We start from the raw sequence: 115,343 nt of genomic DNA, 5'->3' as shown, positions 1-115,343 counted from the left end.
AAAAATGCCGGCCGGACTGGGATATCGCCACGCGCGAGCTTAAGGCAGCGTGGCAGCAGGGCCGCAAGGAACGCTTCTACCCATACGGCAAGACCTATGCGCAAACTCTTGGCGAGCAAGACTAGAAGCAGACGCTGTGTCTGCTTCACCTCTCTCGCCCGCGAACGAAACGTGGAAGTTGCCATTTTTAGCCTCGCGCTGCGCGCCGCTGACTTCAGTTCGCCGCGACCCGCGGAATGAATCCGGGCACGCCGGTCTTCACCACTGAGTTGAACCGCACATGGGTGGTGATGCGGTCTCGGATCTCCTGCATTGCGTCTTCAGGCAGGGCCGAGATGTCAAAGTTCTCCTGGATGCGCCAAGGTTTGGTCGAGGTGGTCAGGAAAGCGGTGCCGCGCTGGATCGCCCAGGCCAGGGCCACTTGAGCCGGCGTCTTATGCACACGCTTAGCAATGGCGGTAATCACGGGATCGGCCAGCAGGTTCGGCTCCATGGCATGTCCGACCGCCGCAAACGCCTGGAGCACGATCCCATGCCCCCGGCAGAAGTCGAGCAACTCCCATTCGGGTAGATACGGATGGGATTCCACCTGCACCACTGACGGCTTGATCCGCGCAGCCGAAACGATCTCCCGCAGCTTCTCCAACGTAATGTCCGACAGACCGATCGACCTGGCGTGCCCGTCGTCCACGAGACGCTCCAGGGCCCGCCATGTCTCCAGTAATGTAACGCCTGAATCGTAGATCACCCGCCCCTGCTCGTCCCTTGGATCCTGCTCGTCTCCCGGTTTGAAGGCAAAGGGGGTGTGGATGATGTAGCAATCGATATGGTCGACTCCCAGTCGGCGGCGACTGCCGTCAAAGGCAGTCTTGACCCGTTCCGGACGATGATTGGTATTCCAGAGCTTCGTGGTGACGAACACGTCCTCGCGCCGGACAATCCCTGCCTTGAACACTTCCTGCATCGCCTCGCCTACCGCTGCTTCATTGCGGTAGCGTTCCGCGCAATCGAAATGTCGAAATCCCGTCCCTAATGCGGCCTTGGTAGCCTCCTTTGTCACGAGAGGATCAGGGATCAGGGTGCCAAACCCCGCGGCAGGCATCAAAACCGATCCATGGTTGAGGCCAATACGCGTATTGCGAAGCGTGTCAGGTGTCGTCATGGAAACACTCCTTCATTTGAAGCTAAGTGGCTGGCCGCGGCTTATGGAGAAAAAACACCAGCGGGCTCACGATCAGCATGGCGAGCATCAAGATTTTGAACTGGCCGATGACGGCGACGACGGCCGCCTGCTGGGTGATCATGCCGTTAAGCGCGGCAAGATCTGACTTGCCGATTGAACCCGCGACATGGGCTGCGGCGCGGAAGGGCGTGAGGTTCTTGACCAGCGCCAAATGCATGGCCTGGGTGTTATTGTAGAAGAAGATCTGGACGACCGCGATGCCGATCGTGCTTCCATAGACGCGCGAGAGGCTCAACAGGGCGGTGCCTTCGGGGCGAAATTTCGGATCGAGCGCGCTGAACGCCACCTTACCGAGCGATGGAAGCAACATGCCGAGACCGGTACCCTGAAGCAGCGTTGCTGCGACCACCAATCGCTGATCCATCGCCGGTGAATAGCCGAGCATCAGCGAATTGGCATAGATTACCGCCGCCATACCGCCGACTATGAAGAGCCGGTTGTCGATTCGTGCTGGAACGAAGCCCATCAGCGCCACCGTCCCCACGAGCGTGACACCGCGCGCAAGGGTCATGTAGCCGGCGGTATCGACCGGATATTCGAGCAATTCCTCCAGCATCGGCGAGGTCAAAGCCAGGGTCGGCAGCAGGACGAAGCCGACGGCAAAGAACATGATCGCCGAAAGAATGAAGTTGCGGTCCTTGAACAGCGCCTTGTTGAGAAAATGCACGTCCGCCGTCATGACGTGCACGATGAAAAGATAGAATCCCAGCACCGAGGCAGCCGCTTCAGCCCAGATTTCCGCCGAGGCAAACCATTCCAGGCGTTCGCCGCGGTCAAGCACCATCTGCAGGCCGATCATGCCAACCGATAAGGTCGCCAAGCCACAGAAATCGAAGCGCGGATTCTGCTCCACCCTCTTCTCGGGGAGGAACAGTGCCACTGTCAGGGAGATGAAGGCCGCTATCGGTAGGCTGAAATAGAAGATCGAGCGCCAGCCGTGATATTCGCTGAGCCAACCGCCAATGCTGGCGCCGCTGCTGATGCCAAGCACGATGCACACCGACCACGCCAAGGTGATCCGGGCATGACGCGGCTGCGGCAACACATCCAGCAGGGTTGCCAGCGATAAGGGCGCGAACGTGCCGCTCGCGGCTCCCTGCACGATCCGGGCGAACACGAACTGAAGGGACGTCGTCGCCAATGTGGTGAGGATCAGGCCGACCACGAAGACGGCGAGAGCCACCTGATAGACCGTCTTGCGGCCATAGCGCCCCGCGAGCCAGCGCGCCATTGGCATGACGGCGGCGCCCGCTACCAGATAGGCGGTAAACACCCAGCCGACCTCGTCGTTGCCCATCGACAGCGTGCCCTGGATATGCGGCAACGCCGCATTCGGCAGCGAGATGTTCACCGCCTCCATATAGGTCGCCATCAGGGCCGCCACGATGATGGCGTGATGGCCGGTTGCAGTGCTCGCTCGGAGGGGTGCGCTCATTTGGCCGCCTCCGTCGCGAGCACGAGCTGGAGTGGATGGCGCCAGGTGCGGCGGTGGCCAGTGTCGACCCGCGCCGTCACGCTGATGCCGGAGAACAACGGCCGGCTCGGATCGACCTCATCAAGCTCGAGTCGCACCGGTAGGCGCTGGACGACCTTGACCCAATTGCCGGTCGCATTCTCCGGCGGCAGCACCGCGAAGTCAGAGCCAGTGCCCGGACTCATGCTGACGATGTGCGCCCTGAACGTACGATCCGGATAGGCGTCGACGTCGATCGTCGCCCCTTGACCTGGACGCATGTGGGTGAGGCCGGTTTCGCGGAAATTTGCCTCGATCCAGATGCGTCGGCTCGATAACAGCGAGAACACGGGCGCTCCCGCGTTGACGAAACCGCCGACCTGTAAATCGTCGACTTTTGTCACGACTCCGTCGTCCGGCGCCCTCACCGTCGCGTAGGACAGATCGAGCCGGGCACGGTCGAGCTGGGCCTTGGCCGCACGAACCGTCGGGTGGCGGTCGATATCGATGTCCGGATCGCCGTTCAACGCAACAATGGTGCTGGCGATCTGCTGCTCGACGGATGAAATATGCTGACGGGCGACCTTAAGATTGGTCTCGGCCCGCTCGTAGACCGCGCGCGGGGTAAAATCAGAGGCGACCAGCGCTTTCTTACGATCATACTCGCGCTCGTCGAAAGCCGCCGAATCCCTGGCCGATTGTAGTTCGGCCTGTTGTTGGCGATAGGTGGCCTTTAACGCCTCGATTTGCAGGCGTGCGCTGGCGAGATGTGCGTCGGCTTGGTCGACCGCAATGTGGTAAGGCTCGGGATCGATCCGGAACAGCACCTGACCCTGCCGGACCCGTTGATTGTCCTCGACGGCGATTTCAACAGCCTGCCCGGCAACCCGAGCGTTAACGGTCACCTTCGCCGCGCGAACGAAGGCGTTATCGGTCGAGACGTAAGGCTCGGCGGCAAGGTACACAGCGGCCCCGATGGCGGCCACCAGGATCGGCACCACCAGCAACAACGGCCGGCGCAGCCGCTCCCTGAGGCCTCTGCCTTGCACCTTGGCCACGTCGACGGGTGCAGTGCCATCGATAATGCGGCCAAACCGCGTCTCGCCCGCAGCCCCTCCGGCTGCCGCTGAGCCAACAGTGATGTCCGCAACCTCGCGAAACTCTTTTCGGTCACCCATTCCGCCGGCGACTGGCGCGAAACCAAACGACATCGAACGCCTCACTTCCATCCTTCTTTTGTAACGTTCGCTACAAATACGGTGCGATACCATCACGATCAAGGGGTCCGCCCCATTGATTTTTGTAACGATCCATATAAATATGAACGAAACAGGCCGCGACCGGGGTATTTGCGATATGGCACGAAAGCGCAGCGAAACCGGACCAGCGCGCCGGGGGCGGCCGCGCGCCTATGACACAGAGGCCGCACTCAAGCGGGCAACCGAGACGTTCTGGAAGAGCGGCTACTCCGGCACTTCGCTGGATAACATCGCCTCCGCGACCGGAATGAACCCGCCGAGTCTCTATGCGGCCTTCGGCAACAAGCACGCGCTCTATCTGGAGGCGCTCGCGCGTTACTGGCAGATCAGTCTCGCCGCCACGCGCGAAGCTCTCGCGGAGGACCGTCCCTTGGGCGAAAGCCTGATGCTAGCCTTTGAGGCGGCGCTATCGATCTATTTTTCAGGGAAAGGAACCGCCCGCGGCTGCTTTGTGATCGGGACAGCGGTCGCCGAATCCGTCGGCGATCCCGCGATCCGCAGCAGTGTTGCGGCGGGACTGCGAATGATCGACGCTGATTTTGAAGCCCGTTTCCGGACGGCAATTGAGCGAGGCGAGCTGAAGCACGATGCGGATCCCGTGGCGCTTGCGGTCCTCGCATCGGCCACAATGCACAGCATCGCGATCCGCGCGCGCGCCGGCGCCCGCCGCGCCGAATTGACGGAGATTGCGCGGAAGGCGGTGAGTGTAATCTGTGAATATGTGGTAGAGACGGGCCGAGCCGCAACACGGTGATTTCCCTGCCGCTGGGCGGCCCGGTAGCTAACGCAGAGACAAGATCGAAAGCCCACAGGGCGCCCATTGTTGCACGCCGCCCTAGCCGGCTGGACGATGAGGATAGCTCGTTCATTTTCACTCGCTCTCCGTAAAACGAGCCCCCATGGTGCAAGGCACTGACACGCCGGGCCATACGACACTTGGCGGAATCCGATCATATCAAGGTATGAGCGGGCATCATGAAGCGACGACTGGCGAGATCGGAAAAAGCGCCCTACGTTCGATCCGGGGCGATGCGAACGAATTCCTTACTTCCGAAATGATGGCCCCGACGGTAGGAGAACGAAATGGATGATCGAACCGTGCGGCTGGCGCTTGAGCGTCATTGGGATGCTTCGGACGCGAGCGATTTCAACGCCGAGCACGAAATCTACCGCGAAGATGCTGTGCTTGATTATCCGCAATCGGGCGAGCGAATTCGCGGCCGGCACCACATTCAGGAGAGCCGAACCGCTCAGCCAAACAAGAAGCGCTTTACGGTCCGGCGAATGATCGGTAGCGGTGATCTCTGGGTCACCGAATTCATTCTTACCTATGATGGCATGCCGTCTTACGCGGTGAGCATCATGCAGTTCCTCGAAGGACTGGTCGCTCACGAAACACAATATTTTGCCGATCGGTTTGACCCCGCCCCTTCGCGGACGCACCTTGTTGAGCGAGTAGATGCTGTCTTGCAATCAAAATTGCGGTCGTGAGGGACCGGGCAGACATATGAATTGCGCTCTTGACGTCCGCTCTCGTGAGAAGCCATCGGGCACGGGGTCACGTCCCGTCATCGTGTAAGGTCGCTTGAACCTCATCGCCGAGATGGGCCGGTTCTTCTATGAGCACCGGCGGTTCGTCTTACCCTTTGCGGCCGCTGTAAAATATCAACGCCATCAAACCGACGCCGACGGCCACGGAGAAGATGACGCCCAGCACCATGGCGACATAACCCGATGTCGGCACGTCGGTATCGGTGCTTGTCCATCCGAGATAGCCGATGATACCTCCAACGACCAGGAATGCAGACAACACTGCGAGGACAATCCAAGCCCCGAGCACGTTTTGGCACCGGTTTGGCGATTCCGCGCCCGACCTAATTCCAGTGAGACCCGCCGCATTTTCGATCGCCATCAGATTGTCCCAGGTATCGTCGATCTGAGCGGCCCCAAACGTTCGGCTTGATGCTCTGCCTGTCAGCGAAGCGAGCTGAGCCGTCACGATACGAGGCCACCCCACCCAATGACGTCCGCTCGCTTCTTTCTGAACCATTCACTGTAGGAAGATGTCGCTCACATCAATGTATGAGTGATCGGCGCTCCATGTATAAGTGAATGCCGATCAGTCGATCAGCTAGTAGCGCACTTCGTCTTCGCCGATGAATTTGGCGCCGCCTACAGATTTCGGAGAATGCCATGTCGACCTTTTCTCTTGCTCCCTCCCAGCAAGCCCAAACCGGCCTCCGACCGTCCCGGCAGGGGATACAGGGAGTGGGCATCGCTGGGTGTCGCCGCCACCGCCGCTTTCGGCCACTACTACTTCGTCACCGCCGCTACCTACCAGCCGGTGCTCGAAACTGGAGGTTTGGACACCCCGCCGTTCTGCACGATTAACTGCGCTGCAATACTCCAATAGCGAACCGCAGTGGATTACGGACCTCGATTATTGTAAGCAAAACTCGCTACTCGGTCAGAGCTCAACGCGAGGAGAGCGAGAACAATTCCACCAGACTACGCTAAAATGCGCGATCGCAGCCAACCGCACTACTCCCACTCTATCATTTCGAACAGCGCTTCGCCGTTGATCTGCCAGCATAATTTTTCAGATCTGACGGACAAATGCCGCCGGCATGCCCGCCGCATTTTGTCGGTCTTGAATTCACAGGAAAATTTCAGTCGCCGGCAATGTTGGCGATTCCGCCAACTATCGGAATCAATCGACTGATTGCCGTTGCTTGGTAGACGAAACTGTTAGAGCCGCTCCGATGCGATGTCCCTTCAGTACCGTCATAGATCATCAACACGCTGGTACTCCCCTTCGCTCGCCTGTGCGCGACTCAGAATGGTCCTGCCTCCACGGACTGACTACCGCATCGCATACATCGCCTGGATCGTGCCAAGACACTCGGCACGATCCGGAAGCGGAACGAAGTCGTTGGGGAGAGCTGAACCCTCCTCCTACCCAAGCTTTTACGACCGGACCTGAATGATCGTCTTGCCTTGGCGTCGCTCGGTCGAGTTGAAGGTGGCCACGGCATCGTCGAGGGAGGAGACCTTTCCAATGTTCGTCCGCAGCCTGCCGTCCCGCACCCTCTGGACGATCTCGTTCAATTGGCCGCGATCGGCCTCCACGACGAAGTCGATGGCCAGACCGTCGAGCGGCTGAGCCTCCGCTGGGCCGACGACACTCACCAGCGTCCCTCCGGCCCTGACGAGGGCTGCAGACTGCCGCTGGATGTCGCCGCCGATGACGTCGAATGCGAGATCGACGCCACCGATATCTTTGAGCGCATCGTTCTCCAGGTCGATGAATTCATTAGCACCGAAGTCGAGCGCTTTCTGCCGGTCGGGCGCGCGTCCTGTTCCGATGACATAGGCGCCGGCCTCTCGCGCGAGCTGAACCACCATAGAACCGACCGCGCCCGCCGCGCCATGCGCAAGCACGCTCTGACCTGCCTGAAGACGGCCGTGCTGAAAAAGCCCCTGCCACGCGGTCAAGCCGGAGATCGGCAGGCTCGCGCCGATCTTGAAGTCGACGTCACCCGGCAAGGGCGCGAGATTGCGCGCCTCGATAGCGATGTACTCGGCGAGAGAGCCGTCCCGATACCAGTCGGCAAGGCCGAACACACGCTGTCCCACCGACAGTCCCGTAGTGCCGTAGCCAAGAGCCGCGACGACGCCGGCAAATTCGTGCCCGAGGATTGACGGAGCTCGGTTCTGTTCGCGACGATCCGTCCACGTCGAGGGCCATTCCAATTCGGTCGGAACGAAGCCCGATGCGTGAACCTTTACGATCACGTCGTTTATCGCTGGTTGTGGTTCGGGCCGTTCCACCAGCTTCATCCCGGCAAACCCGGCAGCCTGGTCCGTCACGATAATCGCTTTCATCTTCGACTCCTTTATGTGTGGTGTTTTTCAGATTCCGAACTTCCCGACCGTGCTCAGATCGAGCCGGCCGGTGTCACCGCGGGGAAGTCCTTGTCGGGATGGAACACGTTGTTGAAGAAGTTCGTCAGCGAGTACATGGCCACAAGCGCGACGATCTCCATGATGTTCGCATCCGTGTAGCCCGCATCGCGGACGGGTTGCAGATCGGCGTCCGTGACGTGGCCACGGCTCTCGATGATCTTGCGTGCAAACTGGACGGCGGCATCCCGCTTTGGATCTCTGGCATGCCCCTTTCGGGCGAGAACAATGTCCTCGGCCGGCAGCTTGGCCATATGCTCCGCTGTGAAGCTGTGCACCGTCAGGCAGTAGTCGCAGCCGTTCACTTCGGAGACCGCAAGGCCGATGCTGTCGCGCGTCTTGACGTCGAGCGCCTTGCTCAAGGAGCCGAGCAGAGCGGCCCATGCGTTGAATGCGATCGGGCTTTGCGCGAAGGTCGCCATCATGTTGGGCGTGAACCCGATGTTCTTGGTGAACATGTCGAGGGTCGGTTTCAAAGCAGCCGGAACGTGTTCCTGCTTCAGAGCAGCAGCTCTGGCCATGATATTTCTCCTTGAATGATAGGCTTCGGGGTTGGTTATGCGAAGTGCAGCACATCGGCCACGGGCAGGCGCGGCTTCTGAGGCCAGTTGCCAGGCCGCTCCGGCCCGACCGTCAGCAGCATGACCGGGATCTCGTCTTCGGCCAGAGCGAACTCTCTGTGGACGGTCTCCACATCGAAACCGATCATCGGAGTCGAACCCAGGCCAAGCGAGCGGGCCGCATAGATGATGGCTGCGGCGCCGAAGGTCGCGGAGCGGACGGCTTCGTCGCGCTGCCGCTGCGGTTGATTATCGTACAGGCCGCGCGCAGGCCCCTCCCATTCCGGCACTAGATGTGCCGACATGATTCCGGCTTCCACGACTGGCGCGAGACGGTCAGGGACAGTGCTGGCATCGGCCAACTGGCCGATGATGATGAACGTAACGGCTGCTTCGGTGATCGCGGGCTGATTCCAGGCGATCGGACGTAGCCGCGCCTTTGCTTCGGGTGAGCGCACGGCGATGAAGCGCCAGTTCTGCAGATGGAAGGACGTCGGCGCCGATGTACCGATCCGCACGAGGTCACGGATCTGATCGTCGCTGAGCACGGCCGTCGTGTCGTAATATTTCGCAGCACTGCGGGCCATAATGGTGTCGATCACGGCGTTTGTCGGCAGCGACCGTGCAAGCGAACGGGACGTTTGGGGATCGGCAGCGGCAGCTGTGGTAGCGGTGTTGTTCATTGGGTGGCTCCCTCATCAAGTGATTACGGAGCCCAACCTACTGATGGATTTGATGATTTCGAGCCTCTATTTGATCAAAATGATGCTCGAAAGGATCATTCTGGCGCTGTGGCGTTACTCGTCGACTGCTCGGCGGCGTGCGCCAGATGGCGCCATTCCCCTGGTGTCATCCCCATCCTCTCAGCAAAGACACGTCGAAAAGCCGATATCGATTGATACCCAACCGCCTCGGCCACAGCTTCCGTGCTGATCTTTGGCTTCTTGAGCTCGTTCGCGGCCATACTCATGCGAAGATCGGTCAGCAGGTCGAGGGCGGAGCGACCTAACTTGTCCTGAAAGTGGCGCATGAATGTAGCGCGTGACATGCCGCATAAACCGGCCAACTCGGGAAGCTTCCACTGTCGCGCCGGATCAGCGAACATCGCCGCCATAGCCGATGCCAATCTCGGATGGCCAGTAAGGGCCAACAAGCCGTCGGAGGATTTTCCGGCTTCACTCGCAGCGCGCAGCACTAGCGTGAACAAGACCGTCGAGAGCGCGTTGAGAATGGCGCGTCCTCCCGCTCGGTCAGCGGCGGACTCCATTCGCATCAGGCCCACCAGTCCGGAAAGCTGACTCGATGCCGACGCGGTGTCCTCTCCTCCATCGTTTTTCATAGCCCGAACCACCAGTTTTGCCGGCAGATAGTTGCGGACCAGCCGGTCATGGGGCGGCACCACGAAAAACCGTCCGCACAGGAGATCCAGTCGCTCACCCGGTCCATCGTTCTCGCTTAACATCCATCCTGCGGAGCCCCTGCTCTGGTGCGTGGCAATTGGCTTTTTGCCGCTGCCGTCGTGCAGTACATGCGCCGAACCGTGCGGGAGCAATACGACATCTCCGCTTTCAAGCTCCTGCACCGTTCTCGAATCAGGGTCCTCGAAAATGGCCCGACCCTTGACTATGACGTGGTAGGGGATCTCGTTCGCCCCCGCCGTAGGCCAGATCACACGCCAGGGTGCGCCGTACGCGCAGCGCACCTCAAGTTGGCCAGTAACGGTCATGATTTGCAGGAGATGACTCAACCAGTCGACTTGAGACATGAGACCTCGAGAACGTGAATCGCCGACGCAGGATATCAAATTAGCGACGCGTTCGGCGAAGGGCTTGACGTTCCGTCCTCATTGATCGTGGCGCTGAAGGCCAGGACGCTCACTTGCTGATTGTCTCCATATCGGCCGTGAGTTCATCATCAATACCCACGTTGGATATGGGTGCTCAGGATACGTGCAGGAGGTCCGGTGGCGCGCTGCGTGACGACCGGTTCCTTGCCAACGGTAGCAACTTCCCCTCTCCCGCGCCAGACACCATGAGTAGCCGGTCGACCCGAGTATCGATGGCCCGGTGTTGCGCCAAGAGCAGCCTCGACTCCTGCGCTTGGCACGTCGAATTGACGCTCAACCCGGATACCGGCTGCGGCAGAGGCCGCCATCTTTGGATCGAAACTCGAGCTGCGATCTGCAACCTTGCTGCGCTCCAGCTACGACCTTCAGTTCGGCCATGGCGAGCCGAGAATGATCGAGCAGAAGTTTCCGCGCACATAGTCCATGTCCTTCAGCGCCAGTACGTCGGCTTTGACGTTTCCGAACGTTGTAAGAGGCTTCTTGACGATGCAGTTGGCGAAGTGGTCGATGATGTTCTCCTTGAAGTTGGCCTCGCGCGGATGGTGGGCACACACATGGTCCCGCTGCTCGTGCGTGAAGTCGTGATAGGTGATACCGAGCACGTCCATTTCCACGCCGGCGATCACCAGCGCGATGGTGGGACGCATGTGCTCTGGGATGCCGGGCGTCGTGTGCAGCGCGATGGCGGTCCAGACATCCTCGACGTCGCGTTCCGGCACGCCGTAGCTCTTCATGAAGTCGCGTGCGGCGTTGGCTCCGTCTACCTCGAAGCGCAGGTCGGGGCTCGAATACTTCTCGGTCAACCCCATGTCGTGGAACATGGCGCCCAGATAGAGCAGCTCCGGGTCGTATCTCAGGCCGCGGCGCGCGCCTGTTAGCGCCCCCCAAAAGAAGACGCGGCGGCTGTGATTGTAGAGCAGATCGTCTTCGGTGTCGCGCACAAGCTGGGTCGCCGCGCGGGCGATGGCGCTGTCCGGCACGCGAATACCGGCAATGATCTCCGACATTGATGTTCTCCTTCGTTGGATCAGAATCGGGTGGCGTAAATCGCTAGGTGATGGTTACGGATCGAGGATGGGTGGTGTCGCTATTCGGCGGCGACGTCCGTCGGCGTAAGTCCGAGCGCCCTGGTTATGCGTATTTTGCGGAGGAGCCTCGCGGCGGACAACACACACGATCCTATGGATCAGGACGGCCGCACCTTGTTTGCTGCCAACAAGCGGTCAGACCATTCTGCAACGGCAATGGCTTCCTCGGAGCGGTCGCGCTCTATGCCGTCTCTGTCCGCCGGAAACTCGCGCGATATTGCACCGGTGTGACGCCAAGGCGGGTGCTGAAGACGATTCTCATCCGGTCCGCCGACCCGAAGCCGCAATCGAAGGCGACTGCCTTCAGCGGCCGGTCGCTTCCTTCCAGCATCATGCGAGCCGCGTCGACACGTGCGCGCTCGACGAACTCGTGCGGTGTGATACCGGTCACCTGCACAAAATGCCGGGCCAGATTCCGGGGACTCATCCCGACGACAGTAGCAAGCGACGCCAGCGTGTGACGATCCCCGATTCTGGCCATGACATGGTCCTGGATGCGTGCGATTGCTGATTCCGGATCGGCGGGGGCCGTCAGATAGGGACTGAACTGCGACTGTCCGCCCTGGCGCTGGGCCACCACGACCAGCCGCTTGGCGACCTTGAGCGCTGTTTCCGGGCCGTGCCGCTGCAACACGAGCGCCAAACCCAGATCTATCCCGGCAGTCACACCGGCGGCGGTGATCAACCGTCCATCCCGCACATAGATCAAGTCAGGTTCGACTCTTGCCTTGGGAAATCTCGCGGCTAGCGACTTAGCATCCTGCCAATGGGTTGTGACACGCCGATCGTCGAGAAGACCGGCATAGCCAAGCACGAAGGCCCCGGTGCAGATCGATCCATACACGCTTGAGCGCCACGGCAACTGCTTGACCCACTCGACCAGGGAGGGCTCTGGTTCCGCTTCCGGTGGCGTCGGCGCACCCGCCACCAATATGATGTCGAAACCGCCTGTCGCCTCCTCGAAGGTCAGGTCCGCCATTAGCCTTAGGCCATTCGATGCCCGCAGCGGATTGCGGTGAGCGGCGATTAACACTGTTTCATAGCGATCGGAATCGTCCAGAAACGTGTTCGCCTCGCTGAACACGTCGAGCGGCCCGGCCACATCCAAAGCCTGGACCCCCTCGTAGACGACAATCGCGACAGCTTGTACCGGCACTCCTTACTGCCTCTCCAGTCTGGCGCCTCATTATGTATGTCGTCCGCACACTTCAAAGGGTCTGGTGCGATCCGGGACAGACCCGCTTGAGCCGCCCTATCGCGATCCTGGCGCGCTGTCTGGCGTCGTCAAGACATCGTCCTTGGCATCGACGACGAAGACCGCGAGTAAACTGGAGGGCTCCGTTTTGCTCGCGTTTTCACTCATCCTGTGATGTGAGCCCGGCATCTCGTAAAACGCTTCGCCTTGATGGTAGACCTTCGGCGCGTCATTGTCGACCTGACTGCGGATCGTCCCCGACAGTACATAAGCGTAGATGAATGCCGATGCCGCGTGGTGATGAGGCAGCGATTTAGCCCCGGGCGGATAGTTCACAACAACGGAAACCAATCTCTTTCCTTCGACATTTGGCAGTGCGTGCTCGAAGACTACCTTCACTTACTCCCGGTCCTGAGCGACCGCGGGAGAGGCTGCCAAAGCGATCGCTGATGCTAGCAACGGAACGGCGGCGGCTCGCACTGCGCTTCTGGCCAGCAGCCCGGTGATCGTGTGACCCTTTGTGTCGATAGAAAGCGCGTTCAGAATTAGCTCGCGAAGAAAGGCAAGTGCCTCGCCGCTGGCAATTCGCCCGTACGCGGATATGAGTTCTAGGAGCATGGCACTTTCCTCTTTTGAGATGTTGAACTTCGTCATGGAGAATCCGGCAAGGGAGATGCAGCAATCAGATCGCACGCGTTGGGGCTCTTGAACCCCGGGATGAAACGCTCGCAGACGGCGGCGTTGACTGTGCCGTACGTGGTCGCTGGCTTACGCGCAAAGCCCGCGAAATACTCCTGAATAAAGCCGTTTTTGAAGTTCGTTCGCGGGTACCTGGCGATGATGTCCTGAAGGATATCCGCGGGAAAATGCTCGAAGCCCACCCCGATCACATCGAGAAGAACACCTGAATTGAGGAGCGCGACTTCCGGGCCCATATACTTCGGGATGCCGGGCGTGGTGTGCAGCGCGATTGCCTCCCAGACCGTCTGCACCTGATCTTCCGGGATATTGTGGGTGCTGAGGAACTGACGGGCGGCATTTGCGCCATCAACTTCGAAGCGCTCGTCCGGGCTCGAGAACTTCTTGATGAGACCGAGATCGTGAAATGCTGCAGCGACGTAAAGGAGCTCAGGGTCAAAGCGGAGCTTTCTCTGATGCCCCTGCTCAGCCGCGAACAGGTAGACACGGATTGAGTGATTGAACAGCAGATCGGTGGAATGCTCGCGCAGGAGGTCTGTCGCCTCTTTTGCGAGCAAGGAATCGGGAATCCGGGGGGCGCGGGCTGGTTTTCGAGTGGTCATTTGATGTTTCCTTTCAAGAGCGGCCGAGGGGCAGGCAACACACAATGGCTCGCGAGCCCAACGCCTGGTGATCAACTCGAAGTAACCTTGAGCACGATTTTTCCTTTCGGCTGGGGCCGCACGCGCTCCAGCATTAAATGAGCTTCACGCGCGCCCGCGAGGGGCAAGACAGCCCCTACCTTTGTTCGCAACTTTCCGGCATCGACAAGACGGGCGATCTGCATCAGATATCGGTTCGTGACGTTGACGAGAAAGAACCTGGCTTCAACACTGTGGCGCGTTGCAAGATACTGATCCGGGTGGGAAACCGCGGAGATCAGCTTGCCGCCGCGGCGGAGGACCTCGAACGAACGGCTTTGTGTTTCGCCGCCGACCAGATCGATGACGGCGTCGGCCTCGCGAACCTGCTCCTCAAACCGTTGAGCGCGATAGTCGATCACGGCATCTGCGCCGAGGTCGCGCACCAATGGAATATCATGAGCCGCCGCAGTCGCGATGGTCTGGAGACCCGCGCGCCGGGCCAACTGAACCGCATAGGACCCGACGTTTCCTGCCGCTCCGTGGATGACCACCTTTTGGCCTTCCTTGAGCTGGGCCTGATCAAACAGAGCCTGCCATGCGGTGGCGGCAATGACAGGAACAGAAGCGGCTTCAACGTGGGTCAGCGAAGCGGGCTTGTTGGAGACCATTCCGGCAGAAGCCAAAGCGTATTCGGCGTAGGCCCCGACAAACCTCGAATTCGTAACGCCATAAACCTGATCTCCCACGCGCAGATCGGTAACGCCTGGGCCCACGCCGACGACTTCACCCGAAAGGTCGGAGCCCAACGTGAGAGGGAGCGGTTGCGGCAAAGCGCTCTTTCCGGCCCTGATCCATCCATCCCACGGTCCGACCCCTGCGGCTTCAACCTTGACCAGGACCTCGCCAGGGCCGGGTTCCGGCCGCGGGACGTGCTCCAATTTCATGACCTCAGGTGGCCCAAACTCGTGGACACGCCAGGCCATCATTGTTGAACGAGCTCGCTCGTGACTGGCCTGAGGATTGACGATGCCTGGTGTCATCTCACTCGCTCCCTTCCGCTCGCCATGACTACCGCCCGCGCTCGTCCTGAAGAGTGCAATGGGCGGAGCCTATCGCCAATCGGATTGGCGGATGGCTCTGCCCCATATGTCGCAATCGATCCTGCTTGGGACAACAAACAGCATCCTTTGGATCAGGACAGGCGTACGTCGTTTCCTGACAACGCCGGTCGATGGGCCCGGCTCTAACCGATAGCCCCCGGCAGCTTTCGGACGGCCGACTGGCTTGAATTCGGATCGCGCGGAATCGGATACTGGTCCCAAACATCCACGTAGCGCCCATGGACTTTCGGTTGGCAGATCCAGACGAGCGTGTTCGGCACCGCGGCCATCCTTGTCGTACACCGGCAGCGAACGATGGCTCGGCCGTCAGGCCGGAGCCTTGAAATCGTACGAGATGCGTCCGGCTGGCAGATAGAACAGAGCGATGACAGCGCCACCTCTCACCTCCGGATAGTGCCGGCTGCCAGGGTCGGGCGCCGTCCAGCCTGGCCCTTGCCAACCCTGCAATCCCTTCAACTCCGCGCCTTTGTTCAGGGGCACGACGAGGTTGAGCTCGCCATAGGGGTGGCCGTGATACTCGCCACGGAGCACGTCGCTATCATCCTCGTCCTTGAAGCGACGCGGATCGGCGCTGTTCATGTACACGGCGGTGATGCTGAACTGGAACGTCTCGGGAGTTGGCTCCAGGATACGGCTGCGCCGGTAATTCGGGCCCTCGACCTCCTGGTTCGCCGCCCAGCCCTCCTCAACTCCGATTTTGATGAGCCGGCTCAGATCCTGGTAGAGCGAGCTTTGCTCGCCATATTTCTCGTTGAGCCAGCGCTCCATCTCGGCGCCGGGCGTCATATCCTTGATCTCTCGCAAGAACGGAATACTGCCCTGAATTAGCTCTTCCCGGCTTCCCATGGTCCTGTCCTCCTTCTCGATTGGATCTCACGCTTCAAATCCCGCAAACGTGGCGAACTCGTCGACGTCCGCACGCGGCATCAATCTTTCCGCCCCCACAACCCTGGCACGGCCGATCGAAACGCCGCACACCACCATTTGCTCCGCCGGGATCGACAGCAGCGGACGGAGGATCCGGTGATACTTCGAGAACGTCTCCTGCGGGCAGGACTGAAGCCCACGCCCTGCCGCTACCAGCATTACGTTCTGCACGAACATTCCGAGGTCGAGCCAGCTTCCGACTTCCAGACGACGGTCGATGGTTACGATCAGTCCTACCGGCGCGCCGAAGAATGTGTAGTTTTTCGCGGTCTGCCGTGCCCGGGCCACGGAATCGGCCTGCGCGATCCCGAGTGCGCCGTAGAACAATTGACCGAACTGCTGTCGCCGCCTGAGGTACGGCTCGGGCAAGTCGCTGGCGTAATATTTGTATTCCGACACGTGCTCGTCGCGCGACGTCTGGTGCGCCTCCAGCAGCGCCGCCGACACCCTGTCCTTGACCGCGCCCGTGAGCACATAGACGTGCCAGGGCTGGATGTTCGCTCCACTTGGTGCGAACCGGGCTGCGCTGAGAATCTGCTCGACGGTCCGCCGCGGGACCGGATCGTCGCAGAATTCGCGGCACGCGGTTCGGCCCATCATGATCTCGTCGATGCTTCTATGGGCAAGGGGCACTACGGTTTCGCCGGTCACGGCTTCTTCAGGAGCGGACATCCTCCCTCCTCCATCGGCCTGAACGCTTCTTCCCCAAGAATGGTCGCGAGTAACTCGTAGTAATCGAACCTGTATTTCGACTCTTCCGGCGACTTGACGCGGAAAAGATACATATCGCGGATCAGCCGTCCGTCCTCGCGAATGTGGCCGATCCTCGTCATGAAATCGTTCACCGGCATTTCGCGCATCTTGGCGGCCACCGTCGGTCCATCCAGCGTGTCTGCCGCTTTGATTGCCCGCAGATAGTGCATCACCGCACCATAGGTGCCGGCGTGGATCATGGTCGGGACTTTCTGCGTCTTCTCGATGAAACGCTTCGACCACGCCCGCGTCCCATCGTTGAGATCCCAATAGAATGCCGAACTGAGCATCAGGCCCTTGGCATTCTGCAATCCAAGACTATGGATGTCGGCAATGAAGACGATCAGGCCGGCAAGCTTTTGTTGACGCGTGATTCCGAACTCTCCGGCCTGCTTGACCGCGTTGATGAAATCACCCCCAGCATCGGCGAGTGCGATCACGTCCGCGTTTGAAGACTGCGCCTGCAGCAGGAAGGAAGAGAAATCGGGCGTGTTGACTGGATGCTTGACTGCGCCGACGACCTTGCCGCCGGTCGCCTCGATGACCTTGCGGCTGTCGGCCTCGAGCTGCGCGCCGAGCGAATAGTCTGCCGAGAGAAAGAACCAGCTCTTTGCGCCAAGACGTGAGATCGCCTTGGCCGTGCCCTGCGACAGAGCATAGGTATCGTAGGTCCAGTGAATACCCGTCAGCGAGCACTCGTCACCTGTCAGGCGCGACGTTGCCGCGCCTGTGGCGAGAAACAGCTTTTTCTTGTCACGCGCAATGCCTTGGACGGCGAGCGCAACAGCGGAATTCGGCACGTCAAGGATCGCCTCGACGCCCTCGTTGTCGAGCCAGCGCCGTGCGATCGCCGCACCGACGTCCGCCTTGTTCTGGTGGTCGCTGGCGACGATCTGGATCGATCGCCCGAGCACCTTGCCGCCAAAATCGTCAACAGCATCTGCGCCGCGACCACCGACCCCTGGCCGCCGTTGTCGGCGTAAAGGGAGGACATGTCGGTCAGGACACCGAGCTTGACAGGAGCATCCTGCGCAACTGCCGATGTCCCAAGTAGCGCCGACGCAACCATCGCAACGACCATCTTGCGTTTGACACCCGACATCACGCTGGATCTCATTGCGACCCTCCTCCAGACAGGCGACGAGAATAATGACGGGATCGGACAGCGACGGAAGTGAAACCTTCGCAGATCTGTCCTGAACCGGCTTCAGATTGGTCGCACCGGCGACAGCATGTCTCCGTTAGCTCCGCGGTTGCGTCCAGCATGTGCCTGGCTTTAACTGGATTCCACCGCGGCATGCGCGCACGCGGCTGGCTGCCAACAGGATCCTCGTCGTGCCCGTTTCTTTCAAGACATTGGACTTGAATCTGCTCAAGGTGTTCGACGCCGTTATGGAGGAACGCAGCGTGCTGCGCGCCAGCCAGAAGGTTGCGCTGACCCAGTCCGCCGTTAGTCATTCACTTGCCCGACTTCGCGAGATGCTGGAGGACGAACTGTTCGTGCGCACGGCCACGGGCATGCAACCCACGGCGCGCGCGCTGACGATGGCGCCGCAGGTTCGTGAGGCTCTGCGAACCCTTGAGGCCGCGGTCGAGCTGCCGACCTTCGTCCCGGCAACGTCCACCAAGCAGTTCACGCTCGCCGCCAACGACTTCACGACGATGGTCCTGGCATCTCCGCTCCTGAAACTACTCGGCCGAGAGGCGCCGTCCATTGACCTGACCATCAAGCCCGTGACCCGAATCGACCTTGCCGAGCAGATCGATCTCGGTCGCATCGACGTGGCTATCGGCGTCTTCTCGGTCCCTCCGAGCCGCTTCCGCACGTCGCTGTTATTCGAATATGACGACGTGCTCATTGTCGGCGGATAGCGTAAACTCGGCCGGCTTGACAAAGCAAAGCTTGCGCGCCTGTCGCTGGTCGTCGTCTCCTTTGGCGGCGAGCAGGAGGGCGCCATCGGCGGATTCATCTCGGAGCGAGGTCTCGCCCGGCGCTCGGAAATGTATGACCGCGCGGCGCTCGAGCGGGCGCTCTCGGAAAGCGACCGCCCGCCGCGGATCGCGGTCTCATTGCCGCATTTTCTTGCGCTCCCCGCCCTGCTCCAGGATTCCGAACTGGCAGCCATTGTCCCGCGTCCGCTGGCAAGGGCGCTCGAGCAAAATCATTCGATTGCGACCTACGAGCTGCCCTACACCACAACCCCTGTCGAAGCCCGGCTGTTGTGGCATGAACGCGTCGAGGGTGAACCATCGCACGACTGGCTTCATGAAATCCTCCGACGCGCGGCCGAGGACCTCCGACATGGGCCCCAGGGAATTGCGGCGTCCCTATCGAGCCCCCATCGCGCCTGACGTCGGAATCCAGCGCTCGCCGTCGAAACGTTGCGGCCTCAGCGCCTTGATCAGGCGATAGTCGTCAGGGCTTGAGCTAACGGTGATACCGGGAATCAGCCCAGGAAGGGCCACATCTTTCATCGTTGTGGCTTGCTTCATCAAATTCTTCGGTGAAATGTCGTCACTCGCCGATGAGCCCAAGCTGATACCGTCTGAGATGGCGAGACCGAAGGCCAATGTTGGCGCGTTTCCGATCATAACAAGTAGACATTTTCAAGCGAAACGCCGAAGCTGTAGGAGGTACGCGGCAGGGGCCAGGAACGGATTGTATGAGCAACTCTCGGCGTCCATCCGCGATTGGCCGATGACTGGATAGTGACACGCCCTCTTGATCATGAACATCAAGCAGCTTCGCTTTTTTCTTCAGATCGCCGAGCTTGGAAGTGTGACGCGTGCGGCGACCTTGCTGCACATCGCACAGCCTGCGCTGTCCCGTCATGTGCGCCAGCTTGAGGAAGAACTCGGAGTTGCGCTGTTCCAGCGCTCCGATCGCGGAGTTGCCTTGACCAGCGCCGGGATGCTGTTGCGCGATCGCGCCGTTGGCCTCCTGCAGCACGTTGACCGGGTGCGGCAGGAGGTGCGCGACGAATTCAACGAGCCGAGCGGCGAGGTGACGGTGGCGATGCCGCCATCCATGCTCGAACTCGTGACATTACCGTCGGTCGCCCGATATCGGGAGCGTCACCCGGGCGTGCTGCTGCGCGTCATCGAGGGCATCAGCGGCGTCCTGAATGCCTGGTCAATGGTTCACCTCGGAAAGGCTGACCTGGCGGTCGTGACCAATGTCGAGCCGCTGGCAACACTCGATAGCACGGAGTTCCTGCGTGAGCCGCTGTGCCTAATTGGCCCTAGATCCGCCGGTCTCGATCCGGCTGCGCCGGTTGCGCTCGAGGAGATGGCGACGAAGTCGTTGATCGTCCCCGGACGACCAAACAGCCTTCGGCTGATCCTTGAAACAGCAATGGCCGAGCGGAAAATCCCGCTTGATGTCGCGTTCGAGGGAAACTCTCCGACCCTGATCATGCTCGCGGTCGAAGCCGGGCTCGGCTTCGCCACTCTGCCGTTTTGCTCGGCCTACCGCTTCCTCCGCGAGGGGCGCGTCAGCCTCGCACCGATCCGGCACCTCGATGTGTCGTGGGCGCTCGTCCAGTCGCGCGAACAGCCCTTGTCGGCGGCCGGAGAGCAGCTCAAGGCGACCCTGCGCGAGACCATCGCCACCCAGATCGCCTCCGGCAGCTGGACAATGGCGAAGCTGCTGCCCTGATCGCCGTGGTCAGCATCGCGTTATGACCGTCATGCCGAGATAGTATTTCCTGCGGCAAGCTGCGGACCGGTATCCCCTCGCTCGAGACGACGTCAAGAAATTCGTCCGACAGGGAGACCGGCCATGAAGCAGCCTTCGGCAGCTGAGACGACCACGGTAGATGCGCGCCCGCTGGACTGGGTCCGCGACATCACCCCGTATCAATGGCGCGTCTTTGCGGTGGTGTGGCTGGGCTGGATTCTCGATTCCACCGATTTCGGGCTGTTCTCCTTCGTGTTGCGCCCGGCGCTCTCTGAGCTGCTCGGCAACCAAGCGAACCTTGCCGAGCTTGGCCGAATCGGCGGTCTGCTCAGCATGGTCGGCCTGTTGGGTTGGGCCCTTGGCGGCTTCGTGTTCGGGATCGTGGCTGACTATGCCGGCCGGCTGCGGACATTGGCCATCAGCATCCTGATCTTCAGCGTGTTCACCGGCCTGCAAGGGTTCGCACAGACACCGCTACAGCTCGGTATCTACCGCTTTCTCGCCGGCGTCGGCGCAGGCGCCGAGATTATCGTCGGAATCCCCCTGCTCGCGGAGGCGCTGTCCGGGCCTCACCGCGCCAAGGTCACCGGGATCATGATGACCGGCGGCGCGTTCGGCAGCCTGCTCGGGGCATCCGTGTACGGCCTGCTCGCGCCTCTCGGCTGGCGCTACGTGTTCGCAGCGGGCATCGCACCAGCACTGCTGCTGTTCCTGCTCCGCCGCGGCGTGGCCGAACCGGAGTCGTTTGCCGCGGTGCAGGCGCGGCGCTCGCGCGCCAGGCTCGCCGGAGCCGGCGTGTCGGATGCGGATCGCGAATTTCTTCGGTTCGTTCCGATGCAGCTCTTTGGACGCAAGCTGATCTTCAACACCATCATCGGACTGATGTTTTGCCTCGGCACGCTACTGTCGATCTGGACGAGCCTGATCTGGCTGCCCACGATCCAGAGCCTGATGCTGGAGAAGGACGCGATCAACGGCGCCGAGGCGATCGCGATCGTCAGCCATAATATGCAGCTCTGGAGCATCGGGGGCATCCTCGGTTACGCGACATTCGGCTTTATTGCCGACCGGATCGGCCGCCGCGCCACCATCGCCTTCTACAACCTCGGAACGCTGGCCGTCGGCCTCTACCTCTACTTCGGTGTCGACCACCACGCCCTCTATCCCTACCTGCTGCCGCTGTTCGGCTACTTCGTCTGGGGCGTGTTCTCCGGCCACGCCATCTACGTGCCGGAGCTCTTCCCGACGCACGTTCGAGCCACTGCATTGTCGTTCTGCAACGGGACCGGACGCATCATTACGAGCTTCGGACCGCTTGTCGCGGGCCTGCTGGTCGCGCCGTTCGGCGGAAATTTCAGCAAGGCGGCCGGCGTGATGACCTGCTTTGCGCTGCTCAGCCTGCTCGCGGTCACCATCGGCCGCGAGACCAGGGACGACGCGCTGCCGCAATAGACCGGAAAGGACAATCGAATGCGAGGGAGTGAAGAGATGTCGCTGATGGAGCAGCCCGTTGCAGCCGATCCTCACCGGGTCGAGCGGCGAGACGGCATGATCGTCGAATGGGACGTGCCGATCGCGATGGATGACGGGGTCGTGCTGCGGGCAGACGTGTTTCGCCCGCCGGGCAGCGCCGCCTGCCCGGTCATCATGAGCTACGGGCCTTACGCCAAGGGCTTGTCGTTTCAGCAGGGCTATCCCTCGGCGTGGCAGCAGATGGTCGAGCAATTCCCGGAGGTCACGCATGGATCGAGCGGCCTCTATCAAAACTGGGAAGTCGTCGATCCCGAACGCTGGGTGCCGGATGGCTACGCCTGCGTGAGGGTCGACGGACGCGGTGCCGGGCGGTCGCCCGGTCACATCGAGCCCTGGTCAGGGCGCGAGAGCCGCGACTTCTACGCCTGCATCGAGTGGGCCGCGGCCCAGCCCTGGTCGAACGGCAAGGTCGGCCTCAACGGCATTTCCTACTACGGCATGAACCAATGGCAGGTGGCGTCGCTGCGCCCGCCTCACCTCGCGGCGATCTGCGTCTGGGAAGGTGCGGCCGATTTCTATCGCGACGTCAGCCATCACGGCGGCATCTATTGCACGTTCCTCGCCAACTGGTACCGCCAGCAGGTCACGTCGGTCCAGCATGGCCTCGGTCGCCGCGGTCCTCGCAGCGTCCTCACCGGCGATCTGGTCTGCGGTCCGGAGACGCTGGACGCCGATGAACTCGCGGCACGCTGTAGCGATCTCGGTGAAGACGTCTATTCCCGTCCGCTCTGGGATCCGTTTTACCAGGAGCGGTCCGCGCGGTGGGACCAGATCGATGTGCCCTTGCTGTCCGCAGCCAATTGGGGCGGCAACGGGTTGCACCTGCGCGGCAATATCGAGGGATTCCTCCGCGCTGCGTCCAAACACAAATGGCTGGAAGTCCACGGCCGCGAGCACTGGACCGAGTTCTACACGAACTACGGCGTGGACGTTCAAAAGCGCTTCTTCGACCATTTCCTCAAGCGCGAAGCCAACGGATGGGACAAGGAGCCGCCGGTCAAGCTCTGGCTGCGCCACGTCGATCGCTTCGAGCCGCGCAGCGAACAGCAATGGCCGATCGCGCGCACCGAGTGGCGCAAGCTGTTCCTCCATTGCAGCAACCTGGTCCTGCTCCCTTATCAACCCGAGCTGCAGGCAAGCCACAGCTACGCCGGACTGGGCGACGGCGCCACATTCCTGCTCCCGGCGCAGGATCGCGAGTTGGAGATCACCGGACCGCTTGCGGCAAAGTTGTTCGTCTCTTCTGAGACCACCGACGCCGACCTGTTCCTGGTCCTCCGGCTGTTCTCGCCCGACATGAAAGAGGTGGTATTCCAGGGCGCGCTCGATCCGCACACGCCGATCGCGCAAGGCTGGCTGCGCGCCTCGCATCGCAAGCTCGATCCGCGGCAATCGACGGTCTATCGGCCGTATCATCCGCATGACGAGATCGAGCCTCTGCAACCCGGCCGCATCTACGAACTCGACATCGAGATCTGGCCGACCTCGATCGTCGTGCCGGCGGGTTACCGGCTGGCGCTCACCGTGCGCGGCAAGGACTACGAGTATTCCGGCCCGTCGGCCCGCCTTTCCAATATCCGCAACGAGATGCGCGGCTGCGGCCCCTTCCTGCACGACGATCCCCGCGATCGGCCGGCGTCCATCTTCGGCGGCAAGGTGACTTTACACGCCGGGCCCGCCTGCCCTTCACACCTGCTCGTGCCGATCGTGCCAGCCAAAGCGAACACCGCGCCATGACGTCGAAAGTCATCATCACCTGCGCCATCACAGGGGCGATCCACACCCCTTCCATGTCGCCCCATTTGCCGATCACGCCGGATCAGATCATCGACGAGGCGGTCGCCGCCAGCGAGGCGGGAGCCGCCATCCTGCATCTGCATGCGCGCGATCCCGAAACCGGAAAGCCCGATCAGAACCCGGAAGCCTTTGCCAGGTTCCTGCCTCGCCTCAAGCAGCGCTGCGGAGCTGTGATCAACCTCACCACCGGCGGCAGCCCCTACATGAAGGTCGAGGAGCGGGTCCAACCCGCGGCCCGCTTCAAGCCGGAAGTCGCCTCGCTCAACATGGGCTCGGTCAATTTCGGGCTGTTCAAGCTGCTCGACCGTTACAGCGACTTCAAATTCGAGTGGGAACGCCAGCATCTGGAGGCAACGCGCGATCTCGTGTTCCGCAATTCGTTCAAGGACATCGAATACATCCTAGAGACTTGCTACGGCAGCGACACAAGGTTCGAGTTCGAGTGCTACGACATCGGGCATCTCTACAATCTCGCGCATTTTCTTGACCGAGGGCTGGTGCGTCCGCCGCTGTTCGTGCAGTCGGTGTTCGGCATTCTCGGCGGCATCGGCACCCACCCCGAAGACGTGATGCACATGAAGCGGACAGCCGACCGGCTGTTTGGCGCTCAGTATCGTTGGTCGGTGCTGGGTGCAGGATCCGCACAAATGCGAATTGCGGCAATGGCCGCCGCCATGGGCGGTCACGTCCGCGTAGGGCTTGAGGATTCGCTTTGGTCCGGCAAAGGCCGCCTGGCGCGATCCAATGCCGAGCAGGTCACCCTCGCCCGCAAGATCATCGAGGGCCTCGGACTGGAGGTCGCAAGCGCCGACGAAGCCAGGGACATGCTCGCGCTCAAAGGTGCGGCGCGCGTGGCGTTCTAGCGCGGTGCGGCAAGCAACAGACGCCTGCGCACTCCCCCGAATGAATCAAGGAGACCTCTGATGGACCGTGCATCACCACTCAATGGCCTGACTGTGCTGGTAACCGGCGCCGGCCGCGGCATCGGCCGCGCCTGCGCGCTGTCCAGCGCGCAGGCCGGCGCCCGCGTCGTGGCCGTTGCCCGGACCCGGCGCGACCTCGACGATCTCAAGGAGGAAGCAGGCCCCCGGCTCGAGACCCGACAGGCCGATGTCACCGAGCAGGCGTTCTGGCGCGAGCTGGAGTCGAACTCCAACATCGACGTACTCGTCAACAATGCCGGTACCAATCGGCTTCAGGCCATCGACGAAGTCGACGATGCGACACTCGACCTACTCCTCATGTTCAACGTCCGCTCGGCGTTCAAGACTTCGCAGGCGGTCGCCAGGTCCATGATTGCACGGCGACGCGGTGGCGCGATCATCCACATCTCGTCTCAGATGGGTCACGTCGGAGCCGCCAAACGCAGCGTCTATTGCATGACCAAACATGCCATCGAAGGCTTGACCAAGGCGATGGCCATCGAGCTCGCCGCACATGACATCCGGGTCAATGCCGTCGCCCCGACCATTGTGGAGACATCGATGACTGCGCCATTCCTGCAAGATGCGTCGTATCGGCAGTTTGCGATGGACACCATTCCGCTGAAGCGGGTCGCCGAGCCGCAAGACGTCGCCGAAGCGGTCGTCTACCTCGCCTCACCCGCCGCCCGGCTCGTCACCGGCACCAGCCTCAAAGTCGACGGCGGCGCGACGGCGCAATGAGGCGTGCTTTCGCCTTTGAATGATCCAACTGAAAGGTACTAGCGATGCGCGCAGCATTCTATACACGGCAGGGTCCGGCGCATGAGGTCCTGCAGATCGGCGAACAGCCGACCCCAGCACCGGGACCGGGAGAAGTCCGCGTCAAGCTGCGGATCTCAGGCGTTAACCCTTCCGACTGGAAGGTTCGCCGTGGCGGATTTGGCCGCGGGCTCGCCGCGCCGCTGGTGATTCCGCATAGCGACGGCGCCGGGGATATCGACGCCGTCGGTCCCGGCGTTGCCGATCGCGTCGGCGAACGCGTATGGGTCTGGAACGGCCAATGGAAGCGTCCGCACGGCACCGCGGCCGAATACATCGTGCTGCCGAGCGCGCAGGCGGTGCCGCTGCCGGCCAATGTCGGCTACGACGAGGGTGCCTGCCTCGGCATCCCTGCCCTGACCGCGGTCCAGGCCGTTCGCCTTGCCAACATCGATCAACACGCGACCGTGCTGGTTGCCGGCGGCGCGGGATCGGTCGCCCACTATGCTATCCAGTTGGCCAAGCTGCGCGGCGCCACGGTCATCACAACGGTCAGCGGGGACGCCAAGGCGGAGCATGCAAGGCGCGGCGGGGCGGATCACGTCGTCAACTACAGGACCGAGGATGTCGGCGCGCGCGTCAGAGACATCACCCAGGGGCGCGGCGTCGACACAATCATTGAGCTCGACCTGACGTCGAACGCGAAGCTGTATCCCCTACTGCTTCGTCCTCACGGCACGGTCGTGGTGTATGGCATGTCGGCCAACGAGTCGGCTCTGCCCAGCCTCTGGCTGATGCAGAACTCGATCACGCTGCGCCTGTTCCTGATCTATGATATTTCTGACGCGGATCGACTGGCCGGCATCGCCGAATTGACCAAGATCCTGAGCGAAGGCCGGTTGGTCCACGCCATAGCGCGCCACTTGCCACTCGAAGCGATCGACGAAGCCCACGACACGATAGAGCGCGGAGATGTCGTAGGAAACGTCGTCCTCGACATATCCGAGGAAACCCCTGGTCGATGAGCAAAAAGACCAGTCTGACAGGCTAGGTTTCGCGTCTGAGGCACCTGGACGCAACGAATGGGGCTACGCCTTGTCCAAAGCTAGCGCGATGTCCGTGAGGAGATCGAGTTCGCGATGAAGACGCCCTGCCTTTCTGCGCGTTAAAATACGCAGCAGTACGCCGTCCGCGTAAGAACACTGGGATATCGGCTTCGGCCGGATTAAATCCAAGCATGCAACTCCGGCCGACCACCTCGACGTCGAATAAAAGAGAACGAGAACGCGCCCCGAAATACGCCAAACTACGCGAAGGCCGCCGCTAGCCCTACTCCCACTCAATCATTTAGGACGAGATTACCTCATTGATTTGCAAGCACAAAGTTTCAAGGCTGGCGATCAAATGCCGACGGGATAGCCGCCCTAACTTTTCGGTCTTGAATCCACAGGAAAATTCATATCGCTCGGAGGAATGGTTACTTCGGCAAGTATCGGAGTCAATCGATTAACCGGACGCGCGTGCCTAGCCGCAGGGCCGCCACTCACACTCGCACCACTTTACTTCCGATACCGTCAATGATCAGGAAACCCCTGTTTCGAGCTGTCGGGTAATCGCTCGCACCGCTCACCGGACAATCCGTCTATCGACATTCAGGTCCGCTTCGCGGCCAAGAGCTGCCCTCCGCGTGAGGTCGCATCTTGAACCGCATGAGACATCCAGCGGCCCCACTCGTCTGACCCGAGCAGTTATGGCCGGTCGATGCTAAACGGCGACGGTGGAGACACCAACGTGCCCAGAATATCCGCATCGATGCAAAGGGTGCCGATCCCACTGGACTCGCGCGCGTGTAGGCGGAAGTTGCGCGGCTGCGGACCGACTTGCCCGCAACTGTCGTTCCGGTAGTCAGAAAGGCGAAGGATGCTTTAGCTGCTCAGGGGGCGGCTTTCGGGCCGCCCTACTCTGCCCGGTTTATCGATATCACGCGATGGGCTACCGCTGATGTCCGAGTCCAATTCCAAGGACTAGTGCCTTTTGGCGGAGTGCACCAATACTGCGCTTCGTCAATTTGGATATCTTGGTAACCGGCGTGCGTGCTTTTGAGTGGACTTTGAGTTCTTTGATGTCTGTCTTCGTCCATTCGCGCCGCTTCACGGCTTTCTTGGCTGCCTTCTTCACAATCATTGCTCCTTTCGAGAGGAGCGGCTTTTAACATAGCTTTTCCGTAATGACGACCGTCGAGAAAACGAAACGATCACAGGAGCTCGCGCAGCCGCGCCAACTCAACGACATGCTCGTGAGATAACACTTCGGTTACTAGAGGCGGCTGTGGCGTGCAGTGGATTTCGTATAGAAGGCGCGCTGATAAGGGCTTCGCCATGAATTCTCGCATGCAGTCATCTAGCGTGCCATCAACGACGGCATATGGGCCTGAATCCGCCGCGCGAGGGCCACTTACGAAGATTCGCTGGCGCCTGGAAATTGATCTGAAGTTCGTCGCTGTTCATTTTAGCCTGCCCCGTCAACACAAACTATTCACCTTCGTAAAACCGGCTAACGCTCCAACGGCTCTGAGCTTTGTCCAGATCGCCTAACTCACGAAGACACCGCTCGAGCCGTAGCCGGCTTCTTCAAACGATTCCTTGGGCGGCTCCCTCTTTCTGGGAAAGGGCAACTATCAGGCCCACCGAGAACAAGAGCCATGCCGCCAACCACCAACGCAATACTCACTTTGCCCATTGGAACATTCCCAAAAAATGCGGAGTAGCGGAACCTCCGAATTTCAGCAATGCGCGGTATGGGTCGCCGCAGCGAGGTGTTGGCGTAGACCGCTTCGTCGAGTTCGCCCGCCTCAGTTGGCGGTCTCTTTCACCCGGCCCTTGCCTTCGCAGACCTTGCACTTGGGCGGGTAAATTCTGCGACCGCCCTCCAGTTGCTCAACTGGCTCATGCCCCGTGCCGCCGCATGCCGAACACTTCGTTTCGGAGATTTTCAACCTTGGCCGCTTCATTCGTTTCATTGCTTTCGAGACCATGGCGCGACAGTCAAACAATGCGATGCTCAACAAGAGTGTCCAGTTTCGTCTCGATCAACAACAACGGGTACGAATTAACGTTGAGCAGAACGGTTAAGTTTGGTGGGAGTCCCGTAATTTTGCGGACAACGCGTGCATTCCCTTAACTCTCTATCGAAAGTGCGCCGCACGATTCCGGGGTCGCGATTCAGCACGTCGCGTGTCCTGCCGGCCTCGTGTATGACGCTCGCGTTCGCCGCCTTGAGTGCCGCCCCCTTTGGGGACTTAGAAAGCTACGCTCGCCGTTCTTTCCTAATCTCTTCCCTGTCCTGCGTCAGCGTCGACCCCATCTGCGACGTTCGGCATTCGACGGAAGATCACCTCTATTCGATCGGCGGAATGGTGCGCAACCAGGCAACGAGGGCATTGAGATCCTGCTCAGTCATCTTGCTAACTGGAACCTGGGAAGTCTCATCCGTGACAGGCAAAGCCTTTGGGGTTGGCGCGACCCGACTCTTTCTGGAAGCACGAGGCAGCTCCGGGCTTCTGCTCATCGTCCAGAGCAAGCCTCGATTGCTGCGAACGTGAACGGCAATTGCATGTTTCCGCTTTTCGATGCGCGTTTTGGGTGTCACCATGCTCGTGAAAGGACGGGAGGGCCGCCATGCGCTGGTGTGTCTCGGTCGGGGCGGTGCTTGTTGCGGGGGCGATGGTCGGAGGTGATGTTGCTGGCATTGCCGCGCCGGCCCCGAACTCTCGATTCGCCGACACCAACCACAGTGTACAGCCCGTCAATGTCGAGCTCGCTATCGCCGTCGACGTCTCCTATTCGATGGATATGGACGAACTTGCCATTCAGCGCGAGGGCTATGCACAGGCCATCGTTTCGAAAGACTTCCTGCAGGCGTTGAGGGCCGTTCCGGGCAGCAAGGTGGCCGTGACCTATTTCGAGTGGTCGATGTCGGGCGACGAGAAGATCATCGTTCCCTGGCGCATGATCGACGGCCCGGAATCGGCGGATGCAGTGGCCGCCGAGATCATGAAAACACCGGTTCGCCGAGGTTCGAGTACCTCGATTTCCGGTGCGATCAATTTCGCACTGCAGCTGTTCGAAGAGAGCCCGTATCGCGGGTTGCGGCGCGTCATCGACATTTCCGGCGATGGGCCGAACAACAACGGAGCCCCCGTAACCGGCGCGCGTGACGCTGCCCTGGAGAAAGGCATTATTATCAACGGCCTCCCGATCATGGTGAAGGAGCCATCCCTCTCGACGACCGATATTGAGAATCTCGATCTCTATTACGAGGACTGCGTGATCGGCGGGCCGGGCGCCTTCATCATGACGATCAAAGATCGCGAAAAATTCCAGGAAGCGATCCGGACCAAGCTTGTTCTCGAAGTTGCGGGCCTCAAGCCAGAGAGCAGGATCGTCCCAGCCGCCGAGAAAGAGCCCCGGGTGCCCTGTCTGATCGGCGAAAAAAAATCGCAGGAGCGCGGCCGGCGGTGAGTGTCGAGACAATCATTCAGAGCCGCCGGACGAACAAGCTTTAGACCGCAGTTTATCATGGTCGCCGCCCCACGCGCCGGAGCATTGGAGGTGCTAACGTCCGTTCGTGGCCGACACCGACGAATTCCCGCGCTCGTCCAAATGGCAGTTGTTAAGGGTCGACCGGAAATGGCTGACGTATGGCCAAAACGACGCGACTGGCGAGCAGGTTTTGGAAACCGTGCCCCAGCAGGCCGTCGTCAGCATATATTGGGGCACAAGGAGGTGCGATATGGCAACAGCAGCTACCCAAGTCGTTTTTGATACGCCGGCGGCGGTGTTCCAGCTTCCGGCCACCGACGGCAAGACTTACGCACTAGACGACGTTGCGGGCAAAAAAGGCACGGTCGTCGTCTTCATCTGCAACCATTGTCCCTATGTTAAAGCGGTGATCGACCGCATGGTTTCGGACGCCCGCGTGCTGATGTCGGAGAGCATAGGCTTTGCGGCGATTTGCTCGAACGATGCGGCGAGCTATCCCGAAGACTCGTTTGAAAATATGAAGCGCTTCGCGAAGGCTCATGATTTCCCGTTTCCATATCTCCACGACGAGACCCAGACAGTCGCTCGGGCGTATGGGGCGGTCTGTACGCCGGACTTCTTCGGTTACAATGCCGACCGCAAGCTCAAGTATCGCGGCCGGCTCGACGAAGGGCGCACAACTCAGCCTCGCGCGGGGGCGCCCCGAGAGCTTGTCGAGGCCATGCACGCGATTGCGACCACCGGTCTGGCGCCGGCTGACCAAAAGGCGTCTATTGGCTGCTCGATCAAATGGAAGGACGAATGAAGCCGATCCCTATCAGCAGGTTTCGTATCTGAGACCGCCGCGTGCGGCTGCATTTGCTGCGCATGTGCGATTTTGACTGGCGGCATCACGAGGACCCTGCGGCTGCTGCCGGAGTCGCGTTCGCCCCTTCTCCTTCAAGTCTGCTTCCGGGGCAACACGAGGCTTCGGCTCCCGCGATCCGACCCGTCAGTGCTGCGTCGCTTTTGCGACACCGATCGACTCCTCGGCCGCCTCGATGTCTGCTCCCGAGCGCTCGGACGAGACTTGCTCACCTGAGTTCTTCCGGTGTTGGCCCGTTTAGGACATGCCAACCGGCCCGGAAACTGTCCGCTTGTCGAGGGGAGACCGGAAGTGGCTCGCCCGCGCGGTCAAAATGGCATATTGACTCCAACCGGACGTTGCGCGCCCCAAGACAGGAACTGTGGTATCTTCCGTCAAACGCGATGGGACGGTTCAATGAATGCGGCTGCCCCCTCGAATGGCACTTGCTGCGCGTCCTCGTGTCCTCGCCGGGCGCCGGGACAGCGCAAAATGGCATGGCATCCCCACCTCTTAGGCGCCTGCTCGGCCCGCGCCGACGAGGTGATCGAATGAGCGCGCCAGGCAAGCTGGTGCGATCCAGCTGGCGGAAGACCGGTCCGAGTAAGGGATAGCGCTCTCCCGGGTCTCGAGGAGGACCAACGTCGTGAAGCGGGACTTCGACCTCATCGTCTATGGCGCGACGGGTTACACCGGCCGTCTCGTCGCCGAATACCTGGCGACGTCCTATCGCGGCGGCGATGCTCCGTCCTGGGCGATCGCGGGACGCTCGACCGACAAGCTCCAGAAGGTGCGTGCCGACATCGGCGCACCAGACGATTTGCCTTTGGTGAGGGCGGATGCCGGCGAGCCGGCCAGCCTACGTTCGATGTGCGAGCGTGCGGCCGTAATTATCACGACGGTCGGGCCTTATCAGCTTTACGGCCCCGAGCTTGTGGCGGCCTGCGCGGCCACGGGCACCGGCTATGTCGATCTATGCGGCGAACCGGCTTGGATGCGGCGCATGATCGACGCCCATCACGAAGAGGCGAAACGGACCGGCGCGCGCATCGTTTTCTCCTGCGGCTTCGATTCCATCCCCTTCGATCTCGGCGTGCTCATCTTGCAGGAGAAGGCGCGCGAGAAATTCAGACGCCCGGCGCGGCGGGTCAAAGCCCGCCTGCGCAAGGTGAAAGGCGGCATGTCTGGCGGCACCGCGGCGAGCGCTCAGGCGACGTTGGCCGCCGCCGCGCGCGACCCGGCCCTGATCCGGCTGCTGACCGATCCCTTCGCGTTGACGCCGGGGTTTACCGGGCCGTCTCAGCCGTCGGGCCTTATCCCCGAATACGACCGTGTGGCTCGTGCCGTTCCCCATGGCGCCGATTAACACCAAGAATGTGCACCGCACGAATTTCCTGTTGGGTCATCCCTACGGCAGGGACTTCGTTTACGACGAGATGATGGTCGCGCCGGGATTTGGGGAAATCGGTCGCGTGACGACGGAGACCTTCGCCACCATATTTTCCCTGCTCGGGACCGGCGGTCTCAAAGCCGGTGCAGGCCCGACTCGGGAAGAGCGCGAGAAGGGCTTCTACGATATTCTCTTCCTGGGCGAACTGCCGGATGGCGGACGGGTCGAGGCAGTGGTCACGGGCGACCGCGATCCGGGCTACGGCTCGACCAGCAAGATGATCGCCGAAAGCGCTCTCTGCCTCGTGCACGACGTGCAGGGCGAGGGCGGCATCTGGACGCCGGGCGCGCTGATGGGGCCGGCGTTGCGCGAGCGTCTCAAGGAGCGCGCCGGCCTCACCTTCAGCGCGCGTTGAGGTAACGCTCAGAACAGCAGCGGTGCACCGGACTACTTGGATCGTGACCAACGAAAGCGCGGATTGACGAGCGCGGCCTCAAATCCGGTTCAATGGCCGCTTTCGGCCCGTCTGAGACATCCCTCTGGCTCTGAGAATGTTCGATTATCGGGACAGCGACGAGCTCCATCGCAAGGTTGCACGATGAAGAAGGTAATCAACTCAGCACAGTCGCGCCGCCACTTTTTGCGGCTCACGTCAATGGCCACAGCATCAGCTCTAACTCCAACGGTGTTGTGGGCCGAGCAGCAAGAAGCAGCGGATTCGGCCACATCCCAGGCCGTGCCTGCACGCATCGCCACGTTCGAGAATGTATGGCGGACCGTGCGAGACCGGTTCTACGATCCGCACCTACACGGGCTCGATTGGTCGGCGGTCCGGGAACGTTACTTGCCGGACGCCACGCGGGCGAGTTCCGAAGAAGCGCTGGCCGGCGTCATTAATAGCATGCTCTCGGAGCTGCATGCTTCGCACACCCGCTACTACACACCATACGAACCAGAGTACTACCAGCTTTCCGATATCTTTGCTGGTGCGTTAAGGCGGCGCGGACTGGAACGTGTTTTTCCGAGTGGCCGTATCTCCTATCCCGGCATTGGCGTCCTCTCGCGTCTCGACATGCAGGGTCGCAACATGATCACCGGTGTTATAGAAGGCACGCCGGCCCAACAAGCCGGCCTGCTCGCTGGCGATGTGATCGTCTTCGCCGATGGTGCACCGTTTCAGCCGGTAGAGTCATTCCGTGGCAAGGTCGGCAAGGAAGTTGTATTGGGGCTGCGTCGTGCCGGCGCACTTATGCAAATATCGGTTACTCCGGTCGAAATTGAGCCCAACAAAATGTTCTTGGACGGCCTAAAGGCCAGTGCCCGTATAATACCGGCCAAAGGTCGAAGCATCGGCTATGTTCATGTCTGGTGCTACGCTGGCTCCGTGTATCAGCGGACGCTCGAGCATCTTCTATCGCAGAGTCCCCTGAACGGCGCCGACGCGCTGATCTGGGACTTGCGCGATGGCTGGGGCGGCGCGATCCCCGGGTATCTCGATTTGTTCAACACGCGAGCGCCGACGATGCAGGTCACTGATCGCAATGGCGCAAGCGAACTCGAGAACGTGAAGTGGCGCAAGCCTGTCGCCATGCTTGTCAACGGTGGCACCCGCAGCGGCAAGGAGATCCTTGCCTATGGCTTCAAGAAATATCGGCTTGGCGAGGTCATCGGTAGCCGGACCGAGGGAGCTGTCCTCGCTGCGACGGCATTTCTCATCGACGGCGGCTTGCTGTTGCTCGCGGTCGGGGACGTGCAGCTCGACGGCGAGCGGCTAGAAGGCGTTGGCGTCGCACCCACAATCGAGATCCAAGCTGACCCGGGCTCCGTGGGTCTAGGTGATCCTCAACTCGATCGTGCAATCGCGGTCCTATCCGGTGCCTGATCCTCGCGAGGCGGTCCCGCTGGCTCTGACGCTGATCCGCGAGGACCAGACGCCACGAGTGAAATGCTGAGTTTCTTGCGAGCATTCGCTTAGCCAGGTTAGAGTTAGCTAGTCCGCTCGTGGCCCCTGTGAGACGTTCGGGGCCAGCCGAATGCCGGTTTGCGCCCGCCAAGAGCTGCCACATGAGAACGGCCTGCCCGGTTCGCAATACAGCTCATTGCCAGGATAAGCACCGATCGGACGAACGACCGTGATCTACGATGCCTGATGTCGAACAGCACGCCGGGCAGTGCTAACATGGAGGGCTAATCGCTCGGCATTTTGATACAGATCTGCACCGCGATCGGAGGGATCTATCGGCCTTGGTCGCAAGCCGTTAGCCTTCAAAGGCGACTAGACGTTGTAAGTCAATGTTCACCTGAAACACGGGGGTTAAGAATGAAGACGATCTTGGTCCCGATCCAAAACATTGCGCTCATGACATCCGCACTCGAGGCCGCCGCACGTCTCGCGCAACGTACCGGCGCCTACATCGAAGGCTTTCCGCTCCGGCTCGGTATCCCTCAATATTTAGTCGCAGAATTAGCCACCGGCATCCCTTTGGATTCTTACCATGCGAAGAGCCAAGAAGAGTTAGTCGAAATGCACCGTTTGTTCGAAGCGTTCATGCTAAAGCACGATATTCCTCCAGCCACTGCAGGCTCGAGCCGACCATGCTTCGGCTGGTTGGAAACCGCGCCTGAGGGTGAAGACTTTGTTGGAAGTTATGGGCGTGCTTTCGACGTCATTGTAATGCCGCGGTCCGACGTTGATGCTGCCGGCCCTCACCGGCGCGCCATTGAATCCGCACTGTTTGAGAGCGGCAGGCCCGTCCTACTGGTACCATTAGATCCGCCGAGCACCATCGCGACAAACATCGTGATCCACTGGAACGGCAGTACCGAGCAGGCTCGGGCAAATGCATTTGCTATGCCGTTGCTTCGTCTGGCGGACAGGGTAACGGTGCTGACCGTGATCGGCGGGCAAGAAGTACCAGGCCCATCCGCCGCTCAGATAGTCCAACAATTGCTGTACAACGACATTGCCGCCAAGCAATTGAGCATTGAACTGGAAGGCCGCGACACTGGTGAGGCGGTCCTTGACGCCGCCAGAGCACAAGGCTGCGATCTGTTGATAAAGGGAGCCTTCACCCGCAACAGGCTGAGGCAAATGATATTCGGCGGCGCGACCAGCTACATCATGGAGCATGCGGATCTGTCCGTCCTCATGGCGCATTAGAACTGCGCCTACAATTCTGCCGTGCGCTCCGATGCGATGGGCGCTTCTCCCGCCGTCAGCTTGCAAACACGGAGAAACCCTTAAGGCATTAACTTCAGCTCTAGCCGACAAGAGATCCAGTTCGGCTGTGAAAGTTGATCACGACCGCTCTGCGCCCAATAGCCGCCGTTCCCAAATTAGAGGGCCTCGGCCGGGCAGCTCCGGCCCTCCTGCACGCTCTAGTTCGCCGCAGTACTCCGTCAGCTAAAACGCGGTGGAGTGCCGACCTCCAGCGGGTTAGGTCTAAACCCCCAACTGTCGTTATCGCCGATTGAAAGTAACTAGGGGTCACCCGCCCAAAACTACACCAAACCGCGCAATAGCACTCGATCGCCCTACTCCCACTCAATGATTTAGGAAGACGTTTTCGCGTTGATTTCCAAGCACAAATTCTCAAAGCTGACGGTTTAATGCCGACGGTATACCCGCCGGAATTTTTCGGTCTTGAGTTCACAGGAAAATTTGCAAGGCCCTGAGGGTTGGCAGCTTCAGCAAGTATCGGAATCAATCGACGCACTAGACGTAGACCAAGTCGAATCGGCCTCCTCTAGGGCTTTCGCCGACTTCCAGCCGATACCGTCAGCGGTCATTCTGCCGGTTCGCTTTGCGATCATCGGAATATCTTGCCGGGATTGAACGAGCCGTCCTCGTCGAGCGCCGACTTGATCCGGCGCATAAGATCGAGCTCGACCGGATCTCTTTTGCTTTCAAGCAGGCCTACCTTAGCCCGACCGATACCGTGTTCGGCCGAAAACGTCCCGCCTAGGGAGAGCACGATATCGTAGATCGCCTGGCTGATCTGCCTGCCGTGCTCCGCGGCTCGTTCGGCGCCGAGCGCCGCGGGCAGGACGACGTTCAGGTGGATGTTGCCGTCTCCGACATGACCGAACGGAACGACCGTCACATCAGGGAAGCCGGCTTCGACGTCGGCGCGGCTTCGGCGCAGAAGCTCGGGCACATTTGCCACCGGCACAGCGACGTCGTGTTTGAAGTCGCGTCCCGCCTTCTTCTGGACCTCGGTCTGGTCTTCACGAAGGCGCCAGATCTGCTTCTGTTGTTCTCCGCTCTGGGCAAGCGCGGCATCGACGATGGTGCCGTCCTCGAGCCTGTCGGCGAGGAACGCTTCCAGCATGTCCTTCAGACCGGCTTCCGGACGGCTCGAAGTCAGTTCGACAAGGACGTAGTGGTCCGCCTTCTCGACGGGCGAACGAAGCCCTTCGCGCTTCGCCAGCTCGACGCACGAGCCCGAGAGGTACTCGATGGCACGCACATTCCCATCCGCGGCCGCGCGCAGCTTCATCCAGAAATCCAGCACCTGGTCCTCGGTCTCGACCGCGCAGAAGGCGACCTCGCGACCGACCGGCAGGGGAGCGAGCTTCATTGCCGCGGCCGCGATGATGCCGAGCGTTCCCTCAGAACCGGCGAAGAGGTGCTTGAGGGCGTAGCCGGTGTTGTCCTTCCGGAGCGTGCGCAGGCCGTTCCAGATCCGTCCGTCGGGAAGTACGACCTCCATTCCGAGCAGAAGATCTCTCGCGCTCCCGTACCGTACGGCAGAAATGCCGCCTGCGTTCGTCGCCAGCGCGCCACCGAGCGTGGCGGTGCCTTCCGAGGCGAAGGACAAGGGAAACAGCGCGTCCGCCTCCGCTGCCGCGCTCTGAAGTTCGGCGATCGTCGCGCCCGCTTCCGCGACGACGGACATGTCGACCGGGTCGACGGTCCGGATCTTCTTCATGGCGCCGGTACTGACGACAATCTGGAGACCGGTTTCGTCCGGCGTCGAGCCACCCACTAGCCCTGTGTTGCCGCCTTGAGGAACGACGTTGACGCCGGCCTCCTGACAGATCCGAACGCTGCGCGAGAGCAGGCTCGTCGTTCTGGGGCGCAGCACGCAGGCTGCGTTGCCGCGAAGCAGACCGCGCCAGTCCGAGAGATATCCGTCCGCCAGCGCCGGATCGGTGATGCAATCGGAGCCCAGCAACTCCCGGAGCTTGGCGACGACGTCGTTCACAACTGCTTCCAGGTGGATGTCGCGTGCGCGATCGTTTCTCCGGCGCCATCCTGGGCGGACGACTGCAGGAAGAAGGTCTTGCGTCCCTTCTTCAGAAAACTGGCGCGGCAGGTCACCACGCTGGTTCGGACCGGGGCGAAATACTGGACCTTCATCTCGAGCGTCGCGCCGGCGCCGAACTGATGCTTAAGAAGATGTCCCATCGAGATGTCGAGGGCCGTCGCCAGAACGCCGCCGTGGAGCGAGCCCTGCGGGTTGAACATGTAGGGCTTCACGTCGAGAGAGACGATGCAGGCATCGGCCTCATAGGAGACCGTCATCCCGAAGAAGCGTGACAGGAAGAACGATCCGAATTCATGGCGGCCGTCGCCCATGGCTGCCACGACCAGTTCCCGAACCTGCGCCTCGTCCATCCGTTCTGCTCCCTATTCGGCCGACTGCTTCAGCGCGGCATCTCCGAAGGCCCCCATGGAGGCGAGATCTAACACCTCCTTCCGCGTCCAACCGAGCCAGTGCTCGAACACCTCAACGGTGTGCTCGCCGAGAGTCGGCGGCGGCGTGGACGGCGCGGGGGGCTTGTCGTCGAAACGCAGCGGCCGGGCCACGAACTTGACTTCGCCGGCGACCCTGTGTGTCACGGTCTGGACCATGTCGCGCTGAACGAGCTGAGGCGCTTCGCAGACCTCGCCGACCGTCCTGATCGCGCCGCACGGAATGCCGGTTCCGCTGAAGATCTCGAGCCAACGGTCGCGCGGCTCGGACTTGAAGATCGGACGCAGAATCGCGCCGAGCGCGGCGCGGTTCGCCGCCCGCTTGGGCGCCGTGTCGAAGCGGGGGTCGGCTTCGAGGTCCTTGCGACCGATGACGGCGCAGAACAGCAACCAGAACTTGTCATTGGCCACGCCGAGGTTGAACCAGCCGTCGATCGCCTCGAAGGTTTCGTAGGGACTGATCGTGGGGTGAACGTTCCCGCGACGCTTCGGGCTTTCTCCGGACGCGAAGTACATGCCGGCGTTGAACGTCAGCAGCGAGGCCATGGCGTCCAGCATGGAGACGTCGACCCGTCCGCCGACGCCGCTCCTCTCGCGCTTCATGAGCGCTGCGAGCACCGCCTGCGATGCGTAGAGCCCGGTGACGAGGTCGGCGATGGACGTGCCGACCTTCGTGGGCGGCCCGTCCGGATCTCCGGTGATGTCCATGACGCCGGACTCGCCCTGGAGGATCAGGTCGTAACCGGGCCGGCTCGCGTCCGGACCGGTCCGGCCGAAGCCGGAGATGCTGCACTGGATGAGCTTGGGATTGTGGGCGCTCATCGCTTCGTAGGACAGGCCCCATTTATCGAGGGTCCCTGGCCTGAAGTTGTCGATCACGACGTCAGCGGCCCTGGCGAGCGCGATCACCGCGTCCTGCCCCGCCGGCGACTTCAGATCGATCGCGCAGCTGCGCTTGTTGCGATTGACCGACAGAAAGTACGAACTCTCCCCGTTGACGAACGGAGGACCGTATCGGCGACTCTCGTCGCCGATACGGGGATCTTCGATCTTCACGACGTCCGCACCGAGATCGCCGAGATGCATCGTGGCGAAGGGGCCGGAGACGACGCGGCACAGGTCCAGGACCTTGATGCCGGAGAGAGCTTCCGTACTAGACGATCGCATCCGCCAGATCCTTCATCGTGGGGGCGGTGATGTCGGGCTTGTGCGGCGTCTCTTCAAACGGCCGATCGCGGCGATTGATCATCGCGGTACGCATGCCGGCCGACTTCGCCCCGATGACGTCGAACGCATGGTTGGCGACGAAGAGGATCTGATCCATCTTGAGGCCGAGGATCTCGGCGGCCTTCGTGTAGGTCGCGACGTGCGGCTTGAAGGAGTTCGCCTCGGCGACGGAGATCACGTTGTCGAACGGGATCTTGTGATACTTCTTGGCCGTCTCAAGCATGTCGCGGTCGCCGTTGGAGAGCACGACCAGCTTGTACCTGGTCTGCAGCTTCGCCAGCGCCGCCGGCACCTCGGGAAAGCATTCGAGCTTCTCGATCTCGCCCACCAGGTACTTCACCTCGTCCTTCGTGTACTTGATGCCCGACCGGTCCATGACCTGGGAGACGGCGCGGTGACCGATCTCGCGATAGGGCGTGTGCTCGCGGTGGAGCAGCGCGTCGATCATCGAGTTCTCGAAGTGGGTGCGGCGCCACCAGGTGACGAAGGAGTTCGGGTTGCCCGTCCAGCCCTTCCCCTCGAGGAACGGCGTCGCGATCTTGACAAGGCCACCCTGCATGTCGACGACGGTGCCGTACTGGTCGAACATGCACACCTTCACTGTGTCCTTCAGTTTCTGGATGTTGGTCATTGCTTCTTCCCTTGCTCATTGGCGGAATGGATGATCTGGATTTGACCGCATCCATCGCCATTTTCGAAATGGATTGTTCTTCTGCGTACATTCACGACGTGAATGCGAAGCGTAGGTGCACGCTTCAGGTCAGCCGCATGCGGAATGCCGTCTTCGCCGCGGCGACGGCTGCATCGACGTCCTGCGGGCCGCTGTCTGGAATCTCGCACCAGTTTTCGTTGTGATAGGGATCAAGGCTCGGCATCCACTTGCCGGACGCCGACGCAATCTTCTTGCCACCGATGAGGTTTTCGAATCGTCGGACGCTCTTCCTTCTGAAAGGTCGCGATGGGCACCGTCATGGCGCCGGAAAGCATCAGGCTCGTGCCTGATCGGCAGCCAGGCTCCGCATGAAGCGCGAAGCGATGAGGGTCCCTTCCCGCTCCGGTACCGTGCGCGGCTGGTCCCCCGGCTTGATCTTGAGGACGCCGACTAGCGTGCCGGCCTTCGCGCGCAACATGGGTTGCAGCGCCGCGATCTCCTCCGGGCGGGTGAGAACCGAAGCGTTCTGGATCCCGCAGGCACGGGCGACCGCCGCAAGGTCAGTGCCGAAGCCGGTCGCAGTCCTTTGCATCCCGGTCTCGGCGTATTGTTCGTTGTCGAGGACGAGGATCGAGAGATTGGCCGGTCGGTGCTGCGCGATGGTAGAAAACGCGCCGAGCCCCATCAGCATCTCGCCGTCGCCAGTAAACACGATGACGGGCCGTTCCGGACGCGACAGGGCGAGGCCCAGACCCACCATAGCGGCCGAGCCCATGGCGCCCCAGTCGTAGAAGTTCAGATCGTGATCGCCCGCAGCGAACACGTCGTAGACCGGCGAGCCCAGGCCAGCGACTACAAGCGCATTCCCACGATCCTTGAGCAATTCCGCGACTGCTGGACGACGTTCGATCATCTTGAAACCCCTGAATTCCCGGTCCGACCGGATCTTCGTCATTTCGACCAGTTCTTGCGACCGATCAGTCGCTGCGAGAGCAGCACCGCCGTGCTTCGGCTGGAGTAGAACGCCTGGTCGATCGCGCCGGAACAAATGTCGCCGACGGACTTCGCGTCCTCCGCACGGAAGACGTCAAAGCCCATCAGTTCCAGAGCGGCGCCGGCGCGCTTGCCCATCGGGATCTGCCAAGGCACGAACTCTGCGAACTCCCCGCGCATCGTCACCAGCAGAACGAGTGGCAGGCGGCAGTTTTCAGCGAGCGTGAAGAGGTTCAGGCAGTTGCCGACGCCGGAAGACTGCATCAGCAGCACGCTGCGCTGCCCACCGAGGAAAAGCCCGGCCGCCAGGCCGACGCCTTCTTCCTCGGTTGTGAGCACTGTGGTTCCGATCTCCGGATCGTCCGCGCAGAGATCGATGAGCCCGCGGTGCCCGCCGTCCGGAACGTAGGATACGTGCTGGATGTTCGCAGCTTTGAACACCGAGTAGATGTCCCGTTGCCAAGGTCTGATCGCCTGATCTTGATCCGACATGTCCGATCCGCCCTAAGTTTCGACTAGACCTCGATGCCAACAACCTTCCGGCCGGAGGCCGTGGCTCCCGCTTCGGTCGGCGCACCTGACACTTCCTCGAGCGCGCGTCCCTTGGTCTCGAAGCCGAAGATCATGAAGACCACCGCCTGGAAGAGGAGAATGCCCGCGAGCGTCACCAGCACCCCGACGAGCCCCTTCCATGCGAAGATCGCGATGACGGCGAACTGGACCATGGCGGTCGTTACGCGACCCGCAGTCGCGCAGATAGCGGTGCCGCGCAGTCTGTAGCGGGTCGGAAAAAGCTCCGGCACGTGCATGGCAAAGCCGGTCGCCAGCATCACATAGATCGCGGTGACGAGCATGAAGCCGACCGCGACGAGCGGAGCGCCGTCTGGCATGAACGGGTACGCAAGACCGAAGGCCGCCGCAGCGATCGACGATCCGATGATCAACGGCTTGCGGCCGATCGCATCCGCCAGAGCCAAACCGATCAGGGAGCCGATCGGGCCGCCCAGCGACATCAGGGTCGTGTAGCCGAGCGACGACACGACGCTGTGGCCGCCCTTGACCATGAACGTCGGCAACCAGCCGATGAAGCCGTACAGGCTGAAGCCGACGACGATGTGCAGAAGACTGCCGAGCAGGGTCCGGCCGAGGTAGGGCGGCGCGAACAGACGCCAGACCGAACCGCCCTCGTTCTCCACACGCTGCGCAGTCGACACTGGCGGCAGAGGTCCCTTCTTCGCCGCCTCCGCTTCGATGCGGGCGAGGATCGCTTCGGCTTCGTCGGCGCGGCCGTTGGCAGCCAGCCACCGAGGGGACTCGGGCATCGACTTCCGGAGGAACCAAACGATCATCGCCAGCACGCCGACGAGGCCGAACATGTAGCGCCACCCGAGGCTCGGAATGACCCACAGGCCGATCATCGACGAGACGAACAGGGAAAAGTTGGTGATCACGGCCAGGATACCGATCCATCGGCCGCGGGACGATGCAGGGACGAACTCGGTCAGCGTTGCGTAACCGACAACGATCTCTGCGCCCAGCCCGATCCCGATGACGAAGCGCGCGGCGATCAGTGCCTGCATGGACGGAGCAAGCGCCGCGGCCAGAGAGGCGAGACCGAAAATGGCAAGATTGACCTGATAGGAGAAGCGGCGACCGTAGCGATCGCCTAGAATGCCCGAGAACCATGCTCCCAAGGTCATGCCGATGAAGGTTGCGGTGACGAACGCCGCATTGAGTTCAAGTGTCGACCAACCCTCCTTCAGCACGGCGCCGAGAACGCCGCCGGCGAGGTAGATGTCGAAGGCGTCGAGAAACATGCCCGCGCCGATCAGCGCAAGGATTCGCCAATGAAAGCCGCAAATCGGCAGCCGATCGAGGCGAGCGCCCGCGTTGACCGATGCCACCTGTACGTCCGAAATCGCTTGCATCTATCCCTCCCAGGGGTCCACAGAGATCGACCGAAATTGTTTGGGAGCAGGATGGAGATCGGGATGGCGGCGTCTAATCGGAATCCGCTATTCCATTATTTGGCAGATCAATAATCCTGCTGTTGCTGCGGATTATCGAAAGATGGTCAGTGAGCTGCCCTCTCTCAGTCGTTGTCGGGAAGGCTTCGCGTGGCATCGACGAAGATCGAACGCAACCAGTTCAGGTCCTGACTGGCATCGTGCCTTCGGTGCCAATACATCGACCATTCGAAGGGATCAGACGCGAACGGCAGGTCTCTGATCGCCAGATCTTCCGCGACCATCGCGAAGGCCAGGCGCCGCGGCATGACCGACAACAGATCGGAATCCCGCAGCACGTGCGGGACCAACAGCCAATGGGGAACGTTGACCGCGACCCGGCGGGTCAGCCCTTGCCGGGCGAGCACGTCATCGACGAAACGGAGGTCTGTCGGCGACATCGAGACCTTGAGATGCGCCGCCTGGAGGAACGTCTCCATCGTAAGGGGTCGCTGCGCCAAAGGGTGGCCTTCGCGCATGACGCACACCATCCTGTCCTTCATCAGGACGACCGACTTGATCGAATTCGAATGCGCGAGACCCATCGAGATCGCAAGGTCGATTTCGTCCTTCTCCAAGGCCTCCACCGTATGCGTCGGTGAATAGTGCACGACGTCGAGCTGCGCGGAGGGGGCCGTCGTTGCCAACGTCTTGCCGACGGCGGGAAGAAGAAGACGGCTGAGAAGATCGGACAACCTCACGGAAAAGCTCCGTGTGGTGGTGGTCGGATCGAAAGCGGACTCGCTGTCCAGGAGGCGCTCCAACTGCCGCAAAAGCCGCTTCACCGGCTCCGCCAGTTCGATTGCACGCGGCGTGGCCTGCATGCCATTGGCCGTCCGGACAAGAAGCTCATCCTTGAAGATGTGACGCAGCCTGGAGAGCGCATTGCTCATTGCGGGTTGACTAAGGCCAATCCTGTCGGCAGCACGGGTTACGTGAAGGTCCGAAAGAAGAGCGTTAAGAGCGACCAGAAGATTGAGATCGACAGATCTGAGGTTCATGACATACCGTCATTGATATCACGAATAGTGCAACCTGGAAAATCCACAATACAAATCTTGATCGATCGGCGTCAACGTCCCCTCTCGGAGAGTCTAGGTGACCCAGTTCGGGCCAGTCGATCGGCGGCGATCGGGCGGCGCGCACCGGAGCTCATAGAAGCTTGGATGAAGCAGACTAGATCGTTCCTCGCGCCAGCGCTGTTGCCGAGCAAACTCAGTCCGTAGGCGCAATGCCATCGCGGGCGGCCTCAAATGAAGGCCTCGGCTCAGGCAGCTCCAGCTCTTCTGCACGCTGAGGTTCGACGCGGCACTCCGTCAGCCAAAACTCGCTGGAGCGCCGAGCTCGTTCGAGTTAAGTCGAGACCAACAGCTCTCTTCACATGCGAGTGAGACCCACCACGCCGAAGCTACGCTAAACCACGCTTTATCACCCGATTGCGCTACTCCCACTCAATCATTTCGAACGACGCTTCGTCGTTGATTTGCAAGCACAAATTTTCAGAGCTGACGGACAAATGCCGACGGTATACCCGCCGCAATTTTTTGGTCTTGAATTCACAGAATAATTCGAACCGCTCTTAATGCTGGCGCCTCCAGTACCTATCGGAGTCAATCGGCTGATCAGGCCGCCTGTGCTTAGACAAGGCTGCGATATTCGCTACAGCGCGGCATCTTACAAATACCGTCATGAACACACTAGGCCGCCGCGGTCGCTTACCCACCGTGCACCAACCAGAATGGTGCGCTTTGCGCCGGTAGCTGCCCTCCCCCGCGAAGTCGCATTTACCGCGCAACGCGCAGCGTCAACGGCACTGGCGAACTCGACCAGCATGCCGTCGCCTGTCGTCTTTACGATTCGACCTCGATGCGCCGCGATCGTGGGATCCACTAGCGTCGTCCGGAAGACTTTTAGCTGGGTGAGTGTCCCTTCCTCATCCCGCCCCATCAGAAGACTGTAACCGGCAACATCGGCGGCCAGAACTGCAGCTAGTCTCCTTTCCATTCGGTTATCAGCCAAGGAAGCCCCCACCAGCCTAACGATGTTGAGACTACGACACGCAAGCCAACAGCTAAGGCCAGGAAGGTCCTCAAAGCAACAGCCAATCGGCTCAAGGTATGGCTTCATGCATCGGCTATTTTCCGTGATTTGCAGAGCAATTCCTCCGATACACGATGCGAGTGCATTGCCGCATTTCTTCCAGTTGGTCGAAAACGTTTGCCTGCAGCAGTCCGACCGTGATCTTATCGTCTGATCCTCTGAGCGGGCTGATCCTGAACTTGGATCAGCCACGGGCCGCTCAACGGGACCGTAAGGCGTCCCGAAGGAGGATAAAAATGAAGCTTTCAATTTCACTGTCAGCCGTGGCTTTCGCTTGTTGCATGGTCGCGAGCATCGAGCCGGCCCGATTGCCAATACATTAGCTATCCGGCCGGCTGCATCGTGAGGCCGGGAGTCAGGCTAGTGGCTCGGCCGGTTGCCCGTGCAGTCACTCCTGGACGACCCATGAACCGTGGTGGTCCAGTTAATCGCGTCGGCCGACGCTGATTCTATTGTACTGCACGTCAGCATTGCGGGCATGCGAAGAGAAAGTCCGTGTGAGACATATGCTGCGCTTGAATTCCGCTCCATCGGGCGAAAGTCCAGGCCAGGTGCCGGGTTCAGAATAACTGGCCACGATTGTAGGGGGCGCTCATGATGAGCCGTTTGTCATCTTTTCCCGCAACCGTTTTTGCCGGTATGTGCGCGGCGTGTGTATTTTTCACCGCGGCTGGCGCCGAAGATCAAACCACTGACATCGGAACGCTCGACAAGGAGACCGCCGACAAGGCATTTCCCGCCAAGCCACCTTATTCGCCGTATGCGGGTCGCAATTTCCCGACGCGGCCGTATTTCGGCGACACGCACACGCACACCTCGTACTCGATGGATGCGGGTGCGTTCGGTGCCCGGCTGGGCCCCAAGGACGCCTATCGCTTTGCCAAGGGCGAGGAAGTCATCTCGTCCAGCGGACAACGTGCCAAACTGTCGCGCCCGCTGGATTTCATGGTGGTAGCGGACCATTCGGACGGCATGGGCTTCTTCCCGCAACTGATTGGCGGCGATGCCGCTCTACTGGCGACGCCTCAGGGTCGGAAGTGGTACGACGAGATCAATTCTGGAAAGGGTGCGCAGGCAGCGCTCGATATCATTACCAGCTTCGGCAGGGGGCAAATGCCCAAGGGCTTCCCCACGCCGGGCACCCCAGCATATCGCAGCGCGTGGCGCGAGACCATCAAGGCGGCGGAAGAAGCCAATGAACCCGGCCGGTTCACAGCTTTCATCGGCTATGAGTGGACCTCGAATGCCGGGGGGAACAATCTCCATCGCAACATCATCTGGCGAGACAATGGAGCAAAGGCCAGCCTCGTCGAGCCCTACACCACGTTGCCGCCGCTCGGCAGCCCGAATCCTCGCGATCTCTGGAAGTGGATGGCGATGGTGGAGGAAAAGACCGGAGCGGAGATTCTTGCCCTCGCGCACAACGGTAATCTCAGCAACGGCCGGATGTTTCCGATCATCGAATCGTTCAACGGCAAACGGATCGATCGTGAATATGCGGAGAACCGCACGCGTTGGGAGCCGCTCTACGAAGCGACGCAAATGAAGGGCGACGGCGAGACCCACCCATTCCTTTCACCCAACGATGAGTTTGCAAACTACGAACGTTGGGACAAGGGCAACCTCGATCTGACCGAAGTCAAAAAGCCCGAGATGCTCGAATTCGAGTATGTCCGTTCTGCGCTCAAGAACGGCCTCAAGATGGAAGCGGAGCTTGGCCTTAATCCCTACAAGTTTGGCCTGGTCGGCAGCACCGATACGCACACCGGGCTCGCCGCAGTTGAGGAGGACAATTTCTTCGGCAAGACATCGTCTTCCGAACCAAGCGCCGGTCGCGCGACGCATCCCTTCGTCAAGTCCGACAAGGCCGTGATCATGGGCTGGGAGACGACGGCGGCGGGGTATGCCGCGGTCTGGGCAGCGGATAACACCCGCGAGGCAATCTTCGACGCCATGAAGCGGCGCGAAACCTACGCCACCACCGGCCCGAGGATGGTCGTCCGGTTCTTCGGTGGATGGGACTTCGAGGCGGCCGACGCCAACAATCGCATGCCGGCCCGAGTTGGCTACACCAAGGGTGTGCCGATGGGCGGAGACCTGACTAGCGCGCCGAACGGAAAATCGCCTTCGTTTCTTGTCGCCGCGTTGAAGGACCCGATCGGCGCAAATCTGGACCGCATCCAGGTCATCAAGGGATGGCTCGGAAAAGACGGCCAGACGCAGGAACGAGTCTACGACGTTGCTGTGTCGGGCGGTCGCACGATCGATGCCGATGGTCGAAGCAAGGCGTCTGTCGGGAGCACCGTCGACGTCGCAAACGCGACCTGGACCAACACGATCGGGGCCGGCGAGATGATCACGGTCTGGAAAGACCCGGATTTTGATCCGACGTTGCGCGCCTTTTACTATGTGCGCGTCATCGAAATTCCGACGCCCCGCTGGACCGCGTATGATGCGAAATATTTTGGCATCACCATGCCCGCCGAAGTCAGAATGACGACCACCGAACGGGCCTATACTTCGCCGATCTGGTATACGCCTTGATTGTCCGGCTGCTGCGGGAGCCTCTGCTCCAGTTTCTCGTCCTGGGTGCCGCGCTATTCGCGATCTACGGGCTCGCCGGCAAGCGAGGGTCGGACGCCCCCGAGAAGATCGTCGTTTCCGCGTCGCAAGTCACCAACTTGGGCAACGCTTTTGTGCGAACCTGGCGGCGGCCCCCCAACCAGGAGGAACTGCGCGGCCTGATAGATGACTACATCCGGGACGAGGTATTCTATCGCGAGGGCAGAGCTGCCGGTCTGGACCGGGACGACGTCATCATCCGCCGCCGCGTACGGCAGAAGATGGAATTTCTCGCGACTGAGATGTCCGTCCCCGAACCCAGTGAGGCGGAGCTTGCGGCATATCTCGCTTCCAATCCGGAGCGGTTCAGGGCCGAAGATCAACTTACATTCCGTCAGTTGTTCCTCAGCGCCACGAGGCGCGCTGAGACCATCGACAGCGACAGCAAGCAGCTTGCGGGCGTTCTGGCGCGAGCCGACGAAGCCGTAGACGCGACAGGACTCGGGGATGCATTCCTTCTCGGGGAAGAGTTTCGAGCCGTCGCGCCGACCAAGCTGACGAGCATATTTGGGGAAAGCTTCGCCAAACAGCTATCCGTCATGGAAAAGGGCCGCTGGCAGGGACCGATTTCCTCTGGCTTCGGGCAGCATTTTGTCTTCATTAGTGAGCGGGCGCAAGGAAACTTGCCGCCCCTCGACGCTGTTCGGCCGGCTGTCCTCCGTGAGTGGGAGAACGCGCGGCGTCTGGAGACCGAACAAAAGCTGTATGCCTCGCTTCGGAGCCGCTACGAAATCGTGGTTGAACAGCCTGGGGCAAGGGCGGCAGAGGCCGCGAGCCGATGAACTGCTTCCGCCTGATCTTTGCGGTTTTGGCGGTGCTGCTGGCGCAACCCGCGCTCTCGGACGAGCTTCGGCCGGGCTACCTCGAGCTGCGCCAGACCGGCGCCGGCTCCTATCATCTGCTGTTCAAGATCCCGGCGCGCGGGGAAGAAGTGCGGCTCGCGATTTACGTCAGACTGCCCGATGGCACTCAAGATACGAGCCTGCCACGCGCTTCGCTCAGTGACGGAGCCTATGTTGAGCGTCGTGCAATACGGCGGGATGGAGGACTGGCTGGACAGGCGGTATCGATTGAGGGCCTGTCGGCCACCTCAACGGATGTACTGGTTCGGATCGAAAGCCTTGAAGGTGCAATCCAGACCGAACGGCTTTCTCCGACCAAGACATCGTTCGTAGTTCAGGCCGTGCCCGGTTCGGGAGAAGTGGCGGCGACTTATCTGCGGCTGGGCGTCGAGCACATTCTTTTCGGCTTCGATCACTTGTTGTTCGTACTGGCGCTGGTGATCCTGGTTCGCGACTGGCGCCGCGTCGCCATCACCGTCACGGCCTTCACCATTGCGCACAGCATCACGCTTGCTGCGGCAACGCTGGGTTTCGTGAAAGTGCCCGGCCCCCCCATGGAAGCGACGATAGCGTTGAGCATCATGCTGGTGGCCGTCGAAATCCTGAATGCACGCCGTGGGAAGCCAAGTCTGTCGGCGCGTCTGCCATGGCTGGTTGCCTTCAGCTTTGGGCTTTTACACGGTTTTGGCTTCGCCGGCGCACTCGCTGAAGTGGGACTGCCTCACCATGCCATTCCGATTGCTCTGCTGTTCTTCAACCTCGGCGTCGAGATTGGACAGTTGGCATTCGTAGCGGCGGTGCTTCTGTCAGGGAATTTGTTGCGCACTGCCATGGAGTTTCGTCACAGGCCTGCCCTGGTTCAGCTGACAGCCAATCAGCTCGACATCGTCGCTGCGTACGCGATAGGCGCAGTAGCTGCGTTTTGGCTAATCGAGAGAACATCTGCGTTCTTTGTGTTGGCCGCGATCGCGGCCTGAGACCGAACCGTCCAGGCTTCTCACCGCCCTCCCGCGGAGGGTGTTTTTATACGACCAAGACCCACAGCAGACCATCACAGCAACGCGCATCAACCCACGATGAGGGCGAGTTCTGCTAGAGGGGACCCTGGTGATCGCTCGGCGCTTGCGACAGCGCTGTATCAATCGCGGATTGCAGCTCTGCCAGCAAGCAAGGCTTTCTCACGACTGGAGTGCCCCTGAATGCTTCGGGCAATCCCGACGATCCATACCCACTAACGAAGAAAAATGGCTTGCCTCGATCAGCAATTGCTGAGGCGATTGGCTCGATGGTGTCGCCACCGATATTTATATCCAGGATCGCGAGATCGAAGTCAGCATCAGCTGTGAGAACGGCGCCTTTCGCGACATCTCCCGCTTCCGCAACGACCGAATGCCCCCCTCTTCGATCATCTCGACAACATCATTCGGATCAGGGCTTCATCTTCTATGAGGTAGTACTGAAGCAGGCACGGATTGCGGTTTCCTCAGACCGGACCCGTCTGCTGCGAGCCCGCGTTTAGGAGCTGGGAGACAGCCGAAACGACTTGCGCTGGCGCAAATGGCTTTTGAAGCAGAATGCTGTTTGGTACACCGAGTACGGGCCACTTATCAGCCGCACCGCCAGTCATGTAAACCGCGGGAAAATGCCGTGGTCAACAAGCTGCAGAAGCAAGGGCGGATCGTCGCGATGGCCGGCGACGGCGTCAACGACGCGCCCGCCTTGGCCGCCGCCGAAGTCGGAATCGCGATGGGTACAGGCACCGACGTCGCCATGGAAAGTGCCGGCATCACTCTGCTCAAGGGCGATCTCACCGGCATCGTTCGGGCGCGGCGCCTGTCGCGCGCGACGATGAGCAACATCCGACAGAACCTGTTCTTCGCCTTCGCCTACAACGCCGCGGGAATTCCGATCGCGGCTGGCGTGCTCTATCCGACGTTCGGGCTTCTGCTGTCGCCTATCGTCGCGGCAGCGGCAGCGCTGTCTTCGGTCAGCGTGGTGGGGAACGCGCTACGGCTGCGAACCGTAGGGATTTGAAAATACAGCTCCTTGACGGCGATCATCGCGGGCGTTCCTGCCTCCCCGGCACGACGAAGATCGGCAGCGAGGGAGTTCAGCGACGACCGAGAAGGTGCTCAGCGCGTCGCGCGAGTTTTCGACCGCAAGTATGACGCTGCCGATGAGCCAACCCCGCCCGTCAGGCGGTCCGGGGATTGGACCTTCCTAAGCTGCCGAATGATGGCAATTTGGGCCGCCGCGGTGCCACCCTGGTGCTACACCGTCGTGCTACACCGTCAATTTCCGGCGGTTCGAGAGATGCCTGTTTTCGAAGGACTTCTGCGCTGTCAAAAATCGATGGCAGAGAGAGTGAGACTCGCCACCCCACTTACCAGATGCTAACGAGTGTGGTTGCTAGGGCTTGTGGTTACCTACTAGACGTGCGCATCGCGCAGAGTATCCTACCTTGATGCGACATAACCAACATTGCCAGTTTTGTCGAATGACCGCTTTGTGCAACACTGATCGAGCGCCATTCGCGCCACGTGATGCTGGTCAGGTCGCAAAAGGATACCGAAAGCGTCGTCTCGTCGCTCATCAAGCAATCGCAGCGACCGCCCAGCGAACTTTATGTCATTCGGCCCTTTAATTGCAGTTTGTTGTCAAGCTTACATTTCTGAACTCGCCACGCACGGCGGTAGTGCTCACGCCGTCGAAGCTGGTCCGGATTGCGGAGACGGGCGCGGGCGCCGCTGATACTTGCCTGCCGGCCGGGGCACTAGATCGCCCGGGCTTGTTGATGTCTTCGCTGGGGCCATGGTCCTTTCCGAGGTCGTGGCCCCGATCGGCATCCAAAAGGCCCCCTTGATCGCGCGTGACGCGATCCGGCTGCCAGCCTTGAAAGCCGGCCGGGATTGAGAGCCGATTCAGCTTCCAGAACGAAGGCCATCCCGGAGGACTGTCCGCAGGGCCTCTCGGATTTGATCGATTTTCATCCCTGGTCGCAGCGTTAGAGCGCCGAAGTGGAATGCGCTTCGGTAGGCGGGGTGAAATAACCGGCCCGGTAAGGCGGTCTCGGCGTATGAGAGGCCCAAAACTCCCGCACCGGGGTCGCGTGAGCCGCGGGTTCGGCGACGGAACGCTCGGCATCGGAGGTCTCGAGATTTAATCTCCGGGTGCCGTCGCCGGCCGCGGCCTTCGGTTCGTCGTCGCGCTGAGGCTCCGCCGTCGGCGGGCTACACCGGCAAACCCGGGCGTGCCGAAAGGCCTCATTTTACGGGGCTTTCTCAAAGCTGCTTTAAAGTGGCGGAGAGAGAGGGATTTCCTACAACTTTTAAAAACTTTCGTGCGTGCGATCGGGGGCTTGCCAAACGTTAGTCTCCGACCTGGTGGGTTTCCCAGCGAACTGTTGAGGCAATTAGCCAGCGCGCCTGCGAGCAAATACGTTGCGCCAAAGGGAGTGACGTTACCGCTTTCGCGATTCCTCGATTTCGAAGAAGATCGGCGCGACGCGCGTCGGTGTTTAGCCGGAACACGATCGACGTCCGCTCATCCCTCAGAACGAGCCCGACGCCAGGCGCCAGGGCTCATTCCCACTCTACGCGAGAAAACCCTCACGAAGTAGCTTTGATCGCCGAACCCGCAGATCAGCGCAATATCTGCCAAAGGCAATTTGGTAGTTGTCATCAGGCGCTTGGCCTCTTTGACTCGGAGCTGAGAGAGATACTCGTGGGGCGCAACCCCTGTACTGCGCCGGAAACAGCGGGCGAAGTGGCTCGGCGTCAGCCTGCACTCGGCAGCGATATCGGAGATCGTCAGGCCGCTGGCGAGGCGAACACGCATGATCTCCTTGGCGCGACGCTCCTGCCATGGCGCCAGTCCACCCTCGCGAATACCCTCACGCGAGCGAAGATCCCCGTAGCTCTGGGCAAAGTGGGCGAGCAATGTCATACCAAGCTGATCAACGAAAAGCTGATTGTTACCCCTCTCCTCCTCGAGGGCGCTCAAGAGAACACTTGAAAGCGAGGTCAAATAGGGATCGCACCGATCGCGAGTGCACTGGAGGGTGGAGATCGGCTTTGCATTGTTCTCGTGTGCGAAGTCGTCAAGCGCGCGGCGCGGGACGTAGTATTGGATACCTTCGAACGGACCTCTGAATTCACACTGCGGATCGTCGCGGAGGTCGGAGACGCTCACAGTTCCTACACCGACCGGTCCATTGGAATGGTTCTCCAAATCCGCCAACCGATGAAGGATGCTGAAGGCCGGTTCGGACGGAATTGCGGCAGCCCGCTTGCCAATGCGGCGGGTACAGCTCAACCGCGTAATTGCGAGCGCGAGCTTGCCATGCCGATTGACCTTGTGAATACAGTCGCCCTCTATTCCGAGATACATAGCGATCCGACGACCAAATAACCCATCGCAGGAGGGATCGGCGTATCCGCTCATCGGAGTCTCGCCGACTTCCAACTGGCTCTTTCCGGCACTTTTCACGGGCTTATCTTCGCAATGGACAAGATGGCTGTGATTTCCGCTTTCGTTGTGCGCAAGGCACGCTCGCACCATCATTAATTACCGCTCCGGCACATGGCGAATAAATCGTTCCAAAGAATTGCGTCGCGCCGGCGTCGACGGCACCGCCGTAGCCTTTCGCCATTCTTTTGTAAGATTTTATTTGGCTGCGACGTTGCGTCGCGAAAGAGTTGCACCTGTCGAAAGAGGTGCAGATTTGATAAACGGCAATTTAGCTCAGTTCGGAGAAGACTTGCGCCTGCATTTGTTTCGGCTGCAGGTGAGCCTGGACAACATTTGCGGATTGTTTGCTGGGTCCCCGGTCATGAGCGACGCCGATTTCGCCGGACGGTTGGACGAACTGCGCACGACGGCAAACGCGGCTTCGGAGCACGCCACGGAGCTGCGTCAGGCGCTGCTGGGCGGCCTACAGCAAGACGCGGCGATCACGCCGGAAACGTTGTCTCGATGGATCGGCAGGCGGCAGACGGCACAGCTTCACGCCCGAGCCGATTTGATCGAGAAATCGGCGACGATTGCGGTAGAATTAGCGACACTCTCAGTGCTCGACGCCGAACGCATCAGCATTTCCGCAGTCCTTGCGCGCCGGCAGGCGGTCGCCGTGCAGGTCCAGCGCGACGATCCGCCGTGATCCCTTTGGTCGCGCGGCATATTCCAACGGATGGACACCTGCCGGTCGGAGGCGTAATGAAGGCCTTTGCGAACCTAACGCCGACCGACGGATGTCCGACCGCGACGAGAGACCAAAGCGTACGTTTCTATTCGGGCCGTTCCGCCTTTCCTCGTCCAAGCGGATATTGTCCGAGGGTAACCGCGTCGTTCGCTTGGGCAGCAAGGCTATCGAGATCCTGATCGCACTGGTCGAGCGCGCAGGGGAATTGATGAGCAAGCGCGAACTCATTGAGATCGCCTGGCCCAACACTTTTGTCGTCGAGGCGAACCTCACCGTTCAGGTGGCCGCGCTGCGCCGCGCGCTCGGAGATGACGAGACGGCGAATCAGTACATCGTGAATAGCCCGGGCCGCGGATACCGCTTCGTCGCCCCGATAAAGGTCCTGGAAGAGGAACGTGGTGAAGCCGACCTTCTAGTTGCACGTGAGCACAACCTGCCGGCGCAACTAACTCGCCTGATCGGCCGAGCGGAAGCACTAAACTCGATCAAGCGGAAACTAGCCAACGGTCGCCTCCTGAGTATTGTCGGGCCGCCGGGCGTCGGAAAAACCTCGACAGCCCTCCAAGTAGCGGAAACGATGCTACCACAGTTTCGCGACGGCGTTTGGCTAGTGGATCTTGGCTCGATCACGAACGAATCGCTGATTCCGAGCGCGCTCGCATCTGCGCTCCCCATCGATGTCCGTTCGAGTGACATCTTATCGGGGATCGTCGCGGCGCTGCGTTATAAGAACATGCTCCTGGTTTTTGACAATTGCGAGCACCTTATCGATGGCGCAGCGACGGCGATTGGCGCGCTGCTCCGCGGTGGCAACGAGATCAAGGTGCTGACGACGAGCAGAGAGCCGCTGCGCGTCCAGGGCGAACTGGTGAACCGCCTCCCACCGCTGGATGTGCCTCCTCTGGTTGCGAATCTCGACCTGAAGGTCGCATTGACCTACCCCGCGGTGCAGTTATTCGTCGAACGAGCAGCGGCGGTTGTGAGCAATTTCGAACTCAACGACACCAGCGCCTCCTTTGTGGCGCAGATATGCCGCAGACTGGACGGCAACCCGCTTGCGATCGAGCTGACCGCCGCGCGCGTGGACGCTTTCGGTGTCAAGGGATTGGCCTCTAGGCTCGAGAACCGGATGAGCCTGCCGGCTGACAAGCACCGAGGCACGTCGTCGCGACACCGAACTATCGGGACGGCTATCGAATGGAGCTATCAGCTACTAAGCGAGCGCGAGCGCCATATCTTGCGCTGCCTTGGGGTGTTCGCCGGTAGTTTCACGCTGGAAGCGGCTGTTGCCGTGATTGCGGCGACCGAAGATGACACTGCCACGATCCTCGCAGATCTGGTCTGCAAATCGCTGCTCTCCGTCGATGTCGGCACCGACGGTGTCAGGTTTCGCCTGCTGGAGATCACCCGGGCGTTCGCCCTTGCCAAGCTGATCGAGAAAGGGGAGCGGAACGAACTGGCCGGCAGGCTTGCATCCTGCCTCGCTGAAATGCTCCGAAAGTGCGCCGATGGGTCAAGTCGGGTGCAAACGCTCAGAGAAGCGGTTCTAGAGCTTGATAACGTGCGCGGGATCCTAAACTGGGCTTTTTCGACGAGCGGCCAAGACGGAGCGGGCGTAACGCTCGCGGCCGCCGCCGTGCCGGTCTGGTTGGAAAATTCCCTTCTAACAGAATGCATCGGTTGGACGACAAAGGCGATCGACGCTCTAAGGCCGAGTGTCGAAAGCGAACGAAGCGAGATGATCCTGAAGGCCGCCCTCGGACTCGCGGTGATGTTCACCGAAGGTATGACGAGCCGGTCGCGTGATGCGTTGAACAGGGCAATCGAGCTTGCCGGGCATCTGCGTGACCGCCATTGGGAACTTAGGGCCCGTCTCGGCCTCGTCCTCTTCCTGCATCGGCGCGGTGACATCAAGGGCGCATTGGAGGGAACGAAAAGGATCGAGAAGCTTGTCGCAGACGTGGAAGAGCCAACCGCGCTTGCAATGATGAAAAGCGTAAAGAGCGCGTCGCTGTACTTCAATGCCGAATACCCGAGTGCCTTGAATCTCGCACGCGAGGCTCACGCCTTTTTTCGAACCCACGCAAACGCGTCCCAAATAGGTCGCTGGGGCTTAAATCATTCGGTTTACGCGCAGTGCGTCATGACGGGAGTCCATTGGTGTGAGGGTCGTTTTGATCAGACACTTCGTGCATGCCTGTCCGCACATTCCGAGGCGGAAGAAAACGGAAATCCGACGTCGATCTGCCAGGCGCTAAGTTGGTGCGGGTGCACGATGTTTCTCAGATTGGAGGAGTTAGACCTTGCTGGTGAGGCCATTTGTAGGATGAGGCGAGTGGCTGAGGAGAACGATATTCAAAGCTACTTGTTCTCGGCTATCGGATTCGAGGGTAGACTACTGTTCCTAAAAGGGGAGTTCGAGCCCGCAGAACGACACTTGAGAGAAGCGATATCCAAGCTGAGCGATGCCCGGTACGAAAACTCCTCCCTCCCGTTTCTGGGCCGATTGGGTGTTCTTCTCGCCACCGCTGGCCGCCCGGAGGAGGCAGTCCTGGCATCAGCAGAATCACTTGAACGTATAAGGGCTGCCGAGGCGTTCTGGCTGTTGCCGGATGCTCTTCGGATCCACGGCACTACTTTGCTATCCTTAGAGGGAAGCAAATCTAAATCGGCCGAGAGCCACTTCCGCGAAGCAATCACGATCTCACGTCGTCAAGGTGCGCTCGGCTGGGAGCTTTGGGCAGTAGAGGCCCTTACTGAGATGCTGCAGCAACAGGGCCGAAATAAAGAGGCTTCGGCCCTGCTGGAGCGAACCCTCGGTAAATTTGTAGAGGGCTTCGAAACCGTCCCATTCCGACGCGCCAAGATGATGCTCGAAAAACTGCGGGGAACGGTGGCGCCCGAAGCGAGGCAGCAACCGTCCCCTGGGCCGCGTACGCGCCTCTGAGGAGGCGCGCCACTGATTGGAGGCCTCTCTAAACAGCCGGTACCGAAGTGCAGGCGCCGGCGCGAAAGCTTGCTCGCGTTCCCCGGAGCAGTTCAACGTAAGTCGCTTCCATGCCGATGCCGCCTCGCCTCTTCATGGACTTTGGTTGCCGATCTTCAAGGGAGCATTTGCACTGTCGAGGAATTCGACGGTGGTGAACCACAAATCGGCATCTCCGACATTCTTGAGGTCGTGGATCTTGTACTCGCCCTTTCCGTAGACGAAGTGACGCGTCTCACCGGCAGAGTAAACTGCTTCGACGATCGTCCCATCCTCCGCATACGACCGCGCCCGTCCCGGTGTGACCGCAGTCCAGAAATAATCAAGCACATGACGGTGGAAGCCGATGCGTTCGCCCGGCGCAAGTCGTATTTCCCAGACACGCACGCGTTCGGTTTCCGACAGGAGCCGGGTCCCTACCCGCCCGTTGAACTCGTTGATGTCGAATTCCTTCTGAATCGAGTCGGGCCAAACGACCCTGCCCGTTTTTGCCACGCTGGTTGCCATTATCCCGCCTCCGTTGTTTGGGGATCGCCGAGAACCGTCATTCGACGGCCAGGCCTGTCTGGGCCCGAACATGCTGCGCTCCATACGATGCGCGGACCGATGCAGCCGCGGCGCTGCGGTCCAGCATCGACACAGCCCAAGATACTGCGAAGGCCAGCGGAACCGAAACGAGTGCCGGGTTGTCATAGGGGAACGGCGCGGGACCGAGCTTGAACGCGGCGGTCCACACGCCGGGGCTGAGAGCGACCAGCCCGACCGATGCCAAAAGGCCGGCGAGCGAACCGGTCACCGCTCCCCGCGTCGTGAGGTCCGGCCAGACGATCGAAAGAAGGATGACCGGGAAATTCGCGCTCGCCGCGATCGCGAAGACCAGCCCCACCATGAACGCAATGTTCTGGTTTTCGAACAGGACACCCAGGGCCATCGAAAGAACGCTGATCGCGACCGCGGCAGCCTTCGAGACGAGCACTTCCTCGCGCTCGTTCGCGCGCCCTCTACGGATGACGCGTGCATAGAGATCGTGGCTCACGGCTGAAGCGCCCGCAAGCGTCAATCCAGACACCACGGCCAAGATGGTCGCGAATGCCACCGCGGAGATGAACCCGAGCAGCAGCGACCCGCCGACGGCATCAGCCAGGTGGAGGGCTACCATGTTGACCCCACCCAACAGGCCACCCGACGGATCACGGAACTGGGGATCCGCCGAAACGATCGCGATAGCCCCGAAGCCGAGCACGAAAAGCAGGCTGTAGAATATGGAGATAAATCCTGTCGCAACCAGAACCGAAGTTCGAGCTTGACGGGCATCGCTCACGGTGAAGAAGCGCATGAGGATATGCGGTAGACCGGCCGTCCCGAAGATCAGGGCCAATCCGAGGGAAATTGCAGACACCGGATCCTTAACGAGACCGCCGGGAGCCATGATCCCGCTGGCCTTCGGGTGCAGCGCTACGGCCTCTCGGAATAGCGCCTCCAGGCTGAAACCGAAGTGACTGAGGATCAGAACCGACATCAATACCGATCCTGACATCAGCAGGACAGCTTTGATGATCTGCACCCAGGTCGTCGCGAGCATTCCTCCGAAGGTCACGTAGACCATCATCAGGACGCCGACGATGCCGACGGCGTAGATGTAAGGGAGCCCGAACAGAAGCTGGATGAGCTTTCCGGCCCCGACTAATTGAGCGATCAGGTAGAAGACCACGATGACAAGGGTGTTGACGCCGGCGACCGCCCTTACCGGCACCTCGGAAAGGCGATATGCCGCGACGTCGGCGAATGTATAGCGGCCGAGGTTGCGCAGCGGCTCCGCGATCAGGAACAGGATCATGGGGAAGCCGACGAGAAAGCCTATGGCGTAGATCATGCCGTCATAACCCGACGTGTAAACCAGCGCCGTAACGCCCAGGAAGGTCGCCGCGGACGTGTAGTCGCCTGCGATCGCGAGTCCGTTCTGGACACCCTTCAAGCCGGCACCGGCGGCATAGAAGTCCCTTGCGGTGTTCGTACCTCGTCTGGCGGCCCACAACGTGATGCCTAGACTGACGGCGACGAAGCCGAGAAACATCGCGATCGCGGTCGCATTCAGCGATTGCCGGGCGCCCGTCGTGGATGCCAGCGCATCGGCCGCAGCGGGACTTGAAAAGAGCGCGGATGCGATAGCGAAGAAAGCCGCGTAAACCGGGCGCACGATCATCGGAGATTCTCCCGCAGAAGTTGATTGAGGCGATCAAAACGGGAATTGGCCCGTCGGACGTAGAGGGCAGTAAGCAAGAAGCCCAGGGCGATCAGACCGACACCGATCAGCACCCCCCAGGTGATGATAGTGCCGTTCCAGAGCGGGTGACCCAACAGGTCCGGCCGGAACGCTATGGTCAGGATGTAGGCGAAGTATGTGGCCGCCATGACGACCGACATACCGACGCCGAGGCGCGCCCGCTCGCTCGCGAGTTGTCGGAACGCCGGATTGTTCTGAATGGCTTGCAGATCCATTGGTTGATCGTCCTCCCTCTTCCAGTTCTTGAACTTCGTTACGCGGCGATTCCCGTCGTGACGGCGGTCTCAGCCATCACCGCCTCGGGGCTGCGATGACGTTCCGCCATCTTCCGCTCTTCCGCGGTCGCGATCTGGGCTTGCATGTAGGCGCCGAGATCGCGCGCCCGACGAACGACAGCCGAGCCGAACGGAAGTCGAACCGATTCGAATTTCTCCAGTGCGGCTGAGAGATCGCCTGGATGGTCCCGCAGCGCGTCGGCGAGGGCGGCCGCGTCTCCCGCTGCCTTCGTCACCCCCATTCCGACGTGCGGTCGGGCCACGAAGGCGGCGTCGCCCAGGATCACCGTTCGGGGTCCGAGGGCCATTCGTGGCGTCTCGAGGTCCAGGATCGCCTGTATGAACGGCTGACGCGTGAGGCGAACGACCTCGGCGAACTGGGGCGCCAGCAATCGCTCGGCGTCTCGCCGCATCGAGGCGATCACCTCCGGACGAATTCGGATCGGCGGAATGGATAGTTCGTGGCGAAAGCCGTCGATGTCCGTCAGGAGATCGGCCAGCCCGTGATCGGCGTCGGCCGGGCGGTACCAAACGAAGTTGTAGCGCCGCTCGCCGACGCCCATCTCTTCGTTCACCCCGGCTACGGGATAGCCGAGCATCTGCTCCCCCGGCGGGAGGCTGAAACCGAACCAGTCGCACAATTCCGCGCGGGTCTTCGCGGACAATTCCCGTTCATCGACCAGGCCTCGCCAGGCGATGTAGCCGGCGTATCCGGGGCGGACTTCCGCAGCGAGCTGGGACCTGACGGACGAAAAAATGCCATCGGCGCCGATCAACAGATCCCCGGAAGCCTCGGAACCGTCGGAGAAGCGCGCCGTTACCCGATCCTCCACTTCGGTCAACGCCACTAGGTTTTTGCCGTGATGGTAGCTATCGGTCGGAAAGGCCGCCCTCAAAAGCCCGTAGAGATGGCCCCACGACGTGAGTACCTGACGCAACCCGAGTTCGCCCTCTATGCGTCCGCTGCGGTCGAGCACCCGTCGGCCCGGGACGGCTACTCCAACGGCCGCCGCTTCGGTGTCGATGCCGGCCCGCCCCAACACGTCGAACAATTCGCAGTGCGTAACGATCCCCGCGCCTCGGCCGGCGAGTTCGGCACCGATGCGTTCGTATATGTCGACGCTCCAGCCTTCCCGTCGCAGAAGTAACGCCGCGAACAATCCGGCCATGGAGCCACCGATCACAAGCGCTCTCGGCTGCGCCTCCCGTGTGCTGCGATCGTTCGTCATAGGCGGCCTCCCTTCGATGCACTCGGACGGATCGTCCAATCGTTATTTATCGTTTGATCAATTATTGCGACGGCATTGACGGGAGTCAACGATTATTTATCGATTGATAAATATATAGTGATCGGTTTTGGGGGCTCGGCGAGTACGGTGTATGACTATGGAAAATGGCACTCCAGCCGAAGAAGCAGATGTGAAGAAATCTATCGGTCCTCGTCCCCGAACACCGATTCGAGACCAACAGCGGCTAGACCCGTCCGAGCGGGAGGCCATCATCGCGCGCGAGGCGGTCTCCTTCTTCGCCGAGCATGGGTTCGAGGGGCAGACCCGCGAGCTCGCCAAGCGACTGCGGATCACACAGCCCCTGCTCTATCGATACTTCCCCAGCAAGGAAGCCCTCATCGAACGAGTCTATCAGGAGGTTTTTGTCGGGCGCTGGAAACCGTCATGGGAAAAGCTCATCGCCGACCGTTCTGTTCCCCTCAAGACCAGGCTGACGCAGTTCTACCGCGAATATGCCGAAGTCATTCTCACCTACGAATGGATCCGCCTGTTCATGTTCGCGGGCCTGAAGGACCTTGGGTTGAACGCCCGCTACCTGAAGATGCTCCGCGAACGCGCATTCGAAAGGGTGATAGAGGAGATCCGGTTCGAATACCGCCGTCCGTCCACCCGAGAGGTGCCGACCACCGTCATCGAGATCGAGATGGTGTGGGGACTTCATGCGGCGATCTTCTATCTTGGGGTGCGTCAGTTCATCTATTCCATGCCGCTCGAAGCCGACGTCAGTTCGATCATCGACGCGAAGGTGACGACATTCCTTGGCGGCATCCGTTCCGTTCTGCCGGCGAAATTGTGAATTCGACACTGCACTCGCAGTCGCTGGGCATTCCAGATCTCCATAGCGCCGCCGTGACATCGCAACGCGAAGGAATAGATCCTGGTAGCGCGGCTGGTGCCAAGCGGGTCACCTCCGGTCGTGTCGAGCTGGTCTCGCGTTCCAATCACGCTCCAATCGCTTTTCTTATCCGCGCCGACGTGATCGGAAGTTGAGAGAACCTGACGCCCGAGGCATCCCTGATGGCATTTGTGAGCGCAGCCCCCGTCGGACCTTGCGCGGCCTCGGCGACGCCGTAGAAGCCGTCGCCCGGGCGATCCACCAGATGGACTTCGACGCTCTCTGGGACGCTGTCGAATCGCATGATCGGATAGGACGACCAATCCACGGATGTGACACGGGTGCGATCGAATCTGACTTGCTCGAAGAGCGTCCAGCTTGTCGCCTGCAGGATGCCGCCTTCGATCTGATTGCGGACGCCGTCCGGATTCACGATCTGCCCGGTGTCCACGGCTGCCACGACCCGACGAACGCGAACCGCGCCGCTCAAGCGGATGAGTTCGACCTCGACCGCCACCGCGCACCAGGCTTCGAGATTCTTGTACCGGGCGAAACCGAACCCGAATCCGTTGCTCCCGGAAAGTTTCTTCCGTCCGCTCCACCCGAAGCGCGAAGCTGCCGTTTCGATGACGGACCGTGCGCGCGGATCTTCCATGTGCCGGAGTCGAAACGCAACGGGATCCTGCCCCGAACGGACTGCCAATTCGTCGAGCACGCTCTCGATCGAGAACACATTCAGATAGCCGCCCAATGAACGCATCGACGAGCCGCGCAAGGGCATGTCGGGAAGAAAGTGGCTGATCACCTTGCAGTTCTCGATCGCGTAAAGCGGAATCGCATTCCGGTCGCCGCCTCCCTCGGGCTGCGCGAGGACGACAGGAGGCGCCGGCGGGAAGGCGTTTGCCTTCAGACGCGCAGCGATCAATGTCCCGGGCGGACCTGGCCGCATCATGTGCGACTGGCTCCAAACTTCGTGGTGCCAATCCGCGATCGCGCCGTCGGCTCCGACCGTGGCCTTGAGCTTGACCACCATGCCGGGCCCGAACGGATCCCACGCGTGCTCCTGCTCGCGCATCAGCTGAATCCTGACCGGTCGGCCTGGGACAGTGAGAGCAAGCATAGCGGCGTCGGCCGCGACGTCATCCGCGCCGTTCTGGCCGTAACACCCCGCGCCTTCGGCGTGCACGCAGCGCACATCTTCGGTCCGCATTTTCAACATGCCGGCGATCGCATCGCGGAGGAAGAACACGCCTTGGGTATGAGTCCAAACCGTGAGCTTTCCGTCCTCGAACGTCGCAAGAGCGCACGCAGGTCCGATCGATCCATGCGTGAGATAGGGCCTGCTGAAGGTGCCATCGACCGTGATGCCCGGCTTACCTGGATTTCCGCTGTCATGAATCGTCGTATCGCGCGACGGGAGATTCATCAGCGCCGTCGGCAGATCCTTCTCGTCGGGCAGTTCTTGTCGCTCGATCCACGTCGTGGATGCCGCCAAGTTTCGCATCGCCTGGACCGCGGTCCACTCGCTTTCCGCGACGACGCCAAGGAAATTTCCGTCTCGCACGACCTTGACGATCCCGCTCATCCGCTCAATGCGCGCCACATCGCAGTCCCGCAGCGTTGCGCCATAACTCGGCGGCCGAACGACGCGGCCGTGCAGCATCCCCTCCGGGCGAAGATCCTGGACGTAGGCCTCTCCCCCCGTCACCTTGGCCGGAAGGTCGATTCTCGGAACCGGCCGGTTCATGACGGTAAAATCTGAGGAAGAGGTCAGGTGCGATATCTGACCGGCGTCGACGGCCAGCAGTTGATCGTGCACCAATTCGCCGAAGCCCAGGCTCCTGCCGTCCTCGCCCAACACCTCGCCGCCTTGCACCCGCAGCGAGGCGACAGATACGTCGAGCCTTCGGGCCGCCTCTTCGCGAAGTAGTTCGCGCGCTTGGGCTGCCGCATGCCGGATCGCGGTGCCTGAATCCTGCATCGAGTGGCTGGCCGCCGTGTAGCCTTCGTTCGGTGTTCGTCCTGTGTCGGCCGTGACTAGAGAAAGCCTGTTCAACGGCAGCTTGAGTTCTTCGGCGGCGATCTGCAAAAGCGCCGTCTTGAGACCCTGGCCGAGTTCGGCCTTTCCGGTGAGGATCGTGGCTCCGCCCGAAGCGTCGATGCGGATCCAGGCGTCGATTCTCGGCGTGTCATCGAGGCTTCCCGGCAAGCCGTGTTTCGAGGGACCTCCCCTCGTACCGGTTTCGGTCTGTGCATGCGACCGGGATATCCGGAAGGCGACGACCAGGGCGCCGGCGCCGGCCAGGACACTGCGACGCGAAACCGTTCTCGTCATCGCCTTGTCCTTGTTTCGACAGTAGTGTTGGATCGCACTTCGTCCGCGGCTCTTCGAATCGCCCGCAGGATGCGCATGTGCGTCCCGCATCGGCAGAGATGGGGCTGCAGTTCCGCCTTGATAGACTCATCGGAGGCGTGCGGATCGCGATCGAGTAGCGCCTGGGCTCGCATCATCATGCCCGGGATGCAGTAGCCGCATTGTGCGGCCTGTTCCTCAATGAAAGCGCGCTGCATCGGACCAGGGGCGTCCCGGCTACCGATCCCCTCAAGCGTTGTCACCTTACGTCCCTCCAGAACCATCACTGGCGTCACGCAAGAGAATATCGCCTTGCCGTCGACGATAACGGTGCAGGCACCGCACTGGCCTAGCCCGCAACCGAACTTCGCGGCGCTAAGACCGAGTTCGTCTCTGAGGACGAAGAGCAGTGGCGTATCGGCGCTTGCTTTGATCGTTCGGCTTTCACCGTTGACTACCAGAGTTGTCATAGTGTTGCGCCGAGCCTCCTTAGTCCTTGACCGATCGCCCTCATTGTCCGCCTCTTGCTTCCGCGACCGCTTTGTCCAGCCCGTCCCACCGCTGTCTTCCCGCAAGTCGCGTGCGCAGATAATTCGCAAGATCCGAGATCTGTCGGTCGTCGAGAACTTCACCGAAACCGGGCATGATTGGGCGCACGGAAGCGCCGGCGGTTGCCGGGATTCCCCGTAGCACCAGATTAACGAGGTTGGCTGGCGTAGCATCGGCGAGCGCGGTGGAGAGATCGAGTCTCAAGCCCCCGAACGGCACTGGCCTGTCGCCTTCGTGACATGAAGCGCAGACGGTGATGTAGATCGCGCCGCCAGCCTCGGGCGGGATGGCAGGTGTGGCCGCCTGCGTGCCGGCCGCCTGCGGCAGGCGGCCCGGCCCGGCAGCAACCTTTTCGACGTCGTTCCGCCCCTTCCCTTTTCCGAGAGATGCGAGATAATAGGCCATCGCTCCCACGTCCGACGGATCTACCTGGGACAGATTGTCGACCACGTTCGCCATGGGCCCCTGGGCGGTGCCATGTTGGGGATGAAAACCATGCGCGAGATAATCCGCGAGGGCGGCTTCATCCCACGCGACCGGTGCCAGCGAAATTCCGCCAAGCGCATAGGCGCGCCAGCCTTCGGCTTCGCCTCCGGAAAAGCCGGAAGATGTAATCTCGGCCCCGAGGAGATTTCGAGGGGAATGGCAGGCTCCGCAATGGCCCAGTCCGTCGACCAGATATTTTCCCCTATTCCATTTCTCGTCCTTCGACGGGTCGGCGACGAAACGCGACGGATGCAGAAAGAGAAGCTTCCAGCCGGCCAGAGTGAGACGGACGTTGAGAGGAAATGGAAGTTCGTTGGAGGGCGCCGACGACTTCACCGGATCGATCGACATGAAGAAGGCGTACAACGCCTTGGCATCACCGTCGGTCACGCGCGTGAAGTGGTCGTAGGGAAACGCCGGATACAGATGGCGACCTTCGCGATCCACGCCGGACCGTAGAGCGCGAATGAAAGCCTGCTCCGACCAGCGACCTATGCCCGTCTCCGGATCCGGCGTGATGTTGGTGGAGTAGATCGTTCCAAAGGGCGTCGGCATCGCGAGCCCTCCAGCGTATGGGAGTCCGCCCGCCGCGGTATGGCATGTGGCGCAGTCTCCGAGAAGAGCGAGACTTGCGCCACGACGAGCCAATGCGCGATCCGGCGTTACATGCGATCGAGGATCGATCGTAGCAATAGGCGATTCCCACGCATATAGAAGCGCCGCCGTCCCGCCAAATGCACCAATCGCAAGTAGCGCGAAGAAGACAAACCTGAACTTCATCACCCTTCCTTCATCGAGACCTAGGCCATATCAGGGGACGTCGCGCGATTTCTTTTGAGTTTCATGCGCGGCTTGCACAATCTCCAGATCGCTGCTCGACGAGCCAGTCCAAACCACGCTCACGGAATCCAATACGACCGCTCGTTCACGGAGTAAGAGGCTTGGGGAAGAGCCTCGCTTCAGGACGAATGCGGGGCTGCGGATGTCATCGCAGCGCGTAGGGCCGTAATGCTCACGCGACCAAAACCACATGCAGATTGGAGCCGCCACCGCCGCGCCTTGTTATTTATCACTTGATAATTAACTGTCGTTCGAAGGTCAAGAGCCGGCGCGTGAAAGAAGAAGCGCTTGCCGGCGCAAAGAGGATTTCGCCGCCATGTCGACTTCAACGGTCACGACGGACCGCCAGGCACCCAGCCTCACCCGCGCTCGCATCTTCGCGATGGCGGTCTGCGCCGGGATCGCGGTCGCAAATATATACTACAACCAGCCCCTGCTCGGCCTGATCGAAGCGAGCTATCCGGACTCGACCGCAATCGGCCTCATCCCCACCGCCACGCAACTCGGTTACGCCGTCGGCCTTCTCTTTCTGGTGCCATTAGGCGACATTGTGGAAAGAAGGCGTCTAATCGCAGCACAATTCCTCGTTCTGTCTGCTGCTCTCGCGTTCGCCGCAATCGCTCCGTCTACGCTTGCTTTGATCGCGGCGTCGCTAACACTGGGCGTGGCAGCGACCGTGGCCCAACAGATCGTCCCCTTCGCCGCGACACTCGCCGACGACCGGACCAGGGGCAGCGCCGTAGGCACCGTGGTCAGCGGAATTCTGGGAGGCATTCTCCTCAGCCGTACGATCGCCGGCTTCGTCGGATCGCACTTAGGATGGCGCGAGATGTTCTGGCTGGGCGTTCCTTTGGCGCTTGGCGCTGCCGCGCTGGTCCGTTCGATCCTGCCTCAGCACCATGCGAAGCAAGACATCGGATATCTTGCCGCGCTGCGCTCGCTCGTCCACTTGCTCGTCGAGGAGCCACAGCTTCGTCTCGCCGCCGCGACGCAAGCGATGCTGTTCGCCTCCTTCATCGCCTTCTGGACCATACTTTCGCTTCATCTCCAGGAACCCGCATTCGGGCTTGGACCCGAGATCGCTGGTCTGTTCGGCGTCATCGGCGCGTCCGGCATCTTCGCCGCTCCTCTCGCAGGACGCGTCGCCGACAGACGCGGTCCACACGTGGTGGTCGCGATCGCAGCCGCCATCTCGCTTTCCTCATGGGCCGTTTTCGCGGGCTGGAACGCGATCGCGGGATTGGTCGTCGGGGTGGTGCTCCTCGACATCGGCGTGAACGCCGCACTTGTATCGAACCAACATCTGATCTTCGCGCTTCGTCCGGAGGCCCGGAGCAGGTTGAATACCGTGTTCATGACAGCAATGTTCATCGGCGGCTCGCTCGGTTCCCTCGGGGCGAGTTGGGCGTATACGCACCTTTCCTGGCTCGGAGTCTGCGCCTATGGGGCCGCTCTTGCGGCAGCGGGGCTGCTTCTGCAACTGCCGACGCTTGCGACCCGCGCCGGCAAGGCATCGAAACACTAGGGCCACGGCCCCTCCGAGGGTTACAGAGCATGGGCATCGCGGTCGTCGGAGGCTCTCTCGCGGGACTGTTCACCGCGACGTTGCTTGCACAGGACGGGCACGACGTCACGGTCTACGAACGATCGCTCCATGGGTTGGGGGGACGCGGCGCGGGCTTCCTCGGCAAGCGCGAAACATTCGCGATCCTTAGGGCTTCCGGATGTGAGCACGTCGCGCGAGTCGGCGTGATCTCGCGAGAGCGCATTGTCTTCGGCGACGCCGGAACTCCGCTTGTCCAGCCGATGCCGCCGCAAATGCAGATATCCTGGGACGCCGTCTATCGAGTCTTTCGCGAACGGAAGGCGGACGGCACATACCTGCCAGGCAAGAAGGTCGAACATCTTCGAGAGGACACGAATCGTGTCGTTCTTCGCTTCGAAGACGGCAACGAAGCGATGGCCGACCTGGTCATCGGCGCCGACGGAATAGCATCCGTCGTGCGCGCCGTCGTGGACGGTCCTTCGGCCTCAAATTCCTATGCCGGCTACGTCGGATGGCGCGGTCTGCTTTCGGAGTCCGCCTTGCCTGGATTCGCGAGGGAAGAACTGCTCGACCGCTTCGCATACTTCCGGATGCCCTACTCCCACATCATCGGCTTCTTGGTGCCTGGCGCCGGAGGCGAGACCGGGACCGGACGCCGTAGGTACAACTGGGTCTGGTATAGGCCCGCGGCCGGACCGGCGACGCGGGACGGGGTACTTACGGATAGCCAAGGCCGCATCCATCGATATTCCCTGCCGCCCGGCACCGTCTCCGAGCGGGCCCGCGAGCGGCTCGTCGACGACGCGAGGCGGCTGTTGCCCCGCTCGTTCGCCGCGGCGGTCGAAGAAACGGCCCGGCCTTTCGAGCAGGGCATCTTCGACTACGAAACGGAGTGGATGGTGTCGCAGCGGATCGCACTCGTCGGAGACGCGGCATTCGTCGTGCGGCCACACACGGGGATGGGGATCGCGAAGGCCGCCGCGGATGCCATCGCGCTGCCTAAGCACATGTCATCCGTGCCGCTCGAAACCGCGCTCCGGAACTACGCTCAAGAACGAATTCAGGCAGGCAAAGCCGTCGCAGCATCCGGCCGCGAGTTGGGGGCTCGTCTGATGAGCCCGTCATGATCCTCGGAGATTTCACATTGGAAAAACGGATGAGTTGGCACGCCGAACATGGCTTTACGGTTACGATCGGCGGGGGATCCGTTGCCGGACTTTGCAATGCCATAGCCCTTCGGAAGATCGGCGCGACCGTACGCATCTACGAACGCGTGCCCGGTCCGATGATGGCGCGAGGAGCCGGCATTGTCGTCCAGGGCGAATTGACGCGTTTGCTCGCGGAGAACGGCGCCGGGGCCCTCCCCCGCACGTCCTGCCAAGGACGCCGCTACCTCGACTATGACGGCGGAGACGGAACGCTCGAGGAGGCACCGCAAGACTTCACATCCTGGGAAGCCATCCACGCAGCGCTGCGCGCCGCTGTCCCTGACGAGTGCTACCGCGCGGGCTCTGAGGTGACCGCTGTGACCCAGACGACCTCCAAAGTCGCGGCAACGCTCGTCGACGGCACGATCGTCGAAAGCGATCTGTTTTTGTCCGCGGACGGTTCGGGCTCGGCGACGAGACGAAGAATGCTTCCCGATGTCGCGGCGCGTTATGCCGGTTACGTCGCCTGGCGGGGCGTGCTGGACGAGCGCGACGTGCCTGGCGAGCTTTTGTCCTTTTTCCACGACCGTTTCACCTTCTCCGAGGCCCGCAGCGGGGGGCACATGCTCGCTTATTTCATCCCGGGAAGGGACGGCGCCATCGCGGCCGGATCGCGACGCCTCAACTGGGTCTGGTACGTTCACGTCAGCCCAGCCGACCTGGCGGGCGTGCTGACCGATAAGAACTGCACGCGGCATCGATCCTCGATTCCGCGCGGCGCCTTGCCGGACGGCGCCATCGCAGCGCTCAAGGCGCGCGCCCCTCGCGAGATTCATCCCAAGATGGCCGCGCTGGTGTCGGAAACGCCGGATCCATTTCTCCAGACCATCGTCGACGTGAGAGTGCCGAAGACGTTGTTCGGTCGGATCCTGCTGACAGGCGACGCCGCGTTCGTCGTCCGTCCCCACACCGCAGGAGGAACCGCCAAGGCGGCCTACGAAGCTGCCTCTCTGGCACGCGCTCTGAACTCGGCGCGCGCGAACGTCGACGTCGCGCTCTTGTCCGCCGAACGGCAGCAACTCGAATACGGGAACGCTCTTTACGAATACGGTCTCGCGTTGGGAAATCGCTGGTTGCGCGATAGACGCGCGGACCAGCTCGATCTGGCTCGCAATGAGCCGACCTCGAAGGAGTGAACATGCAAAGCCTTTTCCATCCGGCGACCTTGGGCGATCTCGATCTCGCGAACAGAATTGTGATGGCACCGATGACGCGTTCGCGCGCCAGCGAACGCGGCGTGATTAATCCGACCGCGTCGGAGTACTACGCGGCACGGGCGAGCGCTGGTCTCATTGTGACCGAAGGCATTAACGTGGGGCCGATGTCCTGCGCCTTCGACCGGACGCCTGGTCTCTGGACCGACGAACAGACCCAGGCGTGGAAGCCGGTCGTCGATCGGATCCATGAAAAAGGGGGGCGCGTCGTCGCGCAGCTCTGGCATGCCGGGCGTGCCAGCGCTCGCGGTCTCCTATCCGATGGACAACCGCTCTCTCCCTCAGGCGTGAACGACGATCTCGATCGGCTACAGGTGTGGGCGCTCCTCGCCAACGGTGCATATGTGCGGATAGCGGCGACATCATCGCGCGCGATGACCTCCGCAGAGATCCAAGGCGTCGTAAGCGAATTCAGACTCGCAGCCGCCAACGCGGTCCGCGCGGGCTTCGACGGCGTCGAGATTCATGGCGCCAATGGCTATCTCATCCATCAGTTTCTGTCGCCGACGATTAACCTACGAACCGACGACTACGGCGGAAGCGCCGAAGGACGATCAAAGCTGCTTCAAGAGATCGTCTCGGCGATTTCTGATGTCATGCCGCGCTCGCGGATCGGACTGCGGCTGTCGCCCTTCGCCGACTACAACAGCGTGCGGGATCCTGAGCCGGAGGATACCTATCGGCCCCTTGCTCACTGGCTGGAGTCGGCTGGGCTTGCCTATCTGCACCTTGCCGACACCAACGCCTGGACTGGAGCTCCCGACTACGAAAGAATGCTGTCGATATTCCGCGGAGGCTACCGCGGCCCGCTGATCGTCAATGCGGGTATCACCCCTAGACGTGCAGCGCAGATTGTCGGCTCCGGTGAGGCCCATGCGGTCGCCTTCGGTCGTCTCTTCCTGGCCAACCCAGACCTGCCAGCGCGAATTCTGATGGACGGTCCCTACAACTCGCCAAAGCAGTTCGGGATGTATGGCGGATCGAATTCCGGATATCTCGACTATCCTGAGCTTGAGAGCGGTCACGTGGAAGCCGCTGCGGGACACTAGCGGAGGCCGACTGCCGAGACAACTTGCCGGTCCGTGCCCGGTCGCGCCTCTGAAGGCAGTCTGCGCGGTACCAGGCCGATGTCGCCGGCACGTTGCAGCGCCTCTCAAACGATGGTCGGCGTGATGCCGCCGTCGACCCGTAGCGCCGCGCCGTTGGTCGCGGCCGAGAGCGGGCTTGCGAGATAGGCGACCAGCGATGCGATCTCCCCAGGCTCGATCATGCGTTGGATCAGCGAGGTGGGGCGGTCTCTGACGAAGAATGCCCGCTCTATCTCCGCTTCCGGCGCGTTGGGATCCTCGGCGACACTCTTGAGGAAATCGACGATTCCTTCGGATCGCGTAGTTCCCGGCAGCACAGAATTGACGGTAACCCGAGTGCCCTTGGTATTCGCGGCGAGACCCCGTGCGATCGCGAGCTGCGCTGTCTTCGTCATTCCATAATGAACCATGTCAGGCGGCACAAGCAGACCGCTCTCGCTGGCGATGAAGATGACGCGTCCCCAATCGCGAGCGATCATGCCTGGGAAATAAGCCCGGGCCAACCGCACGCCGGAGAGGACATTCACCTCGAAGAAACGACGCCAGTCTTCGTCGGAAATCGCGGTGAAAGGCTTCGATTCGTAGATGCCGAGATTGTTCACCAGGATATCTACCTCCGGCACAGCCGCGAGAAGCGTTGTCGCTCCCTCCGATGTCGCCGGGTCGGCGAGCACACCACGCGCACCGGATTCGACCGCCGCTGCGTCGAGCTTTTGCCGATTGCGACCGCAGATGACCACGTCGGCTCCCTCTGCGACTAGGCGTTTTGCAATCTCGAGCCCAATGCCGGCCGTCGAGCCGGTCACCAGCGCAGTCTTGTCGTTCAGTTGTAGATCCACTGTGTCATCCCTCCTGCTCCTTGGTGCCATCGTGGCACCTCGCGGCCGTCGCTTACTACCGAAAGCCTATCCTGCTCATGTTCGGCCCCTTCCTGTCACGCCTCGCAAGGGTTCATCGCGACCCGTCTGCGAGCCCCGAGCCAGACCGGCAGCGGCAAACGGCGCCCGCGATGGGAATGGCCGCATAGCCGAGGCCGAGGCTGATGACGCCGCCGCCGACCGCGGCACCAACCGCGTTACCGAGATTGAACGCTCCGACGTTGATCGACGATGCGAGCCCTGGCGCTTCGGAAGCGGCCTGCATGACCCGCATCTGCACCGACGGGACGATCGCGAAGGTCGCTGCTCCCCACATCAGTAGACCTACCGCCGCGCCTATATGGCTGGTGAGCAACAGCGGCAACACCGCCATGATGACGGCGAGGCTCGCGAGACAAATCTTCGTCGCGCCATCCAGCGACCAGTCGGCGAGCTTGCCGCCGAGACCATTGCCGACGGTGAAGCACGACCCCAATCAGAATCAGGGCAATCGTCACGAAAGTCTCCGACGCACCTGTTAGTCCGGCCAAGACCGGAGCCACGTACGTGTAGAGCGTGAACATGGCGCCAGCGCCCATCACCGTCGTTGCCATCGCGAGCAGCACGGTCGGCCGGATGAGCACCTCGAGCTCACGCCGTACGTCCGGAACGGTGCCCGATTCACCCTTTGGCAGCGCTATCCACAAGAAAATGATGGCGAGGACGCCGAGCCCCGCCGTTCCCGCGAATGCGATCCGCCAACCCACCTGCTGACCGATCCAGGTCGCAGCGGGAACGCCGCCGACATTGGCGATGGTCAGCCCCATGAACATGGTGGCGACCGCACTCGCTTGCTTTTCCCTCGGCACCACGCTCGCGGCGACGATCGCACCTAGCCCGAAGAAAGCACCGTGATTGAGGCGGGTAACGAGCCGGGATGCCAGTAGTGTGTAATAGTCCGGCGCCAGGGCCTAAAGCAAATTGCCGACAGTGAAGATCGTCATCAGCAGCATGAGCGCCGTGCGCTTGCCGAACCGACTGAAGACAAGAGTCATGATCGGCGCGCCCACCATGACGCCGATGGCGTACCCGCTGTCGAGCATACCTGCGGTCGGGATGGAGACGTCCACCCCCTGCGCGATGACTTGCAGCAGGCCCATCGGCGTGAACTCGGTCGTACCGATGCCGAAGGCTCCGATGGCGAGCGCCAGCAGGGGCCAGTTAAGACGCCGAGACTTTGTAAACGATCCGCTCACGTGCAGTTCTCCTCAATCCCAGACAGGAGCGAGACCGGGCGGGCTAACCAGGCGGCCGGTCGGTCGAGCGAGCTTGCCGATCGCGGCCATGTCCTCTTCCGTCAGAGCGAAATCGAAGATCGCGAAGTTCTCGGCCACGCGCTCGGGCTTGGCGGTCTTGGACAGCGCGACATAGTCTTGCTGGACCAGCCAGCGCAGCGCGACCTGCGCTGCGGACTTGCCATGCCTCGCCCCGATCTTCTGCAAAAGCGGATGGCGCGGCATCGCGCCGTCGGCCATACCGTAGTAGGCTGTGATCGCTACGCCCGCAGCCTTCGCTGCGGCGGCGACGGCGCTCTGATCGAGATAGGGGTGCACCTCGATTTGATTGGTGACGATCGGCGCCCTGCTGAGCGCGATCGATTCCATCGTCTGCGCTATATTTTGGTTGCTTACCCCGACGAAACGGGTCTTACCGGCTTCCTGAGCTTCATTAAGCAGGGAGATCTGGTCGGCAATCGAAACCTTGTCGCCCGGCCAATGCAGAAGCAACAGGTCGACCCGGTCGATCCCAAGCTTGTCGAGGCTCTGGTCCACCGAGGCCGAGAACTTGTCCTTTGAGTAATTGTCGACCCAGACTTTTGTAGTCAAGAACAAGTCCTCGCGGCGTACGCGGGCGGAGCGAAGTACGCGACCGAGCGCCGCTTCGTTCTGGTAGATCTGCGCGGTGTCGAAGTGCCGAAAGCCGGCCTCGAGCGCGGCAGGAACGGCCGCTTCGACTTCGGCGTCCGACATGCGGAAGACGCCGAAGCCGAGTGCCGGAATTTCGGCGCCAAGTGCTTTCACGATATTCATGCTGATTGTCCCAAAAGTTTTAGGCGGCTCGCGCCTTCGGATTTCCGACGAGCGCCGGCATGACGTCCGACGCCAGTTCTTCGATGATCTCGGCGGGCGGCCGCCCCGATTGTCTGAGATTGATGGCGATGTGATCGACACCGACCGAGGCAAGGGCTTCCAGATGCGCGATGAGTGCTTTGCGGCCGACGCGCGCGCCGAAGCGTATCGGTACAGCCGGCGCATCCACGTCTGTGAGCAGATCGAGATGAAAGGCGCTGATGAAACTGCCCTGGGCGAATGTCGCCTCGCGCCAGCGCGCCGCCTGTGCAGCCATTTTTTCGACGCTGCCGGGATAGACGAAGCGTCCGTCCATATGTGCGGCCAGCCATTTGTCGTCTTGACTGGCCTGCCCGGCAACGACCATCGGGATAGTCGGCTGCGTTGGGCGCGGGAGAAGATCGAGGCCTGGGGCACGCTTGCCGTTCACCGGCAGGCCGCCTGGCTGCCACGCTGCCCTGAGATAGGCGACCGCTTCGCGGAACGCCTTCCCACGCGCCTCGAAATCAAGACCGAGCAGAGGATACTCTACCGGGCGGTCGCCAGAGGCGACACCGAGGATCAGTCGACCGCCTGACAGCACGTCCACCGAAGCGGCGGCCTTCGCCGTCAGAAGCGGATGGCGGATCGGAAGCACCACGGCCGCCGTGCCTAGAGCGATCTGGCGCGTCACTCCGGCGAAGTAGCCGAGCAGCGTGAAGACGTCGTACACCGAGCCGGCGTCTCCCATATTCACGGCATCGAAGACCGGCACGTCGCGCATCCAAATCGCCGCAAAGTCGAGATCGTCGGCCTTACGGATGAGTTCGGTCTGCGCCGAGAGATCAGGTACGCCGCGCGCACGGCCTGCCGCCAGGCGCCGGGCCTCGCCAGCGGGCGACCAGTCGTTGTCGAACGGCAATTCAATGCCGAGCGTGAGACGGTCGGGCCTCCGGATCAGATCGAGAGCTGAGTTCTTTGCCATGGCCGTGACATAGGCCTGGTCACGGAGCCTGATAACCCATCAACGCTTTACAGTATTTGTGAAACCAGATCATAGGTGGAGCTCTCAGATCTTCCCCAGCGCGCCGCACCGCCCCCAAAATTTGTCCATCCTCTGGACTGCCAATTTCGCAACGCCTTTTTGGGACCCGCGTCCCAACTTTGGGCCATCGCGCGCCTCGAGCGTGTTTGAAGGCGCATGTTCGCCGCGGGCATAGCGAATCGACTAGTTTGTCGTCGGCGGAAAGCACTCGCGGGACGACGAGTGGTCCGAAGGCGATAGGAGAGCCGCTTCGGAAGCTCGCTCCTCTCCTAATGGCCATTCTGCCGACCGGTGGCTACGCCGTCGACGACACCCTCACCCCGCCAGTCCGTAGACCGACATCCGAGCGGCGACGCCCCGCAACTGATGCTCCCCGAGATGTTCGACGTCATGCGAAAGATGTCGGGCGACAGCTTCCGTCATGAGCAGGTCGCGGCCGATCGTTTTCGTGAGCGCCTCCAGGCGACAAGCCTCGTTGACGGCTGCACCGATGACGGTGAAATCCAGGCGATCCGGAGCACCAACGTTCCCGAAAAAAACCTCTCCTTCGTGAAGGACGATCCCTGCCCGCAGCGAGGCGCCCCCCTGCTCCGGATCGCATGTGATCTGCATCTCCCGGTTGGATGCGTCGAGCCTGGCGATAGCCTCCTTCGCGGCTGAGACCGCCGCGCGCGACGCATCGGCGGCGCCGACCGTAACGGGGAAGACGGCGAGCATGCCGTCGCCGATAAACTTGAGAGTTTCGCCGCCATGGGCGGCAACGGCGCTCGCCATCGCTTCGAAATAGGCGTTGAGCAGCACTAGCATGTCGGCCGGCTCCAAAACGTCCGACATCTTCGTGAAATTTCTGAGATCCGAAACCCAGATGACGGCGCGGATCGAATCTCCGGCGCCGCGCTTGATCGCGCCTTCGAGCACCTTGGCGGCGGCGCCGTAACCAAGGTATGCACCCAATGCGTTTTCGGAGATCTTCAACTCGCTGTGCCGCTGCACGTGCAGGGCGAACAGTTGGAAAAGACGCCTCAAGCAATCTATCTCCGCCCCGGCGAATCCGCCAACTGCTTTCGTTGCGATCGTGATCACGTTGCGCGTGTCAAGACCGGACAGAGGAATTGCCACGTAGTCCGTCATGCCGGCGGCCGCAAGCTCGATCATGATGGGAAACTCGGCCTGCGCCGATGGCTCGGTCGGCGTCCGCCGGATCGTCTCGCCGGTTTCGACGATGCGCTGGAGCGGATTAAGCCTGTAGGCATCGGAATCGATCGCGGCGTCCGCGACCCGCACTTCGTCGCAGAAACCGTCGTCGACGTTCCAGACCCATGCGAACCCGACGAGTTGAGGATGCAGCGTACCGATGTGCAGGGTGAGGCGATCGACCGACGATCCGGCGGCCTTCATGCGGCCGATCAGTTTGACCAGGAGGTCGATCATGTGCCGGTCGGCGGACGCCTCCTCCAATAGCCAGTTTTCGATCTCGACGAAAGTGTCCACGCCCGCCGTAACCATGATCGGGCCGGCTCTACGCACGAATGCGACCGACTTGGGATAGGATCGAGGCGATGGATCAGTAATTTCGAAAGGCATTTGATTTCCCTGAAGCATCCACTTCGCGGCCAAAGCGCTCGACCAAGAAATCGATGAAAAGTCTGACCTTCACCGAGAGGTGTCTCGTCGGTGGATAGATCGCATATAGTGTCAGCGGCGGGCCCCAGAACTCCTTTAAGATGGTTTTCAATCGCTGCGAATTCAGGGCGTCTCCGGCGATGAACTCGGGAATGAGAGCGACGCCCCTGCCCTTGATGGCAACGTCGCGCAGAACTTCCGCATTGTTAACGCACAAAGACCAAGCAGGATTGATCCAGTGCTCTCCGTCCGCGCCGGTGAGTTTCCACTGGTTACCGGTGAGCAGGAAGCCATAGGTGAGCGAGACGTGATCCCGCAGTTCCCGCGGATGTGACGGGGTGCCATGCTTCTTGAAATAGTCGGGAGACGCACAGACCACCCTGGGAATAGGCGTGGTCTTGCGGGCTATCAAGCTGGATGACTCCAGGTCAGCGATGCGAAGCGTGACGTCGAAACCGTCCTGGACAGGATCGACGAGGTTGAATCTCGAGCGGAAACCGGTGCTCATCCTTTCCGGACGACAGGATCCTATCGTGCCCGCGGACAACGCGGACACGTTGGCGATCATGCTGTCGGCCGCGGGAGGCACAGTGAACCATCGTATCCTCCCGGCGGGGCACCAGCTTTCGCAGGCAGACATCGCGCTTTCTCGCGAATGGATTGCAGAAATGAAGCACGAATCGATGGGCCTGAGAGATCTGTCGCGCACTCCTCTACTCTCAGCCTCGATTGGGAGCGGAAAGGGCCACTAACTTCTTCCCCGCGTCGATTCATACAGGAACCAAGTCCTGCGTTCGGCTTCGTCGATCCAATTTTCTATGAGGCTCGCCGAGGCCACGTCGTTGTGCTCGTCACAGACCGCGTGGGCCTCCCGCAGCAACGTCGTCATCCGCTTGTTGTCATCGAGAAGCTCGGCGAGCATGTCCTCAGGGGTTACGTAGGGCGCGTCATTGTCCAGAAGCCGTTGAATGCGGCTGATGTGACCGATCGATCGTATCGTCGTGCCGCCGAGCTTGCGGACACGCTCGGCGATGACATCGGTCGTCGCGAATATCTGGTCGCCCTGCTCGTCGAGCAACAGATGATAATCTCGGAAGTGAGGCCCGGACATGTGCCAATGAAAGTTCTTGGTCTTGAGATAAAGCGCGAACATGTCGGCCAGGAGCCCGGTGAGAGCCGCGGAGACATCCTTCGTCGCATTGTCGCCGAGATCGGACGGAGTTCGCAGCGGCGTCAGCTGTGTGGGCTCGGGTGAACGGTCTTGCATCGTTGCCTCCTATCTCAATCAAAGACCCAGAGATTCGCCGTCACTTCGTTTCGCCGATCTCTCCTCGCCAACTCACTTCGGCTCGGCGGCCGCAAGGAAGACGGCCGGCAGAGCGATGAGCGGCGGAAGCACGAAACACCAGGTTCCTAGCGTCGCGTAGAGGCAGGCGCCAGCGGCACACCCCAGCGCGAAAGCCGCCATGCTCGCTGACATCTTGCCGAGGCGCGGCTTGGCCGCAGTCAGCACGGGCGCGGGCGCACCCCTGAGTACGTCGGCCACGTCGATCATGATTTGGGTGGTAGTGCCGGTCATCAAGGTGCTCGGTGGTTCCGTGCCCATGTGAATGCGGTGCGCGGCGTTCTGAATTGCCATCGCGGCAACCAACATCATGCCAGTGCAGATCGCCTGCCAGCTATCACCTTGAACGAACGGCCCGAATCGGACGGCGCAGACCGCGCCGATAGCTAATAGCAGCACCTTTAACGCGAGCATCGAGCGGAAGATCGGTAAACCGATCGCGGGAAGAAAGAAGCTGAAGACCCGAGTGCCGATCACGACCAGGCAGAAGACGGGCAACGCCAGGAGCTTCGCCAAGGCGCCGGAAGTCCCGAGCACCATGGCCGCGCCGAATGTGACGAAATTGCCGGTTACGTGCGCGGTGAACAATCCCTGCAATGCGAGAAATCCCGCAGTGTCGACGAATCCCGCATTCAGGCTCAGCAGCAGCGGAAGGAGCAGTATCTGACGCGGCATTTCACCAGCCGTACTGGAGTTGGACGCCGACGTAGTTGCTGGTGTGCCCGCCAGCGCGGATGATCGTGTCACCGACGTCGAAATGCACTGCTTCGATGGCTCCCGTCAGATGGTCGTTGAAGGCGTAATCGAGCCGGATCTGGCCGTACATGCCCGTCCAGTTGCTGCCCTTGCCTGCCGTGCCCGCAATCGGGACGTTGGGCTGCACGTAGATCGCGTCAGTCGTCGTCTCGCGCCATTGAAAGCCAACCGCTGCGAGCACTTTCAACCGCTCTATCGGATTGAACATGATGGCCGGTTTGACGTGCAGAAGGTTCACGTAGCCCGTGTAGCCTGCAAGGGTGAAGTAGTATCCGTTAGGGAAGAGCGGATTGAGCGTGCCCAGCGATCCATCTCCGGGGTGATGGTCGCCGGACGCGGCATCGATCTGCAGCCCGACCCGCGGCTGCCACGGCACGCTGCTGAAGGTGTAGCCCGTGCGCGCGCCGACGGCCCAAGCGCGAATGTCCGTTGTCCCGACTTGGCCTACCTGCCCCATGGCCTCGAGGTCCCAATCGAAGTGTTGGGCATTGCCCGCGAAGCGGACATCGAACACGTGTCGATGTTCTTCGCCACTCGCATCCAGATATTTGGCGTTGCTCCGTTCGTAGAGCGAATAGTAGCCGGACAGTTCCTTGTCGCCGAACACCTTGCGCTCGACTCTCAGTGTGCTGAATTTGAAGTTATCGTTGGACGTGTCGTCGAACGGCTGCCCATCGAAGTACTGCACAGGACGGCTGACGAAGCCGATGAAGCGCCAGGGACCAGTCTCCCAGTCCGCCCACAACGCATCGAACGACTGCCGGACGTTGGGCCCATCTCGCGAGGATACGAAGCGCTGCAAGTCGAAGGCAAAATCCTGTCGTCCGGCACGCGCCTTCAGGGTACCGCCCGAGAACGTATTGACGTATTCGACGAAGGCCAGACGAAGGTCTAGTCTATCCTGATCGACCGAAGTGACGTTGAACTTGTGAAAGGCCCGATCGTCCTCCAACTGGACGAATGCACGCCAATTCTCGTTGAAGTGGATGTCGGCATGCACCTGCAGCCGTTGCAGGAAGTAGCTATCGGATGGAGTGTTGCTGGTGCCGAAGCCGGCCGCGTTGTTGCTCTCGAAGCGCTCCCGCAACGTTGCGCCCAGCGAAATGTAGCTCTTAGGATCGGTGGCCCAAAGGGGAATGTACTTCAGTTCATCGAACGGCTCTGTGCGCAGCCTTGGATCGGCGAGAACCGACCAGTCCTCCGCCCAGCGGTTCGCCTGGATAGCGGGCCGCTTCGGAAGCGTGGCGTCTCCGTCATCCGCGAGTGCGCGGTCGGCTCCGGCGCCGAAAATCGCGAGCGCCAGAAGGATCCAGAAACCGCACAGATAAGCCCGATCCGCCATTGACGCTCATCAACTCCTACTTGCCGGCGGCCCGCGCCGCGCTCTTCTGCGCGAGCGAGTGGATCTCAGCGACATAGCCGCCAGGAAACACGACGAACGCCGCGGAGCGACCGTCCGACGTGTAGGGTTCGACGAGCACCGAGGCGCCCGCCTCTTTCGCCTTGGCCAGCGTGGCGGCGAGATCGCTCACTTCGTAGCCTGTCGTCTCCCGTCCATAGGGATAGGGCAGATGACCGTCAGTGACCAGCACGACCATCTTCCCGAAGGCGGATTCGATCCGGATCCGGCGGTAGGTCGCCTCCGGCCTGCCTATCTCTGCTCCGGGAGCCTTTGCGTCATCGGAGACGATCTTGCCCCGCGAAAAGGCCAGAAAACCACGGGTGAACGCCGCGACCCGGTCGGGCGAGACATAAACGCGGTTCTCCGGAATCCGCTCGAAGGGAGTGTAGTCCGGCTTCGTCGTGTGCCAGTAGATCTGAAGGTTGACACCGCCAGGCCACTGGATCACGGCGTCCCGTCCAATAGGGTCCGGAAAGGTCGACACGATCACGTCTGCGCCCGCAGTTCGCGCCGCCTTGATTGCCTCGTCGATGTCGGTGACGAGGTAGCCGTTGCGCTCGGCGCCGAACGGATACGGGATCGGCGTCTTGAAGCCGAACAGCGAGACGGTGCCCGCTGGCGTCTGCAAAAGTTGGGACGTGGTGCTGCTTGGAGTTGGCGTAACAGTCGCCACCACTTGCTTGGTGCTCTTGCCGCCGAAGGTCGCGAGGAAGCTCGTCACGAACTTGTCCACGTCCTCGGGTGCCACGTAGACGTGCGTCGTATCGTACTGTGGAGCGACGGCAACTCCGGTCTCCCGCGATTTCGTTGCGTCCTTTGCCGCAATCGGCGCGGTTGTCCCGACGGCCGCAGCGAATGCGAGCAGAACCAATATCCTAGCCGGTTTCATCGAGAAACTCCTTGGGTGGCTTGAGATCGCGCAACAGGACTCGAGCGGACGGAGGACGCGTCGGCAACGATCGATACGACGACGAGACCTGCAATCAGACCGAGATGTTCGAAGAAGGCATTTGTAGTCATGAATCTCTCATGGCCACTCATAGTCCAGAACGCGTTGGCGGTGAGCATCGCGACGAACGTAAGGACGCCGAGCCCACCGGCACCGAGCCAGACGAAGCGGTTGATGACGACAAGCAGGGAGCCACCGAGTTCGACCACGATGGCCGCCGCCGCCCACAGCCATCCTGGATGAAGGCCGAAATGTTCCTGCTCGGCCGCGGCAGCCGCGAAGTCAAGCAACTTGGTCGAGCCGCCGATCACGTAGGCCGACACCAGCGCCAATCTGACGGCATGCCACAAGAGCGGCCGGCGGAGAATCGAGGACACCCAGTCCGGAGAATCTTTGGACGTCATCTTAGACCGCCCAGCAGGCGCACCCGAGAGCGCCCCAGAAGCTTCTGAGGTCGGAAATGGGCAGACGACTCGACCATGCCGAGGCGTGATCATGTCCATGCACGCCACAGGAGTTGGCGCAGCCGCACATCTGCGAAGCCTTCATGGCGAGACCGCTTTCCTTCGTCTTATCGTCGGCCCAGGCGGCGTAGCCACCGAAGCGCCTGACCGGCGACCAGTCCGGCATTGCGGGCGGCGGGGTAGCTGCCTCCAGCTTCGAAAAGTCTCCGGTGCCGAACACGATCTTGCCTCCTACCATCGTCAGCACGGAGGTCGTGTCGGCTATTTCAGCTTCGCTGCAGGAGAAGTAGTCGCGATCCGGAACGATGAGATCGGCGAGCTGACCAACCTGGATACGGCCCTTGTTGCCTTCCTCATTGGAAAACCACGTTACATTCTCGGTCCACATCCGCAGCGCCGTCTCGCGATCCAGGCAGTTGCGTTGCGGCGTGATCCGCAAACCGCCGACGGTGCGGCCGGTGACCAGCCACGACAGCGAGACCCATGGATTGTATGAAGCAACGCGAGTCGCATCCGTACCGGCAGACACCTTGACGCCCTTGTCCAGGATCTTCTTTACCGGCGGCGTAGCCTCGGCTGCCCCTGCCCCGTAGCGTTCCACGAAGTATTCGCCCTGATAGGCCATCCGGTGCTGGACGGCGATGCCACCTCCGAGCGCCGCAATCCGGTCAATCGACTGGTCGGAGATCGTCTCGGCGTGATCGAAGAACCAGTGCAACCCTTCCAGCGGCAGATCCTGATCAACCCGCTCGAACACGTCCAGCGCACGCGAGATCGTCTCGTCATAGGTCGCATGTAGCCGCCACGGCCACTTGTTCTGGACGAGAACGCGCACGACTTCTTCGAGTTCACCCTCCATCTCAGGCGGCATGTCAGGTCGTGCGACGCGGAAATCCTCGAAATCGGCAGCGGAGAACACCAGCATCTCGCCTGCGCCATTGTGCCGGAAATAGTCGTTGCCCTGCTTGTATTTCGAAGTCTTCGTCCAGTTCAGGAAGTCATCCTTCTCGCCCTTGGGCTTCTGGGTGAAGAGGTTATAGGCGAGCCTGATGGTCAGAAGGCCCTCATCGTTGAGCTTCTGGATGACGGCATAGTCTTCCGGATAGTTCTGGAATCCGCCGCCCGCATCGATGGCGCCGGTGACGCCCAGGCGGTTCAACTCTCGCATGAAGTGACGGGTCGAGTTGACCTGGTAGTCGAAAGGCAGCTTGGGACCTTTGGCGAGCGTGGCGTAGAGGATGTTGGCGTTCGGCTTGGCCAGCAGCAAACCCGTCGGATTGCCCTTCGCGTCCCGCATGATTTCACCGCCAGGCGGTTCCGGGGTGTCCTTGGTATAACCGACGGCGCGCAGCGCGGCCCCGTTCAGGATGGCCCGATCGTAGAGATGGAGCAGGAAGACCGGCGTCTCCGGAGCAACCGCGTTGAGCTCGTCGATCGTCGGGAGCCGCTTTTCGGCGAACTGATGTTCGGTAAACCCACCGACCACCCTCACCCACTGGGGCGGCGGAGTGACGGCGACCTGCCGCTTCAGCATATTCATCGCATCGGCAAGCGAACGTACGCCGTCCCACCGGAGCTCCATGTTGAAGTTTAGGCCGCCACGGATGATGTGGAGATGGTTGTCGATCAGACCGGGCAGCACACGATGCCCTTTCAGATCGACGACTTTCGTGTCCGGCCCGGCGAGCTTCATTACCTCGTGATCGTGCCCGACGGCAACGAAGCGGCCGTCGGCGATGGCTACGGCGGAAGCGGTCGGGTTAGAACGGTCGAGGGTCGTGAACAGGCCGCGGTGTAGAATGACATCTGGCGTAGTGGTCATGATTGCTTCTCCAGGGCCTCTAACGTGGTCGTCTTAGCGGGTTGCTCGCTGTGACGCCCAGGCAACATCCCAAACATGTGCGTCGCGCTCTTTGCTTGATGCCAAGCGGAAGCCAGCCCATGTCCGGACAGCAACTGCCGAGTGACGGGAACGATCTGCTCGCCCGCAAGGATGCCAAGCAGCCCAACCAAAGCGACCAACGGAGGCGCGGGTGAGCGAACGTTCATCAAGCTGTAGATGACGCCGACCAGAAGGCCGGCGCCGAGCGACAACAGGTAGATTTTCATCCCGGTTATCCGCGATTAGAGGAACTCTAGCCGGCCTTGGCGCCACCCTCGGAAGCATGCTCGCCGAGCGCCCACTTCGAGAAGCGGATCTGAATTCCGTAGGGCGAATGCGCGCGTTGAATGTCCATCATTCCTTCGTAGGTCTCGGTGCGCGCCCAATCCTGCTGAAGTTCGTAGGCGTACTGAGACGAGGTGATGGGGACCGCGCCCGCCTGAATGGCTCGCTCCATCGCTCGATTATGGGCTTCGAGCGAAAGGTCTCCACAAGCATCAGCAGCGATGTAGATCTCGTAGCCCTCCTTGAGCATGTCCAGCGTCGGGAAGATCACGCACGCCTCGGTCCAGAGACCGGCCAGCACGAATTTCTTGCGACCGGTAGCAGCGACCGCCTTACGGAAGTTTGCATCGAGCCAGGAATTCATCGACGTGCGGTCGATGACGTCATGCTTCGGAAACAGCGAGGTGACTTCCGGAATGAATGGTCCGGAGAACGAATCACGCGCAACCGTAGTCAGCACGGTCGGAATCTTGAAAAGCTTGGCAGCCTTTGCCAGGATCTGAACGTTGTTAATTGTGACCAGGCGGTCGTGCGATTGAACACCTTGGAACATGGCCGGCTGATAGTCGATCAGCGCAATGGCGCTATTGTCCGGCGTGAGCATATCGAGTTTCGACATCTAGGGATCTCCTTGCGATCGTGACCGATCGGCGAAAGCGGATGGGTGCGAGTGAGGCCATCCTGAACCCTGACTGTCGCCGGAGCTTGGACTATTTCGTCGTCGCTTGGACTCCGGCCCGATGTTCGCGTGCGACTATTTGCCGAACATGCCGCGTTCCCGCCGGCGCGTCCAAGATCGCCAGCATGTCCAAAGGACGAGCAGATAGTCCAAGCCAAATGCCCCTACTTTCGCGACGTTTCGCGTAGACAACCGATGCGTCGAAAGGCGACGCACCGGCCTTGTCACGCGCCAAAGGAGCGATCGATGGCCTTGCTGAAATTGCGGGACGGTACCGAGCTTTATTACAAGGACTGGGGAAGCGGAAAGCCCGTCCTGTTCAGTCATGGCTGGCCGCTGAGCGCCGACATGTGGGACGCGCAGATGCTATTCCTGGCCGAGCGAGGCTACCGGACCGTGGCATTCGATCGCAGGGGATTCGGCCGCTCGAGCCAACCCTGGACGGGTTACGACTACGATACCTTCGCCGACGACATCGCAGAGCTCATCAAGCATCTCGAACTGAAGGAAGTGACGCTTGTCGGATTCTCGATGGGCGGTGGAGACATCGCCCGCTACGTCGCGCGACACGGCTCTGCGCGCGTCTCGAAGTTCGTGCTGCTGAGCTGCGTCACGCCGCTGTTTGTCAAGACCGCGGACCACGACGGCGTCGACAAATCGGTATTCGACGGCATCAAGGCCGGCCTCATCAAGGATCGCCCGCAGTTCCTCGACGACTTCAATCCCCTCTTTTACGGGACCAACCACGGCATGAAGGTGTCGCAGGGTGTGTTCCAGCAGACGCTTCAGATCGCTCTTCAGGCGTCGATCAAGGCGACGCTCGATTGCGTAACCGCGTTCTCGGAAACCGACTTCCGGCCCGACATGGCCAAGATCGATGTCCCCACGTTGGTAGTCCACGGCGAGGATGACCAGGTCGTGCCGCTCCCCTATACCGGCAAGCTGGCCGCCGAGATGATCAAAGGCGCCAAGCTTAAAACCTATCCGGGCGCTCCGCACGCTACCACGACGACGCACGCCGATCAGGTCAACGCGGACCTGCTTGCATTCCTGAAGTCGTAGTGGAGAGGTCACATGGCGTCGAATCCCCTCCACTTACTGGAACCGAAGGACTGCGCCCTGCTTTTGGTCGACCAACAGGCCGGCCTGGCGTTCGGCGTCGGATCGATCGACCGGCAGGCGCTCATGAACAATGTCATCGCGCTCGCGAAGACCGCGACTGTGTTCGGTCTGCCTGTCGTCGCATCGACTTCCGCGACAAAGGTGTACAGCGGCCCGCTGATGCCGGCCATCAAGTCGGCCCTGCCAGGCATCGAGACGATCGACCGGCGCAGCATGAACGTTTGGGAGGATGAGAAGGCGCGTGACGCCGTCCTCGCCACCGGCCGCGGACGTCTCATCGTTTCAGGTCTGCTCACCGAGGCGTGCGTGACGTTCGCCGTTTTGTCGGCGCTGGCGGCCGGCTTGGAAGTCTATGTCGTCGGCGATGCCTGCGGAGGGCTCACTCCCGCAAGCCACGAACTCGCTCTCAGCCGGATGGACGCCGCGGGGGCTCACCTGACATCGTGGATTCAGATTCTGCTCGAAATGCAGCGCGACTGGACGCGACACGAAACTTACGATGGCGCTCGCGCCATCGTCGAATCCCATGCGGGCGGATACGGGATCGGATTGGCTTATGCCCGCGATATGATCCGTCCCGCTTAAGGCGTCGCGGGTCTGGACCTAGCCTTCGGTCCGGGCCCGCCGCCAAGCGCCGGGACTTGCTCCCACACTGCGCGAGAAGACCCTGGTGAAGTAGCTCTGATCACCGAAACCGCAGATGAGCGCGATGTCGGCAAGCGGAAGCTTCGTGCTCAGCATCTGACGCTTTGCTTCTTCGATCCGAAGTTGCGAGAGGAATTCATGCGGCGCGATACCTGTGGTGCGCCGAAACGATCTTGCGAAGTGGCTGGGCGTCAATTTGCACTCCGCAGCTACGTCGGCAATCGTCAGACCGCTGGCAAGACGCGTTCGCATAATCTCCTTGGCGCGACGCTCCTGCCAAGGCGCAAGGCCTCCGCCGACCGCGCTATCCTGGGGGCGCATGCCGCCGTAGGTCTGCGCAAAATGGGCGATCAAGCTCAATCCGATCTGGTCGATGAAGAGCTGATTGTTGACCGGATCCTGCTCGACAGCGCTGAGAAGCACGCTCGACAATGTCGAAAGATACGGGTCGCGCTGATCCCTGCCCCACTTGAGCGTCGCCACCGGCTTGGCTCCGTGTTCGCGGGCGAATTCGTCGAGGGCGCTCGTCGGTACGTAGTATTGGACGGCATCGAACGGACCCCTGAATTCGCACTGAGGGTTGTCCATCAGATTGGTGACGCTGACCGTGCCGGCGCCGAAGGCTCCCGAATATCTCGGCTTACCGGCGAGCCAGCAGGAATGCCTTTCAAGATCGCCCAGTTGGTGCAGGATGCTGAAGGCTGGCTCGGAAGGTATGGCCGCCGTCCGCTCCCGAACGAAACGAGAGCAGGTCAACCGCGTCATCGCGAGCGCCAGTTGTCCCTCGCGATGGACGCGAAGCAGACAGTCGCCCTCCATACCGAGGTGTTCACTGATACGACGACCATAGAAGCCGCCGGACGCGCTATCAGAACCTTCCTTCATTGGAACGTCCATAGCCCCCCATCACAGATCGCGTCCACAACGAATCTCCCTTAGAGAGATAATCGCCTTCGTTCAAGACTCCGATCCGACGACCGCCGATAGCAAAACGTGCTTATCGGAAATGTCGCCGGGACGGAAACGATGCCTCACGATAGGTGAAGAAGCCCGGACTTGATAATCCATCGAAACTCCACATTATTTGTGAAGTCACTTCACAGACGGGTATGACATGGACAATCGGATCGGTGAAATGCAGGTCTTCCTCCGCGTAGTGGAGGTCGGCAACTATTCCGACGCCGCACGCAGGCTCTTGATGGCGCCGTCGACGGTCAGCAAGCTTATCGGAAGAATCGAGGAGCGGCTCGGCGTGCGGCTTTTCGAGCGCTCGACGCGGCGCTTGGCGCTGACGGCCGAGGGACGGATATATCATGAGAAAAGCTTGGCACTTGTCGCCGAGCTTGATGGGATCGAGCGGGGAATTTCCAGGGGTGCGACGACGGCCGGTGGGACAATTCGCGTCAACACGACCATATCGTTCGGTATCCTGGGTCTCGAACCTTTGCTCCCGGCCTTCTGGAAGGCCCATCCCGAGATCGTGATCGATATTTCACTCTCCGATGAGGTCGTCGATCTCTACCTCGATCGGACGGATGTCGCCTTCCGCGTGGGCCCTCTGCAGGATTCCGCGATGGTTGCCAGACGTATAGGCGTCGTGAAGAGGCGGATCGTCGCTTCGCCTGACTACATCGACCATATGGGTGAACCCAAAAAGGTCGAGGATCTATCCCGTCACAAATGCCTGGGGTTCAACTTCCGGCGGTCTGCGCCGGTCTGGCCGCTCAAGGAGAGTGGCCGCATCGTAGACCGGATGGTCAATGGCCCGCTCGTTGCGAACAATGCCCAAACCCTGAAGAGAATGACCCTCGCGGGTGTGGGCATCGCCAGGCTCGCAGACTATCACATCCGCGACGACATTGCTGCCGGCCGACTGATCGAAGTGCTCCATGGCACCGTGGGCGACGACGAGCAGATCCACGCGCTTTATCACGGTGGGCCGCGTCTGCCGTTCCGGGTGAAGGCCTTCCTCGACTTCGTTTGCCCTCGCCTTACCGATTTCATGGAAGGCAAGGCCACTCGCGAAAAGCCTGCGCAAAGGGCCGTCCCGCAGGGAAAAGCGAAGCGAGCAACCAGGGCGCCTAGCTGAGCGGAGGTAGGATCGCTTGCAATTCGGCGCGGCGATCTTCTAGGAAAGCGGGTAGCTTGAGATGTTCCCCCAAGCGCTCGGGCGCTTCGTCGACCGCGAATCCTGGGCCGTCGGTGGCGATCTCGAATAGGACGCCGCAAGGCGCACGGAAACCTACAGCGCTCAGATAGGTGCGCTCGATCGGATCGCTGACCGCCATCCCGTATGCCGAGCGCAACTTCTCAACCATCTCCGACCTATCATCGATATCCCTCGAGCGAAAGGCCACGTGGCGGATGGTACCTCCGCCGAGCCGTCCCCGCGAGGACTTCCCTATCACACGCAAGGTGATGGCGCCTCCGGGTCCGCCGTGCGCAGCCAAGCGGATAGAACCATCCTTCCTCGACACAAGCCCGAAGTCGAAGACCTCTTGAAGGATGTCGATCGTCGCGTCCTCCTCGCGGACATTGAGTGTCACGTCATGAAGGCCTTGGAGCGGGCGAACTGTTGGCCCATCTCGATGGACTTCCGACGATTGATCTTCCAGTGTCTCGACCAATGCCAGTGATGTTCCATCGGGGTCCGCGAAACAGAGCATTCGCTCTCCGAAGGGTGACATCTGCGATCTACTGGGTACACCACACGAATCCAGGCGATTGGCCCACTGACCGAGGGAATGCGGCGGTGCCCGAAATGCGGTCTGGACGACTTCGCCGACCCCGACGAGTCCCGCTGTCACGCAGTTCCAGGCAAGGGTGCTTATCACAGTCCCTGGAGAACCGAACTCGGCGCCATAATAGACGTGGTAACTGCCTGGATCGTCGTAGCAGACGGTCTTCTTAACCCGCTTGAGCCCTAACACGCCTCGATAGAAGTCGGCCGAGCGCCTTACGTCGCCGACGATCGTCGTAACGTGGTGAATTCCTCGCGCGTTCACTTGGCTCATTCCCAGTCCGCGACCCGTAGGCCGCATGGTGCGTCATACCTGCCCAGCCGGCCTTTGGTTCTCGTTGTGGCTGCCGGTCATAGCAGACACACAACCCGGAACTTGACCTCTCGTCTTGGACTTTCTCCCGAAAAACAACCCCTTGCCGAGGCGATTATAGCGCTTTTTGATGCTGTCGCGACGCAATCGTGCAAAGCGCGCTGAAATCCTGCAATGACTCCCCGGCCGATCAGCCTAACGATTGCGGCGCGAAACCGCAGCGGGGCGCCAGATCCGTGACCACCATCCATCGGACCACGTGCCGTGCCAACGGCATCAGGCAATTCTACCTCGAGGCTGGGACCGGTCCGCCGGTAGTGCTTCTGCACGGCTTTCCCGAGACTAGTTTCGCCTGGCGGTTTCAGATTCCGGCGCTTGCGCCCCAGTACCGAGTGATCGCTCCGGATCTTCGCGGGTACGGGGAAACCGACAAGCCTGCGTGTGGCTATGACAAGCGGACGATGGCCAATGACATCGTCGAGTTGCTGAAGGCCCTCGGGATCGGACGGGTCGCACTTATTGGACATGACCGTGGTGCGCGGGTCGCGACCCGCCTGGTCAAAGACCATCCCGATCTCGTCGATCGTCTGGTCGTGATGGACAACGTCCCTACGCGGATTGTCGCGCGCGAAATGAAGGCCAAAGTCGCCCGCGAATACTGGTTCTTCATGTTCCACCAGATTCCGGATCTTCCGGAGGCATTGATCGCGGGTCGGGAAGACATCTGGCTTCGGCACTTCTTCTCCGACTGGTGCCACGATCCATCGACGATCACCGGCGAGGCGTTTGAAACCTATGTGAAAGCCTACAGAGCCCCGGGTGCGGTCCGAGGCGCGATGGCCGATTACCGAGCAAGCGCGGATGATGTCGCGCAGGACCTCGAAGATGCCGACAAGAAGATCAAATGCCCCGTACTCTCGCTTTGGGGACAGGATTTTGGCGCCGTCGGCCGCCTGTTCGATATGAAGGCGATCTGGAGCGAGATGGCAGAGAATCTCACTGTGGCTCCCATCGAACGCTGTGGTCACCTTCCGCAGGAAGAACAGCCGGATATCGTCAACAAGCTCCTTCTGAATTTCCTCGAAGGTTGGAGCGGCTGAGTCTGCGAGGCTCGCGCGCAACAACGTCCAATCCGTCTTGAGATCGGACAAGACGGGGTCGCGGAGCTGGGCGATGCTCGAGCCCGATCGATCGGAATGATCCGGACGGCCCGAACGTCGTTCGCGCCGTGATCGAGGGCATCCGGATCGGATCCCCGAACGGCAACAACACGATGCCTTCGTTCGCCGCGGCCTACTCCGACGAAGAGATCGCAGCGGTCAGCACCTACGTGATCGGTCACTTCGGCGGCAAGCAAGGCCGGGTCACCCCTGCCATGGTTGGCGCGGCTCGCGACTGAGCCATTCGACCCCAGGAGACAAAGATGAGACCTGTTTCGATCGTGATGTGCCTAACGCTGGCGCTCTTGTCCGGTGACGCAGCGTTGGCCGCAGCTCCCCAGGTCCGGACGCAGGCACCCGGGTTCTACAGGATGATCCTCGGGCGCTTCGAGATAACCGCGCTGCTCGACGGAACTCACCCGTTTCCTGTCCACGAAGTGATGACGCGGAACGAGACGACACCGACCGGTGAACGAAAGGCCGTGAAGCTCGAGGAAAGTCATCCCGGCAAGGCCGAGGCGCTCCTTGCCGCTTCCGATCTCCCTGCTCCAGTCGAGGGCTCGATCAATGCCTTCCTGGTGAACACCGGAGTGAAGCTCATTCTGATCGACAGCGGCGCCGGCAGCCTTTACGGCGCGTGCTGCGGACACCTGCTGGAGAATCTGAGGGCGGCCGGATACACCCCGGAGCAGATCGATGAAATCTATCTGACTCATCTTCACGCGGACCATGTGGGAGGCATCGCGCCGCAAGGAAAGCCGGCGTTTCCCAACGCCGTCATAAGGGTGAATCAGAAGGACCTGGACTACTGGCTCGACGTCAAGAATGAGAGCGAAGCTCCCAAATTTCTCAAGCCCATGTTCGAGGGCGATCGCGCCTCCTTGAAGCCTTACTTGGAGACCGGCCGGCTGAAGCCGTTCTCTGAAGGCCAAGAGCTTTCCGCAGGAATTCGCGCCATCCCGACTACTGGGCACACCCCCGGCCACACGTCGTACGAAGTGACCAGCGAAGGCAAGACACTTCTGGTCTGGGGCGATCTCGTACACGTGGCGCCGATCCAGTTTCCCGACCCGGCCATCACGGTGACGTACGATAGCGACACAGTATCGGCGGAGGCGGAACGAACGGGAGTCTTCGCACACGCCGCCAGAAGCGCGACCTGGATCGCGGCAGCGCACATAGCATTTCCGGGTATCGGGCATATCCGATCGGTCGACGGGCGCTTCGAATGGTTGCCGGCGAACTATACCACGGAGCTCAAGCCGATTAACTGACTCAGGCCATCGCCGAGCGTGATCGCCGAGGGCGCGCGGCGAGCCTGCTCGCGGGTACGCCTACGCACCTACGTCAACGAGGAGAAAAATGACCTTCGCATTCGACCCGAGAGAATGGCACATGGTGCCGGAACGCAGTTTCGGCGAACTCAAGCTTGGCGAGACTTTCCGCGCGCCAAGTCGCACGCTGACGGACGCCCATGCTTCCGCTTTCCAGACCGTGTCGTGTGACAATCATCCGATCCACTACGACATCGGTTACGCCAAGCGGTTCGGCCATGCCGCTCCGGTCGTACACGGCTTGCAGGTTCTTGCCTTTACCGCTCCTGGCGCTACTTTGCTGCCGCACACCTTCGGCTCGATCTTCATTGCGTTCACCGAACTATCGGTGAAGTTTCTCAAGGAGGTCCATGTCGGCGACACGCTCTATCCCGCGCTTGAGATCGCTGCGCTGGAGCGTATGGGCGACAAGGGCAAGGTAACCACCGACGTTACGGTTCACAACCAGAATGGCGAGCTCGTTTTGTCCGGTCAGCACTCCTACCTGCTCAGGACGACCTGAGCACGATGGCTCCGCAGTGCCGCTGATCGCTAGGCTCGCTATGGAGTACTGCTTCCACGTGACCGGGCGCTGGCGCAGCGGGCGCGCTTGCGTGCGGATGATCGCGGGAGCCATGGCCGGCGCCGTCAGACGATCCCCGCGTCTCACGGCGTGACGAAAAGCAAAGAACTCGCCGACCGATGAGGAATAGTAAAATGCCGCGATGCAGCCACATGAACTTCCGGACGGTCAGGAGAGTCTCGCCCAGCGCCCAAGGCTGCGAGGAATGTCTGAAAACAGGAAGCTGGTGGGTGCACCTTCGGATATGCCGCGAATGCGGCCACGTCGGCTGCTGCGATCAGTCTCCTAACCGGCACGCCACCGCACATTTCCACGCCACCAAGCATCCGATCATGGAAGGCTATGATCCGCCCGAGGGCTGGGGCTGGTGCTACATCGACGAGACAATTGTCGATCTTCCCGACCAGACACCTCCTTCCGGACCCACGACATGAGTTCGCCGAACGAAAGTCGGGCCTCCCCCGATCTGAAGACCGCCCCCACCTCGCCCTGGGTGGCCTTCCGCTACAAGACGTTCACGGTGGTGTGGATAGCGACCGTCGTCGCCAACGTAGGCACTTGGATGTACAACGCCGCGTCCGGATGGCTGATGACGAGCCTCGCTGCCGATCCGCTCACCGTCTCCCTGGTTCAGGTCGCGAGCAGCCTCCCGATGTTTCTGTTCGCGTTGCCGGCCGGCGCGTTGGCGGACACCGTCGACAAGCGCCGCTTTCTGATCGGTTGCGAGATCGCCCTCACCCTCGTCGCGGGGGCAAGCGCAGTGCTCGTCGAAATGAACCTCGTTACGCCGACCGTCCTGCTCGTGTTCACATTCCTGCTCGGCGTCGGCGCTGCATTTACCGCCCCTGCGTGGCAGTCGGTCGTGCCCCAGCTCGTCCCAAAGAAGGATCTTGCCGCGGCCGTCGCCAGCAACGGCGTCGGGGTCAACATCAGCAGAGCCATCGGGCCGGCGCTCGGCGGCGTGGTCATCGGCGCGTTGGGTATTGCAGCGCCGTTCTGGTTCAACGCGCTGAGCAATTTCGCCGTAATCGGCGCCCTTCTTTGGTGGCAACCGGCTGCCTCCCCGGGCAGCGGGCTGCCGCCGGAACGTCTCGGCGGTGCCATGGTGATCGGCTTTCGTCACGTACGCTACAATCCGAACCTTCGAGCGACCCTGGTCAGGGCCGTGGCGTTCTTCTTCTTCGCGAGTGCCTATTGGGCCCTGCTCCCCCTCGTCGCGCGCAATCAGATCGCGGGCGGCCCCGAGCTCTACGGTGTTCTGCTTGGAGCCATCGGTGTTGGTGCCGTCGTCGGTGCCTTCACGTTGTCATGGATGAAGACTTGGCTCGGACCAGACCGCCTTGTCGCAGCAGGAACCGCCGGCACTGCACTGAGCCTGGTTCTCCTGGGCGTTGCGCATCAGCCGGGAATGGGAATTGCGGCGTGCCTCGTCGCGGGTATGTCATGGATTGCCGTCCTTGCGACCATCAACGTCTCGGTCCAAGTCTCGCTGCCCGATTGGGTCCGCGGCCGCGGCTTGGCAATGTTCGTCACAGTCTTCTTCGGAGCGATGACGGCCGGCAGCGCGCTTTGGGGACAACTCGCCTCAGGGCTGAGCCTGCCAGAAGCACATTTCATCGCCGCGGCGGGTGCAATCGCAGGGATTTTGCTGACTTGGCCCTGGAAGCTTCAGGGCGGCGCCAGCATCGACCTTGCCCCTTCGATGCATTGGCCGGCGCCGATATTGAACATCGAAGCCGAGGCCGACCGCGGGCCTGTCCTCGTCACGGTCGAGTATTTAATCGCCCCGGACAAGCGTGAGGCCTTCCTTCCCGCTGTCATGGCGCTGGGCCTGCAGAGACGTCGCGACGGCGCCTATGCCTGGGACATCTTCGAGGACGCGGCCCAGAGCGGACGCTTCGTGGAGACGTTCATGGTGGCGTCCTGGCTCGAGCATCTTCGACAGCACCAACGCGTGACGAATGCGGACCGCGTCGTTCAGGACGCAATCCTCGAGTTCGGCGCCATGGCTGAACCCAAGGTTACGCACCTCATAGCAGCGCGCCGTGAGTGACTACCGTGTGCCCGCTCACAACGACGCTTCCAGACCAGCCAACGCCCTTGGCGGCACCAAGATGCGGGCTGGCTGACATCGTGCGCAGAGCGAACTACAACATCAGCCGGCGCTTGGTTCGCGCACCGACCCGACGCGCGACGATGGCGTAGTGGCCGTTGGAAAGAAGGATTCGCGCGGGCCGTCAGCGCCGCGCCTGCGAACCTTCGTAGACTGGATCATGTCTGAGCTCGCGCAGACCGACAAGAAGGCCTAGCACGAGTTTGGGACGCAGCTTGGCCGATTGTTGCAAGGCCCGCATTGAACTATTGCGGACATGACGTCACTTCACGCCGACGTCGGCTTTTCAGCGACATTCGCGATCGGCCGATGTCTGCTTTGCGCTAAGGCCTATCTTTGCTCGAAACTAAAACTTTGGGTGCCCTACTCTTCTGCACGATCAGCTCCGCTGTGGTACTCCAGAGGTGAAAACGCCGTGGATTTCGGAGCTCGGGCGGGCTAAGCCAATCTCGCTATTTCGGTCCCCGGTGCGAGAGGAAGCAAGAACAAACTCTATCAGACTACGCTAACGCGCGCGATCGCGGCCGGCATCACTACTCCCACTCTATGATTTCGAACGACGTTTCGTCGTTGTTTTACAAGCACAAATTTTCAAGTCTGACGGACAAATGCCGACGGTATACCCGCTGCATTTTTTTGGCGTTGAATTCACAGAAAAAATTGCTCCTCACGAAGCACTGGCAATTCCGCTACCTATCGGAGTCTATCGACTGGATGGCGCGCCGCGAGCGCGACTAAGACTGACATCGCTCGCACTGGTACAGAGCCTCAGATACCGTCAGAGATCAGGAAGGTGCCTGGGCTCGGCGTGCGCGGGCCGTACAGGTCCGCTCCGCATTCCAAAGCGGCCCTCCCACTCAATTGCCCACGATATCGCGATTCCTATACCAACGCGCCGCTGGACCGGAACGGATTGTCGCTGGCGGTGCTGGTGACCTGAGACGGGCCATGTGGGTCGTAGCCCTAGCTAGTCTGGACACCGCCTGCACCGGCTCGCGCCATCGTGCTGCCAAGCGCATCGGTGAACGAGGTCGCGCCACCGCGTCGCCGACAATGTGACTATCGCGAATTTCGAGAACCTGAAGCTGGTCCAATCACGAGTGGGCTGTTGCGGACCCAATTTGCGCAACGAAGACCCAGCCCCCACGGCATTCTGGGTCCGCGGAATCCCAGTCAAACGCCGTCGAAATTTCCAACTCATTGAGCTTGCTGCGCTTCTTCATTGGCATCGTTCTTGCGGAGCTATTTCGGGAACACCATGGCGCACAATCAGCATGAACTGCTCGTTCAAGAGTTGGAACGCGAAATTCTCGATTATCTGGCGCGAAACCCCGTCGCCGCAGAACATCGAGACGCGATCTTCCAATTCTGGATCATGCGCGAACGGTTCGCGCGCGGCCTCAGCGCGCTCGATGATGCCCTCGCATCGCTTGTCAGACGCGGCGAACTCGAACGCGTCGATTTGCCAGACGGCGAGGCGATTTACCGGGCAGCGCGCCGGTAAATCCAGGCTCTCCAGGGAAAGGACTGCGGCTGCATGACGACCAGCATCAGGGACGCAAGCGTCAGTCTGCAGAACATTTTGACGCAAAGATTGGGCGCCGATCCCGACGTGCTTGCATCGCTGCCACCCGGAGCGACCCTCACGGTTTCCATCCGCTCACCCGACGAAATGCTGAACACCCCCGAACAGGGCATTTCGCTTTGGCTTTACAAGGTGACGCGCGACGAGCACCTCAACAACTGCCCGCCGCGTCGGGTGTCGAACGCGCGGCACCGCCCGCCGCCCCTGCCGCTGCGCTTGCACTATCTCCTCACGCCGGTCCTCGAGCTCGACACCGGGCTGAGCGCACCGGAATTCGAACACACCGTACTGGGCAAGGCGCTGCAATTGTTCGCCGAAGAGCCCGTTCTCCGCGGAGCGGCATTGGTCGGCGCACTCCGAAGCGAAGTCAGCCAGATCACAGTGCGGCTTGAAACGCTCACCACCGAGGAAATCACCAGAATCTGGGATGCGCTCGAAAGCAATTACAAACTTTCGGTTTCCTACGAGGTGACCGTCATTCCGGTCGATGTGCGCAGCGAGATCGTTTCCGGCCCGCCGGTCGCGATCCTCGCCAACGAGTATGGCACGGCCTATGCGGAGGGGCCCGCATGAGTTCGATCTCGCTGCAGTCGGACGGTCGCACCTGGCGATTTTCACCACTGCCCCCAGTGAGAGACGCGGCCCGGTCGCAAATCATCGCGCAGGTGCAAATCCTAGATGATGCGTCGTTGTCGGTACCGGCGACGCCGATCAAGGTCACTAGCGACGGCCCGTTTCATTCTTCCAGCGGCTCGGACGGACTGGTGGGGCTGGTCGGAGAGCCGACGCTGGCGTTGCCTGATCTGCAGATTGCGGGAACGGCCGTTGGGTTCACTGTCTCGGCGGTCGGCTATCGATCGGTAGCCCTGAACGGCGTGCTTCCTCCCCAACCCGCCGTGTTTCCTGCCGAGCCCGGCGTGATTTTGCTCGACAAATTCCAACTGCTGGACTTCGGGCAACGCAGATTGATCCGCAATGCAGTTACAATCCAGGGACGGGTATTTCGACGAATAGCCGGCGCATTCCAACCCTTGCCCGGCGCAACTGTCGCGATCACGGCCGCCACGCAGGTTCCTGCCCTCGCCGGTGCAACACCTTTGCCGGTCCCGGTCGCGGGTGTTGGCATAACTGCAATCGCCAACGCCTTCGCCGAATATCGGCTTCCGCCGGTGGAGCGTTTCGCGACCCTGACGCTTCAAGTAACGGCGCCCGTCCTCGGAGCGCCCGTTGTTATCGTCGCGCCGCCTGCAGGGTCGAACGTAGTCCAAGACTTCCGTTTGTAACGGTCGAAAAGGCTCACATCGGAGAATTCAAGATGCCCGAATATCTTTCCCCCGGTCCGTATGTTGAGGAAATCGACAGTGGATCGAAGCCGATCGAGAATGCCAGCACCAGCACCGCCGCGATGGTGGGACTCACTCAGCGCGGACCGGCAAACATCCCGTTGCTGATGACAAATACGGGCGACTACGCCCAGATGTTTGGCGGACTTCTCGATCGTGCCGATTTCGGCGATCGCGGCCACCTGCCGCTGGCCGTCGATGGCTTTTTCCGCAACGGCGGCCGGCGGCTTTACGTGACGCGGATTCTCTCGGCATCTGCCGCAGCGTCCGCAATGCTGCTGTATAACCGTGGCGAGCTTGTAGCCGGCACGATTGCGCCGAGCACGGCGCTGCTGGTCGCCGCTCACACCGCCGACACGCGCGTCACTGTCATGGAAGCGGCCGGCATTACCGGTGCCTCCCAGCGCATCCGCATCGGTGGCGGCAGCCGGACCGAATGGCATGAAGTAAGCGCGGTGGCCGCAGCCGCGCAGAACGTCGTGGTCGATCTGCCGCTGTCGAACCCGTCCGCCGGGCCCGCGCCGGTGGTCGGCTGCGTCCAGGCGTTCGCAGTCTCACCGGCGGCGGCTCCCCTTGGAGGTCCGCACGCGATTCTCGAACCCGCAGGCGCCGGATCTCAAACACTGCTGCTGCAGAGCTCAGGTGCCGACCTGACGACGATCAACCCGGCCTCGCAACTGCTTGAGCTGCGTCGCAACGGGCCACGCGAACTGGTCGCCGTGCGAACTGTGACCGCCCTCGGGAGCAACGTCTTCCGCATCGCGTTGACCAACCCGCTTGCACTCACGCATCCCACCGGCGGCACCGCGAACGTCCTGGCATTGGGCGCCATGACCGCGCACGATGCCAGCCAGACCATTTCCTCCGGCGACGTCTGCATCTTCTATGGCGGCGCCGCGCTCGGTGCGGGTGAGATCATCGAAGTCGTCTCTGCTTCAGGCGCGCATGAATTCCGCCGGCAGGGGCAACCGGGACGCATTACGCTGGCGCGCCCATTGAACTTCGACCTGCCGCACCTTGCGCGGATAGAGCATCTCGTTCCCGCAGACGCAAGCGTCGGGCAACTACACGCAGACGCGGCGGCAGAAGCACGCACGATCACGGTTTCGGACCGGACCAGTTTCAGCGCCGGCGCAGTGCTGCGTGTGGGCACCGCCGCTGATACCGAATTCGTGACCATTGCCGTGTTGCCGGGCCTGAATCCGGTCGCGGTGCCGGATCCGGGCCCCGTCCTGCTAACGCATGGCCTGGCGCAAGCGCATCACGCTGCCGAGCAAGTCGCGCTTCAGAACCCGAGCATCGAGAGCACGGCCGGCGGATCGGTGGTCATCGGCGGCGCGGCTCGTGGCGATACCTCCGTTCTGACCACGGATATCGCCGGCTACACAACGGCTCCCGGTGCCCTTCGCTCGGTCGACGGCAACGGCATTGTCCGCGTCATTGCTATTACGGCAGTCGTGGCTACCGCGGCCCAAACCTTCACACTGAGCACCGCACTCACGGACGAACACGGTCCGGGCGCAACCGTTAGCGAGCGGCGCACCCTTCTCGGGGTGGAAGCGCTCGACGCCGGATCGTGGGGCGACCGCCTGCGGATTTCGACCCAGGACGAAAATTCCGGGCTCGTTTCGCAGGCCTTCGGCACCGGCATGATCGGACCGAGCCGCATCGTCGTCTCGAGCCTCGCCGGCATGGAAGCAGGAACCTTGCTCGGTCTTTACGATGCGACAGGCCAGGTCATCGAACCGCTGCTCAAGGTCACCCAGACCAACCCGGCCGACAGCAGCATCACCCTCGATAGCCCGCTACTCGCGCCGCAGATCGCGGCACTTGGGGCGCCCGGGGCACGACTAAGACTCCGCTCGCGAGAATTCCGCCTGATGGTGACCTTGCTGCAGCAGCCATCGCCCGCCCAGCCGTGGCGTTCGGATGCGGTCGAGGACACCGAGGTGTTCCGGCAATTGTCGATGGATCCGCGCCACAGCCGCTACGTCGAGAAGGTTGTCGGGCAGATCGGCGGGCCGATACGGCTCTACGACCGGCGGCCGGAAGGCGAGTCAATGTACATTCGCGTTCGTGACACGACACCGGGACCGGCTGTTCCCGGCGCGGTCGATCCTCGCTGGGCAGTCCGGCTCGGGCCCGAACCGCTCGTAGACATTCAACCAAGCGGGCTGCGACGGCCAGCACGTCATCGCCTGACCGGCGGCGATGATGGCCTGGCTATGCTTACGGATCTCGACTATCTGGGACAGGACGACCGCGATCCCGTTAACCGCCGCGGTATCCCGGCGATGAAGAACGTCGACGAAATCAGTATCGTTGCCGTGCCCGGGATCGTCTCGGAGCAAGTTCAGGGAGCGTTGGTCGGTCATTGCGAAGAAAGACGCTATTGCTTCGCTGTACTCGACGGGCCTGCGCCGCCTAACGACGCGATCGCCGATGTCCAGGCGCTGCGGCAGAATTTCGACACGCGCCATGCTGCCGTCTACTACCCCTGGCTCACGATTCCCGATCCGATGCCGGGCAATCTTTCGGCTATCACGCAGATCCCCATTCCTCCATCGGGCCATATGCTCGGAATCTACGCCCGCACCGACATTGAGCGCGGCGTTCACAAGGCGCCGGCCAATGAAGTAGTGCGCGGAATTACTGGCCTGCGTCACTTCCTCAACAAGTCGGAGCAGGACATCCTCAATCCCTATCCATCCAACATCAACGTGATCCGCGATTTCCGGCCGGATAATCGCGCGATACGGGTATGGGGCGCGCGCGTGATCACCAGCGATCCCGACTACAAATACGTTTCGGTCCGACGGTTGATGTTGTTCATCGAGAAATCGATCGAGCGCAACATGAACTGGGTCGTGTTCGAACCGAACGACGAACCGCTCTGGTCCCGCTTACGTCTCGCGATCACCGGCTTCCTGACAACCCTATGGCACAACGGGGCGCTGCAGGGAACAAGTGCCGACCAGGCGTTCACCGTTAAATGTGACCGTTCGACCATGACGCAAACCGATATCGACAATGGTCGCCTGATCTGCGTTGTCGGCGTCGCCGCGGTGAAACCCGCCGAGTTTGTCATCATACGCATCGGCCTGAAGGCGGCCACCACTGAAGAATAAGGAGGAAACCCCATGGCCGCAATCGACGCCAGGAATGATCCCTATCGCGCGTTCAACTATGAAGTCGATTTTGGCGACAAGACCTCCGCCGGCTTCAGCGAGGTCTCGGGCCTCGTCGCCGACGGCGATCACGTTGACTATCGCGAGGGCACCGATCGCTTCAATCACGTTCGTCGCCTTCCGGCGCTGAGGAAGTATCCGAACAACCTCGTTCTCAAGCGTGGCTACACCAAGAACATCAATCTCTGGACCATGGCCCAGCAGACAGCCCTTGGAAAGACCAACCGGCGCGACGTGATCATCACGCTAAAGGACGAAGAGCATAACCCGGTGATGCGCTGGAAGGTGATGGCCGCCTGGGTCAACAAGATCGAAGGACCCAGCCTGAAGGCAAGCGGGAACGAGGTCGCGATGGAATCGGTCGAGCTCTGCTTCGAGAGCATCAGCGTTGAGCTGGTCGGCGGAGGCGCCTGACGATGTACAACCCGGAAACACCAGGAGTCTATTGGCGACCGCTGCCGAGCGCACAAGGTCCGGGAGAGGTTCGGCTCGATGTGCCGGCGTTCGTCGGCATTGCCGAGCGCGGACCACTCGACAAACCCGTACGTGTCAGGAATTTGCGAGAATTCGAACAGCACTTTGGCGAACCGATCGACGCAGGCTTCCTCGCATATGCAGTACGCGCCTTTTTCGAGAACGAAGGGCAGATAGCCTGGATCGTGCGGGTCGCCTCGCGTGACGCCGCAACGGGAGCTCGCGAGGCCGGTGCGACGCTGCTGGCTTCCGCGACGCCGGCCGGACCCGGCACACCCTATTGGTCGATCCGCGCATCATCGCCGGGAAGTTGGGGCAATCGGCTGTCGGTCGCGGTGCAACCGGGTAGACGAACAGCGGCCAGAAGCGTGCCCGGCATTCGCGACGCACAACGCCTGAAAGTGACGAGCGTCGCAGGTTTCGAGCCAGATTGCCTGGTGAGGCTGACGCAAGGCCTGTCGTCGCAGATCTGCACCATTGCAGATATCGACGCCGCATCATCGCACTTCTCGTTGCTTCCCTCCGACCCCCGGCGGATCCGGCCCTGGCATCAGCTTCTCGCGGGACTTGATCCGGCTCTCCCAATTGATATCGAGCGATTGTCCGCGACGTTGATCGTCAAGCTGGATATGCGCGTAATCGCGGAAGCGCGCGATCTTTCCTTCGTGCCCGATCATCCCCGATACGGCCCCACTCTGCTTGCGCTGCCCGTCTATCCCGCTCGCCCCGAGCACGACCGAATTGCTGCGGCGCCCTTTTCCATTGTCATCGAAGCCCTCGATGATCCTGGAACAGCACTCTTGCCGCTGATGCCGACGGCTCAGGACCTCGAGCTCGAGGGCGGGCAAGATGGCCTGTCCTCGTTGAGCGTTTCCGACTTCACCGGCCTTGCAGGCAGCGCCGTACCCACACACTACGGCCTTCGCGGCCTGGCTACGCTCGAGAACGTGGCGGAACCCGCCATTCTTGCCATCCCGGATGCCTGCATCATCCCAGCCCCGGAAATCGTGCTGGAACGCCTGCCAGTCGCCGCCATCGACCCCTGCGATCCCTGCGGCATCCCACAGCTACCCGCCCCGCTCGCAAAGCGTCCCGTTCCGGAAACTCCGCAGATCTTCAGCGACGAGGAGATTTTCGCGATCCAGCAGGCGATGGTCGAGCATTGTGAGTCGAGACGGGATCGTATCGCCCTGATTGATCCGCCATGGACGGCGATCGCCGACAAGACGCTCGGCATTCGCGGATTGGAAACGTGGCGGCAACTCTTCGATTCGAATTTCGCCGCGTTCTACGCACCATGGCTCAAAGTAGTCGATCCTCGCGACTCGCGGCGCACGCGCACGCTGCCGCCTTCAGGTCACGCTGCCGGGCAATATGCGATGTCCGATCATCTAGGCGGCATTCAATTCGCACCAGCCAATCGCGACATCGCGTGGGCACAGGCCACCTCGCTGACGATCTCCGACGCAGCGCACGGCTTGCTGAACCGGCTCGGCATAAATGTGATCCGGACCGGTCAAGGGCATGCCCCACGCATCCTCGGATCGAGGCTGATGACCAGCGACGCGCAACTGCGCGACATTCCGGTGCGCCGCACGATCATCCTGTTGCGTCGTGCGTTTGAACGCATCCTGCGCGGCTTCGTATTCGAGCCGAACGCCGAAGACCTGCGTGAGCGTCTTGGCCTGACCATCGAGATCTTCATGACCGGGTTGTGGAACCAGGGAGCTTTTGCCGGCACCACGGCGCAGGAGGCATTTGCCGTGATTTGCGACGACACCAACAATTCAGCGCCGGACGGCGACAACGGCAGGCTCATCTGCGATGTAGCGTTCGCGCCGGTGCATCCGCTGGAATTCGTGGTTCTGCGCATCGGCGTTGCCGGCAATGAGATCGAAACCAACGAACGATTGATGTCGATCGCAGGAGGCGTGTCTTGAGCATCGCCAACCGCAAGAACCCGCTGCTCGGATACAATTTCCAGATCAGCCTCACAGAATCCCAATCGTCGCCGGCCGGTACCCTGACGACGATCGCGCTGACCGGCGCCGGCCTCACCGTAGCTGCCGGTTTCCAGGAGTGCAGCGGCCTCGAGGGCACTCTGGAAGTGCATGAGCAAGCTGTGGGCGGACGCAACGACGCCGTTCTGAGATTTCCGACGCGCATGAAGTGGACGAACATCCAACTCAAGCGCGGTATCGTCGCAAGCGACGTTCTGTGGACCTGGTTCGAAGGCTTTGCCCAAGGCAAGGCCAGCCGCCGCGATGGGGTTATCGTGCTGCAGAACGAAGAGCACCAACCACAGATCGTCTGGGGCTTCCGCCGCGGCCTGCCCGTCAAATACTCAGGTCCTGCGCTGAATGCCCAGCAATCCGCTGTCGCGATCGAGAGCATCGAAATCGCTCATGAGGGTCTTTACCACATCAGGGGCGCTTCAGGCATTGCCGCGGCGGCGCGGGCCATTTTCGACGCACTGACATAGGAGCGGCATGTGGTCCAGGAAGTGATCATTCAGGATGTGACGGCGCAGGTCAGGGTTCTCGACGCCGAAGGCCTGCTGAATCCCAGAACCATGTCGGCGATCGTGAAAGCGGTGCTGCAAGCCGCCGAAGACGAGCAACGCCTTGCACTGCGGCGACAAACGGATACGCAGACATCCGCCTCCAACCGCGGAGAAAAGCCATGAGCGACGTCGCCAAGGCCACGCTGCTGGTTCACTGGGCGTTGGAACAGCGGGACGACCGGATTGAGCTGACATACAACCCGGCTGAACTCAGCTTTGAAAAGGGCGTACAGCTCGCGGAGATCGCCATCCCCGGTCTCAACGCACCGCTGCAACAGTTCGTTCGCGGCCAGGCGGAGAAGCTCAACGTCGAGCTGTTCTTCGATACAACCGAATTCGGCATGGCCGCCGGGGCTTGCAGCGTGACGACCGAGACCGATCGCATTTACGCCCTGACACGAATTGAGCCATCCGGACATGCACCGCCGCCCGTCACGTTCGTCTGGGGCAAGTCCGTTCCGGGCATGAATCTGCCTCAAGGCACCGGCAGCCAGCGCCGGGAAGGCTTTAGAGGCATCGTCGAATCCGTGCGGCATCGTTTCACGCTGTTCAGCCCTGCCGGAGTGCCGTTACGCGCCATCGTCAACCTGACGATCCGCGAATTCGCGCCGCTTCACGAACAATTGGCGCGTTCCAACCCGAGTTCGCCGGATCGGTCGCATCTCCACATCCTCAAGGATCGCGAACAGCTCTCGGCGGTCGCATCGCGCTACTATCTTCAGCCCGCATACTGGCGCGAGATCGCCGCATCGAACGATATCGACGATCCGCGTCGTCTGCTTCCCGGGCGGCTGCTCCAGGTACCCGCACTGACCGACGGGAGCGCATCATGAACACACTGGACCTCGTGACACTTTCGGCGGACCGGGCATACCAGGGCTTCTATGCGCCACATTTCGAATTGCGCATCGCAGGCGAGATCGCGCCGGAGAAGGCGATCCGCGACATTGTCCAGATCACCTATTCGGACAATATCAAGGATATCGATTCAGTGGACATCACGCTGAACAACTGGGATCCGGAAAACAACCTTCACAAATATATCGGAAAAACCGAGCACAAAAATACCGGGAAAACCCAGCAGGCGAAGGCCAGCAGCCCCAATTCCCTTGCCTCGCTGTTTGAACCCGGTCTGACGCCGTTCGAATTGCGGCTCGGCTATCTCGGTAATCTCAGCCTTGTCTCAACGGTGACGATCACCAGCATGGAGCCGTCGTTCGCCAGCTCCGGAGCAAGCTCGCTCCAGCTGCGGGGCCTCAACGTGCTGCATCGATTCAGGACGAAGCAGCACAGCGAAGCGTGGGTCAACCAAAAGCCAAGCACAATCGCGCGGAAGGTCGGTGGCCGGAGGCTTCCAGTGCGTGTCGAAACGCCGGATCCACTGCCCGTCGAGCAGCCGATTCCGTTCATCGCCCAGGACAACGAGCACGACATCGACTTCCTGCTCGGACTGGCCCGTCGGGTCGGTTACGAGCTCTATGTCGTACCGAAGACAAAAGGCAAGCCCGAGCATCTGCGCTTCGAACCGTCGAACCGCGTCGTGCCAGCGCAGGACATCAGTCTCAACTGGGGTGAGAGCCTGATCGACTTCAAGCCGCGGCTGACCACGGCAAACCAAATCGCCAAGGTCACCGTACGAGGCTGGGATCGCGCTCGCAAAAAGCCCATCAAGGTCACCGTGGATCTGAAGGATTCCGAGGTGCGTCGCATCAACCCCGATCTGCACCGTCTTGTCGAGGCGACGGGCGGGCGCGAGGAAATTACGGTAACCGAGCCCGTCTTCAGCGAGGCCGACGCGCGTCAGCGCGCGCGCGCAATCATGTCCGACCGGCTGAAGCAGATGGTAACGGCCGATGGCACGACCATCGGCCTGCCGGGTCTGCGCGCCGGCAGTGTCGTCGAAATCGGCAGCCTCGGCGCGAGCTTGAGCGGCCGGTACTTCGTCGAGAAGACGACGCACAGCTTCTCCGATTCCGGTTACACCACAAGGTTTACCGCGCGACGCGAATCCTCGAGGAGGAGCGGGTCATGAACAGTCCCAACGCAATGCCCGGCGTAGCTTCGGCGATCGTCAAGGAGCGCAATGGCAAGGGGCAAATCAAGGTCGAGTTTCCATGGCTCGACGAATCTCTTCGCTCGGACTGGATTTCGGTCGCATCCGCGATGGCGGGAAAGGGGCGCGGCCTGTGCGTAATGCCCGAGATCGACGACGAGGTATTGGTTGCTTTTAACCATGGCCATTTCGACAAGCCCGTAGTGATCGGCGCGCTGTGGAACGGAGTCGACGCCCCGCCGCATAGCGATCCGCGCGAGCGCATATTCCGGTCCGTCAACGGTCACGCCATCCGCATGATCGACAGCACGCCGGGCAGCGGCGACTTCGGTTGCCTCGTGATCGAGGATGCACACGGCAACATGATCACGCTTTCGAACGGCAAGATCTCGATCAGCGCCACGGCCGTGCTCGAGATCGAAGCGCCTTTCGTCACCATCAACGGCCGCCCCGTCCAGATCGTCGACGCTCCCATTTGAGGATCGACATGCCCACGATTGACGTCAAACTTCCGAAAGCCATCCGCGACCAGCTCGAAATGCCGCGCTGCGTCGACCTGAAGATTCCCAAGCCGAAAATCCCGCAGATCCGGCTCCCCACCGGCGGCAGCATCAAGGGCATTACCGACCTCACAAAAGGCATTCCCAGCGACTGCTCGCTCAATTTCAACCTGGTTCTGCAGCTCGCGCCGATCATGGCGAGCATCGAATGCCTGGTGAAGGTGCTGGCGCTGATCGGTCCCCTGATCGAGGTGATCAAGGCGCTGCCCGACCCCATCAAGATTGCCGAGACCGTTCCGAAATTTCTCGAGGCAGCTAAGGCGCTGGCGCCGTGCCTCCTCGTTCCGACACCGCTCGTGATGCTGCCGTTCGTGGCGGACATCCTCAGGCTTATCATCGCCTTGCTGCGCTGCCTGATCCAGCAGGTAAAGAGCATCGTCGACCTGATCGGCCGGCTGGAGCTGAAGATGGCGGCCGCGCAGTCGCAGGGTAACTCCGAACTGATGGCGAGCCTCGCCTGCGCGCGCGAGAATGCGGATGCGGCGATGGCCAACGCAATGGTCGGGATCGAACCGATAAAGATCATCCTGGAGCTGGCCGATCCGTTCTTTGGCATTGCCGGCGTCGACCCCATCAAGATTCCGGCGATGGCGGGAGCCGACGACCTCGAAAAGGTCAAGAGCACGCTGGCAACGCTGGAGGATCTCCTCGCGTCACTTCAACTCATTGCGGATGCGTTGCCATGACCCCGGCGGCTCGACTCCCGCGACCGTTTCTTGGACAAGGCCTGCGTTTCCCGCTTGAAATCGTCGGCGGCGCGCTCGCGGTATCGCGTGGCGAAGCCAAGATCGCCGAATCGATCCGGTTCCTGCTCTCCACAGCAAAGGGCGAGCGCACTATGCGCCCTACGCTGGGTTGCGGGATTCATGACCTCGTGTTTGCGCCCGGCAACTCGCAAACCGACGTCTTCGTTGCGGAAGCCGTGCGCGATACGCTCGTGAACAACGAGCCCCGCATCGATGTGCTCGATATCGGCGCGGAGCGCTCACCGCAGGAGCCCAACCTGATCCTGATCCGGCTCGTATACCGGATCCGGGAGAACAACTCGGTCACCAGCCTCGTCTACCCTTACTTCGTCACGGAGGGAACGGCGGCATGAGCATCGTGGCGAAGATTCCGGCAATCGACGACAGGACCTACGCCGATATCGTCTCGGAAGCGCGCCAGCGTATCCCTCGCTACACGCCGGAGTGGACCGACTTCAACGCCGGGGACACCGGCATGGCCTTGATCGAGCTGTTCGCCTGGATGAGCGAACTGCTGATCTATCGCACCAATCGGATGCCCGAACTCGCACAGCTCAAGTTCCTGGAGTTGATGGGTTTCAACGTCAATCCGGCGCGCCCCGCCTCTGCTTACGTGACCATGGCGGTCGAGTCCGGTTGGCCAAGCGCCACCGTCGATCTGCCTAGGCGCAGCCAGTTTGCCGCCGACAATGATGCCGGGCCGATCATCTTTGAAACCGAACGGCCGCTGGTCGTCTTTGCCCCGGTGCTCGATCGCGTTCATGTGCTGGTTGGCGGGATTTTGACCGATCAAACCGCCACGAATCTTTCATTGCAGGGTTTGGCACCCTTCGGCGAATCGGCCGACCCCGGATCGGCGTTGACTCTCGGGTTCGCCTACGACGGAGCCTTTCCGGCTCGAACCGAACTGTGTCTGACCGTATTCACCGCGCCTGAGTCCGACTCCGGCGCGGTGGCTTGCGGCAAACCCCAGATGCTCGGCATCCGCTTCGTCTGGGAGTATTTCGACGGACACAACTGGCGGCCGATGACGCTGCTCGCCGACGAAACCTTTGGCCTGCGCATAACCGGCCAGATATTCATCAAGACCCCCGAGCCGGCAAAAATGCGGGCGGCGAAACTCAACCCGCAAGACGATCGCGAGCGCTATTGGATCCGCGCCCGTCTCGAGCAGTTCGATGCCCAGATCGCACCGCGGATTCTGTCGATCCGCACCAACACTGCTCTCGCCACCCAGGGGGAAACGGTCGAGGGCGAAATCCTGGGAGGTAGCAACGCCACCGCCAACCAGGTCTTTCAGCTGGCCAACCATCCGGTTCTCGAGGCAAGCCTGGACCTCGCAATCGACGAAGGCGAAGGTTTCAAGCACTGGGTCGAGGTGGACGAATTCGTCGAGCCGTCCGCAACAACGGGTTTTCGCTCGCTGGACCCGGAGGCACGCGCGCAGAAACGATACTATCTGCTCGACCGCAGCGCCGGCGAGATCCTGCTCGGCGACGGAACTCTTTCGCATGCTCCCGTCGTCAACGTCGAACGTCCACGCTCCAACGTGCGCGCCAACAGCTATCGATACGGCGGTGGCGTCCTCGGAAATGTCGGCGCCGCCGCCATATCGACGTTGCTGTCGCCGGTACCCGGCGTCGATGCGGCACAGATTGCCAACATTTTTGCAGCGGCGGGCGGCACCGATGAGGAGACGCTCGACCAGGCCAAGGCCCGGGCCGCGCGCGCACTGAAGGCGCGTGACCGGGCGGTAACCAATGAGGATTTCGAGGTCATCGCACTTGGAGCCGGTCCCGTCGGCCGGGTAAAGGCGCTGCCGCTGTTCAATCCCGAAAGTCCGGCGCTGCCGACGCCCGGCGTGGTTACCGTCGTCGTGGTTCCACAACCGGCGCAGCGCGTAGCGAGAGATGCCGCGGGCGAGGCTGACGCTCAGTCGCGAGGCTATCTCGTTCCCACCCCGGGATTGCTGCGTCAAGTCTGCGCCTGCCTCGATCGGGCGCGGCTTTTGACGACCGAAGTCTATGTCATCCCCCCCGTTTATCGACAAGTGACGGTCGCCGCCGACGTGTTTGCGGACGGTACCGTCGACGAGTCGCAGTTGACACAGGATCTGACGGCGGCGCTAGATCGCTTGTTCGATCCCTTGAACGGCGGTCTCGACGGCAACGGCTGGCCGTTCGGCGGCACCATCTACTTCTCGTGGCTTCATCGCGCACTGCTCGTGCCGGGCGTCAGCCGCCTCGGGGCGATCACGATAACCGTCGACGGCGACACCTGTCCGCCTTGCACGGACGTTCCAATCGGCGGTGCCAGCACGCTGCTGTTCAGCGGTGAACACGCCGTCAGCCTTCTCATCGACGAGGAGGCGATTTCATGAACGTGGCTCAGGCTACCCCGCGGCTGGCGCCTCCGCACGATCCGCTCACGCTGCTGCTCACCCGTACCGATCGCTGGCGCGGAGCCGGGCCGCCCTGGCAGACGGGCCTGTCGAATGAAGCGCCACCGTATGCGCTCGCACTGGACCGGCTGGCGCCCGTCGGCCCCGACGCATTGGGCCCTCTGGGCACACTCGGCGGGCTTCTGCCGCCTGCATTCGCAGCCCTGACCGAAGACGAAACGCTCTATCTGCTTGATCGAAAGAATCGGCGGGTGCTCTGGTTCGATCGTTGCGTGTGCAAGTTCGAAAAGCTGCCTTGCATAGCCGACGACATACACGATCCCCGCACCATGACGGCACAAGCCGCCCTTGCTGCGAACCGCGTGGCCCTGGCGATCGCCGGAACCCAAGGCGCGCTCGGTCGGATCATCATCATGCAGCGTGCCACGCTTTCGATCGTGACTGTCGTCGATGGCGACTTCATGCCGTCGGCACTCGCCATTTCGCACGCACGGGTCGCGGTTGCGGATCGCAAGACCGGAGCCGTCCTTGCGTTCGACTTCGACGGTCACCAGCGCGGGCGTATTGCCGGGATCGGTGCGGTCGATACCCTGACCGGCAGTGCCGACGGACGATGGCTCGCGGTGACGGCGCAGAACATTCGCCTGATCGATGCGGATTTCAAGAAGGCAGATATCGTTGCCACGCCTGAGCAAGCGGCGTCAATGGTGCGCCGGTTGCCATTCGACGTAGACGGGATGGGACGACTGAACCTGGCGAGGTTTTGCCAGTCCAAGGGAGCTTCGGTTGCCCTGTTCGGCGACTCCGGACAACTTCTCCCGGGATCCCCGGCACCGCATCTATCGCGACGCTACGCCCTGCGCGGCCGACACGCGACCGAGCCACTCGACTGCGGCCTCGATGACTGTCAATGGCATCGGGTAAGCTTCTGGGCCCGCATTCCAGACAAGACCCGCATAAGCGTCAGGACGCGCAGCGCCGCGCTGGACTTTCCGAACGAGTTGACCCTGCCGGAAACAGAGCCGGGATGGTCGCTGGCTCAAACGTTTGGCGGAACGACCGGCGCGCATGAAGCGGAATTCGAATGCCTTGTGCTGTCGTCGCCCGGTCGCTGGCTATGGCTCGAGCTGGTGCTCGAGGGCGACGGACTGGACACTCCCAGGGTAACGAAAATAGCCGTCGAGTACCCCAGGATCTCCCTAGCGCGCTATCTGCCGGCGGCGCTGACCGCAGACGCCGCGTCCGCTGACTTCACGCACAGGCTGCTGGCGATCTTCGACACAGGTTTCCGCAGGATTGAACGGGCAATCGATCGGGCTCCCCGGCTGTATGATGCGCGCACCACACCTGTAAAATTGCTGGAGTGGCTCGCAAGCTGGATCGGCGTCAGCCTGAACTCTTCGATGAGCGAGACAGAGAAGCGCCGGCTGTTGCGAGAACTACCCAGACTGTTCGCAAAGCGCGGCACGCTCGATGGGCTTGAATCGACGCTTGCGACGGTGATGGGCTTTGTCGACCTGAACTGCCCCTCCCATCCACAACCTTGCGGGCCGCGCTGCCAGCTTCACTTACCGGCCGCCCATCACAGGCCCCGCCTCGTGCTTGAGCATTGGCGGCTGCGGCGTTGGCTCTTTCTCGGCCGCGGACGGCTCGGCGCAACGTCGCAGTTGTGGGGGGAAGGCATCCTCAAGCGCACGCGGCTCGCCGGTGGCGAGCCGCTCGGGACCACGATGATCAAGCTCGAACGCGATCCTTTGCGCGATCCGTACCACGCCCATGCGCACCGCTTCTCGGTGTTCCTGCCGGCCGCACGCGCACCGAGCGCGGCGATGCGGTTGAAGATTGAAAATCTGATCCGACTGGAAGCACCGGCACACACCGATCCGGATATCCACTGGGTGAAGCCAAATCTCACGCTTGGATCGCAATCGACACTCGGATTTGACACCGTGCTCGGGGACCGCGCCGCCGGTCACTTTGGCGAGGCAAGGCTTGGCGATGCCAGTGCGCTGTCTGGCTCCAGTCTGCGAAGCATGGGCACCGTTCTCGATCGATCGACGAGCCTGGGACGTAACATCCGGCTGGGAGCCAATGGAGGGATTCAAGCATGAACAGTCATCCCCCACACAGCGAATTCCACTGCCCTGAATGCGCCCCGCGCCTGCCGCTGCGCAACTTCTGGTTCTGGGGCAAGAGCATCGTACCGCGCGACATGACCGACGAGCAGATGTTCTTCCTGGAAAAGTTGCGGCTGCATCACCAGCGCCTGCACGGCAGCGGGATCGTCTGCGGCCTGCGTCTTTTGCAGCATCCCAACACGTCCTGCCGCGACCGGTTGATCCTGCTTGAACCGGGAAGCGCGGTTGACTGCTGTGGCCACGATATTCTGGTGCTGGAGCAGGATGTCATCGATCTCCACGATTACGAAGCGTTCCGGAACCTGGTGAAGTCCGCGGACGGCAAGCCTCACACATTGCGGCTATGCATATCCTATCGGGAATGCCCGACCGAGGAAGTCCCGGTGCTCTACGACGAGTGCGCCTGCAGCGACACGCGCTGCGCGCCGAACCGCATTCTGGAGACCTACGCGATCGAACTTCAGATCGATCCAAAGCCAACACCACCAATGCAGGGCGCGATCACCTACCGCAGGAGTTCGACGCTTCTGATAGATAATCCGGTCGGGCTTGCTCTTGGCGAAGCGGCAAAACGTCTGTTCGTTGCCAAGGGCTCGACGCTACTCGAGCTCGACGTGAGCAACGGCGCGCTGAAGGGGACGCGCGATCTCGGCGTGCCGCTTCTCGGACTGGATATTGCCACTGACGGCACGCGGCTCGACGTCGTCGGAGGCGGCGGCGGCGGCACGGATCCCTCGCTGTTCGCACTGGATATCGGAGGACCAACCAGCATTGCTGCCGCCGCATCGAGGCAAGGCGCACTAAAGGGCTTCGATGCTGCAGCGCCACTGTTCGGCGAGGCCGCCGACGGTCGGCTCGCATTGACCAGCAGGGCTTCCGGCCTGTTGCAGCTATTTGCGGCCGGTATTCCGGCTCCCGTTCAACCGGAGAAACCTGCAGCCGGCGACCCGCCATTCTCGCTGGCGGCCGCCGCGACTGGAAGCGCATACGACTCGTCCGGAAAGAATCTCTACCTCGGTCTTTCCGGCGGCGCCAAGGTCGCCCGCGTCGCCCTCGATCAGGCGACGTTGCAATCATCCGTCATCACCCTGGCAACTTCTCCCGCCTCCACGATTGCCATTGCCGGCCTCTCTCTCGACAAGGCCGCAGGCCCCGACCGCCTGATTGTGCAGGATGCCGGCCCACCGTCACGGCTGCTGCTTGCCGATCCGGCCAGCGGGCTCGTCGATGCCACCGTCCAACTGGATCATCCACCAGTCGACATGGTCGTCTCGGCCGACGGCGCGATCGCGCATGTATTGGTTCGCGACGCGGCGGGAAAGGCGTTTGTGCAATCGATCGATCTCCTGGCGATGCGGGCCAAATCGCCGCGCCCCGCCGGAGCCCCCTTCCCCGTCGACGACAAGTCGTTTGGGTTGCGCCTGGCCGCGGACGGCAGGACAATCTACACGCTCGCGCCCGACGGGATCGCGGTGGTCCAGGTCGAAGCGCTGGATTGCGGCGACTTGCTGAAGGCCGGCGAGTGCCCCGGCTGCGATACTCCGGATTGCCTTGTGCTCGCCACCATCGAGAACTGGCAGCCGGGTTTTGCCATCTCCGATCTCTCATCCGGAACGCGCGATACCGTCGCCGATGCCGCCGCCAAGATAGCACGCATCGACAACGACAAGGATCGGCTCAACCTTGCGAGCACACAGGCGCTGACCAATGCGTTGCAATGCCTGATGGAGAAGCCCGGCAGGGGTGGCGGAATAGCAGGCAAGGACGGCAAAGATGGAAAGAACGGCAAGGACGGAAAGGATGGCAAAGACGGAAAGGATGGCAAGGACGGCCTCGACAAGACTCTGGCTCATTTGTGCGCGGCGAACTGGACCCATGGCGGCGAACTGGTGCTCAATGACTTGATGGTCAATCGCCTCGAGGCCTTCGGCATCCTGGTTTGCTTCGACAAGCCGGTCAGGGCCGACTTCTTCGACACCGTCAGCTTCGCGGTTGAATTCCAGACTGAACTCAAGGACACGCTCAGCAACGCTGGCAGTAGCTGGCTGTTGATCGAACCGAAAGACATCCTTCCGCTGCAGATGGCGGAACCGTGCAGGCTCGAGATCGCCGAAACAGGACCCGACGCCAGTGGTATGTGCGACGGGGCGTTCTATCGCTTCGCCAATCCCGACCTGGTCGCCCGACTTGTCCAGCGCGTGCCGCGCCGTCTGCGTGTGCGCATCAATGGCGACCTTATCCCCGACAAGAAATTGCGCGGACTTGACGCCAATCACCTTCCGATGATCGACGGCAACGGAAACCCTTATTGGATCAGGCCTCCCGGTCAGGAGCCCTATGCCAGTGGCGACGGCATTGCTGGCGGCCAGTTCGAGAGCTGGTTCATTCTGAAGCGACGCGGCTGATGGAGATCAAACATGGCGTGTGCACACTGTTCCGGCCATACGGCCTCCACCGCGCTCCGCTACCTGGCACCAAGCCGTGGCGGCGCACCGATTTGCTCGCCGGCTCCCGTCTGCCCCTGTTGCGGCGAACTGGAATGCCTGTGCCGGCCGCGATGGAGCGCAGGAATGATCGTAACCGAAGACGACCTGAACCGTCTCGACCACTACATCATCGCCAAGCAGCGCCTGCATAATCTGCAGCTGCACGGCGTCGGCGTGGTTTCCGGCCTGATCGTGACCTGTCATCCCTGCGGCGATGGCCGGGTCCGAGTCTCTGCCGGTTATGCCATCGGCCCTTGCGGCGATGACATCGTTGTCTGCAAGGATGACGTCGTCGACATCTGCGAGCTCATCCAGCGTTGTCGCGCCCTTGAACGCCGGGATGTCGAATGCCGCCCCTGGGGTGACACCAAGGGATGTTCCGAACTGCGCGAGGACTGGATACTTGCCATTCGTTATGACGAGCAACCCAGCCGTAACGCGCCGATGTTGCGCGCCGGTAGTGCAGGCTCGTGCGATTGCGGAGACTCCTGCGGCGGTGGAGATTTCTGCGAATGCGGCGGATCGTGCGGCTGCCATTCCGCACCCGCCTCGACCAAGAGCCGGCAGGTACGGACCGCAATGCCGATCGCCTGCGCTCCGTCCGTGGTCTGCGAAACCTACCGCTACGAAGTATTCCGCGCGCCGCGCCCGCCGACCAAGCTCGATGTCAGGGAAAATCCGGCTCTGGGCTGGGCCAGAGAGGCCGAGATCTTCGAGTGCCTCTGGGACCTCATCGCTATAGCGGCCGCGCGGCCGGCCGCCCACGGCCCCGAATTCTCGCAAGCCGACAGGCAGGCGTGGACGACTTATTGCCGTACGATCAAGCAGGCGATCCTCGAATACATGGACCGGCATGGTACCCAGCATTGTGCAGCTCTGGCCGCGGTTTGCGCCCTGCCCTGTCCCGATCCGGCCGCCAACAATCAGTTGTTCGGCCAACAGACCACATTGTTGAGTCAGACCTTCGCGCAGGCCGTGCTTACTGTCTTCAAGGACTGCATCTGCCTGAAGCTTCTGCCCCCCCTACAGCCCGAGGCATGCGATCCGCGGTTGCCGCTGGCGGCCGTGACGGTCGATACCTCAGGCGGATGCAATGTGGTCGACATCTGCAACTGGACGCCGCTGCGGCCCATCGTGCTTTCGGCGCCGGCGATCGAGCATTGGCTGGGACTGCTCGACATATCTGCCCAACTGCACAAGCTGATGGCGAGGCTGTGCTGCGGGTCGCCACGCGTGGTGATGCCGCATGGATTCCGCGTTGCAGCCGACCGCGCGCCGGAAGCCATGATGGCCCAGCCGGGTGCATTTGCGGCGCACGACGCCGGCGCGGAGCCTGGACCGATCGGCCAGGAGCCCGGACCGATCGGTGGCACGCAGCCGCCGGCGGCAGATATTGAATGGCAGGACATGTTCGCTGCCAGGGTAACGCTGGTGCTCGAGGAGACACTGCTCGCAGCCAGCCAGTCGGGCGCGCCTGGCGCACTCCTCGTGCTCCGGGCGGTCGGCGAAAGCCTGCGGAACGCGCTTCGCAAGGCATTGCTTGATTCGACGGCACCCGCACCCTTTCCCGAGGAAACCGCTGCGCTGCTCAGACGCATCGAGGCGCTCGAAGCCCGCCTTGATTCTTCACGACCGGATAATCCGCCAAACAGGGATGATCTACTATGAGCGCCATCGTACGGCCGGTGTTCCATGACGGCCAATACATTGCCGCCGCCGATCTCGATGCGATCCTTTCCTACGTTCGCCGTCTGGACACCGCCCACGGCCTCGGTTCGCATAGTTGGGGCATCACAGCCGGGCTCGAACTGGCGGAAAAGCCCGGGATCGGCGGCCAGATCGAATGCTGGCTGACGTCAGGTCATGCCACCGACGGTTTCGGCCACTCGCTCATTGTACGTGCGGCGCTGCCGATCGGGCCGGAACTGCTGCA

General features: G+C 61.5%; 101 protein-coding genes and 7 pseudogenes (2 of these 108 cut by a window edge). 54 read left to right on the top strand and 54 right to left on the bottom strand.

What is annotated here, in order from left to right; all coding sequences use genetic code 11:
• Positions 1-125 carry the 3' end of a redoxin domain-containing protein gene (locus E4K65_RS05875; protein ID WP_209312040.1) on the top strand. The gene continues 472 nt to the left of window position 1, outside the view, so the window shows 125 of its 597 coding nt (coding positions 473-597); the start codon falls outside the window, past its left edge; it ends in the stop codon at positions 123-125.
• A gap of 89 nt (positions 126-214) precedes the next feature.
• On the opposite strand, the gene E4K65_RS05870 is transcribed toward E4K65_RS05875, so the two are convergent.
• Genes E4K65_RS05870 through E4K65_RS05860 form a run of 3 tightly spaced genes read right to left on the bottom strand, consistent with a single transcriptional unit; the run spans position 215 to position 3,907 of the window.
• Complete coding sequence (locus tag E4K65_RS05870; RefSeq protein ID WP_135173354.1) at positions 215-1,162, bottom strand: aldo/keto reductase; 948 nt, start codon at positions 1,160-1,162, stop codon at positions 215-217.
• A 22-nt stretch (positions 1,163-1,184) separates the two neighbouring features.
• The gene (locus E4K65_RS05865) at positions 1,185-2,615 is read right to left on the bottom strand and encodes an MFS transporter (protein ID WP_235885510.1); all 1,431 of its coding nucleotides are present in this window, start codon (positions 2,613-2,615) and stop codon (positions 1,185-1,187) included.
• A 59-nt stretch (positions 2,616-2,674) separates the two neighbouring features.
• Positions 2,675-3,907 carry an HlyD family secretion protein gene (locus E4K65_RS05860; protein ID WP_235885509.1) on the bottom strand — a complete coding sequence of 411 codons (1,233 nt, stop codon included), beginning with the start codon at positions 3,905-3,907 and terminating at the stop codon, positions 2,675-2,677.
• Positions 3,908-3,989: 82 nt separating this feature from the next.
• On the opposite strand from E4K65_RS05860, the gene E4K65_RS05855 reads away from it, so the two are divergent.
• Both E4K65_RS05855 and E4K65_RS05850 read left to right on the top strand, forming a co-directional pair.
• A complete protein-coding gene (locus tag E4K65_RS05855; RefSeq protein WP_235885508.1) occupies positions 3,990-4,709 on the top strand; it encodes a TetR/AcrR family transcriptional regulator in 720 nt (239 codons plus the stop codon).
• Between the two features lie 329 nt (positions 4,710-5,038).
• Complete coding sequence (locus E4K65_RS05850) at positions 5,039-5,446, top strand: nuclear transport factor 2 family protein (protein WP_135173352.1); 408 nt, start codon at positions 5,039-5,041, stop codon at positions 5,444-5,446.
• Between the two features lie 148 nt (positions 5,447-5,594).
• On the opposite strand, the gene E4K65_RS05845 is transcribed toward E4K65_RS05850, so the two are convergent.
• The 14 genes and pseudogenes from E4K65_RS05845 to E4K65_RS05785 all read right to left on the bottom strand — a co-directional run bounded on the left by E4K65_RS05845 (position 5,595) and on the right by E4K65_RS05785 (position 17,832).
• On the bottom strand, positions 5,595-5,867 hold the full coding sequence (locus tag E4K65_RS05845) for a hypothetical protein (RefSeq protein WP_135173351.1): 273 nt from the start codon (positions 5,865-5,867) through the stop codon (positions 5,595-5,597).
• A gap of 1,055 nt (positions 5,868-6,922) precedes the next feature.
• Complete coding sequence (locus tag E4K65_RS05840) at positions 6,923-7,840, bottom strand: NADP-dependent oxidoreductase (RefSeq protein WP_135173350.1); 918 nt, start codon at positions 7,838-7,840, stop codon at positions 6,923-6,925.
• Positions 7,841-7,893: 53 nt separating this feature from the next.
• Positions 7,894-8,439, bottom strand: a complete 546-nt coding sequence (locus E4K65_RS05835) for a carboxymuconolactone decarboxylase family protein (RefSeq protein ID WP_135173349.1) — start codon at positions 8,437-8,439, stop codon at positions 7,894-7,896.
• Between the two features lie 35 nt (positions 8,440-8,474).
• The gene (locus tag E4K65_RS05830; protein WP_235885528.1) at positions 8,475-9,065 is read right to left on the bottom strand and encodes a nitroreductase family protein; all 591 of its coding nucleotides are present in this window, start codon (positions 9,063-9,065) and stop codon (positions 8,475-8,477) included.
• A 191-nt stretch (positions 9,066-9,256) separates the two neighbouring features.
• Positions 9,257-10,243, bottom strand: a complete 987-nt coding sequence (locus E4K65_RS05825) for an AraC family transcriptional regulator (protein WP_135173347.1) — start codon at positions 10,241-10,243, stop codon at positions 9,257-9,259.
• Between the two features lie 446 nt (positions 10,244-10,689).
• Positions 10,690-11,331 carry an HD domain-containing protein gene (locus E4K65_RS05820; RefSeq protein ID WP_135173346.1) on the bottom strand — a complete coding sequence of 214 codons (642 nt, stop codon included), beginning with the start codon at positions 11,329-11,331 and terminating at the stop codon, positions 10,690-10,692.
• Positions 11,332-11,593: 262 nt separating this feature from the next.
• Positions 11,594-12,568 (bottom strand): GlxA family transcriptional regulator, encoded by a 975-nt coding sequence (locus E4K65_RS05815; RefSeq protein ID WP_135173345.1) that lies wholly within the window; start codon positions 12,566-12,568, stop codon positions 11,594-11,596.
• A gap of 96 nt (positions 12,569-12,664) precedes the next feature.
• Positions 12,665-13,006 (bottom strand): cupin domain-containing protein, encoded by a 342-nt coding sequence (locus tag E4K65_RS05810; protein WP_430649024.1) that lies wholly within the window; start codon positions 13,004-13,006, stop codon positions 12,665-12,667.
• On the bottom strand, positions 13,007-13,261 hold the full coding sequence (locus tag E4K65_RS49990; protein ID WP_430649023.1) for a hypothetical protein: 255 nt from the start codon (positions 13,259-13,261) through the stop codon (positions 13,007-13,009).
• Positions 13,258-13,908 (bottom strand): HD domain-containing protein, encoded by a 651-nt coding sequence (locus E4K65_RS05805; protein WP_135173344.1) that lies wholly within the window; start codon positions 13,906-13,908, stop codon positions 13,258-13,260. Before E4K65_RS05805 ends, E4K65_RS49990 begins: the two co-directional genes overlap by 4 nt.
• 71 nt (positions 13,909-13,979) lie before the next feature.
• Complete coding sequence (locus E4K65_RS05800; protein WP_167770641.1) at positions 13,980-14,915, bottom strand: NADP-dependent oxidoreductase; 936 nt, start codon at positions 14,913-14,915, stop codon at positions 13,980-13,982.
• 441 nt (positions 14,916-15,356) lie between these two features.
• Positions 15,357-15,896 carry a 4-hydroxylaminobenzoate lyase gene (locus E4K65_RS05795; RefSeq protein ID WP_135173342.1) on the bottom strand — a complete coding sequence of 180 codons (540 nt, stop codon included), beginning with the start codon at positions 15,894-15,896 and terminating at the stop codon, positions 15,357-15,359.
• 27 nt (positions 15,897-15,923) lie between these two features.
• A complete protein-coding gene (locus E4K65_RS05790; RefSeq protein ID WP_135173341.1) occupies positions 15,924-16,649 on the bottom strand; it encodes a nitroreductase in 726 nt (241 codons plus the stop codon).
• Positions 16,625-17,832, bottom strand: a pseudogene (locus E4K65_RS05785) (ABC transporter substrate-binding protein). The gene E4K65_RS05790 and the pseudogene E4K65_RS05785 overlap by 25 nt, the downstream one beginning before the upstream one ends.
• Before the next feature lie 260 nt (positions 17,833-18,092).
• Here E4K65_RS05785 and E4K65_RS49985 point away from each other — a divergent pair.
• A complete protein-coding gene (locus E4K65_RS49985) occupies positions 18,093-18,602 on the top strand; it encodes a LysR family transcriptional regulator (protein WP_235885507.1) in 510 nt (169 codons plus the stop codon).
• A gap of 39 nt (positions 18,603-18,641) precedes the next feature.
• A complete protein-coding gene (locus E4K65_RS49980; RefSeq protein ID WP_430649025.1) occupies positions 18,642-19,082 on the top strand; it encodes a LysR substrate-binding domain-containing protein in 441 nt (146 codons plus the stop codon).
• On the opposite strand, the gene E4K65_RS46980 is transcribed toward E4K65_RS49980, so the two are convergent.
• Positions 19,059-19,223: a hypothetical protein gene (locus tag E4K65_RS46980; protein ID WP_167770559.1), complete on the bottom strand. Its 165-nt coding sequence runs from the start codon at positions 19,221-19,223 to the stop codon at positions 19,059-19,061. The two genes, E4K65_RS49980 and E4K65_RS46980, sit on opposite strands and share 24 nt — an antisense overlap.
• 235 nt (positions 19,224-19,458) lie before the next feature.
• On the opposite strand from E4K65_RS46980, the gene E4K65_RS05775 reads away from it, so the two are divergent.
• The 6 genes from E4K65_RS05775 (at position 19,459) to E4K65_RS05750 (ending at position 26,446) form a co-directional block, all read left to right on the top strand.
• A complete protein-coding gene (locus tag E4K65_RS05775) occupies positions 19,459-20,388 on the top strand; it encodes a LysR family transcriptional regulator (RefSeq protein WP_235885527.1) in 930 nt (309 codons plus the stop codon).
• Between the two features lie 123 nt (positions 20,389-20,511).
• Positions 20,512-21,861: an MFS transporter gene (locus E4K65_RS05770; RefSeq protein ID WP_135173339.1), complete on the top strand. Its 1,350-nt coding sequence runs from the start codon at positions 20,512-20,514 to the stop codon at positions 21,859-21,861.
• 18 nt (positions 21,862-21,879) lie between these two features.
• Positions 21,880-23,679, top strand: coding sequence for a CocE/NonD family hydrolase (locus E4K65_RS05765; protein ID WP_235885504.1), 1,800 nt, complete (start codon positions 21,880-21,882; stop codon positions 23,677-23,679).
• On the top strand, positions 23,676-24,602 hold the full coding sequence (gene kce / locus E4K65_RS05760; RefSeq protein WP_135173338.1) for a 3,5-dioxohexanoate:acetyl-CoA acetone transferase: 927 nt from the start codon (positions 23,676-23,678) through the stop codon (positions 24,600-24,602). The genes E4K65_RS05765 and kce overlap by 4 nt, the downstream gene beginning before the upstream one ends.
• Positions 24,603-24,662: 60 nt before the next feature.
• Positions 24,663-25,403: an SDR family NAD(P)-dependent oxidoreductase gene (locus E4K65_RS05755; protein WP_135173337.1), complete on the top strand. Its 741-nt coding sequence runs from the start codon at positions 24,663-24,665 to the stop codon at positions 25,401-25,403.
• Positions 25,404-25,447: 44 nt separating this feature from the next.
• Positions 25,448-26,446 (top strand): NADPH:quinone reductase, encoded by a 999-nt coding sequence (locus E4K65_RS05750; protein WP_135173336.1) that lies wholly within the window; start codon positions 25,448-25,450, stop codon positions 26,444-26,446.
• Positions 26,447-28,272: 1,826 nt separating this feature from the next.
• Here E4K65_RS05750 and E4K65_RS05735 read toward each other — a convergent pair.
• A complete protein-coding gene (locus E4K65_RS05735; protein ID WP_135173334.1) occupies positions 28,273-28,485 on the bottom strand; it encodes a hypothetical protein in 213 nt (70 codons plus the stop codon).
• Between the two features lie 613 nt (positions 28,486-29,098).
• Between E4K65_RS05735 and E4K65_RS05730 the strand changes: the two genes are divergently transcribed.
• The 5 genes and pseudogenes from E4K65_RS05730 (at position 29,099) to E4K65_RS05710 (ending at position 35,356) form a co-directional block, all read left to right on the top strand.
• A complete protein-coding gene (locus E4K65_RS05730; RefSeq protein ID WP_135173333.1) occupies positions 29,099-29,941 on the top strand; it encodes a DUF1194 domain-containing protein in 843 nt (280 codons plus the stop codon).
• Between the two features lie 271 nt (positions 29,942-30,212).
• On the top strand, positions 30,213-30,767 hold the full coding sequence (locus tag E4K65_RS05725) for a thioredoxin family protein (RefSeq protein ID WP_135173772.1): 555 nt from the start codon (positions 30,213-30,215) through the stop codon (positions 30,765-30,767).
• Positions 30,768-31,452: 685 nt separating this feature from the next.
• A pseudogene (locus tag E4K65_RS05720) lies at positions 31,453-32,611 on the top strand (saccharopine dehydrogenase family protein).
• Positions 32,612-32,794: 183 nt separating this feature from the next.
• Positions 32,795-34,078, top strand: coding sequence for a S41 family peptidase (locus E4K65_RS05715; RefSeq protein WP_135173332.1), 1,284 nt, complete (start codon positions 32,795-32,797; stop codon positions 34,076-34,078).
• Positions 34,079-34,516: 438 nt separating this feature from the next.
• The gene (locus E4K65_RS05710; RefSeq protein ID WP_135173331.1) at positions 34,517-35,356 is read left to right on the top strand and encodes a universal stress protein; all 840 of its coding nucleotides are present in this window, start codon (positions 34,517-34,519) and stop codon (positions 35,354-35,356) included.
• A 649-nt stretch (positions 35,357-36,005) separates the two neighbouring features.
• Here the strand turns inward: E4K65_RS05710 and E4K65_RS05705 are convergent.
• The 10 genes and pseudogenes from E4K65_RS05705 to E4K65_RS48535 form a co-directional block, all read right to left on the bottom strand.
• Positions 36,006-37,403: an FAD-binding oxidoreductase gene (locus tag E4K65_RS05705; protein ID WP_135173330.1), complete on the bottom strand. Its 1,398-nt coding sequence runs from the start codon at positions 37,401-37,403 to the stop codon at positions 36,006-36,008.
• A complete protein-coding gene (locus tag E4K65_RS05700) occupies positions 37,400-37,816 on the bottom strand; it encodes a PaaI family thioesterase (RefSeq protein ID WP_135173329.1) in 417 nt (138 codons plus the stop codon). The genes E4K65_RS05705 and E4K65_RS05700 overlap by 4 nt, the downstream gene beginning before the upstream one ends.
• Positions 37,817-37,828: 12 nt before the next feature.
• Positions 37,829-39,061: a CaiB/BaiF CoA transferase family protein gene (locus E4K65_RS05695; protein WP_135173328.1), complete on the bottom strand. Its 1,233-nt coding sequence runs from the start codon at positions 39,059-39,061 to the stop codon at positions 37,829-37,831.
• Positions 39,048-39,752 (bottom strand): haloacid dehalogenase type II, encoded by a 705-nt coding sequence (locus E4K65_RS05690; protein ID WP_135173327.1) that lies wholly within the window; start codon positions 39,750-39,752, stop codon positions 39,048-39,050. The genes E4K65_RS05695 and E4K65_RS05690 overlap by 14 nt, the downstream gene beginning before the upstream one ends.
• Positions 39,753-39,876: 124 nt before the next feature.
• Complete coding sequence (locus E4K65_RS05685) at positions 39,877-40,020, bottom strand: aldehyde dehydrogenase family protein (protein ID WP_283813814.1); 144 nt, start codon at positions 40,018-40,020, stop codon at positions 39,877-39,879.
• A gap of 87 nt (positions 40,021-40,107) precedes the next feature.
• Positions 40,108-40,728 carry a thiamine pyrophosphate-dependent enzyme gene (locus E4K65_RS05680; protein ID WP_235885503.1) on the bottom strand — a complete coding sequence of 207 codons (621 nt, stop codon included), beginning with the start codon at positions 40,726-40,728 and terminating at the stop codon, positions 40,108-40,110.
• Positions 40,725-41,258 (bottom strand): thiamine pyrophosphate-binding protein, encoded by a 534-nt coding sequence (locus E4K65_RS05675; protein WP_135173325.1) that lies wholly within the window; start codon positions 41,256-41,258, stop codon positions 40,725-40,727. The genes E4K65_RS05680 and E4K65_RS05675 overlap by 4 nt, the downstream gene beginning before the upstream one ends.
• 23 nt (positions 41,259-41,281) lie before the next feature.
• Complete coding sequence (locus E4K65_RS05670; RefSeq protein WP_135173324.1) at positions 41,282-42,694, bottom strand: MFS transporter; 1,413 nt, start codon at positions 42,692-42,694, stop codon at positions 41,282-41,284.
• 164 nt (positions 42,695-42,858) lie between these two features.
• Positions 42,859-43,773, bottom strand: a complete 915-nt coding sequence (locus E4K65_RS05665; protein WP_135173323.1) for a LysR family transcriptional regulator — start codon at positions 43,771-43,773, stop codon at positions 42,859-42,861.
• A gap of 769 nt (positions 43,774-44,542) precedes the next feature.
• A pseudogene (locus E4K65_RS48535) lies at positions 44,543-44,776 on the bottom strand (adenylate/guanylate cyclase domain-containing protein); the annotation flags it as partial.
• Between the two features lie 735 nt (positions 44,777-45,511).
• On the opposite strand from E4K65_RS48535, the gene E4K65_RS05655 reads away from it, so the two are divergent.
• Genes E4K65_RS05655 through E4K65_RS05645 form a run of 3 tightly spaced genes read left to right on the top strand, consistent with a single transcriptional unit; the run spans position 45,512 to position 49,313 of the window.
• Complete coding sequence (locus tag E4K65_RS05655) at positions 45,512-47,416, top strand: DUF3604 domain-containing protein (RefSeq protein ID WP_135173770.1); 1,905 nt, start codon at positions 45,512-45,514, stop codon at positions 47,414-47,416.
• Positions 47,413-48,276: a peptidyl-prolyl cis-trans isomerase gene (locus tag E4K65_RS05650; RefSeq protein ID WP_135173322.1), complete on the top strand. Its 864-nt coding sequence runs from the start codon at positions 47,413-47,415 to the stop codon at positions 48,274-48,276. Before E4K65_RS05655 ends, E4K65_RS05650 begins: the two co-directional genes overlap by 4 nt.
• The gene (locus tag E4K65_RS05645; protein WP_135173321.1) at positions 48,273-49,313 is read left to right on the top strand and encodes a HupE/UreJ family protein; all 1,041 of its coding nucleotides are present in this window, start codon (positions 48,273-48,275) and stop codon (positions 49,311-49,313) included. The genes E4K65_RS05650 and E4K65_RS05645 overlap by 4 nt, the downstream gene beginning before the upstream one ends.
• 506 nt (positions 49,314-49,819) lie before the next feature.
• Here the strand turns inward: E4K65_RS05645 and E4K65_RS48530 are convergent.
• Positions 49,820-49,978: pseudogene (locus E4K65_RS48530) on the bottom strand (response regulator); the annotation flags it as partial.
• On the opposite strand from E4K65_RS48530, the pseudogene E4K65_RS05630 reads away from it, so the two are divergent.
• Positions 49,972-50,370, top strand: a pseudogene (locus E4K65_RS05630) (HAD-IC family P-type ATPase); the annotation flags it as partial. The pseudogenes E4K65_RS48530 and E4K65_RS05630 overlap by 7 nt on opposite strands.
• Before the next feature lie 1,509 nt (positions 50,371-51,879).
• Here the strand turns inward: E4K65_RS05630 and E4K65_RS05620 are convergent.
• On the bottom strand, positions 51,880-52,899 hold the full coding sequence (locus E4K65_RS05620) for a helix-turn-helix domain-containing protein (protein WP_235885502.1): 1,020 nt from the start codon (positions 52,897-52,899) through the stop codon (positions 51,880-51,882).
• Between the two features lie 196 nt (positions 52,900-53,095).
• Between E4K65_RS05620 and E4K65_RS05615 the strand changes: the two genes are divergently transcribed.
• Together E4K65_RS05615 and E4K65_RS05610 are read left to right on the top strand one after the other, a co-directional pair.
• Positions 53,096-53,494, top strand: coding sequence for a hypothetical protein (locus E4K65_RS05615; RefSeq protein WP_135173320.1), 399 nt, complete (start codon positions 53,096-53,098; stop codon positions 53,492-53,494).
• A 91-nt stretch (positions 53,495-53,585) separates the two neighbouring features.
• Entirely contained in the window at positions 53,586-56,483 is a 2,898-nt protein-coding gene (locus E4K65_RS05610; RefSeq protein WP_135173319.1) for an ATP-binding protein, read from the top strand.
• A gap of 132 nt (positions 56,484-56,615) precedes the next feature.
• On the opposite strand, the gene E4K65_RS05605 is transcribed toward E4K65_RS05610, so the two are convergent.
• The 4 genes from E4K65_RS05605 to E4K65_RS05590 are packed head-to-tail and all read right to left on the bottom strand — an operon-like array spanning position 56,616 to position 60,310.
• Entirely contained in the window at positions 56,616-57,029 is a 414-nt protein-coding gene (locus E4K65_RS05605) for a cupin domain-containing protein (protein WP_135173318.1), read from the bottom strand.
• A gap of 37 nt (positions 57,030-57,066) precedes the next feature.
• Positions 57,067-58,725, bottom strand: coding sequence for a cation/acetate symporter ActP (actP, locus tag E4K65_RS05600; protein ID WP_135173317.1), 1,659 nt, complete (start codon positions 58,723-58,725; stop codon positions 57,067-57,069).
• The gene (locus E4K65_RS05595; protein WP_135173316.1) at positions 58,722-59,021 is read right to left on the bottom strand and encodes a DUF485 domain-containing protein; all 300 of its coding nucleotides are present in this window, start codon (positions 59,019-59,021) and stop codon (positions 58,722-58,724) included. Before E4K65_RS05595 ends, actP begins: the two co-directional genes overlap by 4 nt.
• 38 nt (positions 59,022-59,059) lie before the next feature.
• Complete coding sequence (locus E4K65_RS05590; RefSeq protein ID WP_135173315.1) at positions 59,060-60,310, bottom strand: FAD binding domain-containing protein; 1,251 nt, start codon at positions 60,308-60,310, stop codon at positions 59,060-59,062.
• Between the two features lie 157 nt (positions 60,311-60,467).
• Between E4K65_RS05590 and E4K65_RS05585 the strand changes: the two genes are divergently transcribed.
• Positions 60,468-61,166 (top strand): TetR/AcrR family transcriptional regulator, encoded by a 699-nt coding sequence (locus E4K65_RS05585; protein WP_135173768.1) that lies wholly within the window; start codon positions 60,468-60,470, stop codon positions 61,164-61,166.
• A 145-nt stretch (positions 61,167-61,311) separates the two neighbouring features.
• Here the strand turns inward: E4K65_RS05585 and E4K65_RS05580 are convergent, their stop codons facing one another.
• Genes E4K65_RS05580 through E4K65_RS05570 form a run of 3 tightly spaced genes read right to left on the bottom strand, consistent with a single transcriptional unit; the run spans position 61,312 to position 65,373 of the window.
• A complete protein-coding gene (locus tag E4K65_RS05580; RefSeq protein WP_135173314.1) occupies positions 61,312-63,540 on the bottom strand; it encodes a xanthine dehydrogenase family protein molybdopterin-binding subunit in 2,229 nt (742 codons plus the stop codon).
• Complete coding sequence (locus tag E4K65_RS05575; protein WP_167770558.1) at positions 63,537-64,028, bottom strand: (2Fe-2S)-binding protein; 492 nt, start codon at positions 64,026-64,028, stop codon at positions 63,537-63,539. Before E4K65_RS05575 ends, E4K65_RS05580 begins: the two co-directional genes overlap by 4 nt.
• 40 nt (positions 64,029-64,068) lie before the next feature.
• A complete protein-coding gene (locus E4K65_RS05570; protein ID WP_135173312.1) occupies positions 64,069-65,373 on the bottom strand; it encodes a cytochrome c in 1,305 nt (434 codons plus the stop codon).
• A gap of 376 nt (positions 65,374-65,749) precedes the next feature.
• Here E4K65_RS05570 and E4K65_RS05565 point away from each other — a divergent pair, with 376 nt between their 5' ends.
• The 4 genes from E4K65_RS05565 to E4K65_RS05550 are packed head-to-tail and all read left to right on the top strand — an operon-like array spanning position 65,750 to position 70,450.
• The gene (locus E4K65_RS05565; protein WP_135173311.1) at positions 65,750-66,958 is read left to right on the top strand and encodes an MFS transporter; all 1,209 of its coding nucleotides are present in this window, start codon (positions 65,750-65,752) and stop codon (positions 66,956-66,958) included.
• Between the two features lie 29 nt (positions 66,959-66,987).
• The gene (locus E4K65_RS05560) at positions 66,988-68,106 is read left to right on the top strand and encodes an FAD binding domain-containing protein (protein ID WP_135173310.1); all 1,119 of its coding nucleotides are present in this window, start codon (positions 66,988-66,990) and stop codon (positions 68,104-68,106) included.
• Positions 68,103-69,323 (top strand): FAD binding domain-containing protein, encoded by a 1,221-nt coding sequence (locus tag E4K65_RS05555; RefSeq protein ID WP_135173309.1) that lies wholly within the window; start codon positions 68,103-68,105, stop codon positions 69,321-69,323. The genes E4K65_RS05560 and E4K65_RS05555 overlap by 4 nt, the downstream gene beginning before the upstream one ends.
• A 2-nt stretch (positions 69,324-69,325) precedes the next feature.
• Complete coding sequence (locus E4K65_RS05550; RefSeq protein ID WP_135173308.1) at positions 69,326-70,450, top strand: alkene reductase; 1,125 nt, start codon at positions 69,326-69,328, stop codon at positions 70,448-70,450.
• Positions 70,451-70,554: 104 nt separating this feature from the next.
• Here E4K65_RS05550 and E4K65_RS05545 read toward each other — a convergent pair whose 3' ends face one another.
• The 14 genes and pseudogenes from E4K65_RS05545 to E4K65_RS05475 all read right to left on the bottom strand — a co-directional run bounded on the left by E4K65_RS05545 (position 70,555) and on the right by E4K65_RS05475 (position 83,824).
• Positions 70,555-71,328, bottom strand: a complete 774-nt coding sequence (locus tag E4K65_RS05545) for an SDR family NAD(P)-dependent oxidoreductase (RefSeq protein ID WP_135173307.1) — start codon at positions 71,326-71,328, stop codon at positions 70,555-70,557.
• Between the two features lie 75 nt (positions 71,329-71,403).
• Positions 71,404-72,608 (bottom strand): annotated as a pseudogene (locus E4K65_RS05540) (MFS transporter).
• 6 nt (positions 72,609-72,614) lie between these two features.
• Positions 72,615-73,436, bottom strand: coding sequence for an aldo/keto reductase (locus tag E4K65_RS05535; RefSeq protein WP_135173306.1), 822 nt, complete (start codon positions 73,434-73,436; stop codon positions 72,615-72,617).
• 19 nt (positions 73,437-73,455) lie between these two features.
• On the bottom strand, positions 73,456-74,376 hold the full coding sequence (locus E4K65_RS05530) for a TIGR03571 family LLM class oxidoreductase (protein ID WP_235885501.1): 921 nt from the start codon (positions 74,374-74,376) through the stop codon (positions 73,456-73,458).
• A 438-nt stretch (positions 74,377-74,814) separates the two neighbouring features.
• Positions 74,815-76,116, bottom strand: a complete 1,302-nt coding sequence (locus tag E4K65_RS05525) for an adenylate/guanylate cyclase domain-containing protein (protein WP_235885500.1) — start codon at positions 76,114-76,116, stop codon at positions 74,815-74,817.
• Positions 76,064-76,603 (bottom strand): annotated as a pseudogene (locus E4K65_RS05520) (substrate binding domain-containing protein); the annotation flags it as partial. The gene E4K65_RS05525 and the pseudogene E4K65_RS05520, both read right to left, overlap by 53 nt.
• A 267-nt stretch (positions 76,604-76,870) precedes the next feature.
• On the bottom strand, positions 76,871-77,389 hold the full coding sequence (locus tag E4K65_RS05510; protein WP_135173304.1) for a Dps family protein: 519 nt from the start codon (positions 77,387-77,389) through the stop codon (positions 76,871-76,873).
• A gap of 72 nt (positions 77,390-77,461) precedes the next feature.
• Positions 77,462-78,142, bottom strand: a complete 681-nt coding sequence (locus E4K65_RS05505) for a YoaK family protein (protein WP_135173303.1) — start codon at positions 78,140-78,142, stop codon at positions 77,462-77,464.
• A gap of 1 nt (position 78,143) precedes the next feature.
• Positions 78,144-79,565, bottom strand: coding sequence for an alginate export family protein (locus tag E4K65_RS05500; RefSeq protein ID WP_135173302.1), 1,422 nt, complete (start codon positions 79,563-79,565; stop codon positions 78,144-78,146).
• Between the two features lie 16 nt (positions 79,566-79,581).
• Positions 79,582-80,514 (bottom strand): VOC family protein, encoded by a 933-nt coding sequence (locus tag E4K65_RS05495; RefSeq protein ID WP_135173301.1) that lies wholly within the window; start codon positions 80,512-80,514, stop codon positions 79,582-79,584.
• Complete coding sequence (locus E4K65_RS05490; RefSeq protein ID WP_135173300.1) at positions 80,511-80,978, bottom strand: DoxX family protein; 468 nt, start codon at positions 80,976-80,978, stop codon at positions 80,511-80,513. The genes E4K65_RS05495 and E4K65_RS05490 overlap by 4 nt, the downstream gene beginning before the upstream one ends.
• A 1-nt stretch (position 80,979) precedes the next feature.
• Positions 80,980-82,860, bottom strand: a complete 1,881-nt coding sequence (locus E4K65_RS05485; protein ID WP_135173299.1) for an amidohydrolase — start codon at positions 82,858-82,860, stop codon at positions 80,980-80,982.
• Positions 82,857-83,147, bottom strand: a complete 291-nt coding sequence (locus tag E4K65_RS05480) for a XapX domain-containing protein (RefSeq protein ID WP_135173298.1) — start codon at positions 83,145-83,147, stop codon at positions 82,857-82,859. The genes E4K65_RS05485 and E4K65_RS05480 overlap by 4 nt, the downstream gene beginning before the upstream one ends.
• A gap of 26 nt (positions 83,148-83,173) precedes the next feature.
• The gene (locus tag E4K65_RS05475) at positions 83,174-83,824 is read right to left on the bottom strand and encodes a hydrolase (protein WP_135173297.1); all 651 of its coding nucleotides are present in this window, start codon (positions 83,822-83,824) and stop codon (positions 83,174-83,176) included.
• 306 nt (positions 83,825-84,130) lie between these two features.
• Here E4K65_RS05475 and E4K65_RS05470 point away from each other — a divergent pair, with 306 nt between their 5' ends.
• The gene (locus E4K65_RS05470; protein ID WP_135173296.1) at positions 84,131-84,946 is read left to right on the top strand and encodes an alpha/beta fold hydrolase; all 816 of its coding nucleotides are present in this window, start codon (positions 84,131-84,133) and stop codon (positions 84,944-84,946) included.
• A gap of 12 nt (positions 84,947-84,958) precedes the next feature.
• Positions 84,959-85,591, top strand: a complete 633-nt coding sequence (locus E4K65_RS05465; protein WP_135173295.1) for a hydrolase — start codon at positions 84,959-84,961, stop codon at positions 85,589-85,591.
• A gap of 18 nt (positions 85,592-85,609) precedes the next feature.
• On the opposite strand, the gene E4K65_RS05460 is transcribed toward E4K65_RS05465, so the two are convergent.
• Positions 85,610-86,536 carry a helix-turn-helix domain-containing protein gene (locus E4K65_RS05460; RefSeq protein ID WP_135173294.1) on the bottom strand — a complete coding sequence of 309 codons (927 nt, stop codon included), beginning with the start codon at positions 86,534-86,536 and terminating at the stop codon, positions 85,610-85,612.
• A gap of 229 nt (positions 86,537-86,765) precedes the next feature.
• Between E4K65_RS05460 and E4K65_RS05455 the strand changes: the two genes are divergently transcribed.
• A complete protein-coding gene (locus E4K65_RS05455) occupies positions 86,766-87,740 on the top strand; it encodes a LysR family transcriptional regulator (protein ID WP_167770557.1) in 975 nt (324 codons plus the stop codon).
• Here E4K65_RS05455 and E4K65_RS48520 read toward each other — a convergent pair.
• A complete protein-coding gene (locus tag E4K65_RS48520; protein ID WP_235885499.1) occupies positions 87,733-88,665 on the bottom strand; it encodes a ring-cleaving dioxygenase in 933 nt (310 codons plus the stop codon). The two genes, E4K65_RS05455 and E4K65_RS48520, sit on opposite strands and share 8 nt — an antisense overlap.
• A gap of 275 nt (positions 88,666-88,940) precedes the next feature.
• Here E4K65_RS48520 and E4K65_RS05445 point away from each other — a divergent pair, with 275 nt between their 5' ends.
• The 24 genes from E4K65_RS05445 to E4K65_RS05330 form a co-directional block, all read left to right on the top strand.
• Positions 88,941-89,804: an alpha/beta fold hydrolase gene (locus tag E4K65_RS05445; RefSeq protein WP_135173293.1), complete on the top strand. Its 864-nt coding sequence runs from the start codon at positions 88,941-88,943 to the stop codon at positions 89,802-89,804.
• A gap of 128 nt (positions 89,805-89,932) precedes the next feature.
• Complete coding sequence (locus tag E4K65_RS05440; protein WP_135173292.1) at positions 89,933-90,103, top strand: c-type cytochrome; 171 nt, start codon at positions 89,933-89,935, stop codon at positions 90,101-90,103.
• Positions 90,104-90,127: 24 nt separating this feature from the next.
• Complete coding sequence (locus E4K65_RS05435; RefSeq protein WP_135173291.1) at positions 90,128-91,138, top strand: MBL fold metallo-hydrolase; 1,011 nt, start codon at positions 90,128-90,130, stop codon at positions 91,136-91,138.
• Between the two features lie 88 nt (positions 91,139-91,226).
• Complete coding sequence (locus tag E4K65_RS05430) at positions 91,227-91,700, top strand: MaoC family dehydratase (RefSeq protein ID WP_135173290.1); 474 nt, start codon at positions 91,227-91,229, stop codon at positions 91,698-91,700.
• A gap of 194 nt (positions 91,701-91,894) precedes the next feature.
• The gene (locus E4K65_RS05425; protein ID WP_135173289.1) at positions 91,895-92,194 is read left to right on the top strand and encodes a UBP-type zinc finger domain-containing protein; all 300 of its coding nucleotides are present in this window, start codon (positions 91,895-91,897) and stop codon (positions 92,192-92,194) included.
• Complete coding sequence (locus E4K65_RS05420) at positions 92,191-93,813, top strand: MFS transporter (RefSeq protein WP_135173288.1); 1,623 nt, start codon at positions 92,191-92,193, stop codon at positions 93,811-93,813. The genes E4K65_RS05425 and E4K65_RS05420 overlap by 4 nt, the downstream gene beginning before the upstream one ends.
• Before the next feature lie 1,318 nt (positions 93,814-95,131).
• Positions 95,132-95,377, top strand: a complete 246-nt coding sequence (locus E4K65_RS05415) for a hypothetical protein (protein ID WP_135173287.1) — start codon at positions 95,132-95,134, stop codon at positions 95,375-95,377.
• 33 nt (positions 95,378-95,410) lie between these two features.
• Positions 95,411-96,031: a Pvc16 family protein gene (locus tag E4K65_RS05410; RefSeq protein WP_135173286.1), complete on the top strand. Its 621-nt coding sequence runs from the start codon at positions 95,411-95,413 to the stop codon at positions 96,029-96,031.
• Complete coding sequence (locus tag E4K65_RS05405) at positions 96,028-96,741, top strand: hypothetical protein (protein WP_135173285.1); 714 nt, start codon at positions 96,028-96,030, stop codon at positions 96,739-96,741. Before E4K65_RS05410 ends, E4K65_RS05405 begins: the two co-directional genes overlap by 4 nt.
• 32 nt (positions 96,742-96,773) lie before the next feature.
• Positions 96,774-99,929 (top strand): phage tail sheath family protein, encoded by a 3,156-nt coding sequence (locus E4K65_RS48165; protein ID WP_135173284.1) that lies wholly within the window; start codon positions 96,774-96,776, stop codon positions 99,927-99,929.
• Positions 99,930-99,941: 12 nt separating this feature from the next.
• Positions 99,942-100,403: a phage tail protein gene (locus tag E4K65_RS05395; RefSeq protein ID WP_135173283.1), complete on the top strand. Its 462-nt coding sequence runs from the start codon at positions 99,942-99,944 to the stop codon at positions 100,401-100,403.
• 2 nt (positions 100,404-100,405) lie between these two features.
• Complete coding sequence (locus E4K65_RS05390) at positions 100,406-102,403, top strand: phage tail sheath family protein (RefSeq protein WP_135173282.1); 1,998 nt, start codon at positions 100,406-100,408, stop codon at positions 102,401-102,403.
• Positions 102,400-102,945 (top strand): phage tail protein, encoded by a 546-nt coding sequence (locus tag E4K65_RS05385; RefSeq protein WP_167770556.1) that lies wholly within the window; start codon positions 102,400-102,402, stop codon positions 102,943-102,945. The genes E4K65_RS05390 and E4K65_RS05385 overlap by 4 nt, the downstream gene beginning before the upstream one ends.
• 9 nt (positions 102,946-102,954) lie before the next feature.
• The gene (locus E4K65_RS05380; RefSeq protein WP_135173280.1) at positions 102,955-103,149 is read left to right on the top strand and encodes a hypothetical protein; all 195 of its coding nucleotides are present in this window, start codon (positions 102,955-102,957) and stop codon (positions 103,147-103,149) included.
• On the top strand, positions 103,146-103,859 hold the full coding sequence (locus E4K65_RS05375) for a CIS tube protein (protein ID WP_135173279.1): 714 nt from the start codon (positions 103,146-103,148) through the stop codon (positions 103,857-103,859). Before E4K65_RS05380 ends, E4K65_RS05375 begins: the two co-directional genes overlap by 4 nt.
• Positions 103,860-104,017: 158 nt before the next feature.
• On the top strand, positions 104,018-105,058 hold the full coding sequence (locus E4K65_RS05370) for a phage late control D family protein (protein WP_167770555.1): 1,041 nt from the start codon (positions 104,018-104,020) through the stop codon (positions 105,056-105,058).
• A complete protein-coding gene (locus E4K65_RS05365; protein WP_135173277.1) occupies positions 105,055-105,558 on the top strand; it encodes a phage baseplate assembly protein V in 504 nt (167 codons plus the stop codon). The genes E4K65_RS05370 and E4K65_RS05365 overlap by 4 nt, the downstream gene beginning before the upstream one ends.
• Before the next feature lie 8 nt (positions 105,559-105,566).
• Positions 105,567-106,325 (top strand): hypothetical protein, encoded by a 759-nt coding sequence (locus E4K65_RS05360; protein WP_135173276.1) that lies wholly within the window; start codon positions 105,567-105,569, stop codon positions 106,323-106,325.
• The gene (locus E4K65_RS05355; protein WP_135173275.1) at positions 106,322-106,738 is read left to right on the top strand and encodes a GPW/gp25 family protein; all 417 of its coding nucleotides are present in this window, start codon (positions 106,322-106,324) and stop codon (positions 106,736-106,738) included. The genes E4K65_RS05360 and E4K65_RS05355 overlap by 4 nt, the downstream gene beginning before the upstream one ends.
• On the top strand, positions 106,735-108,765 hold the full coding sequence (locus E4K65_RS05350) for a putative baseplate assembly protein (protein ID WP_135173274.1): 2,031 nt from the start codon (positions 106,735-106,737) through the stop codon (positions 108,763-108,765). The genes E4K65_RS05355 and E4K65_RS05350 overlap by 4 nt, the downstream gene beginning before the upstream one ends.
• Complete coding sequence (locus E4K65_RS05345; protein WP_135173273.1) at positions 108,762-110,897, top strand: phage tail protein; 2,136 nt, start codon at positions 108,762-108,764, stop codon at positions 110,895-110,897. The genes E4K65_RS05350 and E4K65_RS05345 overlap by 4 nt, the downstream gene beginning before the upstream one ends.
• On the top strand, positions 110,894-113,329 hold the full coding sequence (locus E4K65_RS05340) for a hypothetical protein (RefSeq protein ID WP_135173272.1): 2,436 nt from the start codon (positions 110,894-110,896) through the stop codon (positions 113,327-113,329). Before E4K65_RS05345 ends, E4K65_RS05340 begins: the two co-directional genes overlap by 4 nt.
• Positions 113,330-113,494: 165 nt before the next feature.
• Positions 113,495-115,078 carry a hypothetical protein gene (locus E4K65_RS05335; RefSeq protein WP_135173271.1) on the top strand — a complete coding sequence of 528 codons (1,584 nt, stop codon included), beginning with the start codon at positions 113,495-113,497 and terminating at the stop codon, positions 115,076-115,078.
• Positions 115,075-115,343 carry the 5' end (the start) of a tail fiber domain-containing protein gene (locus E4K65_RS05330; protein WP_135173270.1) on the top strand. 2,005 nt of this gene lie beyond the right edge of the window, so 269 of the gene's 2,274 nt are visible here — the first part of the coding sequence; it begins with the start codon at positions 115,075-115,077; its stop codon lies beyond the right edge, outside the window. Before E4K65_RS05335 ends, E4K65_RS05330 begins: the two co-directional genes overlap by 4 nt.

This window comes from Bradyrhizobium niftali (assembly GCF_004571025.1).
GTDB lineage: Bacteria > Pseudomonadota > Alphaproteobacteria > Rhizobiales > Xanthobacteraceae > Bradyrhizobium > Bradyrhizobium niftali.
The sequence above is the reverse complement of the archived record's forward strand: the minus strand, read 5'-3'. Positions and strand labels throughout refer to the sequence as shown.

Excerpts from the sequence above, each read along its gene's own strand:
- E4K65_RS05675 (WP_135173325.1), bottom strand. The coding sequence starts at position 41,258 with ATGTCGGATCAAGATCAGGCGATCAGACCTTGGCAACGGGACATCTAC.
- E4K65_RS05595 (WP_135173316.1), bottom strand. The coding sequence starts at position 59,021 with ATGGATCTGCAAGCCATTCAGAACAATCCGGCGTTCCGACAACTCGCG.
- E4K65_RS05710 (WP_135173331.1), top strand. The coding sequence starts at position 34,517 with ATGAAGACGATCTTGGTCCCGATCCAAAACATTGCGCTCATGACATCC.
- E4K65_RS05355 (WP_135173275.1), top strand. The coding sequence starts at position 106,322 with ATGACCCCGGCGGCTCGACTCCCGCGACCGTTTCTTGGACAAGGCCTG.
- E4K65_RS05765 (WP_235885504.1), top strand. The coding sequence starts at position 21,880 with ATGCGAGGGAGTGAAGAGATGTCGCTGATGGAGCAGCCCGTTGCAGCC.
- E4K65_RS05610 (WP_135173319.1), top strand. The coding sequence starts at position 53,586 with ATGTCCGACCGCGACGAGAGACCAAAGCGTACGTTTCTATTCGGGCCG.
- E4K65_RS05560 (WP_135173310.1), top strand. The coding sequence starts at position 66,988 with ATGGGCATCGCGGTCGTCGGAGGCTCTCTCGCGGGACTGTTCACCGCG.
- E4K65_RS05665 (WP_135173323.1), bottom strand. The coding sequence starts at position 43,773 with ATGAACCTCAGATCTGTCGATCTCAATCTTCTGGTCGCTCTTAACGCT.
- E4K65_RS05830 (WP_235885528.1), bottom strand. The coding sequence starts at position 9,065 with ATGGCCCGCAGTGCTGCGAAATATTACGACACGACGGCCGTGCTCAGC.
- E4K65_RS05415 (WP_135173287.1), top strand. The coding sequence starts at position 95,132 with ATGGCGCACAATCAGCATGAACTGCTCGTTCAAGAGTTGGAACGCGAA.
- E4K65_RS05670 (WP_135173324.1), bottom strand. The coding sequence starts at position 42,694 with ATGCAAGCGATTTCGGACGTACAGGTGGCATCGGTCAACGCGGGCGCT.
- E4K65_RS05465 (WP_135173295.1), top strand. The coding sequence starts at position 84,959 with ATGGCGTCGAATCCCCTCCACTTACTGGAACCGAAGGACTGCGCCCTG.
- E4K65_RS05455 (WP_167770557.1), top strand. The coding sequence starts at position 86,766 with ATGGACAATCGGATCGGTGAAATGCAGGTCTTCCTCCGCGTAGTGGAG.
- E4K65_RS05395 (WP_135173283.1), top strand. The coding sequence starts at position 99,942 with ATGGCCGCAATCGACGCCAGGAATGATCCCTATCGCGCGTTCAACTAT.
- E4K65_RS05405 (WP_135173285.1), top strand. The coding sequence starts at position 96,028 with ATGAGTTCGATCTCGCTGCAGTCGGACGGTCGCACCTGGCGATTTTCA.
- E4K65_RS05770 (WP_135173339.1), top strand. The coding sequence starts at position 20,512 with ATGAAGCAGCCTTCGGCAGCTGAGACGACCACGGTAGATGCGCGCCCG.
- E4K65_RS05375 (WP_135173279.1), top strand. The coding sequence starts at position 103,146 with ATGAGCGACGTCGCCAAGGCCACGCTGCTGGTTCACTGGGCGTTGGAA.
- E4K65_RS05680 (WP_235885503.1), bottom strand. The coding sequence starts at position 40,728 with ATGACGAAGATCCGGTCGGACCGGGAATTCAGGGGTTTCAAGATGATC.
- E4K65_RS05605 (WP_135173318.1), bottom strand. The coding sequence starts at position 57,029 with ATGGCAACCAGCGTGGCAAAAACGGGCAGGGTCGTTTGGCCCGACTCG.
- E4K65_RS05435 (WP_135173291.1), top strand. The coding sequence starts at position 90,128 with ATGAGACCTGTTTCGATCGTGATGTGCCTAACGCTGGCGCTCTTGTCC.
- E4K65_RS05480 (WP_135173298.1), bottom strand. The coding sequence starts at position 83,147 with ATGAAAATCTACCTGTTGTCGCTCGGCGCCGGCCTTCTGGTCGGCGTC.
- E4K65_RS05570 (WP_135173312.1), bottom strand. The coding sequence starts at position 65,373 with ATGAAGTTCAGGTTTGTCTTCTTCGCGCTACTTGCGATTGGTGCATTT.
- E4K65_RS05870 (WP_135173354.1), bottom strand. The coding sequence starts at position 1,162 with ATGACGACACCTGACACGCTTCGCAATACGCGTATTGGCCTCAACCAT.
- E4K65_RS05475 (WP_135173297.1), bottom strand. The coding sequence starts at position 83,824 with ATGTCGAAACTCGATATGCTCACGCCGGACAATAGCGCCATTGCGCTG.
- E4K65_RS05655 (WP_135173770.1), top strand. The coding sequence starts at position 45,512 with ATGTGCGCGGCGTGTGTATTTTTCACCGCGGCTGGCGCCGAAGATCAA.
- E4K65_RS05430 (WP_135173290.1), top strand. The coding sequence starts at position 91,227 with ATGACCTTCGCATTCGACCCGAGAGAATGGCACATGGTGCCGGAACGC.
- E4K65_RS05690 (WP_135173327.1), bottom strand. The coding sequence starts at position 39,752 with ATGACCAACATCCAGAAACTGAAGGACACAGTGAAGGTGTGCATGTTC.
- E4K65_RS48165 (WP_135173284.1), top strand. The coding sequence starts at position 96,774 with ATGCCCGAATATCTTTCCCCCGGTCCGTATGTTGAGGAAATCGACAGT.
- E4K65_RS05820 (WP_135173346.1), bottom strand. The coding sequence starts at position 11,331 with ATGTCGGAGATCATTGCCGGTATTCGCGTGCCGGACAGCGCCATCGCC.
- E4K65_RS05580 (WP_135173314.1), bottom strand. The coding sequence starts at position 63,540 with ATGACGAGAACGGTTTCGCGTCGCAGTGTCCTGGCCGGCGCCGGCGCC.
- E4K65_RS48520 (WP_235885499.1), bottom strand. The coding sequence starts at position 88,665 with ATGAGCCAAGTGAACGCGCGAGGAATTCACCACGTTACGACGATCGTC.
- E4K65_RS05565 (WP_135173311.1), top strand. The coding sequence starts at position 65,750 with ATGTCGACTTCAACGGTCACGACGGACCGCCAGGCACCCAGCCTCACC.
- E4K65_RS05860 (WP_235885509.1), bottom strand. The coding sequence starts at position 3,907 with ATGTCGTTTGGTTTCGCGCCAGTCGCCGGCGGAATGGGTGACCGAAAA.
- E4K65_RS05790 (WP_135173341.1), bottom strand. The coding sequence starts at position 16,649 with ATGTCCGCTCCTGAAGAAGCCGTGACCGGCGAAACCGTAGTGCCCCTT.
- E4K65_RS05700 (WP_135173329.1), bottom strand. The coding sequence starts at position 37,816 with ATGGACGAGGCGCAGGTTCGGGAACTGGTCGTGGCAGCCATGGGCGAC.
- E4K65_RS05555 (WP_135173309.1), top strand. The coding sequence starts at position 68,103 with ATGATCCTCGGAGATTTCACATTGGAAAAACGGATGAGTTGGCACGCC.
- E4K65_RS05805 (WP_135173344.1), bottom strand. The coding sequence starts at position 13,908 with ATGACCACTCGAAAACCAGCCCGCGCCCCCCGGATTCCCGATTCCTTG.
- E4K65_RS05840 (WP_135173350.1), bottom strand. The coding sequence starts at position 7,840 with ATGAAAGCGATTATCGTGACGGACCAGGCTGCCGGGTTTGCCGGGATG.
- E4K65_RS05470 (WP_135173296.1), top strand. The coding sequence starts at position 84,131 with ATGGCCTTGCTGAAATTGCGGGACGGTACCGAGCTTTATTACAAGGAC.
- E4K65_RS05495 (WP_135173301.1), bottom strand. The coding sequence starts at position 80,514 with ATGAAACCGGCTAGGATATTGGTTCTGCTCGCATTCGCTGCGGCCGTC.
- E4K65_RS05410 (WP_135173286.1), top strand. The coding sequence starts at position 95,411 with ATGACGACCAGCATCAGGGACGCAAGCGTCAGTCTGCAGAACATTTTG.
- E4K65_RS05755 (WP_135173337.1), top strand. The coding sequence starts at position 24,663 with ATGGACCGTGCATCACCACTCAATGGCCTGACTGTGCTGGTAACCGGC.
- E4K65_RS05460 (WP_135173294.1), bottom strand. The coding sequence starts at position 86,536 with ATGAAGGAAGGTTCTGATAGCGCGTCCGGCGGCTTCTATGGTCGTCGT.
- E4K65_RS05835 (WP_135173349.1), bottom strand. The coding sequence starts at position 8,439 with ATGGCCAGAGCTGCTGCTCTGAAGCAGGAACACGTTCCGGCTGCTTTG.
- E4K65_RS05585 (WP_135173768.1), top strand. The coding sequence starts at position 60,468 with ATGGAAAATGGCACTCCAGCCGAAGAAGCAGATGTGAAGAAATCTATC.
- E4K65_RS05620 (WP_235885502.1), bottom strand. The coding sequence starts at position 52,899 with ATGATGGTGCGAGCGTGCCTTGCGCACAACGAAAGCGGAAATCACAGC.
- E4K65_RS05390 (WP_135173282.1), top strand. The coding sequence starts at position 100,406 with ATGTACAACCCGGAAACACCAGGAGTCTATTGGCGACCGCTGCCGAGC.
- E4K65_RS05485 (WP_135173299.1), bottom strand. The coding sequence starts at position 82,860 with ATGACCACTACGCCAGATGTCATTCTACACCGCGGCCTGTTCACGACC.
- E4K65_RS46980 (WP_167770559.1), bottom strand. The coding sequence starts at position 19,223 with ATGAAGCAAGCCACAACGATGAAAGATGTGGCCCTTCCTGGGCTGATT.
- E4K65_RS05365 (WP_135173277.1), top strand. The coding sequence starts at position 105,055 with ATGAACAGTCCCAACGCAATGCCCGGCGTAGCTTCGGCGATCGTCAAG.
- E4K65_RS05800 (WP_167770641.1), bottom strand. The coding sequence starts at position 14,915 with ATGATGGCCTGGCGTGTCCACGAGTTTGGGCCACCTGAGGTCATGAAA.
- E4K65_RS05795 (WP_135173342.1), bottom strand. The coding sequence starts at position 15,896 with ATGGGAAGCCGGGAAGAGCTAATTCAGGGCAGTATTCCGTTCTTGCGA.
- E4K65_RS05535 (WP_135173306.1), bottom strand. The coding sequence starts at position 73,436 with ATGAATATCGTGAAAGCACTTGGCGCCGAAATTCCGGCACTCGGCTTC.
- E4K65_RS05850 (WP_135173352.1), top strand. The coding sequence starts at position 5,039 with ATGGATGATCGAACCGTGCGGCTGGCGCTTGAGCGTCATTGGGATGCT.
- E4K65_RS05340 (WP_135173272.1), top strand. The coding sequence starts at position 110,894 with ATGAACAGTCATCCCCCACACAGCGAATTCCACTGCCCTGAATGCGCC.
- E4K65_RS05845 (WP_135173351.1), bottom strand. The coding sequence starts at position 5,867 with ATGGCGATCGAAAATGCGGCGGGTCTCACTGGAATTAGGTCGGGCGCG.
- E4K65_RS05350 (WP_135173274.1), top strand. The coding sequence starts at position 106,735 with ATGAGCATCGTGGCGAAGATTCCGGCAATCGACGACAGGACCTACGCC.
- E4K65_RS05345 (WP_135173273.1), top strand. The coding sequence starts at position 108,762 with ATGAACGTGGCTCAGGCTACCCCGCGGCTGGCGCCTCCGCACGATCCG.
- E4K65_RS05645 (WP_135173321.1), top strand. The coding sequence starts at position 48,273 with ATGAACTGCTTCCGCCTGATCTTTGCGGTTTTGGCGGTGCTGCTGGCG.
- E4K65_RS05730 (WP_135173333.1), top strand. The coding sequence starts at position 29,099 with ATGCGCTGGTGTGTCTCGGTCGGGGCGGTGCTTGTTGCGGGGGCGATG.
- E4K65_RS05335 (WP_135173271.1), top strand. The coding sequence starts at position 113,495 with ATGATCGTAACCGAAGACGACCTGAACCGTCTCGACCACTACATCATC.
- E4K65_RS05420 (WP_135173288.1), top strand. The coding sequence starts at position 92,191 with ATGAGTTCGCCGAACGAAAGTCGGGCCTCCCCCGATCTGAAGACCGCC.
- E4K65_RS49990 (WP_430649023.1), bottom strand. The coding sequence starts at position 13,261 with ATGACGAAGTTCAACATCTCAAAAGAGGAAAGTGCCATGCTCCTAGAA.
- E4K65_RS05725 (WP_135173772.1), top strand. The coding sequence starts at position 30,213 with ATGGCAACAGCAGCTACCCAAGTCGTTTTTGATACGCCGGCGGCGGTG.
- E4K65_RS05750 (WP_135173336.1), top strand. The coding sequence starts at position 25,448 with ATGCGCGCAGCATTCTATACACGGCAGGGTCCGGCGCATGAGGTCCTG.
- E4K65_RS05575 (WP_167770558.1), bottom strand. The coding sequence starts at position 64,028 with ATGACAACTCTGGTAGTCAACGGTGAAAGCCGAACGATCAAAGCAAGC.
- E4K65_RS05510 (WP_135173304.1), bottom strand. The coding sequence starts at position 77,389 with ATGCAAGACCGTTCACCCGAGCCCACACAGCTGACGCCGCTGCGAACT.
- E4K65_RS05695 (WP_135173328.1), bottom strand. The coding sequence starts at position 39,061 with ATGCGATCGTCTAGTACGGAAGCTCTCTCCGGCATCAAGGTCCTGGAC.
- E4K65_RS05825 (WP_135173347.1), bottom strand. The coding sequence starts at position 10,243 with ATGTCTCAAGTCGACTGGTTGAGTCATCTCCTGCAAATCATGACCGTT.
- kce (WP_135173338.1), top strand. The coding sequence starts at position 23,676 with ATGACGTCGAAAGTCATCATCACCTGCGCCATCACAGGGGCGATCCAC.
- E4K65_RS05505 (WP_135173303.1), bottom strand. The coding sequence starts at position 78,142 with ATGCCGCGTCAGATACTGCTCCTTCCGCTGCTGCTGAGCCTGAATGCG.
- E4K65_RS05775 (WP_235885527.1), top strand. The coding sequence starts at position 19,459 with ATGAACATCAAGCAGCTTCGCTTTTTTCTTCAGATCGCCGAGCTTGGA.
- E4K65_RS05360 (WP_135173276.1), top strand. The coding sequence starts at position 105,567 with ATGCCCACGATTGACGTCAAACTTCCGAAAGCCATCCGCGACCAGCTC.
- E4K65_RS05865 (WP_235885510.1), bottom strand. The coding sequence starts at position 2,615 with ATGGCGACCTATATGGAGGCGGTGAACATCTCGCTGCCGAATGCGGCG.
- E4K65_RS05550 (WP_135173308.1), top strand. The coding sequence starts at position 69,326 with ATGCAAAGCCTTTTCCATCCGGCGACCTTGGGCGATCTCGATCTCGCG.
- E4K65_RS05500 (WP_135173302.1), bottom strand. The coding sequence starts at position 79,565 with ATGGCGGATCGGGCTTATCTGTGCGGTTTCTGGATCCTTCTGGCGCTC.
- E4K65_RS05490 (WP_135173300.1), bottom strand. The coding sequence starts at position 80,978 with ATGACGTCCAAAGATTCTCCGGACTGGGTGTCCTCGATTCTCCGCCGG.
- E4K65_RS05715 (WP_135173332.1), top strand. The coding sequence starts at position 32,795 with ATGAAGAAGGTAATCAACTCAGCACAGTCGCGCCGCCACTTTTTGCGG.
- actP (WP_135173317.1), bottom strand. The coding sequence starts at position 58,725 with ATGATCGTGCGCCCGGTTTACGCGGCTTTCTTCGCTATCGCATCCGCG.
- E4K65_RS05590 (WP_135173315.1), bottom strand. The coding sequence starts at position 60,310 with ATGACGAACGATCGCAGCACACGGGAGGCGCAGCCGAGAGCGCTTGTG.
- E4K65_RS05425 (WP_135173289.1), top strand. The coding sequence starts at position 91,895 with ATGCCGCGATGCAGCCACATGAACTTCCGGACGGTCAGGAGAGTCTCG.